Source organism: Novosphingobium fluoreni (genome assembly GCF_014196615.1).
Classification (GTDB): domain Bacteria; phylum Pseudomonadota; class Alphaproteobacteria; order Sphingomonadales; family Sphingomonadaceae; genus Novosphingobium; species Novosphingobium fluoreni.
On sequence record NZ_JACIDY010000007.1, the window covers coordinates 1 to 112,794 of the forward strand.

The 112,794-nt window shown below is 63.6% G+C and carries 106 protein-coding genes, 5 tRNA genes and 1 pseudogene (1 of these 112 only partly in view); 59 read left to right on the forward strand and 53 right to left on the reverse strand.

The features are described from left to right. The 5 genes and pseudogenes from GGR39_RS17100 to GGR39_RS13175 all read right to left on the reverse strand — a co-directional run. The coding region (locus GGR39_RS17100) for a hypothetical protein (RefSeq protein WP_221226135.1) at window positions 1-357 on the reverse strand (357 nt) is incomplete at its 3' end. Window positions 358-386: 29 nt separating this feature from the next. Then, window positions 387-1,010 (reverse strand): annotated as a pseudogene (locus tag GGR39_RS13160) (radical SAM family protein); the annotation flags it as partial. 98 nt (window positions 1,011-1,108) lie between these two features. After that, window positions 1,109-1,636: a molybdenum cofactor biosynthesis protein B gene (gene moaB / locus GGR39_RS13165; RefSeq protein ID WP_183617558.1), complete on the reverse strand. Its 528-nt coding sequence runs from the start codon at window positions 1,634-1,636 to the stop codon at window positions 1,109-1,111. Then, complete coding sequence (locus GGR39_RS13170; protein WP_246388711.1) at window positions 1,626-3,404, reverse strand: transglycosylase SLT domain-containing protein; 1,779 nt, start codon at window positions 3,402-3,404, stop codon at window positions 1,626-1,628. The genes moaB and GGR39_RS13170 overlap by 11 nt, the downstream gene beginning before the upstream one ends. Window positions 3,405-3,472: 68 nt before the next feature. Further along, window positions 3,473-4,216, reverse strand: a complete 744-nt coding sequence (locus GGR39_RS13175; RefSeq protein WP_183617559.1) for a uracil-DNA glycosylase family protein — start codon at window positions 4,214-4,216, stop codon at window positions 3,473-3,475. Window positions 4,217-4,304: 88 nt separating this feature from the next. On the opposite strand from GGR39_RS13175, the gene GGR39_RS13180 reads away from it, so the two are divergent. From GGR39_RS13180 to GGR39_RS13210, 7 genes are all read left to right on the forward strand, one after another. Next, entirely contained in the window at window positions 4,305-5,957 is a 1,653-nt protein-coding gene (locus GGR39_RS13180) for an electron transfer flavoprotein-ubiquinone oxidoreductase (RefSeq protein ID WP_183617560.1), read from the forward strand. 27 nt (window positions 5,958-5,984) lie between these two features. Beyond that, window positions 5,985-6,794 carry a 4-(cytidine 5'-diphospho)-2-C-methyl-D-erythritol kinase gene (locus GGR39_RS13185; protein ID WP_183617561.1) on the forward strand — a complete coding sequence of 270 codons (810 nt, stop codon included), beginning with the start codon at window positions 5,985-5,987 and terminating at the stop codon, window positions 6,792-6,794. A 13-nt stretch (window positions 6,795-6,807) separates the two neighbouring features. Continuing rightward, on the forward strand, window positions 6,808-7,539 hold the full coding sequence (locus GGR39_RS13190) for an N-formylglutamate amidohydrolase (protein ID WP_183617562.1): 732 nt from the start codon (window positions 6,808-6,810) through the stop codon (window positions 7,537-7,539). A 95-nt stretch (window positions 7,540-7,634) separates the two neighbouring features. Next, a complete protein-coding gene (ilvD, locus tag GGR39_RS13195) occupies window positions 7,635-9,491 on the forward strand; it encodes a dihydroxy-acid dehydratase (protein ID WP_183617563.1) in 1,857 nt (618 codons plus the stop codon). Continuing rightward, window positions 9,491-9,865, forward strand: a complete 375-nt coding sequence (locus tag GGR39_RS13200) for a hypothetical protein (protein ID WP_183617564.1) — start codon at window positions 9,491-9,493, stop codon at window positions 9,863-9,865. The genes ilvD and GGR39_RS13200 overlap by 1 nt, the downstream gene beginning before the upstream one ends. Beyond that, window positions 9,852-11,246 carry an NAD(P)H-hydrate dehydratase gene (locus GGR39_RS13205; RefSeq protein ID WP_183617565.1) on the forward strand — a complete coding sequence of 465 codons (1,395 nt, stop codon included), beginning with the start codon at window positions 9,852-9,854 and terminating at the stop codon, window positions 11,244-11,246. Before GGR39_RS13200 ends, GGR39_RS13205 begins: the two co-directional genes overlap by 14 nt. Then, entirely contained in the window at window positions 11,243-12,445 is a 1,203-nt protein-coding gene (locus GGR39_RS13210; RefSeq protein WP_183617566.1) for a class I SAM-dependent RNA methyltransferase, read from the forward strand. The genes GGR39_RS13205 and GGR39_RS13210 overlap by 4 nt, the downstream gene beginning before the upstream one ends. Before the next feature lie 25 nt (window positions 12,446-12,470). On the opposite strand, the gene GGR39_RS13215 is transcribed toward GGR39_RS13210, so the two are convergent. Beyond that, window positions 12,471-12,731, reverse strand: a complete 261-nt coding sequence (locus GGR39_RS13215) for a hypothetical protein (RefSeq protein WP_183617567.1) — start codon at window positions 12,729-12,731, stop codon at window positions 12,471-12,473. A 119-nt stretch (window positions 12,732-12,850) separates the two neighbouring features. On the opposite strand from GGR39_RS13215, the gene GGR39_RS13220 reads away from it, so the two are divergent. The 3 genes from GGR39_RS13220 to GGR39_RS13230 all read left to right on the forward strand — a co-directional run bounded on the left by GGR39_RS13220 (window position 12,851) and on the right by GGR39_RS13230 (window position 15,675). Beyond that, entirely contained in the window at window positions 12,851-14,062 is a 1,212-nt protein-coding gene (locus GGR39_RS13220) for a saccharopine dehydrogenase C-terminal domain-containing protein (protein WP_183617568.1), read from the forward strand. A gap of 119 nt (window positions 14,063-14,181) precedes the next feature. After that, on the forward strand, window positions 14,182-14,448 hold the full coding sequence (locus GGR39_RS13225; RefSeq protein WP_246388713.1) for a hypothetical protein: 267 nt from the start codon (window positions 14,182-14,184) through the stop codon (window positions 14,446-14,448). 27 nt (window positions 14,449-14,475) lie between these two features. Further along, on the forward strand, window positions 14,476-15,675 hold the full coding sequence (locus GGR39_RS13230; RefSeq protein ID WP_183617570.1) for a carboxynorspermidine decarboxylase: 1,200 nt from the start codon (window positions 14,476-14,478) through the stop codon (window positions 15,673-15,675). Between the two features lie 58 nt (window positions 15,676-15,733). On the opposite strand, the gene GGR39_RS13235 is transcribed toward GGR39_RS13230, so the two are convergent. Beyond that, a complete protein-coding gene (locus tag GGR39_RS13235) occupies window positions 15,734-15,922 on the reverse strand; it encodes a hypothetical protein (RefSeq protein WP_183617571.1) in 189 nt (62 codons plus the stop codon). Window positions 15,923-16,007: 85 nt separating this feature from the next. On the opposite strand from GGR39_RS13235, the gene GGR39_RS13240 reads away from it, so the two are divergent. Together GGR39_RS13240 and GGR39_RS13245 are read left to right on the forward strand one after the other, a co-directional pair. Then, on the forward strand, window positions 16,008-17,213 hold the full coding sequence (locus GGR39_RS13240; protein ID WP_183617572.1) for a type III PLP-dependent enzyme domain-containing protein: 1,206 nt from the start codon (window positions 16,008-16,010) through the stop codon (window positions 17,211-17,213). Window positions 17,214-17,425: 212 nt separating this feature from the next. After that, window positions 17,426-18,112 carry a hypothetical protein gene (locus GGR39_RS13245; RefSeq protein WP_183617573.1) on the forward strand — a complete coding sequence of 229 codons (687 nt, stop codon included), beginning with the start codon at window positions 17,426-17,428 and terminating at the stop codon, window positions 18,110-18,112. Between the two features lie 59 nt (window positions 18,113-18,171). Here GGR39_RS13245 and GGR39_RS13250 read toward each other — a convergent pair whose 3' ends face one another. Both GGR39_RS13250 and gltX read right to left on the reverse strand, forming a co-directional pair. Beyond that, window positions 18,172-19,455: a citrate synthase gene (locus GGR39_RS13250; RefSeq protein ID WP_058735373.1), complete on the reverse strand. Its 1,284-nt coding sequence runs from the start codon at window positions 19,453-19,455 to the stop codon at window positions 18,172-18,174. Between the two features lie 13 nt (window positions 19,456-19,468). After that, window positions 19,469-20,932, reverse strand: coding sequence for a glutamate--tRNA ligase (gene gltX / locus GGR39_RS13255; protein WP_183617574.1), 1,464 nt, complete (start codon window positions 20,930-20,932; stop codon window positions 19,469-19,471). 133 nt (window positions 20,933-21,065) lie between these two features. Between gltX and GGR39_RS13260 the strand changes: the two genes are divergently transcribed. Then, on the forward strand, window positions 21,066-23,147 hold the full coding sequence (locus GGR39_RS13260) for a ComEC/Rec2 family competence protein (RefSeq protein WP_246388714.1): 2,082 nt from the start codon (window positions 21,066-21,068) through the stop codon (window positions 23,145-23,147). Between the two features lie 24 nt (window positions 23,148-23,171). On the opposite strand, the gene lexA is transcribed toward GGR39_RS13260, so the two are convergent. From lexA to GGR39_RS13305, 9 genes are all read right to left on the reverse strand, one after another. Next, window positions 23,172-23,858 carry a transcriptional repressor LexA gene (gene lexA / locus GGR39_RS13265; protein WP_183617576.1) on the reverse strand — a complete coding sequence of 229 codons (687 nt, stop codon included), beginning with the start codon at window positions 23,856-23,858 and terminating at the stop codon, window positions 23,172-23,174. Window positions 23,859-23,927: 69 nt separating this feature from the next. Further along, window positions 23,928-25,151, reverse strand: coding sequence for a molybdopterin-binding protein (locus GGR39_RS13270; RefSeq protein ID WP_183617577.1), 1,224 nt, complete (start codon window positions 25,149-25,151; stop codon window positions 23,928-23,930). After that, on the reverse strand, window positions 25,148-25,627 hold the full coding sequence (gene moaC, locus GGR39_RS13275; protein WP_183617578.1) for a cyclic pyranopterin monophosphate synthase MoaC: 480 nt from the start codon (window positions 25,625-25,627) through the stop codon (window positions 25,148-25,150). The genes GGR39_RS13270 and moaC overlap by 4 nt, the downstream gene beginning before the upstream one ends. A 143-nt stretch (window positions 25,628-25,770) precedes the next feature. Further along, window positions 25,771-26,562, reverse strand: a complete 792-nt coding sequence (trpC, locus tag GGR39_RS13280; RefSeq protein ID WP_183617579.1) for an indole-3-glycerol phosphate synthase TrpC — start codon at window positions 26,560-26,562, stop codon at window positions 25,771-25,773. Window positions 26,563-26,587: 25 nt separating this feature from the next. Then, window positions 26,588-27,580, reverse strand: coding sequence for an anthranilate phosphoribosyltransferase (gene trpD / locus GGR39_RS13285; protein WP_183617580.1), 993 nt, complete (start codon window positions 27,578-27,580; stop codon window positions 26,588-26,590). Continuing rightward, window positions 27,577-28,161, reverse strand: a complete 585-nt coding sequence (locus tag GGR39_RS13290; protein WP_183617581.1) for an anthranilate synthase component II — start codon at window positions 28,159-28,161, stop codon at window positions 27,577-27,579. Before GGR39_RS13290 ends, trpD begins: the two co-directional genes overlap by 4 nt. Beyond that, entirely contained in the window at window positions 28,158-28,976 is an 819-nt protein-coding gene (locus GGR39_RS13295; RefSeq protein WP_343055887.1) for a phosphodiester glycosidase family protein, read from the reverse strand. The genes GGR39_RS13290 and GGR39_RS13295 overlap by 4 nt, the downstream gene beginning before the upstream one ends. Continuing rightward, a complete protein-coding gene (gene trpE / locus GGR39_RS13300; protein ID WP_183617582.1) occupies window positions 28,973-30,484 on the reverse strand; it encodes an anthranilate synthase component I in 1,512 nt (503 codons plus the stop codon). Before trpE ends, GGR39_RS13295 begins: the two co-directional genes overlap by 4 nt. A 15-nt stretch (window positions 30,485-30,499) precedes the next feature. Further along, window positions 30,500-32,386 carry a peptidylprolyl isomerase gene (locus GGR39_RS13305; protein WP_183617583.1) on the reverse strand — a complete coding sequence of 629 codons (1,887 nt, stop codon included), beginning with the start codon at window positions 32,384-32,386 and terminating at the stop codon, window positions 30,500-30,502. Between the two features lie 283 nt (window positions 32,387-32,669). Between GGR39_RS13305 and tpiA the strand changes: the two genes are divergently transcribed. From tpiA to pyrG, 3 genes are all read left to right on the forward strand, one after another. Further along, on the forward strand, window positions 32,670-33,428 hold the full coding sequence (gene tpiA, locus GGR39_RS13310; RefSeq protein ID WP_183617584.1) for a triose-phosphate isomerase: 759 nt from the start codon (window positions 32,670-32,672) through the stop codon (window positions 33,426-33,428). Between the two features lie 139 nt (window positions 33,429-33,567). After that, window positions 33,568-33,969 carry a preprotein translocase subunit SecG gene (gene secG, locus GGR39_RS13315; protein ID WP_058735507.1) on the forward strand — a complete coding sequence of 134 codons (402 nt, stop codon included), beginning with the start codon at window positions 33,568-33,570 and terminating at the stop codon, window positions 33,967-33,969. 112 nt (window positions 33,970-34,081) lie between these two features. Continuing rightward, complete coding sequence (gene pyrG / locus GGR39_RS13320; RefSeq protein ID WP_183617585.1) at window positions 34,082-35,713, forward strand: CTP synthase; 1,632 nt, start codon at window positions 34,082-34,084, stop codon at window positions 35,711-35,713. 12 nt (window positions 35,714-35,725) lie between these two features. Here the strand turns inward: pyrG and GGR39_RS13325 are convergent, their stop codons facing one another. From GGR39_RS13325 to grxC, 5 genes are all read right to left on the reverse strand, one after another. Then, entirely contained in the window at window positions 35,726-36,511 is a 786-nt protein-coding gene (locus GGR39_RS13325) for a TSUP family transporter (protein ID WP_183617586.1), read from the reverse strand. A 65-nt stretch (window positions 36,512-36,576) separates the two neighbouring features. Then, window positions 36,577-36,653, reverse strand: a tRNA-Arg gene (locus tag GGR39_RS13330). 39 nt (window positions 36,654-36,692) lie between these two features. After that, window positions 36,693-37,223, reverse strand: a complete 531-nt coding sequence (locus GGR39_RS13335; protein ID WP_183617587.1) for a DUF1178 family protein — start codon at window positions 37,221-37,223, stop codon at window positions 36,693-36,695. Next, window positions 37,220-38,047, reverse strand: coding sequence for a carbon-nitrogen hydrolase family protein (locus GGR39_RS13340; RefSeq protein WP_183617588.1), 828 nt, complete (start codon window positions 38,045-38,047; stop codon window positions 37,220-37,222). The genes GGR39_RS13335 and GGR39_RS13340 overlap by 4 nt, the downstream gene beginning before the upstream one ends. A gap of 6 nt (window positions 38,048-38,053) precedes the next feature. Next, window positions 38,054-38,314: a glutaredoxin 3 gene (gene grxC / locus GGR39_RS13345; RefSeq protein WP_183617589.1), complete on the reverse strand. Its 261-nt coding sequence runs from the start codon at window positions 38,312-38,314 to the stop codon at window positions 38,054-38,056. A 164-nt stretch (window positions 38,315-38,478) separates the two neighbouring features. On the opposite strand from grxC, the gene GGR39_RS13350 reads away from it, so the two are divergent. Then, the gene (locus GGR39_RS13350) at window positions 38,479-38,952 is read left to right on the forward strand and encodes an Hsp20 family protein (RefSeq protein ID WP_183617590.1); all 474 of its coding nucleotides are present in this window, start codon (window positions 38,479-38,481) and stop codon (window positions 38,950-38,952) included. 77 nt (window positions 38,953-39,029) lie between these two features. On the opposite strand, the gene GGR39_RS13355 is transcribed toward GGR39_RS13350, so the two are convergent. The 3 genes from GGR39_RS13355 to GGR39_RS13365 all read right to left on the reverse strand — a co-directional run bounded on the left by GGR39_RS13355 (window position 39,030) and on the right by GGR39_RS13365 (window position 40,994). Next, a complete protein-coding gene (locus tag GGR39_RS13355) occupies window positions 39,030-39,683 on the reverse strand; it encodes a YbhB/YbcL family Raf kinase inhibitor-like protein (RefSeq protein WP_183617591.1) in 654 nt (217 codons plus the stop codon). 16 nt (window positions 39,684-39,699) lie between these two features. Continuing rightward, window positions 39,700-39,969, reverse strand: coding sequence for a DUF2171 domain-containing protein (locus GGR39_RS13360; protein ID WP_183617592.1), 270 nt, complete (start codon window positions 39,967-39,969; stop codon window positions 39,700-39,702). 122 nt (window positions 39,970-40,091) lie between these two features. Next, window positions 40,092-40,994 (reverse strand): LysR family transcriptional regulator, encoded by a 903-nt coding sequence (locus GGR39_RS13365; protein WP_183617593.1) that lies wholly within the window; start codon window positions 40,992-40,994, stop codon window positions 40,092-40,094. A 96-nt stretch (window positions 40,995-41,090) separates the two neighbouring features. On the opposite strand from GGR39_RS13365, the gene GGR39_RS13370 reads away from it, so the two are divergent. Next, window positions 41,091-43,193, forward strand: a complete 2,103-nt coding sequence (locus tag GGR39_RS13370) for a malate synthase G (protein WP_183617594.1) — start codon at window positions 41,091-41,093, stop codon at window positions 43,191-43,193. A 138-nt stretch (window positions 43,194-43,331) separates the two neighbouring features. Here GGR39_RS13370 and GGR39_RS13375 read toward each other — a convergent pair. The 4 genes from GGR39_RS13375 to GGR39_RS13390 form a co-directional block, all read right to left on the reverse strand. Then, window positions 43,332-43,408: transfer RNA gene (locus tag GGR39_RS13375), tRNA-Pro, on the reverse strand. Between the two features lie 30 nt (window positions 43,409-43,438). Next, a tRNA-Ile gene (locus GGR39_RS13380) sits at window positions 43,439-43,514 on the reverse strand. Window positions 43,515-43,597: 83 nt separating this feature from the next. Next, window positions 43,598-44,602, reverse strand: a complete 1,005-nt coding sequence (locus tag GGR39_RS13385; RefSeq protein WP_183617595.1) for a polysaccharide deacetylase family protein — start codon at window positions 44,600-44,602, stop codon at window positions 43,598-43,600. A 76-nt stretch (window positions 44,603-44,678) separates the two neighbouring features. Further along, a complete protein-coding gene (locus GGR39_RS13390) occupies window positions 44,679-46,355 on the reverse strand; it encodes a sensor histidine kinase family protein (protein WP_183617596.1) in 1,677 nt (558 codons plus the stop codon). 237 nt (window positions 46,356-46,592) lie between these two features. Between GGR39_RS13390 and GGR39_RS13395 the strand changes: the two genes are divergently transcribed. Next, window positions 46,593-47,063, forward strand: a complete 471-nt coding sequence (locus GGR39_RS13395) for an Lrp/AsnC family transcriptional regulator (protein ID WP_058735505.1) — start codon at window positions 46,593-46,595, stop codon at window positions 47,061-47,063. A gap of 256 nt (window positions 47,064-47,319) precedes the next feature. On the opposite strand, the gene aroQ is transcribed toward GGR39_RS13395, so the two are convergent. From aroQ to GGR39_RS13425, 6 genes are all read right to left on the reverse strand, one after another. Then, window positions 47,320-47,757, reverse strand: a complete 438-nt coding sequence (gene aroQ / locus GGR39_RS13400; protein ID WP_183617597.1) for a type II 3-dehydroquinate dehydratase — start codon at window positions 47,755-47,757, stop codon at window positions 47,320-47,322. Window positions 47,758-47,839: 82 nt separating this feature from the next. Beyond that, complete coding sequence (locus GGR39_RS13405; RefSeq protein ID WP_183617598.1) at window positions 47,840-48,202, reverse strand: 3TM-type holin; 363 nt, start codon at window positions 48,200-48,202, stop codon at window positions 47,840-47,842. Window positions 48,203-48,432: 230 nt separating this feature from the next. Beyond that, a complete protein-coding gene (locus GGR39_RS13410; protein ID WP_246388716.1) occupies window positions 48,433-48,924 on the reverse strand; it encodes a septal ring lytic transglycosylase RlpA family protein in 492 nt (163 codons plus the stop codon). Window positions 48,925-49,118: 194 nt separating this feature from the next. Continuing rightward, entirely contained in the window at window positions 49,119-50,333 is a 1,215-nt protein-coding gene (locus GGR39_RS13415) for an argininosuccinate synthase (RefSeq protein WP_183617599.1), read from the reverse strand. A gap of 117 nt (window positions 50,334-50,450) precedes the next feature. Further along, window positions 50,451-51,488 carry an ABC transporter substrate-binding protein gene (locus GGR39_RS13420; protein ID WP_183617600.1) on the reverse strand — a complete coding sequence of 346 codons (1,038 nt, stop codon included), beginning with the start codon at window positions 51,486-51,488 and terminating at the stop codon, window positions 50,451-50,453. 139 nt (window positions 51,489-51,627) lie between these two features. Continuing rightward, window positions 51,628-52,005, reverse strand: coding sequence for a hypothetical protein (locus GGR39_RS13425; protein WP_058735350.1), 378 nt, complete (start codon window positions 52,003-52,005; stop codon window positions 51,628-51,630). 124 nt (window positions 52,006-52,129) lie between these two features. Between GGR39_RS13425 and efp the strand changes: the two genes are divergently transcribed. From efp to prsR, 8 genes are all read left to right on the forward strand, one after another. Then, complete coding sequence (efp, locus tag GGR39_RS13430) at window positions 52,130-52,693, forward strand: elongation factor P (RefSeq protein ID WP_058735349.1); 564 nt, start codon at window positions 52,130-52,132, stop codon at window positions 52,691-52,693. After that, window positions 52,693-53,139, forward strand: a complete 447-nt coding sequence (locus GGR39_RS13435) for a hypothetical protein (protein WP_183617601.1) — start codon at window positions 52,693-52,695, stop codon at window positions 53,137-53,139. Before efp ends, GGR39_RS13435 begins: the two co-directional genes overlap by 1 nt. Window positions 53,140-53,194: 55 nt before the next feature. Further along, the gene (locus GGR39_RS13440; RefSeq protein ID WP_058735347.1) at window positions 53,195-54,013 is read left to right on the forward strand and encodes an inositol monophosphatase family protein; all 819 of its coding nucleotides are present in this window, start codon (window positions 53,195-53,197) and stop codon (window positions 54,011-54,013) included. A 76-nt stretch (window positions 54,014-54,089) separates the two neighbouring features. Beyond that, on the forward strand, window positions 54,090-54,407 hold the full coding sequence (locus GGR39_RS13445) for a hypothetical protein (protein WP_183617602.1): 318 nt from the start codon (window positions 54,090-54,092) through the stop codon (window positions 54,405-54,407). 52 nt (window positions 54,408-54,459) lie between these two features. After that, window positions 54,460-54,543, forward strand: a tRNA-Leu gene (locus tag GGR39_RS13450). A gap of 197 nt (window positions 54,544-54,740) precedes the next feature. Continuing rightward, window positions 54,741-56,126, forward strand: coding sequence for a TIGR03013 family XrtA/PEP-CTERM system glycosyltransferase (locus GGR39_RS13455; protein ID WP_058735345.1), 1,386 nt, complete (start codon window positions 54,741-54,743; stop codon window positions 56,124-56,126). Continuing rightward, the gene (gene prsK / locus GGR39_RS13460) at window positions 56,126-58,252 is read left to right on the forward strand and encodes an XrtA/PEP-CTERM system histidine kinase PrsK (RefSeq protein ID WP_183617603.1); all 2,127 of its coding nucleotides are present in this window, start codon (window positions 56,126-56,128) and stop codon (window positions 58,250-58,252) included. Before GGR39_RS13455 ends, prsK begins: the two co-directional genes overlap by 1 nt. Further along, entirely contained in the window at window positions 58,249-59,625 is a 1,377-nt protein-coding gene (gene prsR, locus GGR39_RS13465) for a PEP-CTERM-box response regulator transcription factor (RefSeq protein ID WP_183617605.1), read from the forward strand. Before prsK ends, prsR begins: the two co-directional genes overlap by 4 nt. 88 nt (window positions 59,626-59,713) lie before the next feature. Here the strand turns inward: prsR and panB are convergent, their stop codons facing one another. Then, complete coding sequence (gene panB, locus GGR39_RS13470; RefSeq protein ID WP_183617607.1) at window positions 59,714-60,586, reverse strand: 3-methyl-2-oxobutanoate hydroxymethyltransferase; 873 nt, start codon at window positions 60,584-60,586, stop codon at window positions 59,714-59,716. Between the two features lie 144 nt (window positions 60,587-60,730). Here panB and GGR39_RS13475 point away from each other — a divergent pair, with 144 nt between their 5' ends. The 8 genes from GGR39_RS13475 (at window position 60,731) to rnr (ending at window position 69,880) form a co-directional block, all read left to right on the forward strand. Then, window positions 60,731-62,293, forward strand: a complete 1,563-nt coding sequence (locus GGR39_RS13475) for an amino acid permease (RefSeq protein WP_183617609.1) — start codon at window positions 60,731-60,733, stop codon at window positions 62,291-62,293. Between the two features lie 75 nt (window positions 62,294-62,368). After that, complete coding sequence (gene radA / locus GGR39_RS13480) at window positions 62,369-63,739, forward strand: DNA repair protein RadA (protein WP_183617611.1); 1,371 nt, start codon at window positions 62,369-62,371, stop codon at window positions 63,737-63,739. 10 nt (window positions 63,740-63,749) lie between these two features. Next, a complete protein-coding gene (locus GGR39_RS13485) occupies window positions 63,750-64,316 on the forward strand; it encodes a CvpA family protein (protein WP_183617613.1) in 567 nt (188 codons plus the stop codon). Between the two features lie 2 nt (window positions 64,317-64,318). Further along, window positions 64,319-64,753 carry an iron-sulfur cluster assembly scaffold protein gene (locus GGR39_RS13490; protein WP_183617615.1) on the forward strand — a complete coding sequence of 145 codons (435 nt, stop codon included), beginning with the start codon at window positions 64,319-64,321 and terminating at the stop codon, window positions 64,751-64,753. A gap of 153 nt (window positions 64,754-64,906) precedes the next feature. After that, window positions 64,907-65,473 (forward strand): polyhydroxyalkanoate synthesis repressor PhaR, encoded by a 567-nt coding sequence (gene phaR / locus GGR39_RS13495; RefSeq protein ID WP_183617617.1) that lies wholly within the window; start codon window positions 64,907-64,909, stop codon window positions 65,471-65,473. Window positions 65,474-65,475: 2 nt separating this feature from the next. Next, window positions 65,476-65,907, forward strand: a complete 432-nt coding sequence (locus GGR39_RS13500) for an NUDIX hydrolase (protein WP_183617619.1) — start codon at window positions 65,476-65,478, stop codon at window positions 65,905-65,907. Window positions 65,908-65,995: 88 nt separating this feature from the next. After that, complete coding sequence (proS, locus tag GGR39_RS13505) at window positions 65,996-67,543, forward strand: proline--tRNA ligase (RefSeq protein WP_183617621.1); 1,548 nt, start codon at window positions 65,996-65,998, stop codon at window positions 67,541-67,543. Window positions 67,544-67,600: 57 nt separating this feature from the next. Further along, window positions 67,601-69,880 (forward strand): ribonuclease R, encoded by a 2,280-nt coding sequence (gene rnr / locus GGR39_RS13510; protein ID WP_183617623.1) that lies wholly within the window; start codon window positions 67,601-67,603, stop codon window positions 69,878-69,880. A gap of 30 nt (window positions 69,881-69,910) precedes the next feature. Here rnr and GGR39_RS13515 read toward each other — a convergent pair whose 3' ends face one another. Next, window positions 69,911-70,363 carry a universal stress protein gene (locus GGR39_RS13515; RefSeq protein WP_058735501.1) on the reverse strand — a complete coding sequence of 151 codons (453 nt, stop codon included), beginning with the start codon at window positions 70,361-70,363 and terminating at the stop codon, window positions 69,911-69,913. Window positions 70,364-70,567: 204 nt separating this feature from the next. On the opposite strand from GGR39_RS13515, the gene GGR39_RS13520 reads away from it, so the two are divergent. The 4 genes from GGR39_RS13520 to lpdA are packed head-to-tail and all read left to right on the forward strand — an operon-like array spanning window position 70,568 to window position 74,152. Continuing rightward, entirely contained in the window at window positions 70,568-71,962 is a 1,395-nt protein-coding gene (locus GGR39_RS13520; protein WP_183617847.1) for a pyruvate dehydrogenase complex dihydrolipoamide acetyltransferase, read from the forward strand. 2 nt (window positions 71,963-71,964) lie between these two features. Continuing rightward, the gene (locus GGR39_RS13525) at window positions 71,965-72,351 is read left to right on the forward strand and encodes an acyl-CoA thioesterase (protein ID WP_183617625.1); all 387 of its coding nucleotides are present in this window, start codon (window positions 71,965-71,967) and stop codon (window positions 72,349-72,351) included. A 1-nt stretch (window position 72,352) separates the two neighbouring features. Next, a complete protein-coding gene (locus GGR39_RS13530; RefSeq protein WP_058735331.1) occupies window positions 72,353-72,730 on the forward strand; it encodes an acyl-CoA thioesterase in 378 nt (125 codons plus the stop codon). A gap of 6 nt (window positions 72,731-72,736) precedes the next feature. Next, window positions 72,737-74,152 (forward strand): dihydrolipoyl dehydrogenase, encoded by a 1,416-nt coding sequence (gene lpdA, locus GGR39_RS13535; protein WP_183617627.1) that lies wholly within the window; start codon window positions 72,737-72,739, stop codon window positions 74,150-74,152. A gap of 22 nt (window positions 74,153-74,174) precedes the next feature. On the opposite strand, the gene GGR39_RS13540 is transcribed toward lpdA, so the two are convergent. Beyond that, window positions 74,175-74,492 carry a PilZ domain-containing protein gene (locus GGR39_RS13540; protein WP_058735329.1) on the reverse strand — a complete coding sequence of 106 codons (318 nt, stop codon included), beginning with the start codon at window positions 74,490-74,492 and terminating at the stop codon, window positions 74,175-74,177. A gap of 211 nt (window positions 74,493-74,703) precedes the next feature. On the opposite strand from GGR39_RS13540, the gene GGR39_RS13545 reads away from it, so the two are divergent. The 3 genes from GGR39_RS13545 to GGR39_RS13555 are packed head-to-tail and all read left to right on the forward strand — an operon-like array spanning window position 74,704 to window position 79,669. Next, window positions 74,704-77,865, forward strand: coding sequence for a TRCF domain-containing protein (locus GGR39_RS13545; protein ID WP_246388720.1), 3,162 nt, complete (start codon window positions 74,704-74,706; stop codon window positions 77,863-77,865). Window positions 77,866-77,910: 45 nt separating this feature from the next. Continuing rightward, window positions 77,911-79,038 carry a glycoside hydrolase family 130 protein gene (locus tag GGR39_RS13550; protein WP_183617630.1) on the forward strand — a complete coding sequence of 376 codons (1,128 nt, stop codon included), beginning with the start codon at window positions 77,911-77,913 and terminating at the stop codon, window positions 79,036-79,038. Between the two features lie 40 nt (window positions 79,039-79,078). After that, complete coding sequence (locus GGR39_RS13555) at window positions 79,079-79,669, forward strand: PRC-barrel domain-containing protein (protein WP_246388723.1); 591 nt, start codon at window positions 79,079-79,081, stop codon at window positions 79,667-79,669. A gap of 57 nt (window positions 79,670-79,726) precedes the next feature. Here GGR39_RS13555 and GGR39_RS17430 read toward each other — a convergent pair whose 3' ends face one another. After that, window positions 79,727-80,059: an SWIB/MDM2 domain-containing protein gene (locus GGR39_RS17430; RefSeq protein WP_058737642.1), complete on the reverse strand. Its 333-nt coding sequence runs from the start codon at window positions 80,057-80,059 to the stop codon at window positions 79,727-79,729. A 237-nt stretch (window positions 80,060-80,296) separates the two neighbouring features. Here GGR39_RS17430 and GGR39_RS13565 point away from each other — a divergent pair, with 237 nt between their 5' ends. Continuing rightward, complete coding sequence (locus GGR39_RS13565; RefSeq protein WP_246388725.1) at window positions 80,297-82,450, forward strand: TonB-dependent receptor; 2,154 nt, start codon at window positions 80,297-80,299, stop codon at window positions 82,448-82,450. Window positions 82,451-82,497: 47 nt separating this feature from the next. Here the strand turns inward: GGR39_RS13565 and GGR39_RS13570 are convergent. Beyond that, window positions 82,498-82,587, reverse strand: a tRNA-Ser gene (locus GGR39_RS13570). 141 nt (window positions 82,588-82,728) lie between these two features. On the opposite strand from GGR39_RS13570, the gene GGR39_RS13575 reads away from it, so the two are divergent. The 9 genes from GGR39_RS13575 to mazG all read left to right on the forward strand — a co-directional run bounded on the left by GGR39_RS13575 (window position 82,729) and on the right by mazG (window position 91,749). Beyond that, complete coding sequence (locus GGR39_RS13575; RefSeq protein WP_183617631.1) at window positions 82,729-83,763, forward strand: lytic murein transglycosylase; 1,035 nt, start codon at window positions 82,729-82,731, stop codon at window positions 83,761-83,763. Continuing rightward, a complete protein-coding gene (locus GGR39_RS13580; protein WP_183617632.1) occupies window positions 83,747-84,778 on the forward strand; it encodes an SPOR domain-containing protein in 1,032 nt (343 codons plus the stop codon). The genes GGR39_RS13575 and GGR39_RS13580 overlap by 17 nt, the downstream gene beginning before the upstream one ends. Window positions 84,779-84,855: 77 nt before the next feature. Beyond that, complete coding sequence (locus GGR39_RS13585) at window positions 84,856-85,992, forward strand: D-alanyl-D-alanine carboxypeptidase family protein (protein WP_246388726.1); 1,137 nt, start codon at window positions 84,856-84,858, stop codon at window positions 85,990-85,992. Next, the gene (gene tmk, locus GGR39_RS13590) at window positions 85,989-86,615 is read left to right on the forward strand and encodes a dTMP kinase (protein ID WP_183617633.1); all 627 of its coding nucleotides are present in this window, start codon (window positions 85,989-85,991) and stop codon (window positions 86,613-86,615) included. The genes GGR39_RS13585 and tmk overlap by 4 nt, the downstream gene beginning before the upstream one ends. Next, the gene (locus GGR39_RS13595; RefSeq protein ID WP_058737648.1) at window positions 86,612-87,586 is read left to right on the forward strand and encodes a DNA polymerase III subunit delta'; all 975 of its coding nucleotides are present in this window, start codon (window positions 86,612-86,614) and stop codon (window positions 87,584-87,586) included. The genes tmk and GGR39_RS13595 overlap by 4 nt, the downstream gene beginning before the upstream one ends. A gap of 25 nt (window positions 87,587-87,611) precedes the next feature. Continuing rightward, the gene (metG, locus tag GGR39_RS13600; RefSeq protein WP_183617634.1) at window positions 87,612-89,174 is read left to right on the forward strand and encodes a methionine--tRNA ligase; all 1,563 of its coding nucleotides are present in this window, start codon (window positions 87,612-87,614) and stop codon (window positions 89,172-89,174) included. Continuing rightward, window positions 89,174-89,950, forward strand: a complete 777-nt coding sequence (locus tag GGR39_RS13605) for a TatD family hydrolase (RefSeq protein ID WP_183617636.1) — start codon at window positions 89,174-89,176, stop codon at window positions 89,948-89,950. The genes metG and GGR39_RS13605 overlap by 1 nt, the downstream gene beginning before the upstream one ends. Further along, window positions 89,947-90,726 (forward strand): MBL fold metallo-hydrolase, encoded by a 780-nt coding sequence (locus GGR39_RS13610; protein ID WP_183617638.1) that lies wholly within the window; start codon window positions 89,947-89,949, stop codon window positions 90,724-90,726. Before GGR39_RS13605 ends, GGR39_RS13610 begins: the two co-directional genes overlap by 4 nt. Window positions 90,727-90,957: 231 nt before the next feature. Further along, window positions 90,958-91,749, forward strand: a complete 792-nt coding sequence (gene mazG / locus GGR39_RS13615) for a nucleoside triphosphate pyrophosphohydrolase (RefSeq protein WP_183617856.1) — start codon at window positions 90,958-90,960, stop codon at window positions 91,747-91,749. Here the strand turns inward: mazG and hflX are convergent. The 7 genes from hflX to dusB all read right to left on the reverse strand — a co-directional run bounded on the left by hflX (window position 91,726) and on the right by dusB (window position 101,096). Continuing rightward, on the reverse strand, window positions 91,726-93,060 hold the full coding sequence (hflX, locus tag GGR39_RS13620) for a GTPase HflX (protein ID WP_183617640.1): 1,335 nt from the start codon (window positions 93,058-93,060) through the stop codon (window positions 91,726-91,728). The genes mazG and hflX overlap by 24 nt on opposite strands. 45 nt (window positions 93,061-93,105) lie before the next feature. After that, window positions 93,106-93,669: an RNA chaperone Hfq gene (hfq, locus tag GGR39_RS13625; protein ID WP_183617642.1), complete on the reverse strand. Its 564-nt coding sequence runs from the start codon at window positions 93,667-93,669 to the stop codon at window positions 93,106-93,108. 129 nt (window positions 93,670-93,798) lie between these two features. Next, window positions 93,799-95,193 (reverse strand): nitrogen assimilation response regulator NtrX, encoded by a 1,395-nt coding sequence (gene ntrX, locus GGR39_RS13630; RefSeq protein ID WP_183617644.1) that lies wholly within the window; start codon window positions 95,191-95,193, stop codon window positions 93,799-93,801. Window positions 95,194-95,216: 23 nt separating this feature from the next. Next, the gene (locus tag GGR39_RS13635; RefSeq protein WP_058737657.1) at window positions 95,217-97,403 is read right to left on the reverse strand and encodes a sensor histidine kinase; all 2,187 of its coding nucleotides are present in this window, start codon (window positions 97,401-97,403) and stop codon (window positions 95,217-95,219) included. A 111-nt stretch (window positions 97,404-97,514) separates the two neighbouring features. After that, window positions 97,515-98,933: a sigma-54-dependent transcriptional regulator gene (locus tag GGR39_RS13640; RefSeq protein ID WP_183617646.1), complete on the reverse strand. Its 1,419-nt coding sequence runs from the start codon at window positions 98,931-98,933 to the stop codon at window positions 97,515-97,517. After that, a complete protein-coding gene (locus GGR39_RS13645; RefSeq protein ID WP_183617648.1) occupies window positions 98,930-100,057 on the reverse strand; it encodes a two-component system sensor histidine kinase NtrB in 1,128 nt (375 codons plus the stop codon). Before GGR39_RS13645 ends, GGR39_RS13640 begins: the two co-directional genes overlap by 4 nt. 22 nt (window positions 100,058-100,079) lie before the next feature. Beyond that, window positions 100,080-101,096: a tRNA dihydrouridine synthase DusB gene (gene dusB, locus GGR39_RS13650; RefSeq protein WP_183617650.1), complete on the reverse strand. Its 1,017-nt coding sequence runs from the start codon at window positions 101,094-101,096 to the stop codon at window positions 100,080-100,082. Window positions 101,097-101,173: 77 nt separating this feature from the next. On the opposite strand from dusB, the gene GGR39_RS13655 reads away from it, so the two are divergent. Genes GGR39_RS13655 through GGR39_RS13665 form a run of 3 tightly spaced genes read left to right on the forward strand, consistent with a single transcriptional unit; the run spans window position 101,174 to window position 103,370 of the window. Further along, a complete protein-coding gene (locus tag GGR39_RS13655) occupies window positions 101,174-102,322 on the forward strand; it encodes a bifunctional 2-C-methyl-D-erythritol 4-phosphate cytidylyltransferase/2-C-methyl-D-erythritol 2,4-cyclodiphosphate synthase (RefSeq protein ID WP_183617652.1) in 1,149 nt (382 codons plus the stop codon). An 11-nt stretch (window positions 102,323-102,333) separates the two neighbouring features. Further along, on the forward strand, window positions 102,334-102,861 hold the full coding sequence (locus GGR39_RS13660; protein ID WP_183617654.1) for a hypothetical protein: 528 nt from the start codon (window positions 102,334-102,336) through the stop codon (window positions 102,859-102,861). 5 nt (window positions 102,862-102,866) lie between these two features. Then, window positions 102,867-103,370, forward strand: a complete 504-nt coding sequence (locus GGR39_RS13665; RefSeq protein WP_183617656.1) for a CinA family protein — start codon at window positions 102,867-102,869, stop codon at window positions 103,368-103,370. Here GGR39_RS13665 and GGR39_RS13670 read toward each other — a convergent pair. Together GGR39_RS13670 and lipA are read right to left on the reverse strand one after the other, a co-directional pair. Beyond that, entirely contained in the window at window positions 103,331-103,789 is a 459-nt protein-coding gene (locus tag GGR39_RS13670; RefSeq protein ID WP_183617658.1) for a type II toxin-antitoxin system RatA family toxin, read from the reverse strand. The genes GGR39_RS13665 and GGR39_RS13670 overlap by 40 nt on opposite strands. Further along, window positions 103,789-104,745, reverse strand: coding sequence for a lipoyl synthase (gene lipA, locus GGR39_RS13675; protein WP_183617660.1), 957 nt, complete (start codon window positions 104,743-104,745; stop codon window positions 103,789-103,791). Before lipA ends, GGR39_RS13670 begins: the two co-directional genes overlap by 1 nt. 65 nt (window positions 104,746-104,810) lie before the next feature. Between lipA and GGR39_RS13680 the strand changes: the two genes are divergently transcribed. Then, a complete protein-coding gene (locus GGR39_RS13680) occupies window positions 104,811-105,476 on the forward strand; it encodes a carbonic anhydrase (protein WP_183617662.1) in 666 nt (221 codons plus the stop codon). 99 nt (window positions 105,477-105,575) lie between these two features. Here the strand turns inward: GGR39_RS13680 and GGR39_RS13685 are convergent, their stop codons facing one another. Next, complete coding sequence (locus GGR39_RS13685) at window positions 105,576-106,952, reverse strand: hypothetical protein (RefSeq protein ID WP_183617664.1); 1,377 nt, start codon at window positions 106,950-106,952, stop codon at window positions 105,576-105,578. 306 nt (window positions 106,953-107,258) lie between these two features. On the opposite strand from GGR39_RS13685, the gene gyrA reads away from it, so the two are divergent. From gyrA to trmFO, 3 genes are read left to right on the forward strand one after another with little or no spacing between them, the layout of a single operon-like run. Beyond that, window positions 107,259-110,069, forward strand: coding sequence for a DNA gyrase subunit A (gyrA, locus tag GGR39_RS13690; RefSeq protein WP_183617666.1), 2,811 nt, complete (start codon window positions 107,259-107,261; stop codon window positions 110,067-110,069). Then, the gene (locus tag GGR39_RS13695; RefSeq protein WP_183617668.1) at window positions 110,066-110,413 is read left to right on the forward strand and encodes a DUF952 domain-containing protein; all 348 of its coding nucleotides are present in this window, start codon (window positions 110,066-110,068) and stop codon (window positions 110,411-110,413) included. The genes gyrA and GGR39_RS13695 overlap by 4 nt, the downstream gene beginning before the upstream one ends. A 33-nt stretch (window positions 110,414-110,446) precedes the next feature. After that, window positions 110,447-111,784 carry a methylenetetrahydrofolate--tRNA-(uracil(54)-C(5))-methyltransferase (FADH(2)-oxidizing) TrmFO gene (trmFO, locus tag GGR39_RS13700; RefSeq protein WP_183617670.1) on the forward strand — a complete coding sequence of 446 codons (1,338 nt, stop codon included), beginning with the start codon at window positions 110,447-110,449 and terminating at the stop codon, window positions 111,782-111,784. A gap of 4 nt (window positions 111,785-111,788) precedes the next feature. Here trmFO and GGR39_RS13705 read toward each other — a convergent pair whose 3' ends face one another. Together GGR39_RS13705 and GGR39_RS13710 are read right to left on the reverse strand one after the other, a co-directional pair. Then, on the reverse strand, window positions 111,789-112,250 hold the full coding sequence (locus GGR39_RS13705; RefSeq protein ID WP_183617672.1) for an EF-hand domain-containing protein: 462 nt from the start codon (window positions 112,248-112,250) through the stop codon (window positions 111,789-111,791). 34 nt (window positions 112,251-112,284) lie between these two features. Next, on the reverse strand, window positions 112,285-112,794 hold the 3' portion of the coding sequence (locus GGR39_RS13710) for a hypothetical protein (RefSeq protein WP_183617674.1). Its footprint extends 156 nt past the window's final position; the window shows 510 of its 666 coding nt (coding positions 157-666); the start codon falls outside the window, past its right edge; the stop codon is at window positions 112,285-112,287.

A 112,794-nucleotide genomic window follows, 5' to 3' on the forward strand; every position in this document is an offset into this window, starting at 1 on the left:
TGAAATGCAGGGCTGGCCTGTCAGATCGATGTCTGTTGAGGAAGACACCTCCCGCCCGTCACTGACCGGTACATCTGTCATCGATACAAGCGTTACGCCCAGATCGCTGACCGGATTGCGCCACCTTGCTTCCCGATAGCTACCATCAGGCTGCCCCGACCACTTTTCTGGGTCACGAAGCCGTACCCCCAGCAGTCGTGTCAAGACTCGAGGATCATGAGCCTTCTGCATTCGCGCAACCTGAATAACACCCTGCGCAAACCGCGTTATTTGGGATGGCAATGGCGCAGTAGCGGAAATCAGCAGAACTGCCGAAGCCGCTAGTGCCAGCCTTGGAATGCCGATCGACATGAACATCGCAGCAAGATGCCAGTCGATATCCACTTAGACAACCGACCGTCCAATCTCAGCGCACCCCGGACGCTTACGGAGATACCAACCGAAGTCAGGTTATGCCGCGCCAGTTCGGCCAGAAGATCCAGATCCTGCAGGACGCGGTCTGACTTCGTGGTGATCGTCACGGGGTGCCGCACTTCCAGGCACGTTTCGAGAACTTGCCGCGTGATCCGGTAATCCGCTTCGATCGGCTGATAGGGATCGGTGTTGGTTCCCATTGCGATGGGCGCGGGTCGATAGCTGGGCTTTGCGAGGGTTTCCCTCAGCAGGCGGGCGGCATCGGGCTTGGCGAAAAGCTTGGTTTCAAAATCCAGCCCAGGGGACAGATCGTGGAAAGCGTGGGTCGGTCGGGCGAAGCAGTATATACAGCCATGCTCGCAGCCACGATACGCGTTGATCGATCGATCGAACGGCACATCGGGAGAGGCGTTGAACGACAGGATGGCCTTGGGATGCTCAACCGTTACCGTTGTCCGCAGCTTTTCGACAGGCCCGTCAACACAGTTATGCACATCCTCCCAGTCGCCATCAGCCTCACGCGCAGCGATATTGAAGCGCGTCGAGGCCTGAGACGATTGTGCACCTCGGCCCTTGGAAGATGTTTGCGCAACCATTCCAGATGTAGAACATATCAGGAACAATTACGCAAGCCAGGCACGCTGCGGCTTGGCCCAGATGCCAGGTATCAACCCTCCCCGGATAGGCGATTGCATCAAACCTCGCGAAGGCGCGGCATCAATTCTACGAAGTTGCATGGACGATTGCGGCTGTCGAGTTGCTCGGCCAGGATCCCGTCCCACCCATCTTTCACCGCGCCATTCGAGCCGGGGAGGGCGAAGATGTAAGTCCCGCGTGACAGGACCGCGCATGCACGCGACTGAATGGTGGACGTGCCGATCGTCTTGTAGCTGATCCAGCGAAACAGCTCGCCAAAGCCGGGGATATCGCGCTCTTTCACGCGGTCCAGCGCTTCGGGCGTCACGTCGCGTCCGGTCAGTCCGGTGCCGCCGGTGATGACGACGGCGTCCACCGAAGGGTCTGCGATCCAGGCTTCCAACTGCCCGACGATCGTCGGCACATCATCGCGTACGATATTCCGGGCGGCGAGCGAATGGCCCGCATCGGTCACGCGCTCCGCCAGGATATCGCCCGAAGTGTCGTCTTCCGGACCGCGCGTGTCGGATACGGTGAGGACGGCGATCTGGATCGGCTTGAACGTGCGAGAAAGGTCAACGGCCACGAAGGATAGCTCCGTTCGATGCCATGCGCACCCCGGTCGCGCTGCCAAGCCCGGGGAAGGTAGGCCACATGCCCTGCGCCAACGCCTCCCGGCTTTCCGACGCACCGCCCGCTTGCCGCTCATACATCCAGAAGTTGCGCATCACGATGTTCACGTAGCCGCGCGTCTCCCAATAGGGCAGCGATTCCATCCAGAGGAGGGGATCGCCCTGATCTCGCACTTCGCTGTTCCAGCGGCCGATCGGGGCCAGCCCCGCGTTGTACGCCGCCATCACCTTGGGCAGCAGGCCCTGGGTTGCGCCGGAGTTCTTCAGCATCTGCAAGTGCCGCTGTCCGAAAGCGAGGTTGACCTCCGGCTTGTTCAGATCGCTTGCCGATCCACTGAAGCCCAGCGATCCGCTATGGTCCTGCGCCGCGGCGGGCATGATCTGCATTAGGCCACGTGCGCCGGCCGGGCTGACCACATTGGTCTGGAATACCGATTCCTGCAGCACATGCGCGTAAACCAGTGCCGGATCGACCTGCCAACCACCGGCCGGTGTCCACTTCGGCGTGGGGAAGCGTGTCGCGGGGGCGGGTTTGCCACCGTAAGGAGCGTTGTAGGCCATCCACAACTGGGCCTTGGGGAGGCCAAGATCGCGAGCAAGGCGGCTGAGCGGTTCGAACTCGGAAGGGGCGCCGATCCGGGCCTGATAGCGCAAGACCTCGTCGGCCAGGCTATCGCGGCCGATCTCGGTCAGCGCAACTGCCACGCGGATGTTGCCCTCGTCACGCAGTTGCTGCCAATCGGTTTGCGTGAAATCCGCCGCTGAATGCTGCTGCGGCAGGCGCAGGCCCAGTTGCTCGGCCGCGAGCATCCCATAGAGCGTCTCATCGCGGACCGCCGCCTTGCGCAGGATTACCGCCGCCTGTTCTGGCTTGCGGCAACGGACCAGCGAGCGGCTTTGCCAGTAATAGGCCGCAGAGGTCAGCTCGGCATTCTCCGATCGGGCGGAGGCATTGCGGAACGCGTCCGCCGCACCGTCGCAATCGCCCAGGCGGAAGGCGGCGAGCCCGGCGGTCCACCAGGCTTCTCCCACCCACGGCCCTACGCCTTGGGTGGCAAGCTGAGCGAGTTGGTAGGCCGGGGCGTCCTGGTTCTCGATATAGAAGCTCCACGCCACCTTCTGCCGCCATTCCGCGCGGGTGGAGGGGCTGAGGGCGCCATCGATCCCATCGAGAAGGACACGCGCGCCCACCGGGTCGTCGGCCTTGATGCGGTCCATGATACCGGCGGAGACCGTGCCGGGCATGGTGCCATCATTGATCGAGGAAGGGCGGATGCGCTTGGGAAGCGAGGGCAAGCTGGCAAACTGGCGCTGCACCGGCGCGCTGGGGACGCTCAATGCGCCGCGCTTCAGCGCCAGGCGGCTGATCTGGTCGGCACCGGGGAGCGTGGTGCCTTGAGACAGCCACGTCTGCAGTTCGGCCAGCTCGATCTTGGGAGAGTTTGAATCCAGGAAGTATTCCGCACGTGCCTGCTGATGCAACGGGCCATCGGGCTTTTGCGCGAACAACGACTGAACCGTGGTCCAGTCCTTATGGTCAATCGCATCGAACAAGCGGCGGTAGTAATCGCGCTCGTCCTGACTGAGCAGCGTGGGAACCGCCGTTCGGTCGGCCCTGCTGCGGAAATATTCCACCGCGGCGCTGTTGGCGAATGCGGGAGCCGATACCAGCGACGCGGCGCTCAGAAGGGCAAGAAGCCCGGCCTTGGCAGCATTCCTCAAGTTTTCACCCCAATATAATCCGATCAAGTCGGCCGACCCAGTTCGTCATCACGACAGACGCCAAGCATTCACGCCGTCCAGTCCAGCCACGCACGCCAGACCAAAGCCTTCCAGCGGGCCTGCGCCTGAGGTGCCGGTATCCGCCGAAGTCCCAGTAGTGGAATCGTGGCATCTTGATGGTTAAAACTGAGTGAAACGGCAGCAGCTTGAGGCGAGCCGTGCCCAAGCAGCGGCAGGATGACGCCGCCGATGGCGATGATCCGTTTAGGAGCTACCAAAGCAACGTGGTGCCGCAGCGCCGAGGCGATCGCACCTTGCGATATCGCCGACCATTCGGTTCCCGGCGAATGGCAGGGCAGGGCGCTGGCGACGTAAACCTGATCGTCGGAAATCCCGCCCGCTTTCAGGAAGCTGGCGATCATCAGTCCTTCCGGCCCGGACAACAGACGCTCGCGATCCTCGGCTTCGGGTTCGCAGGCTATGATCATCACGTCTGGCGATGCCACACCGCGCGGGGGAACGCGGCCGACACAGCGGCCTCCGTCCAACTCACGCGCGGTCATCCACCATGCCTGGAAAGCCTTAAGGTTATCCGGAAGCGGCGTTGGCTCTTCGGCGATCGCGGGCGCAACGGCAGGCATGACCGGTTTGATCTGCCTGGGCGCGCTTGCTCCAGGCGTCTTCGCGGGGTCGTGGGGGGCGAGCCAGACGTGCGGATCGTCGTCCAGAGCGCTGGTCAGACCGGCATCCCGCCACCAGGCCATCGCCGCTGCGAACATCTCAGTACAATCCGGATTTGTTCCGCGGGTCATGTCTCTAAGCCTTGACCTGTCGACCTCCACCAATCAAGGCAGTCGACGCGCAAATGACGAAATATAATTCCGTAGGGACATGACAGGCATGAGTGAACGTGAATCGATGCCGTTCGACGTGGTCATCGTCGGAGGTGGTCCGGCAGGCCTCTCGACGGCGATCCGTCTGAAACAGATCGATCCTGAATTGGCCGTATGCGTCCTCGAAAAGGGCTCTGAAATCGGCGCTCACATCCTGTCCGGCGCAGTGGTCGATCCGCGCGCTCTGGATGAGTTGCTGCCGACCTGGCGCGAAGACGGCTGCCCGATGGCCGAAGTGCCGGTGACCGACAATTGGCACTGGCATCTTACCAAGGGCAAGAAGATGTCGATGCCGCACATCATCATGCCCCCGTTCATGTCGAACGATGGAAATTACACCGGATCCCTGGGCAACCTGTGCCGCTGGCTGGCTGAGCAGGCCGAGGCCCTGGAAGTGGAAATCTTCCCCGGCTTCTCCGCGTCTGAAATCCTGTACGACGAGAAGGGCGCCGTCACCGGCGTAGTCGCCGGCGTGATGGGCATCGGTCGCGATGGCGAAAAAAAGCCCGACTACGAACCCGGCATGGAATTGCTGGGCAAGTACACCGTCTTCTGTGAAGGCGCGCGCGGTCATCTCACCAAGCGCTTGAAAGCGAAGTACGATCTGGAGGCGGATTGCCAGCCGCAGATCTATGGCATCGGCCTGAAGGAAATCTGGGACATCGCGCCCGACAAGCATGTCCCGGGCCGCGTTATCCACACGCAGGGCTGGCCGCTTTCGGAAAGCGACAGCTGGGGCGGCGGGTTCCTGTATCACCAGGCGAACAACCAGGTCGCGCTCGGCTTCGTGACCGCGCTGGACTACAAGAACCCCTACGTCTTCCCGTTCGAGGAATTTCAGCGCTGGAAGCAACATCCTGACATTCGCGCGATCCTGGAGGGTGGCAAGCGCGTTTCCTACGGTGCGCGCGTGATCAACGAGGGTGGCTGGCAGTCGGTACCCAAGCTCGCGTTCCCGGGCGGCGTGCTGGCGGGTTGCTCGGCCGGTTTCGTCAACGTGCCGCGCATCAAGGGCTCGCACACCGCGATGAAGAGCGGCATGCTGGCAGCAGAAGCAATCGCGGCGGCGGTAAAGGCTGGGCGCGAGCAGAATAGCCTGGACGAATACGACGCCGCCGTGCGCGACAGCTGGATCGCCACCGAACTGAAGCTGGTGCAGAACGCTGAACCGATGGTCGCCAAGTGGGGCGGCGAAATGGGTACGGTGCTGGCCGGCGCGGATATGTGGCTGCGCACTTTGTTCGGCTTCGGCCTGGCCAAGCCGATGAAGCATCACCGCGATTCCGAGGCTACCGGCCGTGCGGATCTTTACCGCCCCATCGCTTATCCCAAGCCCGATGGCGTGATCAGCTTCGACCGCCTGACCAGCGTTTCCTACTCCTTCACCAATCATGAGGAGGATCAGCCGGTCCACCTCGTGCTGAAGGATCCAGACTATCCGCTACGCACCGAGCTTCCGGTTTTTGGCGGACCATCCACCCGGTACTGCCCCGCAGGCGTCTACGAATACGTCCGCAACGAGGATACGGGCGCGATGCGCTTTCAGATCAATTCGCAGAATTGCGTGCATTGCAAGACCTGCGACATCAAGGATCCGGGCCAGCAGATCGAGTGGACGGCGCCGGAAGGCGGCGGGGGGCCGAACTACCCGAACATGTGATCCGGCTTCGCTGATGGCGCGCCCTACATGCTGACGGAAACGGCCTACGCCAAGATCAACCTGGCGCTGCATGTGCGGCGGCGCCGGGATGACGGCTATCATGAACTGGAAACGCTGTTCGCCTTCGTGGACGATGGCGATCGGCTGACGGTGCGCCCATCCCAGCAGGACAGCCTGGCGACCACAGGCGAGTTCGCTCCGGCTATTGATGATCCTTTCGGCAACATCGTCGCCAAGGCGCTGGGCAAGCTTCCCCACGGCCCGGGTTGGGCGGTGGACCTAGAGAAGCGTTTGCCCGTCGCCGCCGGTCTGGGCGGCGGATCGGCCGATGCCGGCGCGGTGTTCCGCCTGGTGGAGCAGGCCCATGGCTTGCCCGACGATTGGGCCCGTCGTGCCGCCGCTCTGGGCGCGGACGTTCCCGCCTGCGTGCTTTCGCGGGCCTGCATCGGTACGGGCATCGGCACCGATCTTGAGGAAGTGCCCAACGATTTGGCCGGTATGCCGGTCATCCTCGTCAACCCGCGCGTGCCCATGCCCACGGGCCCCGTCTTCAAGGGCTGGGACGGTCAGGATCGCGGCCCCATGCCATCCGGTTCCCTGCGCCAGATCGCGCTAGACGGTCGCAACGATTTGGAAGCGCCCGCGCTTGCCCTGCAACCCGTAATCGAGGAGGTGCTGACCGCCTTGCGTCAGACTGGCGCGTTCCTTTCGCGCATGTCAGGCTCGGGGGCGACGTGCTTTGCACTCTATGACCAGACGGCCGATCGCGACGCCGCGGTCGCATCGCTCGCGGATCGGCACCCGGACTGGTGGCAGATGAGCGGGGCTCTGCGCTGACATGATCGAAGGTATGGCCACGCAAACCGAGGCGTATGAGATCGTCGGCGAACCCACGGCCGGGGGCATCCTGATCATTTGCGATCATGCCTCGGCGCGGGTGCCGCGGGACATCGACCTCGGAATTCCTCCGGCGCTGCTTCGCGAGCACATTGCCGTCGATATCGGGGTGGCCGATGTCGCACGGCGCATGGTCGGTCCGGGGATCGCGGCCTATCTTGCCAACATCAGCCGCCTGATGTGCGACTTCAACCGCGATCCTGACGCTGCGGGCATCATCCCGAAAGTGAGCGATGGGCACCCCATCCCCGGCAACGCACTGAGCCCCCAGGGCCGGGCAGGACGCATCGCCCGTTTCTTCGACCCATATCATCAGGCGCTGGAGCACTTGCTGGCAGCAAGACCGCCCGCGTTCGTGCTGTCGATCCACAGCTTTACCCCGCGCCTCGCCAGCGATCCGCAGCAGCGGCGGCCCTGGCACGTCGGCGTCCTCTACAACGAAGATGATCGCGGAGCCCGCCTAGCACTGCCATTGCTGGAGGCGGAGGGCCTCATCGTCGGCGATCAGCAGCCCTATTCAGGCCAATTGCTCAATGCCACCATGAACCGCCATATCGAAGCACACCGCCGCCCCTATCTCGGCGTGGAAATTCGCCAGGACCAGATCGGCGACGCGAAGGGCCAGGTGCTATGGGCCGAGCGTCTAGGGCGGATCGCCGCGGCGGTGGCACGCCACTTCGTTTGAACTCTACACCACCGGGCATTTTCCGCTTCGATCAGAACGAGGTGTGGAGTAGGGCGGCGTGATACCGTTTTTCCGTCCGTATCCCGGAGCCGCCCATGCCTGCCTATCGTTCCCGCACCACCACCCATGGCCGCAACATGGCCGGCGCGCGCGGACTGTGGCGCGCCACCGGGATGAAGGATTCGGACTTTGGCAAGCCGATCATCGCCGTGGTGAACTCCTTCACCCAATTCGTGCCGGGCCACGTTCACTTGAAGGATTTGGGCCAGCTGGTCGCGCGTGAGATCGAGGCGGCAGGTGGTGTCGCCAAGGAATTCAACACGATCGCGGTGGATGACGGCATCGCCATGGGCCATGACGGCATGCTTTATTCGCTGCCCAGTCGCGATCTGATCGCCGACAGCGTGGAGTACATGGTCAATGCCCACTGCGCCGATGCGATGGTGTGCATCTCCAACTGCGACAAGATCACGCCGGGCATGCTGATGGCGGCGTTGCGGTTGAACATCCCCGCTGTCTTCGTGTCCGGCGGCCCGATGGAGGCTGGCAAAGTCATCCTGAAGGGCAAGGAACGAGCGCTGGATCTGGTGGACGCGATGGTCGCCGCCGCCGATGAGAGCTACACCGACGAGGAAGTGAAGACGATCGAGCGCTCGGCCTGCCCGACATGCGGATCGTGTTCAGGCATGTTCACCGCCAATTCGATGAACTGCCTCACTGAGGCATTGGGACTTTCGCTGCCGGGAAATGGCTCGATGCTGGCGACCCACGCCGATCGTGAGAAGCTGTTCCTCGAGGCCGGCCGCGTCGCCGTGGACTTGTGCCATCGCTATTACGAGCAGGACGACGACAGCGTTCTGCCGCGCCGTGTCGCCAGCTTCGGCGCGTTTGAGAACGCGATGAGCCTGGATATTGCCATGGGTGGCTCAACCAATACCGTGCTGCACCTCCTGGCTGCCGCACACGAAGCCGGCGTGGATTTCACCATGACCGACATCGACCGGCTTAGCCGCAAGGTGCCCTGCCTCTCCAAGGTCGCTCCTGCAAAGAACGACGTGCACATGGAAGACGTGCATCGCGCCGGCGGCATCATGGCGATCCTGGGCGAGTTGGACCGCGCCGGGCTGATCAATCGCGATCTGCCCACCGTCCATTCCGCCTCCATCGGCGAGGCGATCGCGCGTTGGGACATCGCCCTTCAGCCCTCGTCCGAAGTGCGCGAGTTCTACGCGGCGGCGCCAGGTGGCGTGCCGACGCAGACCGCGTTCAGCCAGGCACGCCGCTGGGAGAGCCTTGACACCGATCGTGAGAGTGGCGTGATCCGCTCGGCCGAGCATGCCTTCAGCCAGGACGGCGGTCTGGCCGTGCTTTCCGGCAATATCGCGCTGGATGGCTGCATCGTGAAGACGGCGGGCGTCGATGAAAAGATCTTGAAGTTCACCGGCCCCGCCCGCGTTTACGAGAGCCAGGACGCTGCCGTTGCCGGTATCCTGGGCGGGCAGGTTCAGGCCGGCGATGTCGTGGTGATCCGCTATGAAGGACCACGCGGCGGGCCGGGCATGCAGGAGATGCTTTACCCCACAAGCTACATCAAGTCGAAGGGGCTGGGCGCGGCATGCGCTCTGATCACCGACGGGCGGTTTTCCGGCGGTACGTCAGGCCTGTCGATCGGCCACGTCTCGCCCGAAGCGGCAGAGGGCGGCGCGATCGGCCTTGTCGAGAACGGCGACACGATCGAGATCGACATTCCCAACCGCACCATCCACCTCGCCATCAGTGACGAAGTGATGCGGGAGAGGAGGGCGGAAATGGAGGCGCGTGGGGGAAATGCCTGGGCCCCGGTCCATCCGCGCCCGCGCAAGGTTTCCGTCGCGCTGCAGGCCTATGCCGCAATGACGACCAGCGCGGCGCGCGGCGCTGTCCGTGATGTTTCGCAACTGAAACGCGGCTGATGCGTGGTGTCGCGGTTCTGTGCATCGTAGGCGCTGCGCTGGCGGGCTGTTCCTCGGGTAAAAACCAGGCAGCGCAAGTGGCCGAAGGTGGCGAGCGCATTTCGTGCGCGCTGGCCGGTGCTGGCGAGTTCACGCAGGACTGTTCGGTCGATCGTTCGCAGGTTGATGGCAAACTGACCCTGGTGGTCCGCCATCCGGACGGCTCTTTCCGCCGGTTCACAGTGGTCAGCGACGGTCGCGGCGTGGTCGTGGCAGATGGTGCGGATCAGGCCAAAGCTGTCGTGCAAGGCGACAAGCTGGCCGTAGCGGTAGCCGATGATCGCTATCTTTTCCCCGCAACCGTGAAAGCCAAGGCGGCGGATGCCGGCAAGTGATCAGATCCTTTCAGTGGCGCAAATGCGCGCTGCCGAGGATCGGCTCATCGCGGGAGGCATCAGTGTCGAGGCGCTGATGGACCAGGCCGGGCAGGGCGCGGCGGATTGGGTATGGCGCATCGCCGGAACCCGGCGCGTGACCGTGCTATGCGGCCCCGGCAATAATGGCGGAGACGGCTATGTCCTAGCCGAAGCCATTCGCCGGCGCGGCGGTGATGTTTGTGTTGTCGCCCCTTACGACGCTCGGACCGATGCCGCTCGGAACGCCAGGCAGCTTTATCAGGGCGAGATTGTTGACCCGGAAGCGGACATCAGCGGTGAAGTGTTTGTGGATTGCCTTTTCGGCAGTGGACTGACCCGCCCGCTGTCCGAGCAAGATGAGGCGCTGCTGCTCCGGCTTGCCGAGGCGCATCGCCTGCGCGTTGCTGTAGACCTGCCTAGCGGGATCGCTGCCGATACCGGGGCCTTGCTGTCGTCCATTCCTGCCTTTGACCTGACTTTGGCGCTGGGGGCATGGAAGTTTGCCCATTTCCTCATGCCGGCCGTCGCCGGTATGGGCTCACTGCGCTTGGTCGAGATCGGCATCGACCCGGTATCTGGCGCAGCGCGGCGCTTGACCGCCCCGCGCATCATCGCTCCGGCAGGGAGCGCGCACAAGTACACGCGCGGCATGCTGGCCATTGTTGGTGGCGAGATGCCCGGCGCGGCGGTGCTGGCGGCCACGGCGGCGCAAGGCGCAGGTGCCGGATATGTGCGCGTCGTCGGCGAACGTCCTGACAACCTGCCGATCGATCTCGTCGCCGACGAACGTGCGCTTTCTGATGCGCTGGATGACCGGCGTACCGGCGCGATTCTCGTCGGCCCCGGGCTTGGCCGCGATCATGCGGCGGCAGAACGACTGGCGGCAGCGCTTCATGCGCCGGCACCTTGCGTTTTGGATGCCGACGCTCTGATGTTGCTCGATGCCAGTTCCATGGCGGATCGCACGGCACCGGCCATCGCCACGCCGCATGATGGCGAACTGGCCGCGTTAGAGCGGGCGTTCGTATGTGACGGTTCGTTGCCCAAGCCCCAACGCGCCATGAACCTGGCCGCAAGGAGCGGGATGGTAATCGTGGCCAAGGGGCCCGATACGATCGTCGCAAGTCCCGATGGACGAGTCGTTCTGGCGGATCGAGGGAACAGCTGGCTATCGACTGCCGGAACGGGTGACGTGCTCAGCGGTACCATCGCCAGCCGGCTTGCCACGGGACTAGAGGCGTTCACGGCAGCGTGCGAGGGCGTGTGGCTGCATGCCCATGCCGCTCGGCGCTGTCCCCCCGCCTTCACAGCGGCTGACCTGGCCAAGGCAGTTCCGCAAGCGCTGGCAGATTGTTTATGAGTATCGTCGAAGAAATCCTGCGCGTCGCTGCCAAAGGCGATGGCATCACCGCGTCGGGCAGGCACGTCCCTTACAGCGCCCCGGGCGACCGGGTACAGGCGGGTGGCGTTATCGAGCCGGGGCCGCACCACGCGACCCCGCCGTGCCGGCATTTCCGCACATGCGGTGGATGCCAGTTGCAGCATCTGGACGAGGAGACGCTGGCCGACTTCGTCGCGGAACGGGTGGCCAATGCCGCAAGCGGGCAGGAACTGACGCCTGAGGTGATCACGCCGCCCCACCTTTCTCCTCCGCGGTCACGCCGCCGGGCGGCTTTGCATGCGCAACGCCAGGGTGGGCGCATCGTGCTCGGCTTCCGGGAGCAGGGCTCGCACCGAATCGTCGACATGCAGGAATGCCACGTGCTGGTGCCCGAGCTGTTCGCGCTCATCGCCCCGCTGCGGCGAATGCTGGCTCGCCATCCCGGAAAGCTCGCAGTCGATATCGAGATGACCCTGGCGGAGCAGGGCGTCGACCTTGGTCTGAAGGGGCTACGCGTCGAAGGGCTGGATGCGACGGAAGCCATGCTGGCATTTGCGCAGGACAACCAACTCGCCCGTCTGACGCTGGACCAGGGCTATGGCCCGGAACCCACTTGGGAGCCCAATCCCGTCAGCGTGCGTCTCGGCCCCGCCAGCGTGCCCCTGCCGCCCGGGGCCTTCCTGCAGGCAACGGCGGATGGCGAGGCGACGCTGATCGCGGCTGCTCAGAAGTGGCTCGCAGGTTCGGCCACCGTCGCCGATCTCTTCTCGGGCCTTGGTACCTTCGCCTTTGCGCTGGCCGGCCCCGCCACCAAGGTCCTGGCGGCGGAAGCCGCGCGAGACGCGCATATCGCGTGCAAGGCCGCCGCCGGTCGTGCGCAAATGCCGGTCCATGCTTTGCACCGAGATCTGTTCCGCAATCCGCTGCAACGCGACGAGCTCAACCGCTTCGCTGCCGTCCTGCTCGATCCGCCCCGCGCCGGTGCGCGCGAACAGGTCGGATACCTGGCGCAAAGCACCGTGCCGCGGATCGTCTACATCTCATGCAATCCGTCCAGCTGGTCACGCGATGCGACGACCTTGGTGGCGGGCGGATATCGGTTGGTCGAACTGTGCCCGGTCGGCCAGTTTCGCTGGTCGACGCATGTCGAACTCGCCAGCTTGTTCGTGAAGGGCTGACCGGAAAGTTCGAAAGACGGGGCGACTACTCGGGCGCCGCCTTGTCCATCAAATCCATGAAGTCCCGCGCGGCGTCGCGATCCTCGGCGTTCTTGAAAACCACGTCGAGGTCTGGCGCGGCACCCACCAGATACATCAGCGACCACAAGGCGAAGCGCCGGCCACGATCCTGCTCCATGCCCAGGTCCACGCCCATGCGCTCTATCCCGGAGGCGAGAGCAGGGGGCGCAATCGCCTCCATGTCGGCGGTGCCGAAATAGCGGCGCATTTGATCGTCAAAATCCATGCCGACGGCTGTGGCCCGCGCCCGGACGAGTGGCAAGCGTGGTGCGCGTGGTTGTCTTGTCATATGCCGGGCCTATATGCGGGCCTTTCGCGGGCGCGGTCGCCAAAGGAGACAGGTTAGTGAGCAAGGTTCTGGTGATCGGCGCGGGCGGCGTCGGGTCGGTTGCGGTCCACAAGATGGCGATGAACCCGGACATCTTCTCCGACATCCACCTCGCCAGCCGCACCGTTTCGAAGTGCGATGCGATCGCGGAGTCGGTAAAACAGCGCACCGGCGTCGATATCCAGACTTATGCGATCGATGCGGACGATGTGGCCGCCACCACGAAACTGATCCAGAGCATCGGCCCCAAGCTCGTCGTCAACCTGGCCCTGCCTTACCAGGATCTGGCGATCATGGACGCCTGCCTGGCCGCAGGCACACACTACCTAGATACCGCCAACTACGAGCCGCGCGACGAAGCGAAGTTCGAATACAAGTGGCAGTGGGCCTATCAGGACAAGTTCAAGCAGGCGGGCCTGATGGCGCTGCTGGGCTCGGGCTTCGATCCCGGCGTCACCAGCGTCTTCGCGATGTGGCTGAAGAAACACAAGCTCAAGACCATTCGCCTGCTCGATATTCTGGATTGCAATGGCGGCGACCACGGCCAGCCGTTCGCAACGAACTTCAATCCGGAAATCAACATTCGCGAAGTCACCGCGCCGGCCCGTCACTGGGAGAACGGTGAATTTGTCGAAACCCCGGCAATGGGCGTGAAGCAGCAGTTCGATTTCGAGGGCGTCGGCCCCAAGAACATGTACATGATGTACCACGAGGAACTGGAAAGCCTCGCGAAATTCCTGCCGGACATGGAGCGCGCCCGCTTCTGGATGACGTTTGGCGATGCCTATCTCCAGCACCTGACCGTGCTGCAGAACGTGGGCATGACGCGCATCGACCCGGTGATGTACAACGGCGTTGAGATCATCCCGCTGCAGTTCCTGAAGGCGGTGCTGCCGGAGCCTGCCTCGCTTGGCGCCACGACCAAGGGCAAGACCAACATCGGCGATATCGCGACGGGTGAAGCGCTGGACGGGTCGGGCGAAAAGACGTTTTACGTCAAGAACATCTGCGATCATGAAGAAGCCTACGCAGAGACCGGCAACCAAGCCGTCAGCTACACCACCGGCGTTCCTGCGATGATCGGGGCGGCCATGATGCTGACCGGCAAGTGGCGTGGTGAGGGCGTCTTCAATATCGAACAGCTCGATCCCGATCCGTTCATGGAGATGCTCAACTCCCATGGCCTGCCGTGGACGGTCGAGGAACTTGACGGGCCACTGTCGTTCTGATGGTGCGGGCGCTTTTCCTCGCCGCACTGAGCGGCCTATCGCTTTGTGCTTGCACGCCCACCCAAGCGCCCGAGGCTGCTGCTCCGACCACTCCGGCCGGACAGTCGCTGGTGCGAGATATGTCAGGGCCCGACAAGGCCGCCTGCCAGGCCAGCGGCGGCCGTGTGGAGCGGCGCGGAAGGCTTGGTTCGGAACTGTGCGTGCGTCCCTTTGCCGATGCCGGCAAGAGCTGCACGGACAGCGCGCAATGCCAGGGTAAGTGCATCGCCATGGGCAACACGGCCGAACCGCAGACGGCGGGCCAATGCCAGGCGGACGATCGCCTGTTCGGATGCTATTCCGAGATCAAGGGCGGCAAATCGGCCTATACCATCTGCGTCGATTGACGCCGTAGGCATCGAGGACAAGCAAGCATGGAAACCAGAGCCGGCGATCCCGGGGCCTTTGCCCGTTTCGATCTGGAGCGAGTGGAAAGCCCCGCCTTCGTGGTGGATGCCGCCAAGTTGCGAGAGAACCTGCGCATCCTCCAAGATGTGGGCGAGCGGTCCGGCACCAAGGTGCTTGCCGCGTTGAAGGCTTTCTCGATGTGGTCCACCGCCCCGATCATCGGCGAGTATCTGGACGGTGTCTGTACCTCGGGATTGTGGGAAGCCCGGCTTGCCTCGGAGTTTTATGACGGTGAGATCACCACGTACTGCGCCGCCTACAAGCCAGAGGATCTGCCGGAAATCCTGCGCCTCTCCGACCATGTGATCTTCAATTCACCGGGCCAGATCGAGCGGTTGTGGCCGATCATCGAGGCGGCGCGGGCCGGGGGGGAGGACTTCGACATCGGCCTCAGGATCAATCCCCTGCATGCCGAGGGTGAGGTCCCTCGCTATGATCCTTGTTCCCCGCATTCGCGCCTGGGCTTCCCGATCGACCAGTTGACCGACGAACACATCGAGATGATCGACGGGGTACATATGCACACCTTGTGCGAGCAGGACTTCGAACCGCTATCCCGCACCTGGGACAAGGTGTTCGACCATCTCGAGCCCTGGTTTGGCCAGTTCAAGTGGATCAACCTGGGCGGGGGACATCACATCACCCGCGCCGATTATCAGCGTGAGGAGATGATCCAGTTCCTCGCCGATGTGGCAGAGGACACCGGCGCGGACGTCTATATCGAGCCGGGTGAGGCCATCGCGCTGGACGCAGGCATTCTCGTCGGCACGATCCTCGACACGGGATGGAACGGCATGCCAGTCGCCATTACCGACATCTCGGCGACCTGCCACATGCCCGATGTGATTGAGGCGCCCTATCGCCCCGCCATGCTGGGCGAACAGCGGACGGGGGACGACGAGATGGACAACGACACCGGCGGTACGGTCCGTCTTGGTGGTCCATCGTGCCTCGCCGGGGATGTGATCGGGGACTACGCCTTGCCTGTTCCGGCGGAGCCCGGCGCGCGGTTCGCGTTCCTCGACCAGGCGCATTATTCGATGGTGAAGACGACGACGTTCAACGGCGTGCCGCTGCCCTCGATCTGGCTCTGGGATTCCGAAACCGACGCGCTCGAGTGCATTCGCCGTTTCGATTACGAGGACTTTCGCGACCGATTGAGCTGATCGCGGCGCGGTGCGCTTTCACCTAGGCTCGCACGGCGGGCGACTTGGCTCGAATATATCAGGTAATCGAAACGGTGGCGAAAGCACCGCGTTGTTCCAGTCTCGCAAAGCCCGATAAAAAGGCTGAACTGATGAGCATTTCACTCTCGTTTTTCGCCTGTTTCGCTCCCCCAGGCGTGCGCATCTTGGTGCCATTGTGAAGCTTTTTTGACACCGCAGATTTTTCGGTTGCGAATCCGTAGATCACCCCTATATCCGCCCTCCGCTGCCCCATGGGGACTTCCAAACCGCAAGGCAGCTTTTTGTAACACACCGTTTGGGGGTCCCTTGAGTTGCACCATCATCTTGACGCCTCGGCAGTAGCGCGCGCCCTCTCGCCCGACGAACCCGTTATCCTCAACCGACGGCATGCCGCGGCGCGGGCCGCTCGCTTCTTCGCCACGAAGTTTCCGGGCAAGTCCCTCTATGCGGTGAAGGCGAACCCGTCGCCTGAGCTGCTGCCGATCCTGTGGGACGGCGGTATCACGCACTACGACGTGGCCTCGATTGCCGAAGTGCGACTGGTGCGCGGTGTGCTGCCTGAGGCAACGCTGTGCTTCATGCATCCGGTGAAGACCGCCAGCGCGATCCGTGAAGCGTATTTTGTTCACGGCGTGCGCACCTTCAGCCTCGACACCCGCGAAGAGCTTGCCAAGATCGTGGCCGCCACGGCCGACGAGCAAGGCAATCCGGCGGCCGACTTGCGCCTCTGCGTGCGCCTGCGCGTGTCTTCCGAGTATTCGGAATTGAGCCTGGCGTCAAAGTTCGGGATCGATCTCGTCGACGCCGGGCCGTTGCTGCAGGAGACCCGCCAGGTCGCTGACTGGCTCGGCCTGTGCTTCCACGTCGGCAGCCAGGCGATGACGCCCTTCGCCTATGTCCAGGCGCTGGAGCGCGTTCGCGCGGCCATTGCCGACGCCGGTGTCGTCATCGACATGATCGACGTTGGAGGTGGCTTCCCCTCGGTCTACCCGGGCATGGAGCCGCCGCCGCTGGAAGATTATTTCGCGATCATCCACCGCCACTTCGAAGCCCTGCCGATCGCTTACAACGCCGAACTCTGGTGCGAACCGGGCCGCGCGCTGAGCGCCGAATACAACTCGCTGATCGTCAAGGTTGAGAAGCGTCGCGGCAAAGAGCTTTACATCAACGATGGCGCTTACGGCGCACTCTACGATGCCGCGCACGTGGGCTGGCGTTTCCCGGTCAAGGTGCTCAATGCCGACCGTGCCGACACCTTGGAAGACTTCGCGTTCTATGGCCCCACGTGCGACGATGCCGACTTCATGGAAGGCCCGTTCCAATTGCCGGCAGATATCGCATCGGGCGACTACATCGAGATCGGCATGCTCGGGGCCTACGGTGCGGCGATGCGTACGGCGTTCAATGGCTTTGGGCAGGGCGCCAGCGTGATCGTCGAGGATGAGCCGATGGCCAGCCTCTATACCGGCGAGCGCAAGGACCCCCGCGTTTCGGACAACGTCGTCTCGCTGCGCTGACAGTACCCGCTTTTTGCAAGATCCAAGCCCCCGAAGCCTCGTGCTTTGGGGGCTTTTCGTATCCGCAGTACATCACGCTTTTGCAGGCTGGTTCAGCTTTCGTTCTTACACCTTCAATAAAGTCGAAATCGATCAGAGAGTCGGAGGCAACGCGCGTTGACGTCCGGTGTTCTGGTATCGACACGAATCACGGTGTCGGGAGAGTGACAGCGATGAAGCGTTTTACTGCTGCGGGACTGCTGGGAATAAGCATTACGGCGCTGTGCAGCCCCGCGCAGGCGGAAACGGCGCGAGATGTTTTGGTCAATGCCGCCTTTGGCACCACGAACAAGGCCACGGCGCTGGCGCGGATCAACCAGGCGATCGCGATCGCGGATTCCAGCCTGAAGCGTGACCCGCAGGACAGCAACACACGGCTACAGCGGGCCTTGGCCATCAGCTATCGCGGCAAGCTCAATCGCAGCCGCAGTGACGTTCTGGCTGCCAGGCGCGAATTCGAAGCCCTGGTCGCCGCCGATCCGCGCAACCCCGAAACGCATCTAGCCTTGGCGGGGTGGCATCTGGCATCGGTGATCGAGTTGGGGCCGTTCATGGCACGCACCGCGCTAGGGGCGCGCACCGCTGTCGGCACCAAGGAGATGGCGCAAGCCTTGGCACTGGGTCGTAATCGCGCTTCAGTTTCGGCGCTTGCCAGCCTGCAGCAGATTCAAGTCAATCCGGATGATGTGGCTGGAGCGAGCCGCCTTGCCGAAGCTGCGGTTGGGGCGCGGGCGGAGACATCTTTTGACCGGGTGATGCAGCGTCAGGCCGGGACGCTCCTGGCATCGTTGCGGAAAGGCGATGGCAAGGCCTCTGCCAGTCTGGCCAAGCAGCTTATGCCGTTCGGCCGCATCGCCTGAACGCAAAAGGGCTCCGGAGACGTTCCGGAGCCCTCTGTTATTCCGACCGGAATGGCGCCTCAGCGCTTGTCGATCGCCACATAGTCGCGCTGCGTCGGCCCGGTATAGAGCTGGCGCGGACGGCCGATCTTCTGGCCTGGATCGCTGATCATTTCGTTCCACTGCGCCACCCAGCCGACCGTGCGAGCCAGGGCGAACAGCACCGTGAACATGGTGGTCGGGAAGCCGATGGCCGAAAGGATAATGCCCGAATAGAAGTCCACGTTCGGGAAAAGCTTCTTCTCGACGAAGTAGGGATCGTTCAGTGCGATCTCTTCCAAGCGGAGAGCCGTTTCGAACAGCGGATCGTCCACCTTCAGCGCTTCGAACACTTCACGAACGGTAGACTGCATGACGGTCGCGCGCGGATCGTAGTTCTTGTACACGCGGTGGCCGAAGCCCATCAGACGGAACGGGTCGTTCTTGTCCTTAGCCCGCTCGATGTAGTGCGGGATCTTGTCCGGCGTGCCGATTTCCTTGAGCATGTTGAGCGCCGCTTCGTTAGCGCCGCCATGAGCCGGGCCCCATAGGCAGGCGATACCAGCCGCGATGCACGCAAACGGATTCGCACCCGACGAACCGGCAAGACGCACAGTCGAAGTCGAGGCGTTCTGCTCGTGATCGGCGTGAAGGATGAAGATGCGATCCATCGCCTTCTCCACCGCCGGGATCACTTCATACTCTTCCGCGGGGACGCCAAAGGTCATCCGCAGGAAATTGCCGGTGTAGCTCAGCTTGTTGTCGGGGTAGAGGAAGGGCTGCCCGACAGAGTACTTATACGCCATCGCAGCGATCGTGGGCATCTTGGCGATCAAGCGATGAGAGCTGATCTTGCGATGCTCGGGATCGGCGATGTCGGTGCTGTCGTGGTAGAATGCGGAAAGCGCGCCGACCACGCCGCACATGATCGCCATGGGATGCGCATCGCGGCGGAAACCACGGTAGAACGTTGCCAGCTGTTCGTGCAGCATGGTGTGGCGCGTGATAGTGGTGGAGAACGTCTCCAACTCATCGCCGCTTGGCAGTTCGCCGTTCAGCAGCAGGTAGCACACTTCCATGAAGCTGGATTGCTCTGCCAGCTGGCCGATCGGATAACCGCGATGCAGCAGCACGCCTTCGTCGCCGTCGATATAGGTCAGCGCGGATTCGCACGCCGCCGTCGAGGTGAAGCCCGGATCGAAGGTGAACTGGCCGGTCTGACCATAGAGCTTTCGGATATCGATCACATCCGGGCCGACGCTGCCCTTCAAGATAGGATATTCGAACTCCTTACCGGCAGTGGTGAGTTTTGCCTGGTTAGCCAAGTGTCTATACTCCCTAGACTTGCGACCCTGCCGGGGCGGTAGCTTGCGCGGCAATCCGCGCCAGACTCTCGTCCCGACCGAGCAGAACCAAAACGTCGAAAATTCCTGGGGATGTCGTCCGGCCGGTCAAGGCCGCGCGCAAGGGCTGCGCGAGCTTGCCAAGGCCGAGACCCAGTTCCTCGGCCATCGCCTTCAAGGCGGCTTCCAAGAGCTCGGCAGACCAATCCGCCTCATCCGATAGCCGCGTATGGATCGCGGCGAGACAATCGCGAGCCTCGTCCGTCAACAAGGCAGCCGCCTTCTCCGTCAGTTCCAGCGGGCGTTGCGAAAACAAAAACGCAGCACTCTCAGCCAATTCGTTGACGTCCTTGGCGCGCACTTTGAGGACCGGCATCGCCTGCGTCAGAAGCGCACGATCTGCGCCCTCCAGCCGCGAAGCCACGAGTTCCGCTAGACGGGCATCGTTTGCCTCGCGCAGATAATGGCCGTTCAGGTTCTGCAACTTAGCTAGATCGAAGCGGGAGGGCGATTTCCCAACATCTGCCATATCGAACCAAGCGACGGCCTGATCGCGTGATATGATCTCGTCATCGCCATGGCCCCATCCGAGGCGAAGCAAATAGTTAAACAGAGCTTCGGGCAAAATGCCCAGATCGTCGCGATAGGAATCGACGCCAAGCGCACCATGACGCTTTGACAGTTTCGCGCCATCCGAACCGTGGATCAGCGGCACATGGCCGTAGGTCGGCCGTTCCCAGCCTTCGATCGATGACATCGCATCGATAATCGCAAGCTGGCGGAAGGCGTTGTTCAGATGATCGTCTCCGCGGATCACGTGCGTGACGCCCATATCCTGATCGTCAACCACGACGGCAAGCATGTACGTCGGCGTACCGTCCGACCGCAGGAGAACGAAGTCATCGATCTCTTCGTTCCGTACGGTGACGGAGCCTTGTACGAGATCGTCGATCACCGTTTCCCCGTCGCGCGGAGCCTTGATCCTGATGACGTAAGGCGCATCGGTCGGCTGATCGGCCGCATCGGCATCGCGCCACGGACTGTTCAGCCGGAACGGCCGACGCTCTTCCTGCGCCTTTGCCCTATGCGCGGCAAGTTCGTCCTGCGTCATGTAGCAGCGATAGGCCTGGCCTGCTGCGATCAGCTTATGCGCCACCTCCGCATGACGATCCGACCGGGCGAATTGGAACGTCGCCGGCTCATCGCCTTCGAGGCTCAACCAGCGAAGGCCATCGAAAATGGCGTCGATCGCAGGCTCAGTTGAGCGCGCCCGGTCGGTGTCTTCAATGCGTAGCAGGTAGGTGCCGTCATGATGGCGGGCATAGAGCCAGTTGAAAAGCGCAGTTCGCGCGCCCCCGATGTGCAGGTAGCCGGTGGGAGAGGGCGCGAAGCGCGTGACGACGGGCCGCGGGCTTTTCACCCCGTCCTGCGTCGGTGCCGCTACGCTGCCGCTTGCCATCGTCCGATCCTTCCTGTCCAAGGCCCACATGGCGACGAGAGCCACGCGTTTCAAAATCCTGTCCCAGCGCGCCCTAAAAGGCGCTGCAGTGCAACATTGGCCATGGAACAGCGCGCGGCGCTTGTCGAGGGGCTTGGTATGGCTCGAGCGTTTTCTTGCCTCCGCCGGTTTCGATCGGATGCCGTGGGTGGTCGTGGCCTTTGGAGCGGGCATCGCCGCGTGGTTCGCTCTTCCCGGCCCATCACAATGGCTCGCGCTTATTGCCGGAGGCCTGGGCACTGCGTCGTTGGCGGGCGCGATCATGGCGGCAGACGGGCGCTATCCGTTGCTGAGAATGGCGGTGATCGTTTTGCCCCTGGCCCTGAGCGCGGGGTGCCTCTCCGTATGGACCCGGTCCGAACTGGTCGGCGCCCGGCCAATCACGCGGCCGTTTGTCGCGGAGTTGACCGGGAAAGTCCTGTCGGTGGAGCCGCAACCCGCAAATGCGCGCAGTCGCGTAATTATCGCCACCCGAGATCCAAGTACCGCAGCTGCGATACGTGTGCGGTTGAACGTCCCCCAGGACAAGGCCCCGCCCGGAGCCCTGCGCGCGGGGGATTGGATAGAGGTGCGGGCACGTCTTGTTCCACCAGCACCCCCACTGCTGCCCGGCGCGTACAACTTTGCCCGGGCGGCTTGGTTCGGCGGCCTTTCCGCGACAGGTTCGGCGCTCGATGCACCACGAAGGGTTAAGCGCGGCGATACCGGATCTTGGCTCAACGACACTCAGCGGCGGTTGAACGCCCACGTCCGCGAGCGCCTCGCCCCAGAACATGCCGGGATCGCCGCGGCACTGGTGACAGGAGACATGGGCGGAATCGCCCAAAGCGATACCGAGGCGATGCGTGATTCCGGCCTGGCGCATCTGCTTTCGATCAGCGGCCTTCACGTCAGCGCGGTGGTGGGGGCGGTGTACCTGCTGGCGCTGCGACTGTTTGCGCTGTGGCCCTGGCTCGCCTTGCGTACCCGGCTGCCGGTACTGGCGGCGGCATCCGGAGCGTTGGCGGGCGTGGCCTACACGCTGCTGAGCGGGGCACAGGTCCCTACGGTTCGGTCTTGCATCGGATCGCTTCTTGTTCTTGCCGCCTTGGCGTTGGGGCGTGAGGCACTCTCGCTGCGAATGCTGGCGATCGCTGCATTTCTGGTTCTGCTCCTGTGGCCCGAAGCCCTGATCGGGCCCAGCTTCCAGATGAGTTTTGCGGCCGTTCTGGCAATCGTCGCCTTGTCGGGCGCCGGGCCGATCCGTGCGTTCTTGAGCGTGCGGGAGGAGCCATGGTATGTCCGGCTACTGCGTCATGGTGCGATGGTGCTGTTGACCGGCGTTGTCATCGAGATGGCGCTGATGCCGATCGGTTTGTTCCATTTTCACCGTGCCGGTTTCTACGGCGCACTCGCCAATGTCGCCGCTATCCCTTTGACAACGTTTGTAATCATGCCCGCTGTGCTGGGAGCACTCCTGCTCGATATCGGCGGACTGGGAGCGCCTGCCTGGTGGATCGCTGGCCAGGCGATCGCGCTGCTGACCACGATCGCCCATTGGGTGGCGAGCCGCCCCGGTGCGGTAACGGTGATGCCGGCCTTCGGCAGTGGATCGTTTTTGCTCTTCATGGCAGGCGGGCTGTGGCTGGGGCTATGGCGTTCCCGGCTGCGTTGGCTGGGCCTTATCCCCGCCGCCTTTGGGGCAATCCTGCTGCTGTTGGTTCGGCCCGCCGATGTTCTCGTCTCCAGCGATGGACGCCATGTTGGTATCACCTCTGATGCTGGTGACGCGCTCTATCTGCTGCGGGAGACGAAGAGCAGTTTCGCGCGCGACAACCTGACGGAGATTGCAGGCATGGCCGGAGATCCCGTTTTACTTCGCGATTGGCCCGCCGCGCGTTGTAATCCGGACGTTTGCATCATTCCGGTCAATCGTGGCCAGCGCAGTTGGACATTGATGTTGACCAAGGGCGGGGGCGTCTTGGCGGAACGAGCCGTTATCGCCGCGTGCGAGCGGGTCGATATTGTCATATCCGATCGCTGGTTGCCGCGTGGATGTCAGCCAAAATGGCTAAAAGCCGATCGCCGGACGCTCGCCTCGACCGGCGGGCTGGCCATTGACCTCTCCCGCCTGCAGATTGCGACCGTCGCCGAGGGAGAAGGGCGGCATGGCTGGTGGGTGGCGCAGCATCCGTGAGCCGGCATCTGCCGCCCCCCCAGATCAGTTATAGCGTCGCAACAGGCCGGCCAACTTACCCTGCACCTCCACCTCCGCCGAACCGTAGATCTGCGGCTCGTAAGCCGCATTCGCAGGGTCGAGCCGCACCATGCCGTTTTCCCGACGCAGGTATTTGAGGGTTGCTTCTTCTCCACGGACCAACGCCACCACGATTTCGCCGTCGCGCGCCGTGTTCGTCTTCTTCACCAAGGCGAAATCGCCGTCCAGGATGCCGGCTTCGATCATCGAATCACCCGATACCTCAAGCGCGTAATGCTCACCGGTGCCCAAAAGCGCCGCCGGTACCGGCAGGGTCGATTGCCCCTCCAACGCTTCGATCGGAACGCCTGCGGCGATCCGCCCATGCAGAGGAATTTCGATCACATCGTTAGCAGGCGCCGTCAGCGGTGTGCGCGGCCGCGGAGCATCGTTGCTATTGGCAGGCGCCTTGCGAACGGCGGGCTTGGTCGTGATGTTCTCCGGTTGCTTGAGCACTTCCAGAGCACGGGCCCGATTGGGCAAACGGCGGATGAAGCCGCGTTCTTCCAGCGCCGATATCAAGCGGTGGACGCCGGACTTGGATTTGAGATCCAAGGCCTCCTTCATCTCCTCAAAACTGGGAGATATCCCGGTATCCTCTAGACGGACCTGAATGAACCGGAGCAATTCGTGCTGCTTACGCGTCAACATGTCCGCCGCCTCCTTAGGCGATAAGATAGTGAACAATAGGCGAACAATTATGAAACAAACTTAGCCCCGTCAAGCAATTCCGCCATTTTCGAGCCAGAAAGCCTCCACCATCTCTCCACGCGCCAGTTCGGACGCCTGCGCGGGGCGGTCAATCAGCACGTTGCTAGCGGCCAGGGAGGCGAGGGCGCTGCTGTCCTGAACCGCTTGTGGGATCACCGAAATCCCGTCCCAATGCGCCCTGACGAACGTCCGCCGCGCACCGTTGCGCGGCAGAGGCGCGCCCAGCGGCATCAACAACGGACGCACCACAGGTCTCGCCGCACCAAGCAATCCGCGCAGCAGCGGCAGCATGAAATGGTACGCGGTGACATGGCTGGACACCGGATTTCCGGGAAGACCCAACACGATCTGGGGCCGGCCACTGTCCTGTTGGCGGGTGGCGACCAGGATCGGCTTGCCCGGCTTGATCGCCACTCGCCAGAAATCGATCTTCGCACCCCATGCTTCCAGCGCTGGCTTGATCAGATCATGATCGCCCACCGAAGCGCCGCCACTGGTGACGATCAAGTCGGCGTCCTCGGCTTTGGCAAACGCGGTAGCCAGCGCGTCCAAAGTATCAGGCACCGGGCCCACTCGCGTTACCTTGCAGGGCAGCATTCGGGCCATGCCCGCCAGCATGATGCCGTTGCTTGCAGGTATCTGATGTGGCGCGCAATTTTCAGGATCGTCGGCAAGTTCATCACCGGTATCGAGGACGAAAACCGACGGCGGGCGATGTACCGCGAGATATTTGTGCCCGGCGCTGATCGCCAGCGCCAGCTGCGCCGGTCCGATCCTATGTCCGCGGGCCAGAACCTCCTGCCCATCCTTGAAATCCAGGCCCCGCGGTCGAACGTGCTTGTGAGGCGGGACCGGGGCTTCGCCTGAAAGTGTGAGAACATCGCCGGTTCGCGCGATATCCTCTTGAAGAATCACGGCATCTGCCCCGCGTGGCAGCACCGCGCCAGTCGATATGCGTGCCGCTTGGCCCGCTGTGACTCCGCCGGAGAAGGGCCGCCCGGCCGCGCTCTCGCCGATGACTTGCCACGGCCCCGCCATATCCTGCGACGTCACGGCATAGCCATCCATGGCCGAAAGATTGGCGCTGGGCTGCGTGCGCCGCGCGATCACGGGCCGGGCGAGGAAGTGGCGCAGCGCACCTTCCATGTCGACGTGCTCGACCGGCATCGGGCTGACCAAGGCGAGCAGGCGCGCCTGCGCTTCTTCCAGAGAGGCGGGTGGTGTGCGGTTCACGCGCGATCCGCCAGCCAATGCCCGGACTTGCCGCCGCGCTTCTCGATCAGGCGCACGTCCTCGATCACCATGGCCTTGTCCAGTGCCTTCGCCATGTCATAGATGGTGACGAGGGCTATGGTGACGGCGGTGATCGCCTCCATCTCGATGCCGGTCTTACCAGTCAGGGTCGCCGTCGCGGTGGCGCGGATGGCGTCGGCCTCGAAAGCGAAATCCAGGTTCACCGCATCGATCGCCAAGGGATGACACATCGGGATCAAATCCCCGGTGCGCTTGGCCGCCATGATCCCTGCGATCCGCGCCGTGCCCAGAACATCGCCTTTCGGCGCATCTCCCTGCTTGATCGCCGCGAGCGCTTCGGCATCCATGCGGATACGACCCGACGCGCGTGCCAGGCGCTGCGTCTCTGCCTTGGCGCCCACATCGACCATGCGCGCGGTACCATCGCCGTCGATGTGGGTGAGAGACGTGCTCATTGCTGGTTGCCGCAGTTGCCGGTGTCCAGAGCGAGCATTCCGGGGGGGCGCTCCGGATCAAAAAGTCGAGCAACGCGAAAGCGATGGATCATTTGCATCACAAACTCATGCCAGAAGCTTTGGCTGTAGGACAGAGGCCGCCGTCACCTGCCCGACAGGAGTGTCCGCGTCGCGGCCGCAACATCGTTCTGGCGCATCAGGCTCTCACCGACAAGGAATGTTCGCACGCCGGAGTTCGACAGCCTTTGCAGATCCTCGTGTGTGTTGATGCCGCTTTCGCTGACCAGCAATGTGCCGGCCGGAGCCAAGGATGCCAGCCTCTCGGTGACGGACAAATTCGTCACGAACCGTTTCAGGTCACGGTTGTTCACACCGATCAACCGTGATTGCAAACGAATGGCACGTGCCATTTCATCTTCGTTGTGAACTTCGACCAGCACGTCCATGCCGCGTTCGATGGCCGCCGCTTCGATCTCGGCCATCTGGCCGTCATCCAGCGCAGCCACGATGATCAGTATGGCATCCGCACCGATCGAGCGCGCCTCCGCCACTTGCCACGGGTCGACCATGAAATCCTTGCGCAGCACCGGCAGTTCACAAGCCGCGCGAGCGTCCATCAGATAATCTTCGTGGCCTTGGAAGTATGGCGCATCGGTGAGTACGGAAAGACAAGCCGCGCCGCCGTGCTGATACGCGAGCGCATGTTCCGCGGGACGGAAATCATTGCGGATCAATCCCTTGGAGGGCGAAGCTTTCTTGATCTCTGCAATTAGGGCGAAGCCCGAGGCGGCCTTCTTTTCCAGTGCCGCGCGAAAGCCGCGCGGGGCGGACTGCTCGCTCGCGCGGGCATCTAGATCGGCGATCGTGGCAAAGCCTTTGCGCAATGCCACTTCTTCGCGCTTGGTGTCGCAGATCTCAGTCAGTTTGTCAGTCATGCGGGTCTCGCTGTGCGGAGGCGGCTCAGGCGTTCGTCGTGGCGATCCAGCAATCGAGCAGGGCCTTGGCCAACCCCTTGTCGATCGCTTCCGCCGCTTCTTCCACACCGTCTCGCCAGTCCGCCGCCTCGCCCGACAGGATCAAGGCGGCGGCGGCGTTGAACAGTACCGCATCGCGGTAGGCCCCTGGCTCACCGTTTAGCAGACGGCGCAAGGCCGCGGCATTGTAAGCCGCATCGCCGCCGCGCAGTTCTTCCAGCGAGTGGCTGGGCAAACCGGCATCCGCTGGACTGATTTGCGTTGCCAGATCGGGAAAGCCGAGGGCGGAAACGACGCTGGGGCCGTCGATCGACAGCTCGTCCAGACCTTCCTCACCGCCGACAACGATAGCGGAAGTCATCCCCACCAGAGCCATCGCGTCGCGATAGATGGGAACGTAGATGGGATTGGCGACGCCGACCAATTGGCGCGTCACGCTGGCCGGGTTCGCCAGCGGCCCGGTAAGATTGAAGATCGTGCGCTTGCCGATCGCCTTGCGGATCGGCGCCAGACGAGCGAGCGCGGGGTGATGCTTTTGCGCAAAGAGAAAGGCCAGGCCCAGATCGGCCAGCGTTTCCTCGGCGCGCTCACTCGCCCGGTCGAGATCGAGCCCTAGCGCTTCCAGCGTGTCCGCACCGCCGGCCTTGGATGACGCTGCGCGGTTGCCGTGCTTGGCCACTGGCACACCGCAAGCCGCGACGACGATCGCCACGGCAGTGGAGACGTTGAGGCTGTGCTGGCCGTCTCCACCGGTGCCGCAAACGTCGATCGCTTGGGCCGGCGCGCTGACCGGGATCATCCGGGCGCGCATCGCTAGGACGGCGCCGGCTATATCCTCCGCATTCTCGCCGCGATCACCCATGCCGAGCAGGGTGGCGGTGATTTCTGCCTCGCTCATTTCGCCATCGAGCATGCGGCCGAACAGCGCCTCTGTCTCCGCAACGCTGAGCACCGGGGCTGGGGACGTGGCGATGCTCATGCCGGTAGCTTCGCCTCTAGGCCGCAGGCGCGCAGGAAGTTCGCAAGCATGGCGTGGCCGTGTTCGGTGGCGATGCTCTCTGGATGGAACTGCACGCCGTGGATCGGCAGGTCACGATGGCGAAAGCCCATGACGTGGCCATCGTCCGAACGCGCGTTGACCAGCAGCGTCTCGGGAATGTCCTCCACGATCAGCGAGTGATAGCGCGTGGCCGTGAAAGGCGAGGGTACTCCGGCAAAAACGCCGCTGTCATCGTGGGTTACGGGCGAGGTCTTGCCATGCATCAGCCCGCCGCGGACCACTTTGCCGCCAAAATACTGGCCGATCGACTGGTGCCCCAGGCACACGCCCAGCAATGGCATGCCCGCCTGCGCCGCCGCGCCGACAAGATCGAGGCTGATCCCCGCCTCGTTGGGCGTGCACGGGCCGGGGGAGATCAGGAACCCCTTCGCCCCGCTGGAAATGGCCTGACCCACTGACAAGGCATCGTTACGCACCACCTCCACTTCGGCCCCCAGTTCCATCAGGTAATGGACGAGGTTCCAAGTGAAGCTGTCATAGTTGTCGATGACGAGGATCATGGTGCCGCCTTGTGCCTTTTCTCAACCACGATCAAGGGGCCCAGCGGGGGGCCACCATCGACACGATGCATTTGCGGATCCCATAGCGACGAGACGCTGCCATCCAGGAAAAGCGCGTTGGCGACATGCAAGTCGTCGCGAAAATAGCGGGCGAGCTTGCCGAACGAGATCGGCGCTTCGCTGATGACGAAATGCGCGCGGCCTTCCCGATCGACGCCAACCGCATTGCGTAGTTTCTGCGAGGGGCCGTCGTTGTCGATACGGGGGTGCAGCTTGCCTGCGATCACCAGCATCGGCCCCGATTGCGTGCCGAAATCCGGGCGGGCTTGAACGGCTTGCTCGAAATCCTGCGCGGTGCGCACGGCCCACTTGCCGTCCTTGCCGTAGAACACGCCGTTGGGCTGCAAGTGGAAGTTGCCCCAGCCTTCGTTGCGGTTGAGCGCATGGCCACGCTTGCCGCCCTCGACATAGTAGCCGATCGGCAGCCCCTCGGCATCGAACATGCCGCCGTTCATCGCGAAGGCGACATTGCGCGCCTTGTCCCCCATTCCGACCGCCAGTTCGGACAAGCTGCGATACGGTTTGCCCCCCGGCGGCCCCAGCACCATCCGGATCGTATGACGGGCGGGATCGGCGATGCAATGGGTGAGCGGCGTGCCTTCGAACGTCGCGCCAGAGCAAGGCGGCGGTGGCGGCGCTTCGCGGGCAGCGGCTTTCTGTTCGGCCTTACCGCAGGCGGAGAGGTTGAAAGCCAGCAATAGCGCCGTGCTGAAACCGACTTTCAGTCCAGCCCGGGACGACGCCCGCCGTGTCACTGGCCAAAGCCTGGTTCCGCCGCGATCCGGATCGCTTCACGCGCAGCGGCGAACAGAGCGCCGGACTTGGCCTCGCACTCCCGCTGTTCGGCCGCCGGGTCGCTATCGGCGACGATGCCCGCGCCCGCCTGCACATGCAGCACGCCGTCCTTCAGCACGCCGGTGCGCAGGACGATGCACGAATCAACAGAGCCATCCGGCGCGAAATACCCGACGCCGCCCGCGTAGGCACCGCGCGTTTCCGGCTCCAGCTCGGCGATGATCTCGCACGCGTGGACCTTGGGCGCACCCGAGACGGTGCCGGCGGGAAAGCCCGCGAAGACCGCATCGATCGCATCGTGGCGGGCGGTGTCAAGCCGGCCGACGACGTTGGACACGATGTGCATGACGTGGCTGTAGCGCTCGATCGTATAGCTGTCCGTCACTTGCACCGAGCCTGTGGCGGCCACGCGGCCTACGTCGTTACGGCCCAGGTCCAGCAGCATCAGGTGCTCGGCGCGCTCCTTGGGATCGGCGAGCAAGCTGACCTCGTTCGCCTTGTCTTCGGCGGCGGTCGCACCGCGCGGACGGGTGCCGGCGATGGGGCGGATCGTTACTTCGCCATCGCGTACCCGAACGAGAATCTCGGGGCTGGAGCCAATCAGCGCGAACCCCGGCAGGTCCAGGAAATAGAGGAACGGCGAGGGGTTGATGCGACGCAGAGCGCGGTAGAGCGCCAGCGGTGGCAGCGGAAACTCGCACGTGAAGCGCTGGGCGAGCACCACCTGAAAGATGTCCCCCGCCTCGATATAGTCTTTCGCGCGCAGGACCATCGCCTGGTAGTCCTGCGCCGCCATGACGGGATTGCGCTGGGGGTCGGGCAGGGATGTTGCCGCCGGGGCTGGTGGGGCGGGCTGGGCGAGGCGGCGCAAGGCGTCCGCGATGCGCTCCTCGGCCCGAGCGATGCCCGGCGTTCCTGTCTCTGGCCAGACCGGGGCAACGCAGTACAGTTCATCGCTCAACCGGTCGAACACCAGCATCAGAGACGGGCGGACAAAGAGCATGTCCGGCAGTTCCAGCGGGCTTTGCGGGGCGCGCGGCAGCTTTTCCACCAGGCCGATCGTCTCGTACCCGAAGTAGCCGACCAGGCAGGCCAAAGGCGGCAACTGCGCGGGAACATCGATCCGGCACGCCTCGACCAGGGTGCGAAGCTCTGTCAGGCTGTCTCGTGCCAGCTCCTCAAACTGCTGGCGGTCCGCCTGCCATGCCCGGTTTATCTGGCAACCGGCGGCATCGGCGCGAAATACCAGGTCCGGATCGAGGCCGAGCAGACTGTAACGCCCACGGTTCTCGCCACCTTCAACCGATTCCAGCAAAAAATCGCCGCGTTCGGGCTCGAACAACTTCAGCGCGGCGCCGACCGGGGTTTCGGTATCGGACACGAGCCGCGTCCAGACCAGCCCCGGCTTGCCTGCCGCCAAAGCCTGGCTTGCGATCTCACGCTGCTGGGAAAAACCTGCGTCCGTCACGTCAGCGATCGGCCGTCATTCAGCCGCGGCTTTGCCGGACAGCTGATCACGCAGCGCCTTGATCGCGGCTTCGTTACGCGTCGCCCCGACATTGGCGGTGATCGCCTTGCGCAGCGCTTCGGAGTATTCCGTGCCGGAGGCCTTGCCCAGACCGCGCTGCGCGTCAGCGATCGCCGGGTCCTTGCGATCCACCGCGCCGGGCTGGATCGTGTCCAGAACCACGACGAACCAGCCACGCTTGCCCGGTGCTTCCTGTACCTTCACGCTGCCCTTTGCCATCGCAAACAGCAGGCGGATCGGCGGGGGGACCGGACGGCCGGCCTGCTGCATCTGCACCAGCTGCGGGCGGCTCATGCCAACGCGCTCCACCGGAGGCAGCTTCTTGCCAATCCGTGCGACGATGGCGTCAACCTTTTCGCCCTTGCGCAGCGCAGCCTGCACCTTCAGCGCTTCCGCCTTGGCATTGGCCGCGCCCATATCGAGCGCATAGGCCAGCTTCACGTCGCCCAGGATCTCATTCATGGGCGCCGGTGCCGACGGCGAAACAGACGTGACATCATAGACGATAAAGGTCTTGCCCGGCTCGGCCTCGGCCACCTGAGGCTGGTTTTCCTCCATCGAGAACGCCGTCTTCAAGATCGGCTTGAGCGCGGGGGAAACGCCTTGCCCAGGAGCCTGATAGACCGCGCCATCAGCGGTCAGCGGCGGGGTGTCTTGCAGTTGCAGGCCAAGCTTTGCGGCAACCTCCGGCAGGTTGGAACCGCCTTCGAACTGCTCCTCGATCTTGGTGAGATAGTCGGTCACCGCGGCGCGGCGCTTTTCGGTGGCGAGGGTGGTGGCGATCTCGGTCTTCACCTCAGCCAGGCTGCGCGCCGGGCGCGTGTCGACGGCTTCAACACGCACGACGTACCAGCCCAGAGGACTGCGCGCGGTGACAACCTGACCCTTCGCCGCGGCGAACACGGCGTCGGCCACGGCGGGGGCGGACTGGGCGGACAATTCCTGCTTGCCCAACGGACCCAGCTTGGCCGCGGCCAAGCCCTTTTCGCTGGCCGATGCGTCGAGCGACTTGCCCGCCTTCACCTCGGCATCGATGGCTTTGGCTGCGGCCTCGGTCGGCGCGACGACCTGGGTGATCGCGCGGCGCTCAAGCGCTGCATACTGCGCTTTGTCGGCATCATAACGCTTGGCGATTTCCGCATCGGTGGGTGCAGGCACGTTCTTCACGGCATCGGGGCCAAAGGTGGCATAGCGGATCACCCGGCGCTCCGGGCGGATGAACGCGTTGGTGTGCGACTTGTAGAAGGCGGCCAGTTGCGCATTGCCAGGAGCCTGCTGCGGCGCGAACGCCAGCGAGGGCAGGACGACCACGGTGCCGGTGCGGCTTTCACCCAGAAGCTGGCTATAGCGCCATGCCATCTCGGCCGGCATCACCGAGCCGTATTCGGCCGGGGCCAGCAGCATCCGCGCAACCAGGCGCGTGGCCACGGTATCGCGCGGGATCGCCTGGGGCTGCAACGCGCCCTGGCGCTGCAGTTCGCTGTCGATCAGGCGGTCACCCGCGACAATGTCGTTGTCCTTGCCGAAATCGAAAAGCGCTTTCAGATCGATCAGGTCGTTGAGGATGATGTCCAGCCCGCCACGCGCCACGAAACCGGTTATCGACAAGGTGGGGTCTTGCTGGCGGACGCGCTGCAGCGCTTCGTTGACGCCGTTGTTGAGGTCGGCCGCGGTCACGCTCTCGCCGCCTACCTTGGCGATCGTGCCGCTGCTCGCCCCGCCGACCCCGCGATTGCCGCTGACGTCAGCCGCCACGAAGGCCAGCGCCAGAAGGCACAGCATGGCGATGGCGACGATCGCGCCGACCTTCGACTTGATGATGGTCCGGAAAAAGTGAAGCATGCGCGAGCGGGCCGTCCAGCGTAGAGTTGAGCGCGGTATCCGCAGACGGAACCGGCCTGAGCCGCGACGCTTTAGGAGGCTACGCCCGGTCCTGCAATGCCGGTTCGGCAATCTTGTTGGGTCGGTCAGGGTAGGGGACCGAACGTCCCATTGGGCCGTAGTGACACAGCAAGGCGGGCAAAGCGCCGCTACCGCCTTTGACAAGCCGGGCCACGCTGGCCTAGCTGCCCGACACAAATGGGGGGCCGATCTTTGGGATTCGGCTCAAGGACAAGGGTTGAAGATGGCAAGTCTGCCTTACATCGTCGGCAATTGGAAGATGAACGGGACCCGCGCCAGCCTTTCGGAAGCGCGGGCGATTGATCGTGGAGCGGCGCGGCTTCCCAAGGTGCAGGTGGCGATCGCGCCGCCCGCCACCTTGCTGCATCGTACGCGTGAGGCGGTGGAACTGATCGGTATCGGCGGGCAGGATTGCCACGCCAAGGATAGCGGTGCGTTCACCGGCGATACCTCGGCCGCGATGCTGAAGGATGCCGGCGCGGACTTTACGATCGTCGGTCACTCGGAACGCCGGACGTTGCACGGTGAAACCGATGCTGACGTGCGCGCCAAGGCGGAAGCGGCGCTGGGCGCCGGCCTCGCCGTGATCCTGTGCGTTGGCGAGACTGAGGGCGAACGTGACGCTGGCAATGCCGAAAGCGTGGTCGGCGGCCAGCTGGAAGGCTCGTGCCCACACAGCGATGGCGCGGTGGATAAGCTGACCGTGGCTTACGAACCGGTCTGGGCGATCGGCACCGGCCGGGTTCCCTCCGTCGACGACGTGGCCGCGATGCACAAGGCTATCCGGGCGAAGCTCGTCTCGATTTACGGCGAAGCCGGCGCGGGCGTGCGCATTCTCTACGGCGGTTCGGTCAAGGCCGAGAACGCGTCGGAACTGCTCTCTATCCGCGACGTCGGCGGTGCCCTGGTGGGCGGCGCCAGCCTGACGGCCGAGAGCTTCCTGGCGATCGTCGGCGCGGCGGCCGCCCTGGAAGACAACTGACGATCAGCCGGGATACCATAGCTGTCGCGAGGCCCCCCGCCCGGGTGGCTTGCGCGGCGGCGCGGTACGGCTTATCTGCGCGAGCGTTGAGCGGTGAGCCTATGGACTCGCCGCGCCGTGATTGCTTGAGGATTGCATGCTGTTCACCTTCCTGACCGTTGTCCAGGCGCTCGTCGCCGCCGCGCTGGTGGGCGTGATCCTGATGCAGCAGTCGGAAGGCGGCGGGCTGGGTACCGGGGGCGGCAATCCTTCCGGCCTGATGTCCGCCCGTGGTGCGGCCAACTTCATGACCCGCGCCACCGGTGTGCTCGCCACGATTTTCGTGGTGCTGAGCATCATCCTGGCCTCGCTGGCGGTGAATGTTTCCACCGGACGCCAACTGGATACGTCCTTGCAGCGTAATGCGCCCGTTCAGGCTCCGGTCGATCCGCTGGCTGGCACGGCCAATACCGGCACCGCGCCCGTTCCCGGCACCGCACCGGCTCCGACGGCGAGCCCGGCTCCCGCGAACGATCCGCTTGCGGGCTCGGCCGCCAACTAAACCGCTGGCGGCGGCTCCCATAAAGGGAGCTTTCGCCTGGACTTCATTTTCGTGGATTTCGGCTCCGGGGCGCTTGCTCTGGCGTCGCCACGCGTTTTAAGGCCCATCTCCCATGGCGCGGCACATTTTCATCACCGGCGGCGTGGTATCCTCGCTCGGCAAGGGTCTCATGGCGGCGAGCCTCGCGGCGCTGCTGCAGGCGCGCGGATTTAAGGTCCGCATCCGCAAATTCGATCCGTATCTCAACGTCGATCCGGGCACGATGAGCCCTTACCAGCACGGCGAAGTCTACGTGACCGACGATGGCGCGGAAACGGACCTCGACCTGGGCCATTACGAGCGTTTCACCGGCGTCTCGGCGCACCAGGGCGATAACATCACGTCCGGCCGCATCTATCGCGACATCATCGCCAAGGAGCGCCGTGGCGATTATCTCGGTGCCACCGTGCAGGTGATCCCGCACGTGACCGACGCGATCAAGCAGTTCGCGCAGGCCGATACCGACGATCTGGACTTCGTGCTGTGCGAGATCGGCGGCACCGTCGGCGATATCGAGAGCCTGCCGTTCATCGAGGCGCTGCGACAGTTGCGCAACGAGCTGGGCCGGGAGCAGACCTGCTTCGTCCACGTGACGCTGGTGCCCTACATCGCCGCTGCCGGTGAGTTGAAGACCAAGCCCACCCAGCACTCTGTCCGCGAATTGACCGGACTGGGCATCCAGCCGGACGTTCTGCTGTGCCGCTGCGAACGGCCATTGCCGGAAAGCGACCGCGCCAAGATCGCGCTGTTCTGCAATGTACGGCGCGAAGCGGTGATCCCGGCGCTTGATGCTCCGAATATCTACTCCGTCCCCGTGCAGTACCACGCCGAGGGCCTGGACGCCGAAGTGCTCCATCACTTCGGCATGAGCACGCCGGCCCCGGTGCTGACGCGTTGGAGCGATATCGTCGATCGCTATCAGAACCCGGAGGGTGAAGTCACGATCGGCGTGGTCGGCAAGTACGTCGGCCTGCCTGACGCCTACAAGTCCTTGAACGAGGCGCTTGTCCACGGTGGCATGGCCAATCGCGTGAAAGTCCACATCAACTGGATCGACGCCGAGATTTTCGAGCGGGAGGACGATTCGGAAATCGCCGCTTTGCTTGAGCCGATGCACGGCATCCTGGTGCCTGGCGGTTTCGGCGAACGCGGCACCGAGGGTAAGATCGCCAGCGTCCGCTTTGCGCGCGAGCGGCAAGTGCCGTTCTTCGGCATCTGCCTGGGCATGCAGATGGCCTGCATCGAAGGAGCCCGCGCGGCGGGGATCGCCAATGCCTCTTCCACCGAGTTCGGGCAGACCGATGAGCCCGTCGTCGGTATCATCACCGAGTGGATGAGCAAGGACGGCTTGCAGAAGCGCGCTGATGGCGGTGATCTGGGCGGCACGATGCGCGTCGGCGCGTATCCGGCGATGCTTTCGGCCAACAGCCATGTCGCGGCGATCTACGGCGCGAACCAGATTTCCGAGCGCCACCGCCATCGCTACGAAGTGAACGGCGCTTACCGCGAGGCGCTGGAGGGCAACGGCCTGATGTTCTCGGGCATGTCACCCGACGGACTGCTGCCTGAAATCGTCGAGCGGCCCGATCATCCCTGGTTCGTCGGCGTCCAGTTCCATCCAGAGCTGAAGAGCAAGCCGTTTGACCCGCATCCGCTGTTCGCCAAGTTCATCGAGGCGGCGGTGCGCCAGGCCCGTCTGGTCTGACGGCGGCGACGCTTAGAACCCGCTTTTCACGATCGTCCAGAGCGGGTTCTTCGGGTCCGCCAGCAACTTGATCGTCAAGGCGATCGACATGATGACCAGCAGGGGGCGCGCGCCGCGTCCGCTGTGACGGATGGCGAACCACGCACCGAGCTGATTGCCTGCGATATTGGCCACCGCCATGCCGAAGCCCAGCATCCACAGGACCTTGCCGCCCAGGATCATCGCGGACAGCCCGGCGACATTGGTGGCGAAATTGATGAACTTGGTATTGGCGATGGCGCGCACCAAGCCCAGACCGCCCAGCGCCACCAGCGCCGTCGTCAGGAAAGAGCCAGTGCCCGGGCCGAAGAAGCCGTCGTAAAAGCCGATCGCGGCGCAGACCAACGACAATCCGGCCCGCCCGAGCCGGGCATGGCGATCGACATCGCCCATCGGCGGCGCAAGAAGGTAATACAGCGCCATCGCCACCAGCAGCACGGGGACGACGGCGGCCAAAAAGCCGGAATCGATCCGCTGGACGGCGAAGGCGCCAGCCAACGAGCCCAGAAATGCGCCGGCAGCCGGTATCGCAAAGGCCCTGAAATCGATGCGGTCTGCGCGCCAGTACGCGATCACGGCCGAGCCGGTGCCAAACATGCCTTGCAGCTTGTTCGTAGCGATGGCGGCAACCGGGGGGATGCCCACGCTCATCAGCGCCGGGATGGTCAACAAACCGCCGCCGCCGGCCAACGCATCGATCGACCCGGCGACGAATGCCGTCGCGATCAGAAAGGAAATAGCTTCGATTGTCAGATCCATGCCCGGGGCGATAAGCCGAGGCGCACCGCGCGGCCAGCATGAAATCGAAGGAAAATTCAGCAGGTTGGTGCGCCCGACGGGATTCGAACCCATGGCCCCCAGATTAGGAATCTGGTGCTCTATCCTGCTGAGCTACGGGCGCACGCCGGGGCTTCTTACGCAGCGGTCGTCAGCTTGGCAATCAGTTCGCCTGCTCGGGTGGCACCACCGGGAACGGCAGGGGGGCGACGGCAATGCCCTCGTCCAGCAACTCGCGCGCTTCCTCGATCGTGGTCTGGCCGTGAATCGTCTCCGCCTCACGCTCGCCGTAGTGCATCGCTCGGGCATCATCGGCGAAGCTGCTGCCGACGAAGCGTGACGATTTCAACGCCTCTGCCTGCATCCGGGCCAGCTTATGCATCAGCGCCATTGCCTCTGGCGGAAGCGGGGTCGAGGAAACGGCCGGTGCTGCGACTGCAGCAGGAGCAGGTGCCGGGAGTGTCGTGGGGGCGGGTGCGGCAGCTGGCGGGGGAACGGATGGCGCATGCACCGGCATCTGGTTGCCCTTGCGCCCCACATGCGGCGCCATCAGCGCCTTGCCGATATCGGCGGAGCCGCAATTGGGGCAGGTCAACAGGCCAAGCTCTTCCTGCCGGGCGAAGTCTTCCGACGAACGGAACCAGCCTTCAAACCGGTGCTGGCCTCTGCGACATTCCAGATCGAATACTATCATCGGCGCGCCTCATCATGGATCGCGCGGCGATTGGCAAGGCTTGGCAGTTGGCGGCGCACTTCGGCAGTGCGGACAGGATCGATATCGACGAAGCCAACGCCGCTGGTCTCGCCGCCCATGTCCAGCAGGACTTCTCCCCAGGGATCGACCGCCAGGCTGTGACCGTACGTAGCGCGGCCATCCTGGTGCTGACCGACTTGTGCGGCCGCGATGACAAAAGCGCTGGCTTCGACCGCGCGGGTGCGCTGTAGGAGGTGCCAGTGCGCCTTACCAGTCGGCACGGTGAAGGCTGCGGGGATGGCGATCACGTCGCATTGCCGCTGGCCCAGCGCCTCGAACAAGGCGGGGAAGCGCACGTCGTAACATACCGTCAAGCCCAAGCGGCCGACCGGGGTGTTCACTGTTACAACCTCGTCGCCCGCCGCGTAGGCTGACGATTCCCGCCACGATTCCCCGTTCGCCAGATCGACATCAAACATGTGGATCTTGTCGTACCGAGCGGCGATCTCGCCGGCGTCGTCGATCACGAAGGCGCGATTGGCCCAGCGGCCATCTTCTTTCCTAATGGCGAGGGAGCCGATCGCGGCCCACAGGCCCAGCCGCGCCGCAGCTTCGCAGACCTGCGCCAAAACCGGATCGTTTGCTTCGCCAGTGATCGATCGCGCTGCACGGGCGCGGTCACGATCCAGCAGGCCCGACATCTCGGGCGTGAACAGCATCGCCGCGCCGCCTGCCTTGGCGTGTTCCATCGCCCCAACGATGGTGGCGGCGTTGACCACGGGGTCGATGCCCGTGGTCATTTGCAGGATCGCGACCCGCGTCATCCAGCGTCAGAGGCCCAGGATGGGATCGAGTTCGCCCTTGCTGTCCAGCGCGCTGATATCGTCGAAACCGCCCAGCGGCTTACCGGCGACGATCACCTGGGGGACGGTACGCGCGCCCGGCACGCGCTCTTGCATTTTCTTCTTCTTGGGGCCGCCCATGGTCACGTCATGCTCTTCGTAGGCGACCCCCTTCTTGTCGAGCAGGGACTTGGCCGCGACACAGTAAGGGCAGCCCCACTTGGTGTAGATCTCGACTTTCTCAGCCATTGAATTCAGTCCTTTTGCTTGTTTGCCGCAAGCTCTTGAAACGCGTGGCGGCTATCATATCTTCGATTGCGAGTCATGGCCCGGCTACGGGGATGACTCGCCAACGAGGCGCCGGGTTCCCGGGCCTTGAATTTACGAAGATTGCTCAATGGAGGATTTTTGTCATGAACCGTATCGATTTCACTCCCTACCGCCGCACCATGGTCGGGTTTGACCGCCTGTTCGACATGATCGAAAATCAGGCGCGCGTGCAGGGTGGCGACAAGTACCCACCGTTCAACGTCGAGCGTCGCGGCGCGGATGCGTACCGCATCACGCTGGCTGTCGCCGGGTTCAAGCCCGCCGACATCGACATCACCGCGCAAGCTAATTTGCTGGTGGTGAAGGGCAGCAAGCCTGACGAAGGCACCGAAGGCGAAATGCTGCACGTCGGCATCGCGCAGCGCGGCTTCGAGCGTCGCTTCGAACTGGCGGATTATGTTCGCGTTCAGAGCGCTGATCTTGCGGACGGCCTGCTGATGATCGACCTTGTGCGCGAGGTGCCAGAGGCCATGAAGCCCAAGAAGATCGCGATCGGCGGCAACACGCTCAGCGTCGTCGACGGTGGTCAAGATAAGGGTGAGGCTGCCGCCGCCTGACGGCTCGCATCAGCCTGAGAGAATGGGGCGGCCCGGGTGATCCCAGGCCGCCTTTTTTTGTCGCTTAGCTGTTCAGCCTAAGCCAGCGACGTTCCCAGATCGCGGTTACCAAGGCTCGGTTCCACCACGCTGTCAGACCGTACTCCCGCATCCTCTCCGCGTGAGTACGTGCCCACGAGCAACCCGGCCGACAGAACGTTGCCGCGCAAAGCCTCGATCACGCTCGAGCGACCGGGGTTAGGATCAAGATCAGGCGTCTGGCTCAGCGCAAAAAGCTGGAAGACATAGTCGTGATTGCCGTGTCCGGTGGGCGGGTCGGGCGGCAGCCAGCCTTCGGAAAGGTAGCTGTTCTTGCCGACATCTCTGCCATCCGCACCGCCATCGCCGTCCTTGGCAATCATCCCTTCGCCCAGGCGGCGCTCTTCCGGCGGGATATTCCAGACCACCGCGTGGACGAGGGGATTGGGTGTCGGCGCGTCCGGGTCCTCTACGATCAGGGCGATGCTGGACGTACCCATCGGCACGTCCCCCCAAACCAATGGCGGCGAAACGCCGCTGCCATCAGCGGTGAAACGCTCGGGCAACCGTCCGCCGTCTGGGAAAGCGGGGCTCGACAAGTCGAGCCGCTCTCCATTGGTGACGATGCCATCCTGCACGATGACCAGCTTGGCGTGGCCGGCACGCACATTGGTGAGCATCGCGCCGAGCCAGTGGGGGATATGTTCCAGCATCGCCTCGATCCAGCCTTTACTGCCCGTCGGAAGTCGACGAGCCGCCTGCCTCTTCCTCGAACGTCAGCGCGACATCGGCATTGGCGGAAAGGCGGACCTTGTCACCCTCGATCCCGGCAACCAGACCTTCCGAGATAAAGTGATGGTGGCCTTCGTGCACGCCGGCGCCGCTGTCTGACTTCGTCAGCTTGATGCGCTGGCCCTCCACCTTGTCCACCGTGCCGACGTGTACGCCGTCCGCGCCGATGACTTCCATGTGTTCCTTGATCTGGCTGAAATCCACCATGAGCTTCTCCTGCGATTGGTGTGAATACAACCGATAACGTCTGGCAGCGCAGCATGGCTGCATGGTCGATGAACCGTTCGCCGCATCGGCATGCTTATCCGCCGGGCGTCTGGGCGTTGCTATCAATCCCCAGGCATCGCCACTCTTGCAGAGCCTTGAAGCGACTGGGACAAATGTCCGATCAAAGCCTGCACACGGGCCGGAACCACGGACGAAGAGGCATGGACCGCGAAGATGCCGACATCCTGCGAGCCGCGATACTGGGGCAGCACCCGGCGCAGGGCCCCGGTTTCCAGTGCTTCGCCCACGTCCCACAAGGACCGCAGCGCGATCCCACAGCCGCGCAGCGCGAGGTCGCTGACCACTTCGCTGGAATTGGTGCGGATATAGCTGTGGCCCTGATGGGTCACCGTGCCGTCCGGCCCGTCCAGCTGCCAGGGCAATTGGCGATCGGTGGCGAGCAAGTGGTGCCTCTCAAGCTCTGACAATGCCTGCGGTTCTCCAAAGGCCGAGAGGTATGAAGGCGCGGCGCAGAATACCCGGTGGCTGGTGCCCAGCCGCTCGCCGACAAGCCCGGAGCCCAGCCGCGCGCCGATGCGCACCGCCAGATCATAGCGGCCGCCGATCAAGTCCACAAACTCGTCGGTCAGGTCGATCGCAAGCTCAACCTCGGGGTATTGCGCCAGGAAGGCGGGCAGGGCGGGGACGACGTGCATTCGCCCGAACGAGGTGGGTGCGGAAAGCCGCAGCGGGCCACTGATCCGGGTTCGCCGCCCAGCGACGCGCTCTTCCGCCGCCTGGAGCGAGGCGCGCAGCGGCAGCAGCGTGTCGTGCAGTTCCTTGCCCGCCGGGGTCAGCGCCAGGCGGCGCGTGGTACGGTGGAGCAGGCGCACGCCCAGCCGTTCCTCCAGCCGCACCAGTCGTTTGCTCAGCGCGGCCGTAGTCATCCCGCGCGCCCGCGCCGTGGCCGAGATCGAACCGGCTTCCACGATTTGGAGGAATAGGTCGTAGTCAGGATCGAACATTGTTAACCGCAGCGACAATCTGTGTTGAATTCTTTCCTTCTACTAAGCGGCGCGGCGCTCCGCTATAGGCCGGGCAAATTTTGGAAGGAGACGCCCGTGAGCGCCTATATCGATCGTGCCGGCCTGAAGATTGCGCCGGAACTCGTTGAATTCGTAGAGGCCCGCGCGCTTCCCGGCACCCAGATTGCGGGCGAGGCGTTCTGGGCTGGCCTGGCGGATATCCTGGCCCGCTTCGTCCCCCGCAATCGCCAGCTGCTGGCCAAGCGCGACGATCTGCAGACCGCGATCGACGAGTGGCACAAGGACCGCGCCGGCAAGCCTATCGATGCCGCAGAGTACAAGGCGTTCCTGAACGACCTGGGCTATCTGGTGCCGGAGCCGGCACCGTTCTCGGTTCAGCCGAAGAACGTCGACCAGGAGATCGCCGCGCTGGCGGGGCCGCAGTTGGTCGTGCCCGTGCTCAACGCGCGCTTCCTGCTCAACGCCGCCAACGCGCGCTGGGGCAGCCTCTACGATGCGCTTTATGGCACGGATGCGATCCCCGGCAGCCCGGCGGGCAAAGGTTATGACGCGGCGCGCGGTGATCAGGTGATCGCCTGGGCTAAGTCCTTCCTGGACGAGGCGGCTCCGCTCGCCAGCGGCAGCTGGACCGAGTGGCAGGGCGGCGATCTTGCGCTGCAGAACCCTGCGCAACTCGTGGGTCGCGCGGGTGATAACTGGCTGCTCAAGCACAATGGCCTGCACATCGAAATCGTGATCGATCGCGCTCATCCGATCGGCAAGACCGATCCTGCCGGCATGGCCGACGTGATGATGGAAGCGGCGCTGACGACGATTTGCGATTTCGAGGATTCGGTCGCGGCCGTCGATGCGGAGGACAAGGTCCTGGCCTACAGCAACTGGCTCGGGCTGATGCAGGGCAACCTGGAAGACAGCTTCGAGAAGGGCGGCGCGATGATGACGCGTCGGCTCAACCCCGATCGCACATACACCGCCCCCGATGGCGGCACGCTGACGTTGCCCGGACGCTCGCTGCTGCTGGTGCGCAATGTCGGCCACCTGATGACCAATCCCGCCGTGCTGCTGCCGGATGGCTCGGAAGCGCCCGAAGGCATCCTGGACGGCGTGTTCAGCAGCATGATCGCCATCCATGATCTTAAGAGCGAAGGCCCGATCCACAACAGCCGCACCGGCTCGATCTACATCGTCAAGCCCAAGATGCACGGGCCTGAGGAATGCGGCTTCGCCAATGACTTGTTCGATGCGGTGGAGGATATGCTCGGGCTGGAGCGCCACACGATCAAGATCGGCGTGATGGACGAGGAGCGCCGCACCAGCGCCAACCTGGCCGCCTGCATCCACGCGGTGAAGGACCGCATCATGTTCATCAACACGGGCTTCCTCGATCGCACCGGCGACGAGATGCACACATCGATGCAGGCGGGCCCGATGATGCGCAAGGGCGATATGAAGACGAGCGCCTGGATCCAGGCCTACGAGGATCGCAACGTGCAGATCGGCCTCGCCTGCGGCCTCTCGGGCAAATCACAGATCGGCAAGGGCATGTGGGCGATGCCCGACCGCATGGGCGACATGCTGGAGCAGAAGATCGGCCATCCCAAGACCGGCGCGAACACCGCGTGGGTACCGTCTCCCACCGCCGCCACGCTGCACGCCACTCACTACCACAAGGTCGACGTGTTCGGCCGCCAGGAAGAGCGCAAGAGCGAAGGCGTCGCCTCGCTGGATGCGCTGCTGACGATCCCGGTCGCCACCGGCCACAATTGGTCTGCCGAGGAAGTTCGGCAGGAGATCGACAATAACGCGCAAGGCATCCTGGGCTATGTGGTGCGCTGGGTCGATCAGGGCGTCGGCTGCTCGAAGGTGCCGGACATCAACGACGTCGGCCTGATGGAAGACCGCGCCACCTTGCGCATCTCCAGCCAGCATCTGGCCAACTGGATGCTGCACGGTATCGTCACGCCAGAGCAAGTGGACGAAGCCCTGCTGCGGATGGCCGCAAAGGTGGACGCCCAGAACGCCGGCGATGCGCTGTACCAGCCGATGGCCTCGAACCCCGAAGGCAGCCTTGCCTTCCAGGCGGCACGCGCGCTGGTGTTCGAAGGCGTCCAACAGCCCAGCGGCTACACCGAGCCGCTGCTTCACGCGTTCCGCCAGAAGGTTAAAGCCGCCACCTGAACGTAAAAACCGATCTGAAACAAGAAAGCCCGTGGCGGACCAACCGCTGCGGGCTTTTTTCTATGTGCTGACGACGCGGTGCGTGAAGCGCAGTCCCGGATGGGGCGGCCAGTCATGCCAGAGATGTAGAGGAAATAGTGGTCGGGGAGACAGGATTCGAACCTGCGACATCTTGCTCCCAAAGCAAGCGCGCTACCAGACTGCGCCACTCCCCGACGCTATTTTGCAGGCGAAAACGCCAGCAGTGGTGGGCCCGGCAGGATTCGAACCCGCGACCTAGCCGTTATGAGCGGCCAGCTCTAACCGCTGAGCTACAGGCCCGGTGCCGCTGCGTGAACGATGCCCACCGGCGCCGATGCGGTCAGGACCGCTCCGGCTCACGCCCGTTAGCTTGCATGGCGAGACTAGGCAAGGGCAACGCTCGCCATGATATCCGCAACGCTCGTTGGCTGAACGTTTCGCTGCGCCAGATGCGCGAAAATCGTCCGCCACCAGTCGTAAAGGCGGGCCAAATCCGCCCCATCGCGCACATAAGGGGTGAAACCGGGCGCGAGTGATGGGCTGTGGAAAGACAGGACCAGCACGGGCAGTCCTTCCTCCACGGCGATATCGATGCCGCGCACCGCTTCGTCCGCCGTCACGCCCTCTGGCGTCAGCGGGATTCGCTCCAGCAGTCTGGCGCGCGAGAGCATCCCCCGCGCAGAGGGCGCGCGCCACATGTAGGGATAGATCGCGCCGCCCAGTTGCCGCAGCGGGCCCCAGAACACCGTCGTCAGCGGCAATTCCAGCAGATTACGGCTCTGGTCGATCCAGTACGGGCGCACCGGGTGGTCGCGGTAATTGGGACCGCCCTTGCCGCTATAATCGAAGCGCGCCCGGACCGAGGTATCGATTGTGAGGCCATTCTCCGCGAGGATTTCAGCCGTCCGCGTACCAAGCCCATAGCGGCCTGCCCGATAGATCAGCGGCGCCTTGCCGAATGCCTGCTCGATCGTCTCACGCAAGGCGCGGAATTTCTGCCGTTCCAGTTCGAAGGGCAGATTACCGGCATAGCTGTTGTACTCGGTCACATGCTCATCGAAGGGCGGACTGACCCAGGGGTGCAACTGCACGCCCACTTCGGCGCGGCCATGAGCCACCGCATCACCGATTGCTTCGACAGCAGCGGGCGAGGTTGCGATCGGATAATCGACCAGATACACCGGCACCACGCCATGGCTTTCACACAGCGCCTGGAATGTCGCCATTGCGGGCACTGAGTGCAGGGTGTGGCCTTCCCGGCGGATCGGCCCCGTCCAATCGAACTCTTCTTCGGTATCGACCGTCACCAGAAAGCGCTGGCCGAAGCCTGGCGCGAACTGGACATAGTCTGGCGGGGATGGTCGCTCCAGGAGGTTCACCTGCGGCACGCCATTCCCCCTGCTTGGTGCATTACCGGTTCGATCACTGATGCCGCCCCGCATCCGGCCTGCGCACGAACGGCAATCAAAGGTGCGTATGGCGCGCCGCAGCAGGCGTCAAGCGCGGAAGGATCAGCCGGAAACATGCCCCCCGCCGCTCCAGCAAGCCGCCGGCCGCACTCGCTTCGGCTGCAGCCAGGCGCAAAGTGAAACCAAGGCCGAACATGCCCGAGGACAGGGATCGAGCGACTTCAAGGGGATGGCCGTTGCTGTCCGCCTCATCGAGACGTTGTACCAGAGCGGGCGGCAGATCGATGATCATCGCCACATCGATCGCGGCGGACTGGATTGTGACGTTTAATGTCTCATCCTGCGCCGCAGCGCCCACCAGCGAGGCCAGCAAACGCCACACCAGTCGCTCCGCCTCCTCGCTATCGAGACGCGTCATGGCGTGTTCGTCCACGGCCTCCAGACGAATGTGCGTGCCGCGTTGCCCGGTCCAGGCCTGCAGGCGGTTTACGGTTTCAGCCACGAGGCGTGCAAGGTCACACTCGCCTGCCGCCAAGCGCAGAACCCCGGTTTCCAGCCTGACCAGGCGATCCAGTTCCTCGAACCCGGCGAGGATCTGCGCGGTATCTCCGGCGATCGCGGCGGCCAGGGCGCGGTATTCGTGCGGCGCGGGACCGTAAAGCTGCTGCTGGATGATCTCGGCCGAGATCTGGATGGCATTGGCCGGCGTGCGCAGTTCGTGAAGCACCTGCCGCATCCGATCGGCGGGGTCGCTCGCGCGAGCAGACGACGCGTCGCGACGGTCCCGGCGCAGACGGCCAGCGTAACCCGTGAAGCGACCCTGCGCGCCTGCGAAGCGGGGCAGCGCGTCCAGTCTCCAGCGACCTTTCAGCTCCGGCGCACCATCCAGCGTGACGTCCTGATCGCGAATTGGCTGACGATGCCGTACCGCCGCCGTCAGATGCGGCGCGGTCTTGCCTTGTAGGGAGAGCAGGCTCGTGCCGATCAATGCCGGCGCCATGGCGTTATCCACCCAGTCAATCCGACCATCGGCATCGGTGATGAAGTCCAGACTGAGAGGCAGGGCGTGCCGGGCCGGCGCGCGGCGGGCGGGGTGATCCTGTTGCTCTGCCGCTTCGGCGGGCGCGCGCGCGTTGCGGAACGCCTGTATCTTGCGCACGATCGCACCAATCCCGGCCTCTTCAGCAGGAGGCGCGGGGGCAGGGGCCACAGCCGCGGCCCCGCCTTCGATAACCGAAAGCTCGGGGCGGCCCATGCGCTCACGCTCGGGTATGCTTTGCGAGGCGGACGAATCGGCGAGGCCCCGGTCGGCGATGCCCAAGCGGTCCAGCAGCGCCGCCACGGCGGGGCTGAAATCGCGGCGATGGCGCAACATGCCCCGCGCCCGGATGGGGAGGGCGGGAATCAGCTCCAGCCACTCGGCATCGCTCAGATCGGAGGCAGCAAAGCTGGCGCTGGCAACGCCCGGTTCCTCCGCCGCCAATCGCGATAGAAGATCGGGGTTGGAAAGGCGCATCGTCGGTTCGCGCAGAATCGCTTCACGTTCTGCCGCCGGGATTTGGCTGGAGAGTTCGCCCAGTCGCACCATCGCGGCATCCACCGTGGGGCCGGTGCCCAGGAGATCAAGCGGCTGGCTCAGTAAGTCGAGAAGTTGGCGATATTGAATGCGCGCGATCGCGGGCCCGGTCAGCGGAATCGCCAGGACGGTGGCAAGGCGATCGTCGAAATGCATCCCGCCTCCGCGAGGTGCGCGGGAATGGCCGCCGCGGCGTGATCGGCCCCCCTCGGGAATATCCGGGTGGGGTTCTTCCGTAGCAACTTCACGCGGCAGGCAAAGCGGCGAGGCTGACCCGTTGCAAAGCGGGACAATTGCGCTAGGAAACAATAATATTTCTTCCTGCGCCGCATCGCTGCCCGGAAATTTCGGGTTGTTCAGGGGCGCCGGCCTTGCCAGATGCCACGGATGCCCATGATCAGCCTCGACGATATCGACCGCCGCCTCCTCATCGAGCTCCAGAACGAGGGGCGAATCACCAACGTCGAGTTGGCTCACCGGGTCGGGCTTACCGCTCCACCTTGCCTGCGCCGCGTCCGCAGCCTGGAAGAGGCGGGTGTGATCCAAGGATACCACGCCGATCTCGACGCTTCTCGGTTGGGCTTCACCATCACCGTCTTCGCGCTCGTCAGCTTGAAGAGCCAGGCCGAAGAGGCGCTGCGGGCGTTCGAAGATCATATGCGCGGGCTGCCCGAAGTGCGCGAGTGCCACATGCTGAACGGCGAAATCGATTTCATTCTGAAGATCGTCAGCCGCGATCTGCAAAGCTTCCAGGAGTTCCTGACTTCCAAGCTGACACCGGCGCCCAACGTGGACAGCGTGAAGACATCGCTGACGATCCGCACGGCGAAGAGCGTGCCTGGCGTCCCGCTGGAACAGCCCTGATCCCCAGGGGCGCCGTTCAATCCGCCAGCAGCGGCCAACCGCGGTCGATTCGTCTGGTTCGCCATCGCGACCCTTTTGCTCCTGCCTGCCCTTGCAATGCGGTTTACGAGCGAGGTTAATCGGACAAGTTCTGATCTCGCCATGGACACACCGTTGCTGGCGAGCGGCGTAACGATCCATGGGATTGCGATGAAACGCGCTCGCCGCCCCGCCGTGTGAGGCGCCACGGGACGAAATGGTTGGCTAAAGACCGGCGCTACAGCCGCGCCGCGGCCTCCAGTGCCAGCAGGTAGCTATCCGCACCGAAACCGGCGATGGTGCCTTTGGCGGCAGGCGCAATCCATGATGTGTGGCGAAATGCCTCACGCGCATGGGGGTTGGACAAGTGAACCTCGATCACCGGCACCGTGATCGCCCGGATCGCATCCAGTAGGGCGACGGAGGTATGGGTGTAGGCCCCCGCATTCAGGATGACAGCCGCCGCGCCGCGCTCCTGCGCTTCGTGCAAGCCGTCCACAAGCGCGCCTTCATGGTTGGACTGACGCAGTTCGACGGTGATGCCCAGTTCCTGGCCACGTTCCTGCAAGGATGCTTCGATATCGGCCAAGGTCGCGGAGCCATAGATGCCCGGCTCACGCTTGCCGAGGAGATTGAGGTTCGGGCCGTTGAGCACCAGCACCAGCTTGTCAGACATGGCTCAGGCCCACCCCTCGATCATTCGGAAACTGCGTCTTGCATAGCGGACGGTGTTTCCGGCGCAAGGCGGGAGGAGCGGTCTAGCGGTCGGTTCCCTTCACCTTGCCCCACTGACGCAACCCTGCGTAGCCGAGATATCCGGCGGCGAAGAGGGCGTAGAGCGGCTCGGGAAGGCGCGCGAGATAGTCGGTCATGCCCTTCGTCATCGCGCTTGCCACGCTGGGACTGAAAGCCGCGATCACGCCCATCGGCAAGGACCACAGAATCACGGCATACATCAGGTAGAGAAACGTCGGCCGGGCGCGCTGAGTCCAAATATCTAGCGGTGGTGGAGGAACAGCGGTGTCTAGTACCGCCTGACTCCGCAAAGGTGCGGCGCTGGTCGGCATGCGACCGACCATACGGCTAAACATGGTGAGAAGGAGACGGAGAAGAACGGACATCGAGATCGCTCCTAGCAGACCTCAGATGTAACCGTATCGGTACGTGTAGGAAACCGAAGTTTCTTTGGCTCAGCTTGAATACAGTTCGTTACAAAAGTTTTGTCGAACTTCAGGAACGGTTTTGCGCGGTTTCACGTTGATCGTCATGAAGGCCGGTGCAATGTCCCCCACCCCCCCGCGGCATCGGCCTTCCAACAATATCAAGGAAAGCGAGCGGGTAGATCGGAAGATCAATCAGCTTCGACAGCCAGGTCAACTTTGCCGCTGCCAGCCGCGCGGATACCAATTTCGCGGGCGGCAGCCTCTGACAAATCGATCAAGCGGTTGCCGTGAAAGGGGCCGCGATCATTGATCCGGACGATTACTGAATTCCCGGTGCGAGGGTTCGTTACACGGACTTTGCTGCCCAAGGGTAGCGTCCGATGCGCCGCGGTCAGGTCCGCCGGATTAAAGCGCTCGCCACTGGCGGTACGATTTCCTGCAAGTTCACGACCGTAGTAACTCGCCATGCCGGATGCGATGGTCTCATACTTTGGCGTTTCGTACTTCGGTAGCGCCTGGATCACTGGGTTAGACGTTTCGCTAACTAGGGCGGAAGGCGCTGCAATGGCAGTGAACGGTACGGCAGCGGCACTGACCTCACCCGCGAACGCCGGCGTTGCCCCGCCCGCGATCAGCACCAAACCCGTCACCGGCATCGCCACGGTCGCGGCCAACGCCATCAACGGCGCGAGCGATAATCGCGCGCGAACCGGCTTCGTAAATGCTGTCATGTGTGTCCCCACTCCATCCCGCAGATGCGAGATGGTGGGTACAGGCTGAAACTTGAGATTGGGACTCCCCCAGCCACAAGTCACCGCGTTCGACGAACGGTTTGACCCGGGCTGGTAAGATATTGTTCAGAAACTGACGGCGATCAGCGATCCCGCTGGGCCAGCAGACGCAGGCGAAGTGCGTTCAGCTTGATGAAGCCGGCCGCGTCCTTCTGATCGTAGGCACCTGCGTCATCTTCAAAGGTGACGTGGCGTTCGGAGTAGAGGCTGTCCGGTGATCTGCGCCCGACGACCGAGGCCATGCCCTTGTACAGCTTCAGGCGGACGGTGCCGTTCACCCGGTCCTGCGAATGATCGATCGCGGCCTGCAGCATCTCACGCTCTGGGGCGAACCAGAAACCGTTGTAGATCAGCTCGGCATACTTGGGCATCAGCTCATCCTTGAGATGAGCCGCGCCGCGATCCAGCGTGATCTGCTCGATCCCGCGATGGGCCCGAGCATAAATCTCGCCGCCCGGCGTCTCGTACATGCCGCGGCTCTTCATGCCGACGAAGCGATTCTCCACCAGATCGAGACGACCGATGCCGTGCTTGCGGCCCAGCTCGTTCAACGCCGTCAACAGCGTGGCCGGGCTCATCGCCTCGCCATTCAAGGCAACGCCGTCGCCCCGCTCGAAATCGATGGTGATGTACTCGGGCGCATCCGGTGCCTGCTCAGGATCGACGGTGCGCGAATAGACGTAGTCCGGCGTCTCGACCCACGGATCTTCCAGCACCTTGCCTTCGGACGAAGTGTGCAAAAGGTTGGCATCGGTGGAGAAGGGGCTTTCGCCGCGCTTGTCCTTGGGGACCGGTACCTGGTGCTGTTCGGCCCAGGCGATCAGGGCGGTACGGCTGGTCAGGTCCCACTCACGCCAGGGAGCGATCACCTTGATGCCGGGATCGAGCGCATAGGCGGACAGTTCGAAGCGGACCTGATCGTTGCCCTTGCCGGTCGCGCCGTGGGCGATCGCGTCGGCCCCGGTCTCTCGCGCGATCTCGATCAGTCGCTTGGAAATCAGCGGACGCGCGATCGAGGTGCCGAGCAGATAGTCGCCTTCGTAACGCGCGTTTGCGCGCATCATCGGGAAGACGAAATCGCGCACGAATTCCTCGCGCAAGTCATCGATATAGATGTTCTGGTCGGGGATGCCGAGCAGCTTGGCTTTGGCCCGAGCCGGTTCCAGTTCCTCGCCCTGGCCCAGATCGGCGGTGAACGTCACCACATCGCAGCCATAGGTCACTTGCAGCCACTTGAGGATGACGCTGGTGTCGAGGCCGCCGGAATAGGCGAGGACGACCTTCTTGATCTCGGACATTGTGGCATCGCTCCGCGCAAGGATTTTGACGCGAGGGCCGGTATCAGCGTCGCTTCGCGGGTGCAAACATTCAGACATGCCAACTGGCCCTAAAAACCGCGTGGTGCGGCGGCGGGCCTATCCGATGCTGCGGTTTTCGCCATTCTGCCACTGGCGAATCACCAGGTAGCGCCCGTGGAGCGCGCCGCGATCCTGGTTGCCGAAGCCTAGCAGGGTGCCTTCTTCTCCTTGTGCGGCGGGGAGCCACTTCACCTGCTCAAGCCCAAGGCGCAGCCCTTCGCGGCTGATGTCCGGGGCACGGGCGATGCCCTGCGCCACCAGGCGGCCAAGATCGTGCCCGCGCGCGCAAAGCGAGGCGTTTGTGATTTGCGCTCCGGCATCGGAGCAAAGCCGACGGAACGTCTCGTTGGCTTCGGAATGCATGGCGACGTAGGACCAGCCATCAGCGGCGCTTGTACCGCCGAGCCCAGCCATTCCGGCGCTATTGGTGATCCCCTGGCCTTCCCACCCAACATGCCGCAACTCCTGGGCGAGAGGCTCAAAGGACGCTCCCACGCCCAGAAACACCGCGCCGTCGGGCCCGGCAGCCATGAGACGCGCGACTACTTGCTCCGCCTCACCAGGCCCCGCCAACGCTTCCCGGGCCAAGATCTCCAGGCCCAGCATAGAGGCTTCAGCCACAAGGGTGGTCAGCAGTCGCATGCCGACGGGCGAACCGTCATGCACTACCGCCACCCGCCCAGAACCAAGCCCAGCCAGATGCCGAGCGATCACCAGAGGCTCTTCCTCATGGCTGCCGCCCTGCAGTTGGAAGGTGTACCGCCCCCGCGCCCGCTCCGCCCCAGACCAGTGTAGCGTCGGAAGCCGGGCCCGCTCAGCCAACGGCGCGACGATCAAAGCATTGTCGCTGACGCCGGGGCCGACCACGAGGACGACATCCTGTTGTACAAGCTCGTGATAGGCGTTTTCGATCGCCTCCGCCGTGCCGGACGGCAGGCCGAGACCATAGGCGTGGACGAATTCGACCGGGTAAGGGATAAGGCCACGGTCGCGAAGGATGGCGACCTCACGCTCGATCCAGTCCATCATGGCCTCTGAGCCGGGACCTGAATCCGCCATGTCGTTCAGCACACCCACGCGCACTGTCGCCGGCATCCGCATCTCCCACGCAGTTGTCCGCCTGATTGCGGCCACGTCCGGATGGGTAATGAACGGCCTTGGTGAAAGCTGCACCGGCCAGGGCGGCATCACAAAATATGTTAAGTCCGCGCTGGATTTTCCAGCGGCGTGCCGGTCAGCTGTTCCCGGGCGTACCCAACACGCAGCGCATCTCGCCATTCAGGCCGTTGGGTTCGATCCGCCGCAGGAAGCCATCGGAGATCATGCGCAACTTCAAGCCCTTGAGTGGGCCTCCGGTCATCTGCACCAGGTCCCCGGTCTTCAAGTAGCTGCCACGTTGCCGGTTCTGGTCGCGATAGCTGGAGCCGTGGACAACGGAAAAGTCGAACTCCTTGGCGGCCACGCGGATCGGGCCGCTGGCGTCTCCTGGCAGTTCGCAAGTGTAGCGCCCCTGGTCCAGCGTGCCGATCAGTCCGCCGGGGACGGGCGTCGGGGCAGGGGCCGCCGCGATTAGCAGGGGCGCGGCCAGAAGGGCAGGGAGGATACGTCGCATGGCCGGTACGCTAGCAGCCTCGGCAGGGAATTGCCACAAGCGCGCGCAGGCGCTAAGGGCCCCGCTCTTTTTCCGTGATAGTGCTCTTTGGCAGCATGGCTCTTTCCAGCGTAAGGCTCATCCCATGAAGATCAGCGGCGTCGACATTCGTCCCGGCAATATCCTTGAGTACGAGAAGGGCATCTGGAAGGTTGCCAAGACGCAGCATACGCAGCCCGGCAAGGGCGGCGCGTTCATGCAGGTCGAGATGAAGAACCTGATCGATGGCCGCAAGACCAATGTCCGCTTCCGCAGCGCCGACACGGTCGAGAAGGTGCGCCTCGATACCAAGGACTTTCAGTTCCTCTATGCCGAGGGTGATGACCTAGTATTCATGGACACCGAAAGCTACGAGCAGATCAACCTTCCCGCCGACCTTCTGGGCGATGCCGCGGCCTTCCTGCAGGATGGCATGCAGGTTCTGCTCGAACTGTGGGAAGAACGCCCCATCTCGGTCCAGTTGCCCGAACAGGTCGAAGCGACGATCGTGGAGGCCGATGCTGTGGTCAAGGGACAGACAGCTTCGTCCAGCTACAAGCCGGCCGTTCTCGACAACGGCGTGCGCGTGATGGTGCCTCCCCATATCGAAAGCGGGACCCGGATCGTCGTCGACGTGTACGAGAAGGCTTACGTGCGAAAGGCAGATTGATGCGCTTTATTCCAGTTCTCGCCGCCGTCGCGGCGCTGACCGCCACCCCGGTGTTGGCCGCCCCCAAGGCAGCTAAGACGGCCACTGCGCCGGCAGCCGCTCCAGCCGCGGGTGCTCCGCAGATGGGCGAAACCCAGCAGCATGCTTTGATGTACCTGCGCGTCTTCATCAGCGCGCTGCAGTCCGACAAGCTGGAGCAACCCGTAAAGGGCGCTCTGGTCGGCTGCATCTATAACAACTCGCTGTCGAAGCTGACCGACTCGGTCGACAAGCTGATCGTGGATAATCCGGGCAAGGTCAGCCGGGACAACCCCAGCCAGGTGTTGAGCGCGATGCTCGCCGTGTGCGGTTATCAGCCAGAGGCTGCTGCCGCCCAGGCCGCACCCCAGTCGACCGCGCCTGCGGCTCCCGCCGCGAAGTCCAACGCGCCCGCCACCGGGCGCTGATCCGGGGCGGCTGTTCGACAGCCGCTCCCATCGTACCACATAGTCAAGGAACAGCATGGCCCTCTCCGGTCTCATTCGCGTCATGGAAAAGGCCGCTCGCAAGGCGGGGCAACGTCTGCGCCGTGACTTCGGCGAAGTCGAACACCTTCAGGCCTCTCGCAAGGGGCCGGCCGATTTCGTGTCCAAAGCGGACCTTGCAGCCGAACGGACGATCTGGGACGAACTGCGGGCGGCCCGGCCGGACTGGGGCTTCCTGATGGAGGAGGGCGGCGAGATCGAGGGCGATCCCGACAAGCCGCGCTTCATCGTCGATCCGCTGGATGGCACAAGCAACTTTCTCCACGGTATCCCGCATTTTGCGGTATCGATCGCGGCGCAGGAACGGCGGCTCGACGGCCAGGGCTGGGGGGATGTCACCGCCGGGGTGATCTATCAGCCAATCACGGACGAGACGTTCTGGGCTGAAAAGACCCGTGGCGCGTGGCTGCATGACCGCCGCCTGCGTGTTTCGGGCCGCCGCCATCTGGACGAGGCATTGATCGCCACCGGCATGCCGTTCGCGGGCCATGGCGACATGGCGCAATGGGTGCGCATCTATGGCGCGATCGGGCCGCAAGTGGCGGGTATCCGCCGCTTCGGCTCTGCCGCGCTGGACCTCGCCTGGGTGGCTGCCGGTCGCTACGAAGGATTCTGGGAGCAGGGGCTCAAGCCCTGGGATAGCGCGGCGGGATGCCTACTGGTGCGCGAGGCCGGTGGCTTCGTTTCGGATTTCCGAGGCCGCTCCGCGCCGATCTGCGACGCCGAAGTGCTGGCCGGGAATGACGCGCTTCATTCGCGCCTCCACAAGTTGTTGGCAGCTAGTCTGAAAGACTAATTCGGTTCGTCGTGTCATCATGAGGTCATCCGGATCGGACTGAAACAGAACGGCCCTTTCGTCGTTCGGTGCAATCATGATCTCTCAGCTTGCCACGTTGTTCAGTCTTGCCACCTTCGCCAGCTTTGCCGTGTCGGCTGGTGAGGCCGCCGCGCGTTCCTCCACCACGCTTCCCGGGGATTTCGACCTCGCCAATACGCTGTCGCGTCGAAGCGGTGATCGTGACTTCCGGCTGAGCGGACGGGACACCGCCCGTTTTCGTGATGAAAAGATCCGGCCGCAGATCAGCTACAACCCGATCGAGGGCGGCCCGTCGCTGGAACTGGGCGCATTCGGCGGCGGTCGCAAAGGCAGGCCCAAGTTGGTCCACGTCGGCGTCGACTGGAATTTCTGAGACTGCTTGAACCGAACGCAAAGCGGCGCTAAGCGACGTTTCGCTCAGGCTTGCCCCTGTGGTGGAATGGTAGACGCGATCGACTCAAAATCGATTGTCGAAAGACGTGCCCGTTCGAGTCGGGCCAGGGGCACCATCATTTGTAGCAACGCGGCCCGACGCTGTCTGTGCCTGCCACCGCCATTCGCGGCACTGCTGTAAAGCCAGCTTGTCACTTCAGCTAAATTTCCGCGTCCTGAAATGTATTCGGTGTCAAAGTAACCGACATTTTACGCCTTCCCCCTAGGTAAGCTTCCCAGTCCTATTCCGGGCCCGGAAGATCGATCCTTACCGATGATCCGTTTGTTCAAACATTATATCCCCCACGCGGTGGTTCTGCTGTGGCTGGTCGATCTGGTCATGCTGGTCGCCGCCAACGAGCTGTCCTGGCGGCTTCGCGCGGATCAGATCGGTATCAGCACAGGGTTCATCACCGATCGGGCATGGGCACATACGGGCTTCGCGGCGATGATCGTGACGGCCATGATCGCAGTGGGCGTCTATGGCCCCGATGCCTTGCGATCGATGCGATTTGCGGCGGCACGCCTGCTGGTGGCGATCTCGCTGGGCGTGATCGCCTTGTCGTTCCTGGACTTCCTGATCGGCGGGCAGACCTTCTGGCGCTCGACCCTGGCATACTCCATGGCGATCGCATTCTGCCTGCTCATCGCCGATCGCCTGGTCTTGGGCGGCTTTCTGGGCACGTCCGCGTTCCGCCGCCGAGTGCTGGTGCTGGGGGCAGGTGCCCGGGCACAGCGTCTGCGCGATCTGGGGGAGCGTCCCGAGAGCGGCTTCAGCATCGTCGGCTATATCGGCATGAGCGAGGCTGCCCCCGCGATCGAGGAAGCGATCCCCCGCTCCGCCATCCACAACCTGACGCGATTCGTGGAGAACCTTGGCGTCAGCGAAGTGGTGCTGGCGCTGGAAGAGCGCCGCAACGCCTTGCCGCTGAAAGACCTGTTGCGAATCAAGACCGCCGGCGTCCACGTCAACGAATTCTCCAGCTTCCTGGAGCGAGAGACCGGACGCGTCGATCTCGACACCGTCAGCCCCAGTTGGCTCATCTTTTCCGACGGCTTCTCCTCGGGCCGGATGATTTCCAGCGTCGCCAAGCGCTTGTTCGATATCGGGGCGAGCTTGCTGCTGCTGCTGCTCACCGCGCCGATCATCCTGGTTTTCGCCATCCTGGTGAAGCTGGATAGCAAGGGCCCGGCTTTTTATCGCCAGCGCCGGGTGGGTCTGTTTGGCCAGGGTTTCGATGTGATCAAGCTGCGCTCCATGCGGACCGATGCGGAGGCCGATGGCGCGAAGTGGGCCTCCAAGGACGACCCGCGCGTCACCCGCATCGGCAACTTCATCCGCAAGGTCCGGATCGATGAATTGCCGCAGACCTGGACGGTGCTGAAAGGCGAGATGAGCTTCGTCGGCCCGCGCCCCGAACGGCCCGAATTCGTCGCCGATCTTGAGGAGCAGCTGCGCTATTACGCGGAGCGGCACATGGTGAAGCCGGGGATCACCGGCTGGGCGCAGATCAATTACCCCTACGGCGCGTCGATCGAGGATTCCCGCCATAAGCTGGAATACGATCTGTACTATGCCAAGAACTACACGCCCTTCCTCGATCTCCTGATCCTGCTGCAAACCCTGCGCGTGGTGATCTGGAGCGAAGGCGCGCGCTGATGCATGGGCTGGCCGGTAGCACGGCAGATCTCTGGGCGACGATCGCGTTGGTGCTGCACGTCAGCGGCGCGATCGGCGCGGCCACGTTGGCAGCCTGGTTGAAGCCCCGCTTCGGCCGGCTGGGCAAGGCTGGCCATGCGACCTCGTTCGCCTTGGTGGTGACGGCGCTGTGGTCCCTGGCCGAAGCGCTCGAACTGCGCGGCAGCACTGGCGCGACCGTGCTGGAGGCGATTCGCAATCTGTCGTGGCTTCTCGTGGTCTACCGCCTGTTTGCCGACGATGGGCGGCATGACAGCCTGGCCCCGATCCGGCCCGTGCTGTTCTCGCTCGTCTTCGTGGAACTGTTGCTGCTGGGCGTCGACCTCGGGGTCGCCTGGATTTCGGCCGATCCGGGCTTGGAAAGCCTCGCCCTTGGCCTGGAGGTGATGCTGCGCCTGCTGGTGACGGTCGGGGCGCTGGTGCTGGTGCACAATCTCTATGGCGGCGCCTCACCCGACGCCCGCCTGGCGCTGCGCTGGCCCGCCGCCGCCTTGGCGAGCTTGTGGATCTTTGAGCTGAACCTCTACACCGTCGCCTATCTCTCCGGAGCCTGGCCGCGAGAGATCGCCGCCCTGCGCGGCCTGGCGACGATCGCCCTGGTTGGTTTGCTGGGGGTGGGCGCGACCCATGGGCGGGAGACCCTGCGCCTGCGGCCCTCGCGCGCGGTGACCTTCCAGACGTTCTCGTTGCTGCTGATCGGGCTTTACCTGGTGGCGATGGTCGTGATCGCGCAGTCCCTGGCCTACATGGGCGGCAATTTCGCCCGGTTGATCGAGCTGATTTTCGTCACCGTGGCGATGGCGGTGGCCTTGCTCGTCCTGCCGTCTCGCCGGTTGCGCAGTTGGCTGAAGGTGACGGTCAGCAAGCACCTTTTCCAACACCGCTATGACTATCGCGAAGAGTGGCTGCGCTTCACCCGAACGATCGGCGGCGTCGGCCCCGAAGCGCCGCCTCTGGGGGAGCGGGTCATCCAAGCGCTGGCGGATGTCACCAGCAGCCCGGCGGGCCTGCTACTGATGTGCGATGAGGAGGACGGCCCGGCGCTGGCCGCCCGCTGGAACTGGGCCAGCATCGATGGCACGGGCAATCTCGGGTCCGACCTCGCCGCTTTTCTGGAGCGCGAAAGCTTCATCGCCGACCTGGATGAGATGCGCAGCGGCAGTCATGTCGATAATGACGACGAGCGCGAAGCTCCAGCCCTGCCAGCCTGGCTGCGGGACGATAACCGGGCGTGGGCGCTGGTGCCGTTGATCCATTACGATCGCCTCGTCGCCGTTGTCGTGCTGGCCCGACCGTTGATGACGCGCAAGCTGGACTGGGAAGACTTCGATCTGCTGCGCGTGATCGGCCAGCAATTGGCGAGCTATCTGGCCGAGCATGCCAGCCAGGAAGCCTTGGCCGAAGCCGGGCGGTTCGACGATTTCAACCGGCGCATCGCCTTCGTGATGCACGACATCAAGAACCTTGCCAGCCAGTTCAGCTTGCTGGCCCGCAATGCCGAGCTTCATGCCGAGAAGAAGGCGTTCCGGGACGACATGATCGTCACCTTGCGCAGCTCATCGGAAAAGCTGAACGCCTTGATCTCCCGCCTGTCCCGCTATGGCAGCGGTGGCGTCGACCGGATCGAGGGTATCCGCGCCGACGAGGTGGCCCGGGCCGTTATCGCCCGCTTCAACGGCAATCGCCAGGTCCGGCTGACCGAGTGTGAGCCGCTGCGCGCCATCGCCAGCCGACACTCGCTGGAGCAGGTGCTGGTGCATCTGGTGCAGAATGGCCTCGACGCCAGCGGGCCGCGGAGCCCGGTTTTCCTGTCCGTTGTCGCCGAGGGGGCGGACGCGCGGTTCGAAGTGGTCGATTCGGGCAGCGGGATGTCGCCCGAATTCATCCGCAGCCGCCTGTTCAAGCCGTTCGTCTCCACCAAGAGTGGAGGCTTTGGCATTGGCGCATTCGAAGCGCGCGAACTGGTGCGGGCGATGCGGGGCCGGCTGGACGTCGAATCGCGCGAAGGTATCGGCTCACGCTTCATCGTGCGCGTGCCGCTCCAGACCGGCGCCATCGGCGCGTCCCAGACACAAGAGGTTGCATGAGCAGCGAGAAGAGCGCGTCTTTGCCCAAGCTGCTGATCGTCGAGGACGATGCGGGGCTGCAGGCCCAGTTGAAGTGGTCTTACGAGGACTTCGAGGTCCTGGTGGCCGGCGATCGTGCTTCGGCACTGGCGCTGCTGCGCGCCGAAGCTCCCGATGTCGTCACGCTCGACCTTGGCCTGCCGCCGGACCCCGACGGCACCAGCGAGGGCTTTGCCGTGCTGGACGAAATCATGGCGCTAAAGCCGGACACCAAGGTGATCGTAGCCTCTGGCCATGGAGCCCGCGAAAGCGCGCTGCAGGCGATCGCCCATGGCGCTTATGATTTCTATCAAAAGCCGGTCGACATCGATGCCTTGGGGCTGATCGTCCGCCGCGCGCTTCAATTGCACAAGTTGGAGGAGGAAAACCGTCGCCTTGCCGCGCGTGTGGACAAGGAAGGCAAGGTGCTGGGCCGCCTGATCACCGGTGCGCCCGAGATGATGAAAGTGGCGCGCACGATCGAGCGAGTCGCAAACACCAAGGTCTCGGTGATGCTGCTGGGCGCCAGCGGCACCGGTAAGGAACTGCTGGCTCGCGGTCTGCACGAGGCGAGCGATCGGGCCGGGCGCGCGTTCGTGGCGATCAACTGCGCAGCGATCCCGGAGAACCTTCTCGAAAGCGAGCTATTCGGACACGAGAAGGGCGCCTTCACCGGCGCGATCAAGACCACCGAGGGCAAGATCGAGCAGGCGGCGGGCGGCACTTTGTTCCTGGACGAAGTTGGCGACATCCCGCTGCAATTGCAGGTAAAGCTGCTGCGTTTCCTGCAAGAGCGCGTGATCGAACGGATCGGCTCGCGCAGTTCCATCCCGGTCGACACGCGGATCGTCTGCGCCACGCACCAGAACCTGGAGGCGATGATCGTCGAAGGGCGCTTTCGCGAGGATCTGTACTATCGCCTGGCCGAGATCGTAGTGCGTATTCCATCGCTGGCCGAGCGTCCAGGGGATGCCACGCTACTGGCTAAATCCTTCCTCCACCGCTTCGCCAAGGAGATGAACCCCAGCGTGCGTGGCTTCGCGGCCGATGCCCTGATCGCGATCGACAGTTGGGGCTGGCCCGGCAATGTGCGTGAACTGGAGAACCGCGTGAAGCGCGCGGTGATCATGGCGGATGAGAAACTGGTTCATGCCGCCGATCTCGATCTTGCCGCGCCGGATGATCAGGCACTTCAGGCGCTCAATCTGAAAGGCGCACGCGAACAGGCGGATCGCAAGGTGATACGCCATGCCCTCGCACGCAGCGAAGGCAATATTTCCAGCACCGCCAAGATGCTGGGGATCAGCCGCCCGACTTTGTATGATCTGCTGAAGCAATACGATCTGCACGGCTGAACGCGCGGGGGCGTGACGTTCAAGCTCTACTGCTCACGTACCGCCGCTGCTCCCTCAGCGGCGAGCCGCCCCTTCGTTCGGAGAGAACTCAGGCCTTCGGCTGATAGGTCTGCTCCGCGCTGGGAAAGCTGCGATCGCGCACTTCGCCCGCATAAGCCGCGGCCGTCGCGCTGATCATGCCCGCGATGTCGCCATAGCGCTTCACGAAGCGTGGCGTGCGTTCGAACATGCCCAGCATGTCCTCGGTCACCAGCACTTGCCCATCGCATTGCGCCGATGCGCCGATGCCGATCGTCGGGATCGACAGCGCCTGCGTCAAGGCGACGGCGATGGGTTCGACCACGCCTTCGATCACCACCGCGAAGGCGCCGGCCTGCGCCACCGCCTTGCCATCGGCGATGATCTTGGCTTCCTCCGCCTCGCTGCGGCCTCGCGCGGCATAGCCGCCCAGCGCATTCACTGCCTGCGGGGTCAAACCGATATGCGCCATCACCGGAATGCCGCGCTGGGTAAGGAACGCGATCGTCTCGGCCATGGCGACGCCGCCTTCCAGCTTCACGCCCGCCGCGCCGGTTTCCGCCATGATGCGGCTCGCCGAGGTAAACGCCGCCTGCGGGCTGGCTTCATAGGAGCCGAAAGGCATGTCGACGATCACGACCGAGTGATAGCTGCCACGCACCACGGCGGCGCCATGCGCCACCATCATGTCCAGCGTAACGGGCAGGGTAGAGGGCAGCCCGTAGATCACCTGGCCCAGGGAATCGCCCACGAGCAGCAGATCGCAATGCGGGTCCAGCAATTGGGCCTGCCGCGCCGTGTATGCAGTCAGCATCACCAGGGGATCAGCCGTGACGCCCTCCACCTTGCGGCGTTGGATCGCGGGCACGGTCAGGCGCTTCATCGGTTGCGGAGTGGGGTTGGCGCGGCTGGTCGCGGTGTCGAGCTGGAATGTGGTAGACATCCGCGCCTTCTAGTCATCATGGACGCCGGACGCAAAGGCAGGGGACATATGCGCGATTGCGCTTGCCAAGCGCTTGGCACTCGCTAACTTTTCTATCAGCAGCGCGCATTTTTCTTGCGCCATAAATTTTCTGGGGGTCACCGCATGTTCGGTCGGGTAAAACCGTTGGATGCCATCTTGGCGACAGCGGAAAAGAAATCACTCCATCGATCGCTAGGCCCCGTGCAGCTGACGCTGCTGGGCGTGGGCGCGATCATCGGTACTGGCATCTTCGTGCTGACCGCAGCCGCCGCGCAGAAGGCAGGCCCTGGCATGATGTGGAGCTTCGCGATCGCCGGCTTCGTCTGCGCGGTGGCGGCATTATGCTATTCCGAGCTGGCAGCGATGGTGCCGGTTTCCGGCTCGGCCTACACCTACACATATGCTGTGGTGGGCGAGACTCTGGCCTGGATGGTGGGCTGGGCACTGATCCTGGAATACGCCGTCGCCGCCTCCGCCGTGTCGGTCGGGTGGTCCGGCTACTTCATGGGCCTGCTAAAAAGCCTGACCGGCTTCGAATTACCGGCCGCGCTTTCCGCAGGGCCCGGATGGTCGCTGAGCGGGCCGGATTTCAGCCACGGCATCATCAACGTGCCCGCGATCGTCGTCGCGCTGTCCGTCACGCTGCTGCTGATGCGCGGGACCAAGGAAAGCGCCACCTTCAACGCCATTCTCGTCGCCATCAAGGTCGCAGCCCTCACCATGTTCGTCATCCTGACGATCCCAGCGATCAATGGCGAACATTTCGCACCGTTCACTCCCAACGGCTGGTTCGGCCCCGCCGGCACCAGCGGCCTTGGCGTCGTCGGTGCGGCGGCCTCGATCTTCTTTGCCTACGTTGGTTTCGATGCCGTCTCTACCGCGGCAGAGGAAACCAAGAACCCCCAGCGCAACGTACCGATCGGCCTGATCGGCAGCCTGGCGCTTTGCACGGTCTTCTATCTGCTCGTAGCGGCGGGCGCGATCGGTGCGATCGGCGCACAGCCGACCGCGCTGGGCGTCCAGCCCGGCTCTGCCGAATTCGCGGCGCAATGCTCTGCCCTTCTGCAACAGGGCCAGACGCCGCTGGTCTGCTCCAATGAAGCGCTGGCCCATGTGCTGCGTGCGATCAATTACTCGTGGGCGGGCGATCTGATCGGTCTGGCCGCCAACCTCGCCCTGCCTTCGGTCATCCTGATGATGCTCTACGGTCAGACGCGCATTTTCTTCGTCATGGCACGCGACGGCCTGCTGCCGGAGAAACTGGCCACAGTGCATCCCAAGTGGAAGACACCGCACATCGTCACCATGATCACCGGCGTCTTCGTGGCCATCGCCGCCGCGCTTCTGCCGGTGGGTCAATTGGCCGACATTTCGAACTCGGGAACGCTGTTCGCGTTCTTCATGGTATCGTTGGCGGTGCTGATCCTGCGCGTACGCGATCCCAAGCGCGTCCGGCCATTCCGCACTCCGATCGTGTGGGTCGTTGCGCCGATCTCGGCGCTGGGCTGCGTCGTGCTGTTCTTCAACTTGCCGACAGAGGCCATGCTGGTCCTGCCAATCTGGGGCATCCTGGGCCTGGCGATCTACTTCGCCTATGGGTACCGCAAGAGCCACGTTGGCCGCGGCATTGTCGACACGCACGAGGATGATGCCGATATCCCGGCGCCTCCCGGCACTCTGAATTGACCCATCCAATCGCGATCACCACGAACTTCCACTCGGGTGATTGCGTTCTTGCAATGTTCTGATTAAGCCGTCGTCATGGCAAAACCAAAGCGACGATATGCATGCCAGGCCTGCGGCAGCGTTTCCAACCGCTGGCAGGGGCAGTGCGCCGATTGCGGTGAGTGGAACACGCTGGCTGAGGAGGCACCGCAAACGGTCTTCTCAGCCAAGCATGATTTGTCATCCGGCGGCCGTCCCATTCGGTTCGAAGCGTTGGATGCTCCCGGCGAAAAGCTGCAGCGGCGGACCAGCGGCCTTGGCGAGTTCGATCGCGCGCTGGGCGGCGGCCTGGTGCCCGGTTCCGCGATCCTGATGGGGGGTGATCCCGGCATCGGCAAGTCGACGCTGCTGCTGCAGGCTGCCGCCAACATCGCCAACTCCGCCGCGACCGCCGTTTACGTCAGCGGTGAGGAAGCGGCAGGACAAGTGCGCCTGCGGGCTGAGAGGCTGGGATTGTCGAGCGCGCCGCTGATGCTGGCTTCCGCCACGTCCGTGCGCGATATTCTGACGACGCTGGGCAACATGGAGCCGCCCGCTCTGCTGGTGATCGATTCGATCCAGACCATGCATTCCGACCAGATAGAAGGAGCACCCGGCACGGTCAGCCAAGTGCGCGGCTGCGCCTTCGAACTGATCCGCTACGCCAAGGAAAACGGCGTTACGCTCGTTCTCGTCGGTCATGTCACCAAGGATGGGTCCATCGCCGGGCCGCGCGTGCTGGAGCACATGGTGGACGTGGTGATGAGCTTCGAGGGCGAGCGCAGCCACCAGTATCGCATCCTGCGCTCGATCAAGAACCGCTTCGGCCCAGTGGATGAGATCGGCGTCTTTGCCATGGAGGGCGCGGGCCTGGCCGAAGTGGGCAACCCCTCACTGCTTTTCCTGTCCGGCCGGGAAGAGCCGATGGCGGGCAGCGCGGTATTCCCGGCGATGGAAGGTACACGTCCGGTGCTGGTCGAAATCCAAGCGCTCATCGTACGGCTGCAGAGCGGCGCCACGCCGAGACGGGCGGTGGTCGGCTGGGACTCCGGTCGGCTGGCGATGCTGCTAGCCGTGCTGGAAGCGCGCTGCGGGCTCAATTTCTCCAGCGCCGAAGTCTATCTCAACGTCGCGGGCGGCTATCGCCTGGCCGATCCCGCGGCCGACTTGGCGGTGGCTGCCGCACTGGTTTCGGCGCTGGGAGACAAGCCGCTGCCCAAGGACGCGGTATGGTTCGGCGAGGTATCGCTGGCGGGCGAGATTCGGCCCGTGGCCCATGCCGGTATCCGCCAGCGTGAAGCCGCTAAGCTGGGCTTTGGACGCGGCTTTGGACCGGCTTCGTCCACGCCCGCGGACGATAAGGGCTTGCGCTATGACGGCCTGACGCTGCTGCCGAACCTCGTTGACCGGGTACTCGGCGCTTCCTAGATGACGAGCGATGACGGGTTTCGACATAGCAGTCCTGTTGATCGTCGGCGTGGGCGCGGTGATCGGTTTCTTGCGCGGCTTCGTGCAGGAAATCCTGGCGCTGATCGCCTGGATGGCGGTCGTGTTCGCCGTGCGCCTGTTCCACACTGCACTGACCGCCTGGCTGGTGCCGCATATCGGATCGGGGTCGGGCGCGGCGGTGCTGGCGTTCGGCCTGCTAGTGATCGTCCCTTATGCCATCATGAAGATGATCGCCAACTGGGCCGGCCGCAAAAGCCGCAGCTCCGTACTCGGCCCGATCGACCGGGTGCTGGGCTTCGGGTTCGGTGGCGTGAAGGGTGTGATCGTGGTCGTGCTGGGCTTTTCGGTGCTGGTCCTGGGGTATGACACGGTCTGGGGCGTGGGCGGGCGGCCCACTTGGATCACGCAATCGCGCACCTATCCCTTTGTCGATGCCGCCAGCAAATCCCTCGTCAAGCTGATCGGAGAGCGACGCCGGGCTGCCGCCGCGGCTGCGGAGGCAACGCCAGAAACCACTGTGGGCCGGGCTGCCGACGGCGCAGCCCAGGAAGACTAGCAATGGCATCCACCGCCGTACTCTACACGCCCGAAGTGCTGGCGCTGGCGACAAGCCTTGCCGCGTATCGTCTGGATGAAGATCTGCCTTTGCGCGGCGATGCCCGCTCTCGCAGTTGCGGCAGCACGCTGGCGCTGGGACTGGCTGTGGACCAGGGCGGGCGGATTACAAGCGTCGGTGTGCGCAGCCAGGCTTGCGCGATTGGCCAGGCCTCTGCTGCGGTCTTCGCGCAAAATGCGGTCGGGCGCGAGACGACCGAAATTCTGCATGCGGCCGATGCCGTGGAGCGTTGGCTTGCAGGGCAGGGTGACCTGCCGGAGTGGCCAGGTCTGGCGGCGATTGCTGCAGCGCGTGATTATCCGGGGCGTCACGGTGCACTGATGCTGCCATGGAACGCGGCGCTGCAGATATTAGGACCGACGCCCGCATCGGCCTGAAAGCCTGGGCATGATCAAATCTCTCCCGTATCACGCGCCCCGTCACCCGTTGAAAACACGTAGATTTCACCTTGATGCTGCGCAGCAAAGTTGTTGCGCCGCAGCGCAATCAAGTGTTAGTCTCTGTGCAACAGCGAAATCGAGGGGCGAGCGATGACCGGACCGGCGAACGACGATGACACGGTGATCATCAAGAAGTACGCCAATCGGCGGCTCTACAATACCCGCTCTTCCAGCTACATCACGCTTGATCACCTCGCCCAAATGACCCGGGAAGGCATCAATTACAAAGTCCTGGATGCCAAAAGCGGCAGCGACATTACGCACACGATCCTGACCCAGATCATCATGGAAGAAGAATCGAACGGCGAGCAAATGCTGCCGGTGAACTTCCTGCGTGAATTGATCGGAATGTACGGCAATTCGATGCAGTCGCTGATCCCGCACTACCTTGAAGCCTCGATGGACAACTTCCGCGCAAACCAGGCGAAGTTGCACAAGGCGTTCGAAACCAGCCTGGGCAACAATCCGCTGGCCAAGCTGGCGGAGCAAAACATGGCGATGTTCAAGGCCGCCGCCTCGGCCTTCATGCCCGGCGCGGAAAAAGCCGAAACTCCTGCGCCCACGCCAACGCCGTCGGCAGGTTCTGCGGATGATCTCTCAGCCTTGCGTGAGCAGATGGCCGAGATGCAAAAGCGGTTGGATCAACTCGGTAAGTAAGAATGGCACGCATCGCGCGTCCGGCCGCGCGGATCATCCTGCAGGATGATCTGGGGCGCGTGCTGCTGTTCCGTTTCGATGTCAGTGACAGGCCACCCTTCTGGTGCCTGCCCGGAGGCGCGGTCGAGCCGGGCGAAAGCTACGAGGCAGCTGCGCGCCGGGAACTACTGGAAGAAACCGGTATCGATGCCGATCCCGGCGAGGAGATCGCCCGGATCGTCGCCGATTTCGTAACGCTGGACGGTGTTCCGGTGAACGCGGACGAACGGTATTTCCGCGTTCGCGTGCAACAAGCGGAGATCGACAGCGCCGGGCACACCGAACTGGAGCGCCGTGTCATGACAAGCTGGCGCTGGTTCCTCCCGAACGAATTGAATGCCCTGACCGAGGTGTTCTACCCTGCGAACCTGGCGGAGCTAATGTCCCCCGCTTAGCGACGGTCGGCAATATCGCTGCCCGGGTGCCTGTGCCTGGCATCACTCCTGTTTGAACCGGCGGACAAGTCCCGCTAACAGCACCGCCATGAATCAGACGCCCCAGATCCGCCATGCCCTTTCCACCAAGCGCGCCGACGATTTCGCGCAGTGGTATCAGGAGGTCATCTCCGAAGCCGAAATGGCCGAGGAATCCGGCGTGCGTGGGTGCATGGTGATCAAGCCCTGGGGCTATGGCATCTGGGAGCGCATCCAGCGCCGCATGGATGACCGCATCAAGGCGGCTGGCGTGCAGAACTGCTATTTCCCGCTATTCATCCCGCTATCCTACTTTGCGAAAGAGGCCGACCATGTGGAGGGCTTTGCTAAGGAAATGGCGGTCGTCACCCATCACCGCCTGATCGCGGGAGAAAACGGCGGCCTGGTTCCCGATCCCGAGGCAAAGCTGGAAGAGCCGCTGATCGTGCGGCCGACATCGGAGACGGTAATCGGCGCCGCGATGGCGCGCTGGGTCCAATCCTGGCGCGACCTGCCGCTTCTGACCAACCAGTGGGCCAATGTGGTTCGCTGGGAAATGCGCACGCGCATGTTCCTGCGCACCAGCGAATTCCTGTGGCAGGAGGGCCATACCGCCCACGCCGACCGCGACGACGCGATGGAAGAGACTCTGCGCGCGCTGGAAATGTACCGGGACTTTGCCGAAACCGAACTGGCGATGCCCGTCTTCGCGGGTGAAAAGCCCGAGAATGAGCGATTCCCAGGTGCCGTCGCCACATATTCGATCGAGGCGATGATGCAGGACGGCAAGGCGCTGCAGGCAGGCACCTCGCACTACCTTGGCACTGGCTTCGCGAAGGCCGCCGGCATCCAGTATCAGGACAAGGAAGGCACGCAGCAATACGCGCATACCACCAGCTGGGGCACGTCCACGCGCATGATCGGCGGCCTAATCATGACTCATGGTGACGACGATGGCTTGCGCGTGCCGCCGATTGTCGCCCCCTATCAGATCGTGGTGCTGCCGATGCTGCGCGATGGGCCGGAAGACGAGGCTCTGCTGGCTTATTGCCAGGATTTGACCAAAGCACTTGGCCAGCTTTCCGCTTTTGGGGAGCCGGTGCGCGTCCTATTGGACAAGCGCCCCGGCAAGGCCACGCAGAAGCGCTGGGCCTGGGTCAAGAAGGGCGTGCCCATCATGCTGGAAATCGGCGGGCGCGATGCTGCGGGTGGTCAGGTGTCGATGCTGCGGCGCGACCGGATCTGGAACGCGGCGGCGAAAGCCAACTTCGTCGCGCTGGCAAAGGATGATTTCCTCGCGAGCGCGGTGGCCGAGCTGGAGGAATTCCAGGCCGGCCTGTTCGCCGAGGCCAAGGATCGGCGCGATGCAAATGTCTCGACGGTGGAAAACATGGAAGCGCTGACCGCCTTCTTTGCGCAGGACAAACGCTATCCCGGCTGGGCCGAAGTCCTCTGGTCCCGCCCGACCGGTGCGGCGCTGGAAAGCGTGGTGCAGAAGCTGAAGGCCCTGAAGCTGACGATCCGCAACACACCGCTGGATGGGCAGGCGGTGTCCGGATCGTGCATCTTCACCGGGGAGCCTGCGGTCGAGCGGATCTACGTGGCACGATCATACTGAACCGGCGTTGCCCCACCGGCATTGCGCCGGGGCGGGGCGAGGCCTAGATCGCTGGCGATGCCCATTCAGCACGCCCCCGGCCTTCCGACGCGCAAGCAGATCCTTGACTTCATCCAGCAGTCGGCAGAGCCGGCGGGCAAGCGAGAGATTGCGCGCGCTTTCGGTCTGAAGGGTCATGAGAAGATCCAGCTGAAAGCGCTGCTGAAGGATATGGCCGATGAAGGCCTTATCAATGGCAAGCGCACCGCATATCATCGCATGGGCGGGGTGCCGCGAGTTACCGTGCTGCGCGTCGTGACCATCGACGATGGCGAGGCGATCGCGGTGCCGGATACTTGGCAACCGGATGATGCCACCCCACCGCCGCGGATCCGCTTGGTCGAGAAGGGGCGCGGCTCAGCGCTCAAGCAGGGTGACCGGGTGCTGGCGCGCACGGAAGAGGTCGGCACCGGCTGGCGCGCTTTTCCGATGAAGAAGATCGCCGCGCGTGAGGAGCAGGTGCTCGGCGTGGTCGAGATCGATATGGCGGGGAAGGGCTGGCTTGCCCCCGTCGACAAGCGCATCCGCCACTCGATGCCGATCGCCGATCTTGGCGGTGCGGAGAAGGGTGAGCTGGTACTGGCGGAACCGGCGGGACGTTCGCCGCGCTCCGGCGTGAAAGTCACGCAAGTGCTGGGCGAACCGCTCGCGCCGCGCGCTTTCAGCCTGATCGCGATCCACAAGCACGGCATTCCCAACGTCTTCTCGCAGGAGACGCTGGACGAAGCCGAGCGGGCGGCGAAGCTGCCGTTGAGCGTCGATGATCGCGAAGACCTGCGGCATTTGCCGATCGTCGCCATCGACCCGTCCGACGCGCGGGACCACGACGATGCGATCTGGGCCGAACCGGATGGCGAAGGCGGCTTCCGCGCGCTGGTGGCGATCGCTGACGTGTCTTTCTACGTGCGCCCGGGCGGCGAGATCGACCGCGAGGCGCGCAAGCGGGGCAACTCGGTCTACTTCCCCGATCGCGTGGTGCCGATGCTCCCGGAAGTGCTTTCGGCCGACGTTTGCTCGCTCCGCTCGGGCGAGGACCGCGCGGCGATGGCCTGCCATATGCGGATCGACGCGCATGGCCGGGTCACCGAATGGCGCTTCACCCGCGCCCTGGTCCGCATTGCCGAAGTGATCGCTTACGAGGAAGCGCAGCGGCGGATCGACGAGGCATCGGCCCCCGATGGAGCGCCTCATGCCGGTGTCGCGATCGAAGTGCTGCAAAATCTTTGGGCCGCATGGCGCGCCCTGGCAGCGGCGCGCGACGCACGCGATCCGCTGGAGCTGGAACTGCCCGAACGGCGCGTCGTCCTGGACGAGAAGGGCCGCATCGCCGAGATCGCCGTGCGCGAGCGGCTGGATGCGCATCGCGTGGTCGAGGATTTCATGATCGCCGCCAATGTGGCGGCGGCCAAGGCGCTGGAGGCGAAAGTCGCCCCGGTGGTCTATCGCATCCACGAGCCGCCAAGCCGCGAGAAGCTGGTGGCGCTGAGGGACTATCTCGCCACCTTCGACCGCAAGCTGGCTCTGGGTCAGGTCATCACCCCCGGCCTCTTCAACCGGATGCTGAAGGATGTGGCGGACGAGAGCGAAAAGGCGCTGGTGATGGAAGCGGTGCTGCGCAGCCAGACGCAGGCCTATTACGGCCCCCGAAACGCAGGGCACTTCGGCCTTGCGCTCGGCTCCTACGCGCATTTCACATCGCCGATCCGTCGCTATGCCGATTTGCTGGTCCATCGCGCCCTGGTGGATGGCTATCGCCTGGAACAGCCTGCGCCGAAGACCGATCTGCCCAAGGGTTCAGGCCTGGCAGAGCGTGACCGGGAGGACTTGGGCCGCATCAGCGACGCCATCAGCAAGGCCGAGCGCCGGGCGATGGAAGCTGAGCGCGAGACGATCGACCGCTACCTCGCCGCATGGCTCTCAAGCCGCGTGGGCGAGACGTTCCCAACCCGCATCACCGGCGTGCAGAAGTTCGGCTTTTTCGCCACGATCGTCGGGCTGGGCGGGGATGGCTTGGTCCCGGTTTCCACGCTGGGTGACGAGCGCTTTCATTATGATGAGCGCGCGCATGTGCTGATGGGTGAGCAAAGCGGTACGCGATATGCCTCCGGCGATCGGCTGCCGCTACGCCTGGCGGAGGCCAACCCGCTGACCGGCTCGCTCAAGTTCGAATTGGTCGAAGGCGGATCGAGGATCGAGCCGCGCGGCAAGCCACTGCCGATGTCAAAGCGCGGCGCACATACCGTGGGCAAGCGCGGGCGGCCATCGAACATTCGCCACCAAGGGAAGCGCAAGCGGTAGATAGTCAACTGCCGGCTTTCGCAGCCCTGCTCAGCTCAGCCGATCGATTTGCTCTTCGCTCAGGTTCCCCGGAATCAGGAAAACCGGGCAGGGCATCCGCGTACCCAGACCGGTGAAGTGCGATACCAGTGGGCCGGGGCCGCCATCCTTCGCTGTGGCCAGCACCAGCGCGGACACTTCCGGATGCTCTTCCAGATAATCCCGAACCACTTTAGTGTCTTCGCCCATCCGCACCGAGATCGCGGGCATCTTGCCACCTTGAGACAGGAGATTTCCCGCCGCCGCGGTCACCAGCGTTTCAGCGCGCGAGCGGGCTTCCTCCTCGATCGTGGCCTGTACCCCGGCAAAAGCGTTGAAAGGTTGGGCCGGCACAAGGGCCAGCAAGTGCACGGTTCCATCGGTCTGAGCGGCACGACGCGCGGCATAGCGCAGCGCGACAAGCGCCTCTTCCGACTCGTCGACGATGACGAGGTAAACGCGCATCGATTTCTCCTCCTGCCACTGCCGACGCGCAGTGCTGCCCTTCGCTTTCGCTGGCATCTCGTATCGGATTGTTTCCGGTCAGGTGCAAGGCCCAGCATTGGGGGAGTTTGCGTGAGTACGCAGCAATGGCGGCTTGCCCCGCGCGGCCAATTTGTCCAAGGACGGATCAACCTGACCCATTGTCCAGAGGAAGCTTTCGCGACGATGCCGATCGAGATCAAGATGCCCGCTCTTTCACCCACCATGGAAGAGGGGAAGCTGGCGAAATGGCTGGTCAAGGAGGGTGACACTGTCGCCTCGGGTGACATCATGGCCGAGATCGAGACCGACAAGGCCACCATGGAGTTCGAAGCCGTGGATGAGGGGACGATCGGCAAGATCATGGTCCCCGAAGGCTCGGACGGTGTGAAGGTCGGAACGGTGATCGCCTCGCTGCTCGCAGAAGGTGAAGAGCCGGGCGAAGAACCCGCCGAAGCCCCCGAGGATGCCGCGCCAAAGGAAAAGCCGGCGGCAAAGGACGACGATGCGGCAGAGCAGCCCGCGAAAGAGGCGCCGGCGAAGGCCGAGGAGCCTCCCAAGGAAGAGCACCCTGCGAAGAGCGCCGAGCAACCCAAGTCGGCGGCTCCGGCACCCGCACCGTCCACGAACGAGGGCGGTCGTGTCGCGATTTCTCCGCTCGCCAAGCGCCTGGCTGCTGAAAAGGGCGTGGACGTTGCCGCGGTGACCGGTTCGGGACCGCACGGCCGTATCGTCAAGGCGGATATCGACGCAGCGCAACCCGGCACGGCGAAGCCTGCCGCGCAGGCTGACGCCAAGGCTGCCCCCGCAACTGCCGCCTCTACCAAGGCCGACGCACCCGCCCAGGTCGAGATGGCCGATGAAACCCGGTCCGTCCTCGACCCGCGCATCCCCCACACGGTCGAAAAGCTGTCCGGCATGCGCAAGACGATCGCGCGCCGTCTGACTCAATCGATGCAGCAGGCCCCGCATATCTACCTCACGGTCGACGTGCGGCTCGACAAGCTGATGGCGATGCGTGCCGAACTGAACGCTGCGCTGGAAAAGCAGGGCGTGAAGGTCTCGGTCAACGACATGCTGATCAAGGCGCTGGGCAAGGCGCTGATCGATGTACCGGAATGCAACGTGACGTTCGCCGGGAACGAAATGATCAAGTACGAGCGCGCGGACGTATCGGTCGCCGTCTCGATCCCCGGTGGCCTCATCACCCCGATCGTGCAGGACGCGAACGGCCGGTCGTTCTCGCAGATCGCCAAGGCCATGAAGGACCTGGGCAAGCGGGCGCAGGAAGGCAAGCTTAAGTCGGACGAATACCAGGGCGGCACAGCGTCGATCTCGAACATGGGGATGATGGGCATCAAGCAGTTCACCGCCGTGATCAATCCGCCGCAGTCGACCATCCTGGCGGTGGGCGCGGGTGAGAAGCGGCCTTGGGTGATGCCTGACGGGCAGCTCGGCGTCGCCACCGTGATGACCGCGACCGGCAGCTTCGACCACCGCGCGATCGACGGCGCAGACGGCGCACGCCTGATGACGGCCTTCCGCGAATATGTGGAGAACCCGCTCGGGATGGTCGCGTAAGGATGCATCCCGAAGGCGACCTGGTGATCCGCGTGACTGCCATGCCGACCGATCTGAACCCATACGGCGGCGTTTTCGGGGGCTGGCTGATGAGCCAGCTTGCCCTGGGCGCAGCATCACTCGTCACCCGCAGGACGGGCTACAAGGCGCTGGTCGTCGCGGCGAACGACTTTGCCTTTCCCGGGACGATGAAAGTGGGCGACGAATTGAACGTCTATGCGCAAGTGGTTCGGACAGGGCGCACATCACTCACCGTGCGCACGCAGGGTTATGGCCGGCCGCGTGCGGCGGAGGGCGAGGCGGAAGTGGCGCATGGCACGTTCACGTTCGTGACCCTGGATGCGCAAGATAAGCCGGTCCCCTCTGGCCTTCACGACGGAGCAGCCTGAGATGGCGGTGGAAAAACGCGACCCGGTTATCCGCGTCACCGCCATGCCAGCCGATACCAACGCCTATGGCGACATATTCGGCGGCTGGTTGCTCAGTTTGATGGATTCGGGCGCGGGGCTATTTGCCGCGCGCTATTCGCGGGGCCGCGCCGTTACGGTGGCGCTGGACGGAATGCAATTCCACCTTCCGGTAGGTGTGGGCGATGAAGTGTCCGTGTACGCCTCGCTGACGCGTATCGGCAAAACGTCGATGTCGATCGCGGTGGAGGCCTGGCGGCGGCATCGCACCGAAGACGTCGAAGTGAAAGTAACCGAGGCGACGTTCACGTTCGTCGCCATCGACGAGGCGGGCCGGCCCCGCGCTATCGAGCAGGAGTAGATTCTAGTGGCTGATACCTACGACGTCATCGTTCTCGGCTCGGGCCCCGGCGGCTATGTCGCGGCGATCCGCGCCTCGCAGCTGGGCCTCAAGACCGCCATCGTCGAACGCGAGAAGCTGGGCGGTATCTGCCTCAATTGGGGCTGTATCCCGACCAAGGCACTGCTGCGCTCGGCCGAGGTGTTCCACCAGATGAAGAACGCCAAGGCCTATGGTCTTTCGGCGGAAAACATCACCGCCGATCTCGACGCGGTGGTGAAGCGTTCGCGTGGTGTGGCCGATCAGCTCAACAGGGGCGTGACCGGGCTGATGAAGAAGAACAAGATCACCGTGCACATGGGCACCGGCAAGCTGGTGGAGCCGGGCAAGCTGGAGGTGACCGGCGAAAAGGGCACCGAGACGCTGGAAGCCAAGCACATCATCATTGCGACCGGCGCCCGCGCGCGTGAGTTGCCCAAGGCGAAGTCCGATGGTGAGCGCATCTGGACCTATCGTCACGCGATGACGCCCAAGGAGCTGCCGAGCAAGCTGCTGGTAATCGGCTCCGGCGCGATCGGTATCGAATTCGCCAGCTTCTATAACGACATGGGCTCTGACGTTACCGTGGTCGAGATGGCTGACCGGATCGTTCCGGTCGAGGATGCCGACGTTTCCGCTTTCCTCGAAAAGCAGCTGACCAAGCAGGGGATCAAGATCCTGACCAAGGCCTCCGTCGGCGCGATTGAGAAGAGCGGCAGCGGCGTCAAGGTCGCCCTGAAGGACAAGGCCGGCAAGGAAGAAACCACCGAGTTCAGCCATGTCATCGTGGCGGTTGGCATCGTGCCCAACCTTGAGAACATCGGCCTGGAAGACCTCAACATCGAGCCGGACAAGCGCTACCACATCAAGGTGGATGAACTAGGCCGCACCAACGTGAAGGGCGTGTGGGCTATCGGCGACTGCGTGGAAGGTCCGTGGCTGGCGCACAAGGCAAGCCACGAAGGCGTTACCGCAGCCGAAGCCATCGCGCAGGAGCTGGGCAACGCCGAGGTTCATCCCCACCCGCTGGACCGTAGCAATATCCCGGGCTGCACCTATTGCCACCCGCAGGTCGCATCCGTCGGCATGACGGAGGCCAGGGCCAAGGAAGCCGGTCACGAACTGAAGGTCGGCACGTTCCCGTTCATCGGCAACGGCAAGGCCATCGCGCTGGGCGAAGCGGAAGGCTTCGTCAAGACCGTGTTCGACGCCAAGACCGGCGAATTGCTGGGCGCACACATGATCGGCGCGGAAGTGACCGAGTTGATCCAGGGCTACATCGTGGGCAAGACCCTGGAGACGACCGAGGCCGAACTGATCAACACGGTCTTCCCGCACCCCACCTTGTCAGAGATGATGCACGAGGCGACGCTGGCCGCTTTCGGCCGCGCTATCCACATCTGATCGTCCGTCGTCGTGCAGCGTCCTAGCGGGCGCTGCGCACGATATGTTCGAATACCGCGACGTGGAGCGGTTCGGCAAACGCACAGCCGACCGCGCCATCGCGTATCCAGCGGATGTCCGCGCTCAACATCTGGATGCCCGGAATCTGAATGCGAAGCGGCACATCCTGCCTTGCGCCGACAAGCCGCGCGATGCGAAAGCCGCCTGGAGAAATATCTTCCAGCCGCGCCGAAGCCCATGGCCGCGATCCCTGCCGAACGTCGCAGATGATCGTCACCCCCGCGCGCGGGGTTGCACGGTCCGCAGCTTCATCGGAGGGGATTATCGGATCGAACTTCATAGCGCTTCAACCATACCCGCTGATGGGCCACGAGGGTTTAGAAAGCGGTTAGCGGATAGCCTTGAGGAATGGCTAACGCGCCAATAGCGGGCAGTCTGTACGCCAGATCACCGCGCTTTCGCCGATCGAAAACCGCTTTCGTTCCCATGTATATTGAATTGATTTTGCGGAACAAGTTTGGGAAAGTCTGGTTTGGTCTGGCATGAACACCATGGCCAAGATCGTCGCCACTTCGCCATCGCAGGATCGCAAACCCGCCATCGCGATCGGTGAGGCCGTAGCCCTGTTGCTGACTGAACTGGAGGCGGACGATCTGATCTTCATCGCTCACGATGAAGTACGGGCTAGTGCCGTCGCATCAGCCATGAAGGCGGCGTCAGACGGGCACTCGGTCATATTCTGTCCCGGCAGTGACGCTTTGCCCGGCGATACCGGCGCGGCCAGTCCCGCCAACGCCGGTCAGCGCACCAACGCCCTGCGTACCCTTCGCTTGCGGCAACAGGAAGACCAGTCCGGCCACGTCGCCCTGATCACCACTGGCGAGAGTTGCGCCTGGCTCTTCCCCCAGCCCGAGGCCTACGATCCCGCACCGCCGATTCTAAAGTGCGGCGACGCGATCGACTTCACGACGTTCGCGGTGACATTGGAAGAGCTAGGTTATTTTCGCGACGAACGGGTCGACGAGCCCGGAGAGTTTGCCGTGCGCGGGCTTGTGATCGATATCTACCCTGCCGACGCTGCCGGTCCCTATCGAATCGAAGCGTCGGGGGACAAGATAGCATCGATCCGTGCCTATGATCCCATCAGCCAGCTGACGACCGAAGATTGCGACACGCTGGAGATTGGTCGCGCACGCGAACCTGAGGCAGGCGATGGTGTAACGTTGGTTGACCATCTGCCCAAAGCCCGCATCTTTCAGGATGAAAGTGCGGACAAGCGGCGGCGGGTGTTCGTGCAACTGGCAGCCGATACCGCGCAACGTGCGGGCCGCGCGGCGATGCGCCAGATCTGCAGCGATGAGCGCTGGCACGCCAGCACCGCATCTCACCCAGACAAAGCGCTCGCCGGCGATATTGGCGATGCACCGGCCCGCTTTGCCGAACAGCGTGATCCGATGCGCGCCTTCGCCAAGGCCGCGCGCGAGGCGCTGAAGGGGGGCAAGGTCCTGCTGGTGGGATCGCCACGCGATTTGCGGTTCCTGACGCCGCGCATCGCGGCAAAGCTGAAGGAAGATATTCAACCCATCACCGCGTGGAGGGAAGCGTTGGAGGCCCCGCAAGGTGCTTTGCTGAGCCTGGCCATGCCGCTGCCGAGTGGCTTCCGTTCCGCCGATATTCTGGTGGTCAGCGCGGCCGACTTGCTTGGCAGCCGCGCACAGCGTGATCTTGGCGATACCGACCATGCCCAGATCGACCCCTTTCAATTGACCGAACTGCGGCGCGGCGACGTTGTGGTTCACGAAGATCACGGGCTCAGCGTGATCGAGGGCCTGGATGCAGCGCCCGAAGGTGGCGAGGCAATCGTGCTGCGCTTTGCGGGCGAAACCCGCCGGCTGATCCCTGCAGCCGAGGCCAGCCGCATCTGGCGGTATGGCTCGGACGAGGAAGCGGTAAAGCTCGATAAGCTGGACGGCTCCAGCTGGGCGAAGCGCCGTGGCGATGTCGACGCCACACTTGCCGAAGCAGCCCGCGAACTCACAGAGCTTGCGGCAGAGCGCCTGAAGCGCGATGCGGCGGTGATCGAACCGGACGTGCCCGCTTACGAACAATTCGCCGATAGCTTCGCTTTCACCGAGACGGCAGACCAGGCCCGTGCCATCGCGGCGGTACGCGCCGATCTTGCGGCGGGCAAGCCGATGGACAGGCTGATCGTTGGCGACGTCGGCTTCGGCAAGACCGAGGTTGCACTGCGAGCGGCGGCCATGGTCGCGATCGCGGGCAAGCAAGTCGCGATTGTCGCCCCCACCACCGTGCTTGTGCGGCAGCATATCGAAACGTTCACGAAGCGGTTTCAGGAACTGGGCATCACCGTCGCCGGACTATCCCGCTTGTCGACGGCGGCGGAAAAGAAGGTGGTCAAGGCGGGGCTGGCGGACGGATCGATCGCGATCGTCATCGGCACGGGCGCCGTCGCCGGGAAAGGCGTGGTATTTCACGATCTCGGCCTGGTCATCATCGATGAGGAACAGCGCTTCGGCGCGGCGGACAAAGCCAAGATTGCGGCCCTGGGGGCGGATCATGTGCTGACCTTGAGCGCCACGCCGATCCCCCGCACCTTGCAGAGTGCGCTGGTTGGCCTGCGGCAATTGTCCGTTATCGCGACCCCGCCTGCGCGTCGGCAGCCGATCCGCTCCACCGTGGGCCCCTTCGACGAGGCGCAAGTGCGCGCCGCCTTGCTTCGTGAACACAGCCGGGCAGGTCAAAGCTTTCTGGTGGTTCCGCGCGTCGAAGATCTCGCCGGGCTTGCTACGCGCCTGAAGCGTCTGGTTCCCGAGTTGTCCGTCCTGCAGGCTCATGGCAAGATGCCCGCTGCCGAACTGGACGAGACCATGGTCCGCTTCGCCAACGGCGATGGCGATGTCCTGCTGGCGACCAACATCATCGAGGCCGGGCTGGATGTCCCACGCGCGAACACGATGGTGGTATGGCGCGCCGATCGCTTTGGCTTGGCGCAACTGCACCAGCTTCGCGGCCGAGTGGGACGGGGAAGCCGGAGGGGGCATATCATGCTGACCACCGAGCCTGACGCCAAGATCGCGCCCAGGACCCTCGCGCGGCTCAATACACTGGCGGCGTTCGATCGGCTGGGCGCAGGGTTTGCGATCAGCGCGCGCGATCTCGACATGCGCGGTGCGGGCGATCTGCTGGGCGAGGAGCAAGCCGGCCATGCCAAGCTGATCGGTATCGAGCTTTATCAACACATGATGCGGCTATCGATCGCCAAGGCGCGGGGCGAGGATGTGGACGAATGGCAGCCGGTTTTGCATGCAGGTTCGCCTGGGCTGCTTCCTGAAGATTGGATCCCGGACGAGGATTTGCGAATTACGCTCTACGCCCGGCTTTCCCGCATTGCTGACCTTGGCGCGTTGGAGGCTTTCGAGGCAGAAATGCAGAATCGATTCGGCGAATTGCCCGCCGAAGCTGTCCAGCTGCTCGCCATGGCTCGGCTGCGCATCCTGGCGCGCAAGGCCTATATCGATCGCATAGATGCAGGCCCCGCCGCCATCGCTCTCACACCCCGGCGCAATCATGCCGATGCCGTGAAGGCCTTGAAGCTTGTCCGATCGGAGGAACGCTACCTGCTGAAGGGAGATTTTCACGACGAGGCGGATCGTCTGGCGAAGGCCGAAGACCTTCTTTCCAACTTGGCGTAGGCTCAAGGCTTATCGTCGGCGGATCACGGACAAGGGGAGTTGGTTATGACCTACGAGACTGACAAGCTGGTGCTGATACCCGATGACATCGACTTGTCGCAATCTCCCCTGGCCGGCCACCTGGACGCTGAAACATATGTGCTTGGAGCCTTCAACCCGGGGCTGACCCGGCTGCCTAACGGCAACCTGCTGATGATGGTGCGCATCGCCGAAGCACTGCGAAAGCCGGTATTTGACGAGCACGTCCACGCCATCCGCTGGGATGCAGAAGGCGAGGGGCGTTATGTACTGGATGCCTGGCCGCTGGAACATGCGGACACGGCCGACCCACGCAAGTTCACGCTTCACGGCGGCGAATGGAAGGTGATGGCGCTGACATCCCTGTCGTGGCTGCTGCCGGTCGAGCTAAGCGCCGACGGGTTGGAGGTGATCGCGCTGCACTACGACAAGGCAATCGCGCCGAAATCCAGCCTGCAATGCTACGGCATCGAGGACGCACGGATTAGCCATGTAAACGGCACTTGGTTGATGACGACCTGCTCGGTCAGCCCGGAGCGCCATTCCACTACGCTTTACAGCTCCGACAATGCCTTGGACTGGCGGTTTGAGGGCGTCGTCCTCGATCATCAGAACAAGGACATGCTGATTTTCGAAGGGCTGATCAATGGGCACTACTGGGCCCAGACCCGGCCTTTGGGAGACCTCTACTTTGCCTATCCACCCGGCAGCGAATGGCGGGCCGGGCCTTCAATCAATCTGGCGTACTCCCCGGATGCGCGCTTTTGGAAGCCGGTCGACAAGCCCGGCATCCGGCCTCACGCCGCGACGGTCGCCACGGCGCGGATGGGTGGGGGCGCCCCTCCGATCCTGACGCCCGAGGGCTGGCTGACGCTGTGGCATGGGGTAGAGCCGCACGAGATCGTCGGCATCTATCGCACCTACTGGTCACTGCTCGATCGCGATGACCCCAGCGTGACCCTGCGCACCCAACACGCGCCGCTGTTGGAAGCCAATGCGTACCTTACCCAACCTATCGACCACCAGATGTACGTTCGAGATGTGGTCTTCACCACCGGGATCGTGGACGGCGGCGAACACTACATCGTCGCCTCTGGCGAAGCCGATCTCGCATGCCGGATCACGCATATTCCCAAAAGCGTCTTCCGCTCATGATGCGCCGATAGCTGAAATCGAAAAAATGGGGAGCAGAGACATGGCGGAAATTGCCGGATGGGTCGCCCCGATCGCCACGATGATCGCGGCAATGATGACCGCTTCGAACCTAGGCGCTCGAATGACCGGCTGGGGCTTCGTCGTATTTACCGTCGGCTCGAGTGCCTGGACACTGGTGGGAGTGACGTCAGGGCAAACAAATCTTGTTGCCGCGAACGGTTTTCTGATCCTGATCAACGTCATTGGGGTTTGGCGCTGGCTTGGGCGCCAAGCGGCGTATGAAGACGGTGGGCAATCCGCGAAGAAGGCGAGCCGCACATCCTCGTCTCCCAGCCTTTTCACGGCCACCGGTATCAGCGGCATGGCGGTTGTCGATGAGAATGAGCGCACCATTGGTCATGCCGTGGAAGCGTTGGTGGAATGCGCTTCGGCTGCAGTCAGCTATGTGGTCGTCGCAGAGGGCGGAATTGCAGGCATCGAAGAAAAGCTTCGTGCGGTCCCCGGCCAGAGCATAAAATTCAAATGTGACCGCCTCCGCCTCAATATGTCGGGCGAAGCCTTTCGATCACTCCCTAGCCTTGCGCCCGGACGCTGGCCCGTATCAGCCGAAGCGGTTTCAAGACAAGAATAAGGCGCCGCCGATCTGATCGGCGACGCCCGCGATTACTTTGTCGGTCTCAGCGTGAAATCAAGCCTTGAGGTGCTTGGCGAGATGCTTGTTCATCTCAAACATGCTGGCCTTCTTGCCGCCAAAAATCTTTTCCAGCTTGTCGTCGGCGTTGATCTGGCGCTTGTCGGCCGGGTCCTGCAGGTCGTGCTTCTTGATGTAGTCCCACACCTTTTTCACGACCTCGCTGCGGGGCAAAGCATCAGAGCCGACAATTTCGGCCAACTCGGGCGAGGGAGTGACGGGGGCAGTAATGCCACCACGTGCGCCGCCTGCGGCTTTGCCCGTCTTCTTCACCTTGGCAACGGCGGCCTTGGTCTCGTCTTCGCCTCGCTTCGCTTTGGTAGTCGCCATGGAAGATCCTCCTGAGCTTATATCGCGAGCGCACAGTGGGCCGCGATTGTCGAGATAAGTCTGAAATGACCAAGAGGTTGCCTGTGCGCCGATGGGAAAGGTTGCACACACGCCACAGCAGGGCCAGAACAGTCAGAATCATCTGATATGATATCTTGTATCATATCGTGGCTGTGAGTAAGGCGGCGCGCGACTATCAGCCAGTCGCAATTTGTCTCCAGTCCAAGGGTCAGCACAATGAGCCGTTACGCTTCCTTCGCCAGCCTCGTCGCGATCACGGCGACGATGATGGCAACACCGGCATTCGCAAACGATGCACCCGCGGCGGACCGGGATGGAGGAAGCCCCACCGGAGCGGCAAAGCCAGAGTCGCTGCATACTCGCCAGTCGTCGGAGATCGTCGTCACCGCTCCGTTCCAGCGTGACCGGCTGGATATCCTGTCGGGCGTTTCGGTTGTGCAGGGTGCCGAGCTGACCCAGGCGTTGCGCCCGACCATCGGCGAGACGTTGGCACGTACTCCCGGCGTCTCCGCCACGTCCTTCGGCCCTAACGCCTCGCGACCGGTTCTACGTGGCCTCCAGGGTGAGCGCGTGCGCATTCTGACGGACGGGATCGGTTCTATCGACGTGTCCAACACCAGCGTCGACCACGCCGTTGTCGTCAATCCGCTGCTGGCAGACCGCATCGAGGTGCTGCGCGGGCCGTCCACGCTGATGTTCGGTTCGTCCGCGATCGGCGGTGTCGTCAACGTGATCGACAAGCGCATTCCCCGCGTGGTGCCAGATGAGGCGATCCACGTCGATATGATCGGCACGTACGGGTCTGCTGCGAACGAGCGGTCAGGCGCTGGCGCGGTCGACGTGCCGCTGGGTGACAAGTTCGTGGTTCATGCCGATGGCAGCTATCTCAAGACCGGCAATCTGCGCATCGGCAACTATGTCCTGTCCCGCCGGGCGCGGGCTACGGCGCTGGCCAATGCCGGAACCGAAACGCCCGAACAGTTGAACGAAGGCATCGACTTCGCCGAAAATGCCCAACTGCGCGGCAAGCTACCCAACTCGCAAAGCAAGACCTGGACCGCTGGCGTCGGCGCGGCGCTGATCACGGACACCGGCAATCTAGGCGTCTCGTATAGTCACTATGACAGTCTCTACGGCGTCCCCGATCGCTACGCCATCCGCCCCGGCGAGGAACAGGAAGGGCCGCGCCTCAGCCTGGCGCAGGACCGCGTAGACTTGCGCGCCGAGGTGGAAACCGGCGGCGGCCTGCTCAAGAGCATCCGCGCTCGCGCCGGGTACGCCACCTATCGGCACTTCGAACTGGAAGAGAACGGCGACGTTGGCACCGCGTTCTACAATAAGGGCCTGGAAGGCCGCGTCGAACTGGTCCAGTCCGATCGCGGAGCCTGGAAGGGCGCGAGCGGCGTGCAGTACTTCTCGCGCGATTTCAACGTGGTGGGCGATGAAGCCTTCCTGCCGCGCAACTCCACCGAGCAGTTCGGCATATTCACTCTGCAGCAGCTGGACTACGGCAAGCTGAAGTTCGAGGGCGGCGCGCGCTTTGAGCATACTTCGCTGATCGCCAAGCCGCTGCCGGATCAGCCGCAGTTCTTCCAGGGTCAGCGCAAGTTCGATGCCTTCTCCGGATCCCTGGGTGCGTCCTATGCTATCGCCAATGGCTGGCGTCTGGGTGTAAATGCCTCCCGCACGACCCGCGCGCCCTCGGCTGAGGAACTGTTTGCCAATGGACCCCATGCCGGCACGCAGGCGTTCGAGATCGGCAATCCGGATTTCAAGAAAGAACGCGCTTGGGGCGTTGAAGCGATCCTGCGCGGCAAGGGGCAGGGCTACAGCCTCGAAGCATCTGCATTCTACAACTGGTTCAGCAACTTCATATATGAAAGCCTAACGGGTGACGTAGAGGACGGCCTGCCGGTGTTTCAATCCAACCAGGCAAAGGCGCGCTACTACGGCTTCGAAGTACAAGGCTCGCTCGACCTGGCAAAGCTGGGCGAAATGACGCTGACCGCCGATGGCCTTGCCGATTACGTCCATGCCCAGATCACAGAGGCTGGACCCGCACCCCGAATCCCGCCGCTGCGCGTCGCCGGCGGACTGCAACTGTCGGGCAAGAACCTGGACGTCAGGGGCGAAGTGGAGTGGAACGACGGGCAAAAGCGTGTCGCCGCGTTCGAAACCCCTACGGACAGCTTCACGCTGGTGAATGCACAACTCAACATCCGGCCGTGGGGTAACGAACGTCCGCTCTCGTTCGCGCTTTCGGCCAACAACATCTTCGATGTGGACGCGCGCCGCCATGCCTCGTTCCTGAAGGACTTCGCGCCGCTTGCCGGACGAGACTTCCGCATCACCGCCCGCGCCAGCTTCTGATGGGGTACACCAGGGTACGAGACGCATGGCCATTTGATAGGGAAGGGTGGCGGACAGGGTGGGATTCGAACCCACGGTGAGCTTGCACCCACGGCGGTTTTCAAGACCGCTGCCTTAAACCACTCGGCCACCTGTCCCGCTCGCGAAGTCGCATAGCCGAATGGGCGGCGGGCGCAAGCGGGTGGCTGCGGTAAAGATGCGATCAAACGCGCCAGATGGCCCCGAAACCTGGTTCGCGGGCATTCCCATAGCCTGAGCTTTGTGCGAGACCCTGGCGAATGAGACGACGCTTTCCGCTTCGCCTGCTGCGCCAGGGTTTGATCTGCACGCTTCTGGCCGCGATTCCGCTACCTGCCATTCAGGCCCAATCCTACAGCCAGAGCTTCGACAGCTATCTGCAGAGCGTGGGCGACCGCGCCCGGCGAGAAGGCGTATCCGAGGCTACCATCAGCCGTGTCCTGAGCGGACTGACGCCTAATCCACGGGTGGTCGAGCTTGATTCGGCGCAGCCATCGCGCAGCGGCACGCCCCCGGCGACCGCGCCCTATATCGCCACGCACGTGGATAGCGCCCGAATCTCACGCGGGCGTGATCGCTATTCCCGCGACACCGGCCTGATCCCGCAAATCGAGCGCCGCTACGGCGTGCCCGGACCGATCCTGATGGCGATATGGGGGCACGAGACGAATTACGGCAGCTACACCGGTGATTTCGACTTGCCGCGATCTTTGGCCACTCTGGCATGGGAAGGCCGTCGACGCGCCCTGTTCGAAGGCGAATTGATCGCGTTGCTCAAGATGGTGGATCGCGGTGTGCCGACTTATCGCCTTAAGGGCAGTTGGGCCGGTGCTTTCGGCAATCCGCAATTCCTGCCGTCGGTCTACTTGCGCCTTGCGGCGGATGGTGACGGCAATGGCACCAGCGATATCTGGTCCAGCGATGCCGACACGCTGGCGTCGATCGCCAACTATTTCCGCGATGCCGGCTGGCGTCCGGGCCAACCCTGGGGCGTACGCGCGACGGTTTCTTCCAGTTTCGCGGGCGCAGGCACTGCGACGCGCCTGGCCGCTCCCAGTTGCGACCGGGTCTTCGCCCGCCATGCCCGCTGGATGACGGTGGCTGAGTGGAAACGATTGGGCGTCGCGCCGCTCTCATCCATTGGCGATAATGTTCTTACCTCGTTCTTCCAGCCAGACGGGCCGGGTACGCCCGCCTATCTGTTAACCGGTAATTATCGGGTCATCCTGCAGTACAATTGCTCGAACTACTACGCATTGTCCGTGGGATTGCTTGCCGATGAGATTGCCCGTTAACCACCGCCTGGCTTGGGCGGGGCTGCTTCTTGCCGGAACCGCCGGGATCGCGATGGCCCGGTCCGACGATACCGCTGGTACGACATCGGTTCCTAGTGGACCGGCGGCCGATTACCCGGTCACCGTGGGTGAGCCCTTCACGATCGGTTCGTCCACATGGACGCCCGCGAACCAGCTCAACTACGACGCGGTGGGATATGCCACGGTCGGGGCCTCCCTGGTCGGCGTATCGGGCGCGCACAAGACGTTACCGCTGCCATCTTACGCCGAAGTGACCTCGCTGGAGACCGGGCACACGATCCTGGTGCGGCTCGTCGAGCGTGGACCGATGGTGAACGAAACGCTGATCAGCCTTTCCGATGCCGCCGTGCGGCAGCTCGGCCTGCCCGCTGGCACGCGATCGGCAGTGCGTGTCCGTCGCGTCAATCCGCCCGAGATGGAGCGTGCCGCATTGCGCACTGGCGGCACCGCGCCCGTTCGGATGGATACGCCAGAATCGCTCCTGAAAGTTCTGCGCCGCAAGTTGGCCGAGCAAGCACCGCTGATGCCGCCGCCCTCCACGCCGCCGCAGATGCCGGCGATCCCACCAGCGGGTGCGCTGACGGCCGTGCCTCCATCGAAGGTTGTGGACAAACCAAAAGTCTCCGAACCCAGGGCGCCGACACCCAAGGTTGTGGAAGCGGAGCCGACAAAGAAGCTGCCGGCAGCGCCGCTCCCCAAGAAGCCCGCCGCTCCGCCAGCACCCGTGCCGCCGGCGCCGGTCGCTCCCAAGCCGCCAAAGGCCCCGCCCGTAGCCAGGACGACCAACGGTTCGCACGTGGTCCAGGTCGCCGCTTTCTCCACCGCCGAGCGTGCCCGAAAGGTCGCCGCCCAGCTTGGCGGGCAGGTCAGCGCCACAGGCAAGCTGTGGCGCGTCAGGCTTGGGCCGTTCGCCGGCGTCAAAGACGCGTCACCGGCCTTGGAGAAGGCCAAGGCTGCGGGCTATAGGGATGCACGAATCCAGCGAGCCGACTGAGATCGACTGAGCCGCGCCACGCTGGACGCACCGCGAATCTCGTGGTGTTCAGGAGTGCGCGGGTCTTGAAGCGGTTGTTGACGTTTGTTTTTGCGTTGTCCCTGTCGGCCAGCGCGTCTGCCGCCAATCCGCCACAGCCGCCCGAGGTTTCGCGGGTGCCGGTCAGCATGCTGGTCGACCTTGGCTCTGGCGAAGTCCTTGTGTCGCATCGCGCCGATGTCAGCTTCCTGCCGGCTTCCGTCACTAAGGTGATGACCGCCTATGTCGCTTTCGAGGAAATCGGCGCCGGCCGCTTGTCGCTGGATCGCGAGTTCGTCGTCCCGCCGGAGATTTCCGCCGGTTGGTTCGCCAAGGGCACGACCATGTACCTGAAGCCGAACCAGATGGTGACGGCCGACGGGCTGCTCCACGGCATCATGACCGCGTCTGCGAATGATGCGGCGATGGTTCTGGCGAACGGATATGCCGGGTCGGTCGACACCTGGACGCTGATGATGAACGATGCGGCCCGTCGGCTGGGCATGACGCATAGCCACTACAACACGCCCAACGGCTGGATGGACGATGGCCAGACATTCGTGAGCGCGCGCGATCTTACCCGCCTGGCCGATGCGATGACGATGCGCTACCCACAGCTTTACAAGCATTTCTCAGGGCAGAAGACCTATCGGTGGCGCGACATTCCCATGCGCAGCCACGACCCCACGGTTGGCGTGATCCCCGGCGCTGACGGTATCAAGACGGGCTACACGCGAGAGGCGGGATACAACTTCCTGGGATCGGCTGTCAGGGATGGCAGGCGGCTGGCGATGGTGCTGGCAGGAGCACGCACCCATTTCGATCGTGACGCCGCCGCACGCGCATTGCTGGAGTGGGGTTTCACGCAATGGCGGGCCTATCCCCTGTTTGCTCAAGGAGCGACGGTCGCCACGGCGCAAGTGCAAGATGGTTCGGCTATGGCGGTGCCTCTGGTTGCTAATCGAGCGCTCTACGCCACCGTGCCGCGCGCGGCGAAGTCCCACGTTCGCCTCAAGGTGCATTATCGCGGGCCGCTGGTCGCGCCGATCGTAAAGGGTGCGCGCGTTGCCGAGCTGGAAGTGCTGGTCGACGGCGTAGAGCCCTCACGCATTCCGCTCTATGCTGCCGAGGCCGTACCAGTTGCCGGCGTGCTGGCGCGAATGCGCAATGGCCTCATCAACTTGTTCTCCTCATGACCGCGGGTCGTTTCATCGCGCTGGAAGGCGGGGAGGGGGCGGGCAAGTCTACCCAGGCACGAATGCTGGTCCAGGCTTTGGAAGCGCGCGGCAAGCAGGTCGTGCTGACCCGCGAACCGGGCGGCACTTCGGGCGCGGAGGCGATCCGCTCGCTGTTGCTAGATCCATCTGGGCCCGGATGGCTGCCCCGCGCCGAGGCACTGCTGTTTGCCGCCGCCCGTTCCGACCATGTCGAGCGGTTGATCCGTCCCGCGCTAGCCGCCGGCCAGTGGGTGGTCTGCGACCGTTTTCTGGATTCGAGCCGCGCGTATCAGGGTGGCGGAGGCGGTCTGGATGATGCGGATCTATTGTCCCTCCACAGCATCGGCAGCGAAAACCTGTTGCCGGATCTGACGGTCCTGATCACCGTCTCGCCTGAAACCGCGACCCGCCGCCTGGACGAGCGCGACGAAGGCAATAGCGATGCGATCGGCGCCCGCTCCGCAGAGTATCACGGCAAGGTCGCCGCCGCGTTCGAACATCTCGCGCAGCGTGATGCGGCCAGATTCGCGAAGGTCGAGGGGGAAGGGCCGCCTGAGGTCGTCCACGCTCGGCTGATGCGGGCGATCGAGCCCCTGCTTTGAACGCTTCGGCTTTCATCGGCCAGGATGCCGCTTGGCGCGAATGGTCGCTCGCGCTTCAATCAGACCGGTTGCACCATGCCTGGCTGCTGGCGGGGGCCAAGGGGCTGGGGAAGGGCGGATTCGCTTTGGCCGCAGCGAGTGAGCTTGTTCGTGAAGGAGGCGCGCCAGTCGATCCAGCAAGCCATCCCGACATCCACGTGCTCTCGCACTTGCCGGCAACCGACGACGAGGCAAAGAAAAAGGCTGACGGCAAGCCGTACCAGACCAAGCGCAACATCACCGTGGATCAGATCCGCGGTATGATCCGTCGCCTCAGCACCAAGCCGACCATGGGAAGCCGCCGCGCGATCGTCATCGATCCGGCTGACGATCTGGAAAAAGGCGCGGTCAATGCGCTGCTGAAGGCCTTGGAAGAGCCGCCCGCCGGCACGTTTTTCCTGCTGATCGCGCACCAGCCCGGTCGTCTCTTGCCGACGGTCCGCTCGCGGTGCCGGGTGCTGCGTTTTGCGCCGCTTGGCCCTGACGAGCTCGGCGCTGTGCTTAGGCGAGATCATCCCGAGGCCGATGCCGCGCTGAGGGAAGCGGCAGTCGCGGCGGCGGACGGCTCGCCCGGGCTCGCGCTGGCAGTGGTCGAGCATGACCTGGCCCGAATCCATGCCTTGATGATGCGCATCCTGCATCTGGGCGACGATGACCTTCGCGCGCGGGGCGAACTGGCGGACGCCATGGGCGCGCGACCATCGCGTGATCGTCAGCTAGCGGTGCTCGAACTGGCTCGCGCGACGCTGGCGAGCCAATTGCGCGAAGCGTCGCCTCACCGACAAGCCGCGTTGATCGAGGCCCATTCCACGCTGACACGCCTCTCGGCGCAAGCGCCCACCTACAATTTCGACGCCGGCCTGCTCATATTGGAGATTGGCGGCTTGCTGGCCTCCGCCGCGATGCCTAGAGATGCGGCACGCCACCCCTGAGTTAAAAAGAAAGTCGCGACGCCGCATGGGCGAGCCATACTACATCACCACCGCGATCAGCTATCCCAACGGGCGACCCCACATCGGGCATGCCTACGAAGCTATCGCTGCCGACGTCATCGCGCGCCACCGCAAGGCCGAGGGCTTCGAGGTTCGTTTCCAGACCGGAACTGACGAGCATGGCCTGAAAATGGCGCAGAAGGCGCGTGAGCTGGATGTCACTCCGCTCGATCTGGCAACAGAAATGTCCGGCTATTTCCGGCAGATGTGTGATGCCTTGAACGTCGAGTATGACGTATTCCTGCGCACCACGGAGCCTCGCCACCATCTCGCCACGCAAGAGCTGTGGCGGCGTATGGAGGCTTCTGGGGACCTGTATCTCGATCGCTACGAAGGCTGGTATTCGGTTCGCGACGAGGCATATTATGACGAAAGCGAACTGATAACCGGTGAGGGCGGTGAAAAGCTGTCCCCGCAAGGTACCCCAGTGGAATGGACGGTGGAGGAAAGTTGGTTCTTTCGCCTATCGAAGTACCAGGAACCGCTGCTGGCGCTCTATCGCGATACCGACTTCATCCGCCCGGAAAGCCGCCGCAATGAGGTGATGCGTTTCGTTGAAGGTGGATTGCGCGACCTGTCGGTCTCCCGCACAAGCTTCGACTGGGGCGTTCCTGTGCCCGGCAGCCAAGGCCACGTGATGTACGTGTGGGTCGATGCCCTGGCCAACTACCTGACCGGCCTGGGCTTTCCCGAAGAGACGACCGAAATGGCCAAGTGGTGGCCCGCTGACCTTCACGTGATCGGCAAGGACATCGTCCGCTTCCATACGGTATATTGGCCGGCCTTCCTGATGAGCGCCAACCTGCCGCTTCCCCGCCAGGTGTTCGGCCACGGGTTCCTGCTGAATCGGGGACAGAAGGAATCTAAGTCGGTCGGCAACGTCACGGACCCACTGGCTCTGGCGGATCAATTCGGTGTGGATGCTTTGCGCTACTTTTTCCTGCGCGAAGTCGCGTTCGGACAGGACGGCAGCTACTCTCCCGAGGCGATCGTTACGCGCGCGAACGCCGAACTCGCCAACAGTTTAGGTAATCTGGCCCAGCGCACTTTGTCGATGATCTTCAAGAACATGGGCGGCGAACTGCGCACAGGTTTGGAACTGGCCGACGCCGATATCGCGTTGGCCCACGCCGTAAACGCAGGGATCGATAGTCTGCGACGCGCGTTTCTGGATCTGAATTTCAGCGAAGGCCTGGACGCTTGGATGCGCGCCGTGTTTGCCTGTAACCAGTATGTCGATGAGCAAGCACCCTGGACACTGCGAAAGACCGATCCCGCGCGGATGGAGGCTGTGCTCATGACGCTCCTGCGCTCGGTTCGCAGCCTGGCGATCGCCGTACGGCCGGTGGTTCCTACGGCGATCGACACGTTGCTTGATCAGATGGGGATCGCGGACGATGCGCGGGACTATCAGGCTCTGTCGGACATCACTTGGCTGGATGACTTGATCGCCAGCAACTTCCGTATTGCCCAGCCTGTGGGCGTCTTCCCAAGGCTGGAACTTCCCGAAGTCGCTCCGGTGGCCTGATGCTGATCGATTCGCACTGTCATCTCCAATACAAGGGCCTGATCGAGGATCAGGCCGAGGTGCTGGCCCGCGCCCGCGCCGCCGGAATTGGCGGTTTCCTGAACATCTCCACGCGGCAGAGCGAGTGGGACGCGGTGGTGGCCACGGCGGAGCGAGAGCCGGACGTCTGGGCCAGTGTCGGCATTCATCCGCACGAGGCGGACGCCCATGCGGACCTCGGCGAAGCATCGCTCCGGGCTGCGACGGATCACCCCAAGGTCATCGGGATCGGCGAGACCGGGCTGGATTACTACTACGACAAGTCGGACCGTGCGGTGCAGCAGGCCTTGTTCCGGATGCATATCCGTGTCGCGCGGGAGACAGGCCTGCCGGTGATCATCCATACGCGCGATGCCGAAGAGGATACGGCGCGGATCGTCCAAGAGGAAATGGCGACAGGACCATTTCCTGCCTTGATCCATTGTTTCACCGCCTCTTCGGAGTTCGGGGCGCGCATGGTGGACGCCGGGCTTTCCATCTCGCTTTCCGGCATCGTCACTTTCAAAAGCGCGAGGGACCTTCAAGCCACCGCCACGACGATCCCGGCTGACCGGCTTCTCGTCGAGACGGATTCACCGTTTCTAGCGCCGGTGCCCCATCGCGGCCGCAGCTGCGAACCCGCGTTTACGGCGGATACCGCCCGCTTCGTCGCCGAACTGCGTGGAGTATCCGAGGCGGAACTTGCCGAGCAGACGACCCACAATTTCTTCGCGCTGTTTCAGAAAGCCGCCGCGTGAAGGTCACTCTTCTAGGAAGCGGCACGTCGACAGGGGTGCCAAGGCTTGGCGGCGAGGAGGGTGTGGATTGGGGCCTGTGCGATCCGGCTGACCCGCGCAACCGCCGTTCTCGCGTTTCGATCCTGGTGGAAAACGATGCTGGTAAGCGACTTCTGGTCGATACTTCCCCCGATCTGAGAAGTCAGCTTCTGGCTTGTGAGATTGGCCGCATCGATGCCGTGTTCTGGACTCACGATCATGCCGACCACTGCCACGGTCTCGATGATTTGCGGCCTTTGCGATACGGTCGAGGTGGTCCGATCCCAGGCTATGCCGGCACCGAAACCGTACGGCGACTCCGTCAGCGGTTCGGATATGTTTTTGCCGGGCAGTACGGCTATCCGACAATCGTCGCCTTGGACGATCTTCAGAACTTGCGCATTTGCGAGGGGTTCGGCATCGATCACTGCCAGATGCCGCATGGGCCCGCGCAATCGACCGCCTACCGCTTCGATTGCGATGGCAAGGCCATCGGGTACGCGACGGATTTCAGCGAAATCACGGACGATATGCTCGATGTCCTCGATGGCTGCGACATTCTGGTAGTCGATTGCCTGCGCCGCGAGCCGCATCCTACACACGCGCACCTGGGCATGGCGCTCGAGCTGGTCGCAGCTACCCAAGCCGACCGCGCGGTGCTGACGCACCTTGATAAAAGCATGGACTATCAGACTTTGTCCGGCGAAGTTCCTGCAGGCGTACTCGTCGGCTTCGATGGGATGGTGCTTCTAGCATGACCGCCGGACTCATAGTTTCCCTGATCAGCATCTTTGGTGCGCTTATCCTCGTGACACGTCGGCAGCGATGGCGGCAAATGCCGAGAGGCAACGTGATTCGGTTGGCCTTGATCTGGGTGGCGCTAATCGTGGGCGTCACGGCGATTGTCAGCGTTTTAGGTATAAGGGTGGCGCCGTAAACATGTGCCTGCCACGATCACCATTTTACATAATACAGATTATCGAACCGCGATGAGAGAAGTCGCGGCAACCCCCTTAGATCGTCTGATCGCCATCATGGCGCGATTGCGTGATCCGGTTTCAGGCTGTGAATGGGATCGCGAGCAGACCTTCGCTACCATTGCGCCTTACACGATCGAGGAAGCCTATGAAGTCGCCGACGCGATCCAACGGAGCGACATGTCGGACCTTCGCGAGGAGCTTGGTGATCTCTTGCTTCAGGTCTTATTCCACTCTCGCATGGCCGAGGAAGCCGGCGCATTCGGCTTCATGGATGTCGCGGCGGCGAGCAGCGCGAAATTAGAGGCCCGTCATCCGCATATCTTCGGTACCGACAAACAGGCTGTCACTCAAACCCAGCGGTGGGAAGCCATCAAGGAAGCGGAGCGATCCGCCAAAGGCGCGTCCAGCGCGCTTGATGGTGTAGCCGCAGCCCTGCCGGCGTTGATGCGCGCCGAAAAACTGCAAAAACGCGCAGCGCGGGTCGGTTTTGATTGGCCCGATAGCACCGGGCCGCGTGCCAAGGTTCTTGAGGAAATGGATGAACTGGCGCGCGCTGAAACCGCAGAGGAGAGGCTCTTGGAGGCAGGCGATCTGCTGTTCGCCGCCGTGAATGTGCTGCGCAAGGAAGGCATCGCGCCAGAAGACGCGTTGCGAGCGGCCAATGCCAAGTTCGAACGCCGCTTTCGGATGATGGAACAGCAAGCGGCTGCCTCGGGCAGCGAATTTCGTGATCTTGGTCTGGATGATCAGGAGGCGCTGTGGTTGCACGCCAAGACGCTAGAGCGCGGAGAAACGCCCTAGCTCGCGGTCGCTCAGCCGCACTTGCAGGCGAACGACGGGGGTTTCATCGCCCTCGTCTATCGTCTCGGACACCACATGTCCGCGCGCATGCAGGAAGGCCAGGCGTTCGCCGTCCTCGGCCGGAACGGCGAAACTGTAGAGCTTGGCTCCAGCCATCAGCTTTTCGCCCACTGTCGCCAGCAGCGTTTCGCAGCCTTCACCGGTCAGGGCCGAGAGCGGCACGACGTCGCGATTACCCTTTTCAGAGATTAAGCCTGACAGTTCTGCGGCATGATCGGGATCGAGCAGGTCCCATTTGTTCCAGATTTCCAGGATGGGGATGCCGCCCTCGCCACCCTTTTCCGGCTCGCCACCGTCCTCGGAAATCACGCCAAGGTCAGTGAGGATTTCCAGCACCTGCCGCTTCTGCGCCTCGGTTTCAGAATTAGCGATATCGCGAACATGCAGGATGATATCGGCGGCAGTCACCTCTTCCAAGGTGGCGCGGAATGCGGCGACCAATTGTGTCGGCAAGTCGGAGATGAAGCCGACCGTGTCGGACAAAATGGCCTTTTCCACGCCCGGCAACCGGATCGCCCGCATTGTGGGATCGAGCGTCGCGAACAACAGATCCTCGGCCATGACGTCCGCCCCGGTGAGGTGGTTGAACAAGGTCGACTTGCCGGCATTGGTATAGCCGACCAGCGCGACTACTGGCCAAGGTGCTTTCTCTCGACGATCGCGATGCAGTCCACGTGTGCGGCGCACTTGCTCTAGCTCGCGGCGGATGCGAGCCATGCGATCGCGGATCAGACGGCGATCGGCTTCGATCTGCGTTTCACCCGGGCCACCCAGGAAGCCGAAACCGCCACGTTGCCGCTCAAGGTGGGTCCAACTGCGAACAAGCCGTCCCGCCTGATAATCGAGGTGAGCGAGTTCGACTTGAAGGCGGCCTTCCGCCGTTGCCGCGCGTTCCCCGAAGATCTCAAGGATCAACCCGGTCCGGTCGATCACCTTGCGCTTGAGCTTTTCCTCAAGGTTGCGCTGCTGGATCGCGGACAGCGAGCCATCGACCACCACCAGTTCGGCCTCCGACTGCTCGCAGGCGATGGCGATGTTCTGGATCTGCCCTTCGCCAAACAGGGTTGCCGCCCTGGGCTCGCGGATCGGGATAGTGAAGGCATCGGCGATCTCCAGGCCGATGGCGAGCGCCAGGCCCTTACCCTCTTCAAGGCGCGCATCCGCATCCTGATCCCGGTTGGTCCGCATTTGCGGATATACGACAACGGCCCGCGCCCCGCGCGTGACCTCTCCCTGCAGTTCGTCGTTCAAAACAGTCCTGTCATTCCCGACTGACCGGGATCGCGCGTGCGATCCTCAGTCGTCGTCTTGTTCTTCTTCGTGTGACTGCAGATCGACGGGCGTGATCGGCTGAATCGTCGAGACTGCGTGCTTGTATGCAAGCTGCACGTAGCCTTCGCGTTCCAGCAGCATGCAGAAAAGATCGTAAGCAGCGATCCGACCCTGCAGCATCACGCCATTGACGAGGAACATCGTGACCTGAACACCAGCGCTACGCACGCTGGACAAGAACACGTCCTGCAGCAGGCGAACCTTCTTGGAGTTTTCAGACCCGAGCCCAAACTGGCGCGCATCGATCGGCGTGCTGGGCATGATGGTCGAGATTGCGTGCTTGTAGACCAATTGCGATTGCCCGTCGCGGCGCAGCAGGATCGAGAAGTTGTCAAACCACGTGACGATGCCCTGCAGCTTCACGCCCTTCACCAGAAACATGGTGACGGGTGTCTTGTTCTTGCGCAGCAGGTTAAGAAACTGATCCTGAAGGTTTTGCCCCTTGCCAGCAGATGCCGAAACGGTCTCCGTTTCCGGTGCTTCGGGCGTTTCCGCCTTGGGACGAGCCGTGAGAGTACGCCCGCTCATAACTCACTCCTGTTGTTGGCGGCCGGTGTTACCGGCCGCAATCTGGCCAGCAGCTAGGCTAACCGTAATCTATGCATAATAGTATTTTGCTGCAGCGCAGTAAAGTCGCGAAACGTATGGTTCGCGTTGTTAACCCTCTTCGCCGTCAACCTCTCCCTCGCGGCGTTCTGACATCCCCAGGAGCTTGAGCTTGCGATGAAGGGCTGAGCGCTCCATCCCGATGAACGAGGCGGTTTTCGAGATATTGCCTGAAAAGCGACGGATCTGGACGCGCAGATATTCGCGCTCGAAGCTCTCGCGGGCTTCGCGCAATGGGGCGCTCATCATCACCGAGACACCGGCATCGCCGCCGCCGCGGCTGTTGAAAATTTCCGGCGGGAGCATATCCGCTTCGATGCGGCCAAGCCGATCGCGCGGCGTCATGATCGCGGTCCGCTCAACCACATTGCGCAATTGACGCACGTTGCCCGGCCATTCGTAAGCCTGCAGCGCCGCCATGGCATCCGCCCCAACTTCGGGCGCCTCGACGCCCTGCTCGCTGGCAAAACGTGTGAAGAAATGGTCCACCAAAGGCGGAATATCCTCGCGGCGGTCTCGCAAGGCGGGCACGGTGACGGGCACGACGTTCAGCCGATAGAACAGATCCTCGCGGAAGCGACGCTCGGCAATTTCCTTTTCCAGATCGCGCAAGGTGGAGGAGACGACCCGCACGTCGACTCGGATCTGCCGAGTCCCGCCCACGCGAACGAAGGCCTGGTCTGTCAGCACCCGAAGAATGCGCGCCTGCGTCGAGAGCGGCATGTCGGCAATCTCGTCGAAGTAGAGGGTGCCGCCATCGGCCGCTTCCAGCAGGCCGGGGCGCAACAAGCTGCCTTCCACTTCCTCGCCAAACAATTCCTGCTCGAAACGCTCGGGCGTAATCCGCGCCGAATTGACGGAGATGAACGCCTGCCCTGCCCGTCCGCTCCAGGAGTGAAGAAGGCGGGCGGCCACTTCCTTGCCGACGCCCGCCGGCCCGGTGATGAGCAGGCGGCTGCCGGTATTGGCAACCCGCTTAAGCGTCGCGCGTACCTGGTTGATCGCGCTGCTATTCCCCGTGAACTCCTCTGCGTTCGAGAAATCGTGCCGCAGCTGCGCATTTTCGCGGCGCAAACGCTCGGTCTCGGTCGCGCGGGAAACGAGATGGATCAGCTTCTCGGCTTCGAACGGCTTTTCGATGAAGTCGACCGCACCGCGACTGATGGCGGCGACGGCGGTGTCGATGTTGCCGTGTCCGGAGAAGATGATCACGGGCAGCTCGGGCTCGCGCGCCTTGATCGCGTCTAGCACTTCGAGCCCATCCATCGCGCTGCCATGCAGCCAGACGTCGAGCAGCACCAACGAGGGGCGGCGCACATCCAATTCTGCCAGCGCGCTCTGACTGTCACCGGCGGTGCGGCACTCATACCCTTCGTCGCTGAGGACGCCCGCCACGAGTTCACGGATGTCGCGCTCGTCATCTACGATGAGGATTTCGATAGGCATCGCTTGGGTTTATCCTGCTGGTATTACTCAGCCGCTTCAGAATTGCGGCCGTTGGCGAGCGGATCTACGGCGAACCGCATCGCCACTGTGGTCCCGCCACCTTGCGCGGCGGTGAACGTCATTTCGCCCCCGTGCTCTTCGACGATCTTGTTCACGATCGCCAGGCCCAGGCCCGTCCCCTTTTCACGCGTGGTGACGTAAGGCTCGATGATACGATCGCGGTCTTGCGGAAGGCCGATACCATTGTCGGTGATCGCCACGCGCACGGCACTTTCGAGGCCTTCGATGCAGACCTTGATGTGGCCGCGATATGGAACATCGCTTTCCGCTGCCGCTGTTTCCTTGACCTTGGCTTCGACCGCCTCGACCGCGTTCTTCAGGACGTTCGTCATCGCCTGACCGAATTGGTGGCGATCGCAACCGATGATCGGGATATCGCCCTTAGCCTCAAACTCGAAGGTGATGTCCGGGCGGGCGACCTCCTGCAGGAACAGCGCCTGGCGTGTGAGCGCCATCGGGTCTTCCGCGCGGAAAATCGGCTTGGGTAACCGCGCGAAGGAAGAGAATTCGTCCACCATCTTCCGCAGATCGCCGACCTGTCGAATGATCGTGCGAGTCAGGTCCTCGAACAGCTCGGGATCCTGCGTGATCTGTTTGCGATAGCGTCGGCTCAGGCGCTCCGTCGCCAGCTGGATCGGAGTGAGCGGATTCTTGATTTCATGCGCGATGCGGCGGGCGACATCGGACCAGGCAGCCTGGCGCTGATCGAGCAGCTGGCGGGTAATGTCCTCGAACGTGATGACGCGGCCCGTGGCGTCGCGGGCGATCTTCACCGCCAGCGTCAGGAGTTCGCCGTTCTTATTGTACTGAACGATGCCGCTAGGCTTTCCGCTATCGATCAGGCTGGCCAGAGGAGGTGCGAGTTCCGCCAGCGGCAAGCCCAGCGGACCCGGCACCGATCTATCGAGCAACAGCGATTGCGCCGTGCTGTTCATCAGCTGCACCGTGCCGTTCGCATCCACCGAGATGATGCCGGATGTGACCGATTCCAGCACCGCTTCGATAAACGCGCGACGTTCTTGCAGCTGCGTGTTCGCGCCAACCAAAGCCTGCGTCTGCTTTTCGATCTGCGCCGTCATGCGATTGAAGGCGCGGTTGAGCAGACCCATTTCGTCGGCGCCGGTACGCCCCTCGACGCGCATCGCAAAATTGCCGCTGCCCACTCGTCTGGCGGCGTCGACCAGTTCGTAAAGCGGCTTCACCTGCCGATCCGCAAACCGCAGCGCCAGATAGACAGACAGCCCGACCAGCGCGAGCGCGGCGATGAACAGCGCGACGTTGAAGCGTAACTGGTAAAGCCGTGCCCGGCTGGTCAGCGCTTCATAGCCGCGCACGATGTTCTCGGCGCGCTGCCCCTGGCTGAAGGCCAACAAGTCCGAGCTTCGTGAGGTGTAGAGATAGATCGACGCGGCGCGGTCGATAGGGGTCAGTGCCGCGATCCGGTTGGCGTTGGCTTCCACCACGAACGGATCACCGCCATCCACGCGGCGGACCATGTCGCGCGTCACGTCGGCCGCATCGTTGCCGCCGGTGGGATCGACAATCGCCGCGGTGCGCAATTGGCCATCAGGGCCTTTCTGCAGAATGGCCGACTTGTCGAGCTTGCGGTTTCTGACCTGGAAATAGAGGAATTCCGGAAACTCGGGCGAAGCGATGGTCTGCTGGCTCATATAGCCTCGCAGATCGCTCGCCATGGCGAGGGATTCCTGGCTGACGTCACGCTGGGCCTGCTCGTAGTAGCCGCGTGCCAGCTTATTGGCATTTTCCAGCAGCCCGCGTGAGCTGTCGGAGAACCAGAACTCCACGCCTGACTGGAAGAGGTAAGACGCAAAGATCACCACCAGCAACGTCGGCACGGCAGCGATCACCGAGAAGATGAACACCAGTCGCACGTGCATCCGCCCGCTGCCACCGATGGTCTGGGCAGCGCGGCGCAGCGCCATCCAGCGCCCCAGCAGCACCAGGATCGCGAGGGCAGGGACCAGGGTGCCGACCAACAGCGTCGCCGTCATGTTGGATGACAGGAACTCGCCATTGCTGGAATTCTGGTAGAGCGCGGCGAAAGTCACCGTCGTCATCACGATAAATGCAACGATCGCGGCGAATACCATGACGCCGAAGAAGTTGGCCCGGCGCGCAGACACCTGCATGCGCCGCCACCATCTTGGCCATGTTCGTCTTGGTTGCAGCGCGTCGCTCATCGTTGCGGCGCTACAACAGCAGTGTGACTTTATCGCAAGGAAAAATCTACGAATGACCGACTATGGCCTACGAACGAACTGTTCCGGGTCCAGCCCCAGTTCTCCGAGCCGCTTGCGCAAGGTATTGCGATTGATGCCCAGCGCCTGCGCGGCGCGAACCTGATTGCCGCCGGTTTCCTGCAGAACGAGGGCAAACAAGGGTTTCTCGAACGCCAGCAGCGCCGTTTCATGGATCGTACCAGCGGCGGGCCGCTCGCTCGTCAGCCAGCGCCGAACCGCTGTTTCCAGATCGAAGCTTTCGCCATCCTCGCCAGATGCGGGTCCATCGCCATCCTCGGGCAGCAAGGGGGCAACAGCATCGATATCGATCGCTTCCTCACGCGCCAGCAGCGCCAAGCGATAGATAAAATTCTTCAGTTCGCGCACGTTGCCCCGCCAGGGTTGCTGGCCCAGCAGAATGGCGGCGCGATCCGTCAGATAACGGCGGGGCAAGCCCTCCGTCGTCGCAAGATGCAGGAAATGCCGTGCCAGCGCCGGAACGTCGTCCGAACGTTCACGCAGCGGCGGCATCGCGATCGGCACGACATTAAGGCGGTAATACAAGTCCTCCCGGAACTGCCCGGCGGCGATCATCGGTTGCAGATCCTTGTTGGTGGCCGCGATGATCCGGGCATCCACCCTCACCTCGTCACGCCCCCCGACCCGGCGCACAGAGCCGGACTGCAGCGCTCGCAACAACCGCGTCTGCGCCTGCATCGGCATGTCGCCAATCTCGTCCAGGAACAGCGTACCACCGGCGGCCTGCTCGAACTTCCCGAGATGACGCGCAACAGCTCCCGTGAATGCGCCCTTCTCGTGCCCGAACAACTCGCTTTCGATCAGTTCAGCGGGAATCGCAGCGGTGTTGACCGCGATGAACGGTCCCGCCCGGCGATGCCCCAATTGATGGATCGCCTCCGCCACCAGTTCCTTGCCCGTGCCGGATTCGCCCAGGACCAGCACGGTCAGATCATTGCGTAGCACGCGCGTAATCATGCGATAGACCGACTGCATGGCCGCGCTGCGCCCGACAAGAGGCAGCCCGCTGCCGATGGGCTCTTCCCCGTCCAGAGGCGCGGCACTGGCCGAGCCCACCGCCTGGCGGACGGTGCGTGCCAGTTCGTCGATATCGAAGGGCTTGGGAAAATACTCGAACGCGCCAGTGTCCGTCGCCCGTACCGCCGTATCCAGCGTGTTCTGGGCCGAAAGGATGACGATCGGCATATCCCCATGACGATCATGCACATCGCCCAGACTGTCGATCCCATCGCCGTCAGGCAGCATCACGTCGGTCACCAGCGCGGCAAAGCGGCGCTCGGCCAGCAGCCGGTCACGCTGGGCGATCGTGTCGCAATGGGTGACCTCGAAGCCCTCCGCCTCCAGCGCCGCGGTGATGACCAGGGCGATCGAGGCGTCGTCTTCAACCAGCAATACCGTCATGCGTCAGTCTTGCTCCGGTTGCTTGCCCTAGTATGCGCTTCTGGTGCGATCGGCAGGTGTACGCGAAAATGCGTCCACCCTGTCGCCTCATCCCGCTCATGACCGATGCGGCCACTCATGTCGCGGACCAGCTTGCGCACCAGCGGCAGACCCAGTCCCTGCCCTGACTTCTTGGTGGTCACGAACGGTTCGAAGATGTGATCGCGCATCGCGAGCGGCACGCCCAGGCCATTGTCACTCACCCGCAGTTCGATGGGTAGCCTTACCGGCTGGCCGGAATCCGTCGTGTTAAGCTGCAAACCGCTGGCAAAGCGCGTACGGATAACGACGCGCGCATCGGGCATGTCTGAGCAGGCCTCGCGCGCATTGGCGAGCAGGTTGATCATAACTTGCACCAGTCCGTCCGGACTGCCCATCACGGACGGCAGCGAGGGATCGAACTCCTCCTCGATCCGCGCGCCTTTGCCCGAAGGATCGCCGGCCCTCAGCACATCGATAGCGCGCCGCGCAGCCTCATGCAGGTTGCACGGCTCCACGATCGGCGGCGTCTTGCGGCTGAGCCGCTGCATCCGATCGATCAGGGTGGCGATCCGATCGACCTCGCCGGTAATCAGATCGGTCAGCGCCCGATCGCGATCCTCGACTCGCCGGGCAAGAAGCTGCGCCGCACCGCGAATGCCGGCGAGCGGATTCTTGATCTCGTGCGCCATGATCTCCGGCCCACGCAGCGCCGCGGTGTCCGCGCCTCCGGAGTCCGCCCCGAAAGCGTCGGTCGGCGTGTTGTCGTGGATGGTCAGCAGCTGCCATCCGGGCCAATCGGCGACCGGGGCAACGGTGATATCGATCCGGCGCGTCCCCTTGTCCCTGATCGCGACGACGATCTCGCGCGCGGAAACCGGCGTCTCTTCGTCCTTGATGCGCTCTATCAGACGCTCATCCACAAATGTCAGGATCGCCTCAAGCCGCCGCCCGGAAAGCCGGCGCATGCTTTGACCCAGGAACTGCTCGGCAGCGGGGTTGGCCGCCGCGATCGTATGGCCCGGCTTCAGCAGTAGAACGGCGTGGGGCAGACTGGCCAGCTGGCGATGCGGCTCCGGCATCGCGGTACGCGGATTATGGCTCATGAGGCCGCTCGACCGGGTGCCGCTACGCAGCCTTACGCTCCCGCCAAGGTGCATAGAACTCCGCCAGCGTCTCCATCACTTCTTTCGGGTCGTCGATGAAATTCACGCGGTTGCGCATCTCGGCGGAGCCGGGCAGCCCTTTGGTGTACCATCCCAGATGCTTGCGAGCCATTCTCACACCCGTGTCCTGGCCGTAGAGCGACAACATCGCTGCGTAATGTTCGCAGATCAGATCGAACTGCGCCCCGGTCGATGGTGCCGCCATGTGTCCGCCCGTGCGCCACCAGTGCATGACCTGGCCGAGCACCCACGGCTTGCCGTAAGCGCCCCGCCCGATCATCACCCCGTCCGCGCCGGACTGTTCCAGCGCGGTCGCGGCGTCCGCGATCTCACAGATGTCTCCATTGACGAGGACCGGCAGCGTCACCGCTTCTTTTACGCGGCGCACGAATGCCCAATCGGCTTCGCCCTTGTACATCTGGTTGCGGGTGCGTCCGTGAACAGTGATCATCTTTGCGCCAAGGTCTTCGGCGATGCGGGCCAACTCCGGCGCGTTCAGGCTGTCATGGCACCAGCCCATGCGCATCTTCACGGTGACCGGTACGTCTACCGCCTTCACGCAGGCGTCGATCAAGGCGGCAGCGAGCTTCAGATCACGCATCAATGCAGACCCGGCATCGCCGTTCGTCACCTTGCGGACGGGGCAGCCCATGTTGATATCGACGATCGCCGCGCCGCGATCGGCGGAAAGCTTCGCCGCTTCCGCCATTTGCGCCGGCTCGCAACCTACCAGCTGCATCGACACGGGCTCTTCCGACAAGTCCCACGCCGCCTTCTGAACGGACTGGCGCGTCTCGCGGATCGCGGCGGGGCTGGCGATCATCTCGGTGACATTCAGGCCCGACCCGAACCGGCGCACCAGCTTGCGGAAAGGCAGATCGGTGACCCCGGTCATCGGTGCTAGAACGACCGGGCACGCGATCTCGATCGGCCCGACATGAATGGGCTTCAAAGCGGGCGGGGCGGGGAGATCGGTCATCGTCAAAGCACTGCCTAAAAAACAGGCAGCGCATAGTCCATTGCTTGGGCAGCGGCAAGGGATTACCGGGCCCAGCCATGTCATTGGACCATGAACTGCCCGCCGCGGCCGGGATCGTCGTTGCTGCCGGTCAAGGCCTTCGCGCCGGGCAGCCGCTGCCTAAGCAATTCGCGGTATGGCGGGGTAAGCCGGTCGTCCGGCACTCGGTCGAAGCGCTGCTATCCGCCGGGGTGAAACCGATCATCGTGGTCATCCCAGAGGACGCGGCCGACATGGCGGATGCGGCTTTGCAGGGTCTGGCCGACGTCCGCTGCATCGTGGGCGGGGCGAACCGGCAGGATTCGGTGCGTCGCGGGCTTGAGGCCTTGGCGACAGAGCCGCCGGAACACGTACTGATCCACGATGCGGCGCGCCCCGGCCTACCCCATTCGGTCATCGCCCGCCTTCGCACCGCGCTTGGCCACCAGCCTGGCGCAATTCCCGTCCTGCCGGTGGTGGACAGCCTGGCCCACGCAGACGGATCGGTGATGGGCGCTCCCGCTCCGCGCGAGGCCTTGCGGCGGGTGCAGACCCCGCAGGCCTTTCGGTTTTCTTATATCTTGCGGGCACATAGGGACTGGACCGGGGAGACAACCGCAGGTGACGACGCGCAAGTCGCCCAGGCCGCCGGTTTGACGATCGCCTTGGTCGAAGGAGATGAAACCTTGCAAAAACTCACGTTCGCCAGCGACTTTGCCGCCGATACCCCGCCGATCCGTATCGGCTCCGGATACGATGTGCATCGCTTGGAGGACGGGGAGGAGCTTTGGCTGTGCGGGGTAAAGATCGAACATCACCAGGGGCTTGCCGGCCATAGTGACGCCGACGTTGCCATTCATGCTTTGGTGGACGCGATGCTGGGCGCAATGGGCGATGGCGATATCGGCCAGCACTTTCCTCCCTCCGATGCACAATGGCGCGGAGCATCTTCCGACCGCTTTCTGGCTCACGCCGTCGGTATCGTCGCCAAGGGCGGCTATCGCCTGGGCAATGCCGATGTCACGATCATCTGCGAAGCGCCGAAGATCGGCCCCTACCGCGACACCATGCGTGATCGCCTGGCGGCGATACTGGGCGTTGACAAGAGCCTGGTGAGCGTCAAGGCAACGACGACCGAAAAGCTCGGATTCACTGGTCGGGGCGAAGGGATCGCGGCCCAGGCTGTGGTCAGCCTCGTTCGGAACTGAAAGGCCTAACCATGCGCAAAATCGCCACTTTCCTTGTCGGAACCCTGATTGCGCTGCCCGGCATCGCACATGCGGCCCAGCCCTGCCTCACTCCGGCAGAGGCATCGTCGCTGGCGGCCTATGCCCTCCCCGCCGCTATCACCGGCACCACGAAGCGCTGCGCGGCGACACTCGCCCCCACCGCCTATTTGCGCAAGAGCGGCGCCGAGCTGGCAACCCGCTACTCCGCGCGAAAGGCGCAGAACTGGCCGCAGGCCCGCGCCGCGTTCTTCAAGATCGGCGGCACCAAGCAGAACGAGAGCAGCGACTTGTTGAACCAGCTTCCCGATCCATCGCTGCAGCAGATGCTGGACGCGATCATCGAAGGCATGGTGGCGCAGGAAATCCCGGCCGCCAAGTGCGGTGAGATCGACCGTATAGTCGGCCTGCTCGCCCCCCTTCCGGCGCAGAACACCGCCAATCTGATCGCCGTCGTCATCGGTCTGGGCAGCAAAACGGGCAAAGCCGCGACTGACAAGTTCGCGATCTGCAAGAGCTGACCGGCGTGACCTCTGCCATTCTTTCGGACGAAGTGGTCGCGCTGGCCCGGCGCGTCATCACCGAGAATGCGGCGATAAAGCGCAAAGTGGCGGTAGCAGAAAGCTGCACCGGCGGTTTGGTGTGCGCCGCCTTGACCGAGATTGCCGGCTCGTCGGCAGTGCTGGACCGTGGCTTCGTGACGTATTCGAACGAGGCCAAGCAGCAATCGCTCGGGGTGTCGGAGGATATCCTGGAGGCGTTTGGCGCGGTCTCGCCCGCCACGGCCTGGGCGATGGCACAAGGCGCATTGCGCAACAGCGAGGCGGATGTCGCGGTGGCGATCAGCGGCATTGCCGGGCCCGACGGCGGCAGTCCGCTGAAGCCGGTCGGCACGGTCGTGTTCGCTTGTGCCTTGCGGGATCAGCCCAACGAAAGCGTCAATGCCGAGCAGCGGATGCTGGACGGCAAGGACCGCAGCGAGATCCGCCTTCAGGCGACGCTAGTCGCGCTCGAGCTGTTATTGCCGTAGAGTACTGCCGCCCGCTCTTCGAACGCGGACACCATCTTGCGGAACGCCCGGTCGAAATACTGGCCGGCGATCTTCTCGAACAGCGGATTGCGGAAGGCAAAGTCGACGCAAAAGTCGATCTCGCAACCGCCATCGACATTCCGGAAGGTCCAGGTGTTGTCCAGATCGCGCAAGGGCCCGTCGACGTAATTCACCCGAATCAGATCAGCCCGATGCTTCTCGACGCGTGAAGTGAATTTCTCCTTCAGCGCCTTGAAGCCCACCAACATGTCGGCCACCATTTCGGTATCACTGTCAGACCGGACGCGGGTGGCCAGGACCCAGGGCAGGAACTCAGGATAACGATCCACGTCAGCGACCAGATCGAACATCTGCTCGGCGGTATAAGGCATTGCGCGCGTTTCGCGAATTCCCGGCATCAGCGCGACGCTCCGCCCTGCGCCGCCTTGGCTAGCTGAGCTTCACGCGCCGCGCGCATCTCGGCAAAATCCTTGCCGGCGTGATAGCTGGATCGAGTCAGCGGCGATGATGCCACCTGCAGAAAGCCCTTGGCCCGCGCGATCGCGCCGTAAGCGGCAAATGCCTGCGGGGTCACGAACTCCATGACCTCGGTATGTTTGGGCGTCGGACGCAGGTACTGGCCCATCGTCAGGAAATCGATGTCGGCGCAGCGCATGTCGTCCATCACCTGATGAACCTCCAACCGCTGCTCGCCCAAACCCAGCATCACGCCCGACTTGGTGAAGATCGACGGGTCATGCCGCTTCACTTCTTCCAGCAGCCGCAGCGACGCATAATAGCGCGCGCCCGGTCGGATCGTTGGGTACAGCCGGGGCACGGTTTCCAGGTTATGATTGTAGACATCCGGCCGCGCCGTGACGATCGCCTCTACCGCGCGGCGCATCTTGCCCCGGAAGTCCGGCGTCAGGATCTCGATCGTCGTGTTCGGGGTGTTCGCCCGCAGCGCCTCGATCACCTTGACGAATTGTGAGGCTCCGCCGTCCGGCAGATCGTCGCGATCGACCGAGGTGATGACGATGTGCTCCAACCCCAGCTTCGCCGCGGCTTCCGCCACATGGGCTGGCTCATCTACGTCGACTCGGCCGGGCATCCCGGTCTTGACGTTGCAGAACGCGCAGGCCCGGGTGCAGGTATCACCCAGGATCATCACGGTGGCGTGCTTCTTCGTCCAGCATTCGCCGATATTCGGGCAAGCCGCTTCTTCACACACGGTGTTGAGCTTCAGGTCGCGCATCAACTTGCGCGTTTCAGCATAGCCTTGCGATGTCGGCGCCTTGACGCGAATCCAGTCCGGCTTCCGAGCGCGGGGCGGGTTTTCTGGAGCGATCGCGGGAGTTGAGGACAAGTCGTTCATGCCGCCCAGATAGTCACATGCATAAGGCCTTGCCAGTGCCAATCTCCCTAGCCAAGAAGAACGCCATGACAGAGCCCACCACAGACTCGCCCGCTTCTCCCCTCGACACGCTGATCGATGGCTATCGGCGATTTCGCGAAGGAGGCTGGAAAACCCAGCGTGAGAAATGGAACACCCTGAGCGAGGGGCAACAGCCCGACGTCATGGTGATCGCCTGTTCGGATAGCCGCGTCGATCCCTCGCAAATCTTCGATGTCGATCCGGGTGAGATCTTCGTCGTACGCAACGTGGCAGCGCTGGTCCCGCCTTTTGAGACCACACCGGGCCACCATGGCGTGTCTGCCGCGCTGGAATTCGCCGTGCAGGTACTGAAGGTCAAGGAAGTCATGGTCATGGGCCATGGCCTATGCGGTGGCTGCAAGGCCTCGCTCACCCAGTCGCTTCACGGCGCGGAACCGGGCGAAGGTGGCTTTGTGGCGAACTGGATCTCGCTTCTGGACGAGGCGCGTAACGATGTCGCAAGCAAGATGGGTACCGAAGGCCGCGATGCGGAGCGCGCGATGGAGCAGGCTGCGGTTCGGGTCAGCCTGGATAACCTGATGACGTTCCCGTGCGTGCGCAGCAAGGTGAAGGACGGCAGCCTGCGCCTGCGCGGCGCTTTCTTCGCCATCACCGACGGCGTGCTGCACGTCATGGACGAAGAAACGCGCGAATTCTCACCGGCTGTATAGTGGCCGCGGCCCCTGCATTGGCCGCTAATCAAACCCGCACAAGAAAGGGCGCCGGAGATTTCCGGCGCCCTCTTTGATTCAGCGTTTAAGCGACCTGCTTCAGCTGGCGGGGGCAGCCGTCGGAGCGGCGGCGCCGGTCTTGCTCTTGGCGTAGGCGCTCCACATCTTGGCGACCGGAAGGCGCGTGGGCGACGTGATCTGCGCGAACGTGCTTTGCGCCTCAGCATACTTGCCCTGATCGGCCTGAGCGATGCCGATGCGGGTCAGGACGCGATCCTTCTCGCCACCGGCCTTGGGCAAGGCCAGCTTGTAGAGTTCTTCGGCCTTGGCGGGCTGTTCGTAGCTGAGGAATGCGTCGGCCGCACCGTTGATCGCGGCGAACGAAGCCGAGGATGCGCGCGCCTCCTTCTCATAAGTCGGCAGGCCGTTACGGTCGGCAGTGACACGGCTCTGCGCTACGCTGCGATAATCGGCAACTTCACCAGCGGTCAGCTTGCCGGCGGCGATGCCCTGGTCGATGATCTTCAGGGTTTCGCCCGGCGAACGACGGGGGTCGGCATCCTGAATGTACGACAGGTAATCCCCCTTATCGTTCATCGAGCCAGTGCGCGCCATCAAGCGCATGAGATCGAGGTTCTCCTGCGCGCCCATGTTCTTGTTGAGCGAGCGCACCACCTGCAGGGCCGACTGCCAGCTGGCTGGGGTCGGGTAGTACTGCACCAGCTGCGCCGAAAGGTCGGTGGCAGGTCCAACCTGCTTGGCATCGTAGGCGGCCTGCAGCGCGGTACGCAGCGCTCCATCGCTGGGCTTGCCGCCGGCAGCCTTCGCCTTGTCGATCTCGGCCTGCGACAGGGCCAGTGCAGCGCCGGAATTGTTCGTGCGCTTGTAGGCATCCGCCAGAACTTTGTCGATCATGCCCTGCTGATCGCGATAGCCGCTGTCATAAGACGGCTTCAGGTACTGCACCGCACCGGCATAATCGCCGGTCTGATAAGCGGTAACACCTGCCAAGTACTGCAGTTGGCCCATCTGCTCGGGCTTGGCCGCACCGCTGTTGATCATCATAACCAGGCCCTTGTTCTGCAGGGCCGGGTCATTCTTCAGGACGCCGACGTTGCGCGTCAGCTCGCCCAGCTTGATCTTGTCGAGCGGAGTCGTCGCGGCGGCACCAATCGCGGCCAGCTTCGCGTCCGCGCCACCCAGGGCCGCATCGACTTCTGCCGCAGCCGCCGTCTTGGCCGCCGGGGTCTGAGCGGCCGAGGCCTTGTCAGTCGCAGCCTTTACCGCCGGGTTGGCTTCCGCCCCGCTTACGGCCTTGTCGAATTCAGCGGCAGCAGCCGAAAACTCCTTGGAGAAGGAGCCGGAAACCTTTTCCTTCTTCGCGGCGAATGCCGGCGACGAGGATACGGCAGCAGTCAGCCCCCCGGAGATAGCAACAGCGAGGGCAATACGTGAAATCAGAAACTTGCGAGCCATTCCGGCCAACTCCTCTCAACATCCGCGGGTGAATGGGTGATATCCCACTTCGGCCCAGCGCCAAAAATCGTGCCAGTCATGGCGGCGATTGAGCCGCATGACAACCAGGGTCCGACTAGAACCTCGCCGCTGAACGCGAATTGAATGTGGTTTGTTGCAGGAAGATGCAGCCGTTCCTTCACTTTGATATGTGGAAAATGCCGCTCGCAGCTCATGCGTGACCGATGCATGACTGGCATTCCGGTGAAGCTTGGCCTAGGGCCGAGGTTCGCACATCCCCGCCAACAGAGAAACGACAAGTAGCGCGTGAGCGACGAAACCGAGATTCTGGAGCCTCAGGGCCCTGCAGGCGAATACACCCGCGTCGACATCGTCGACGAGATGAAGAACAGCTACCTCGATTACGCGATGAGCGTGATCGTGGCACGCGCCCTGCCCGACGTGCGCGACGGCCTGAAGCCGGTGCACCGGCGCATCCTCTACGCCAGCCAGGAAGGCGGCATGGTCGCCGGGCGGCCTTACCGCAAGTCCGCCAAGATCGTCGGCGACGTGATGGGTAACTATCACCCGCACGGCGATAGCTCGATCTACGATGCCCTTGCCCGCATGACCCAGGACTGGTCGATGCGCGTTCCTCTGGTGGACGGCCAGGGCAACTTCGGCTCGATGGACCCCGATCCGCCGGCCTCGATGCGCTACACCGAAGCGCGCCTGGCTCGCGTCGCGAACTTCCTGCTGGAAGATCTCGACAAGGATACAGTCAATTTCCAGGACAACTACGACGGCTCCCGCCAGGAGCCGCAAGTCCTGCCAGCGCGCTTCCCCAATCTGCTGGTCAACGGCGCGGGCGGTATCGCCGTCGGCATGGCGACCAATATTCCGCCCCACAACCTGGGCGAAGTGATCGACGGCTGCCTCGCCTACATCAATAACCCGGCGATTAGCGCGGAAGAGCTGTTCGAAATCATCCCCGGGCCAGACTTTCCCACGGCGCCGCTGATCCTCGGCAAGGCGGGAGCGCGCGCGGCGTATATAACCGGACGCGGGTCGGTCATCATGCGGTGCCGCTATGAGATCGAAGAAGCGAGAGGCTCCAACCGGGGCGGCCGCTCGATCGTGCTGACCTCGATACCGTTCCAGGTAGGCAAGTCCGGCCTGGTCGAGAAGATCGCCGACGCCGCAAAGGAAAAACGGATCGAAGGCATCGCCGACATCCGCGACGAATCGAATCGCCTCGGCGTACGCATCGTGATGGATCTCAAGCGTGAAGCGACGCCTGAGGTCGTGCTCAATCAGTTGTGGCGGCACACCCCTGCGCAATCGAGCTTCCCTGCGAACATGCTGGCGATTCGTGGCGGCCGCCCCGAAATCCTGTCGCTGCGCGATATCATTCAGGCCTTCATCCAGTTCCGCGAAGAGGTCATCACTCGCCGCACCAAGTTTGAGCTGAACAAGGCGCGCGATCGCGCGCATATCTTACTTGGCCTGGTCGTTGCGGTCTCGAATCTCGACGAAGTGGTGAAGATCATCCGTGGCGCGCCGAACCCCGGCGAAGCCCGCAGCCGCCTGATGGCGCGCGAATGGCCGATCGGCGACATCGCACCCTATATTCGGCTGGTCGAAGCGATCGAACCCAACGCGGAAGAGACCGGCGGCAGCTATCGCCTGTCCGAAACCCAGGTCCGCGCCATCCTCGACTTGCGGCTTCATCGCCTTACCGCGCTCGGCCGTGACGAGATCGGTGATGAGTTGAAGGAACTGGCGGTCAAGATCGAGGAGTTCCTCGCGATCCTGGCCGACCGGACCAAGCTTTATAAGGTCATGTGCGAGGAACTGGAGGCGGTGCGTGCCTTCGCGACACCGCGCTTGTCCGAGATCGTCGCTGCCGCAGATGGCATCGATGACGAAGACCTGATCGAGCGGGACGACATGGTCGTCACCGTCACGATGGACGGCTACATCAAGCGCACGCCCCTCTCCACTTTCCGCGCGCAAAATCGCGGTGGCAAGGGCCGCGCTGGCATGGCGACGAAGGACGAGGACGTCGTGTCCGAGATGTTCGTCACCTCGACGCACAATCCCGTGCTGTTCTTCTCCACCAGCGGCAAGGTCTATCGCCTCAAGGTATGGCGCCTGCCCGAAGGTGGACCGACCACGCGCGGCCGCCCGATCGTCAACCTCCTGCCTTCGCTGGACAAGGACGAGACAATCGCCACGGTGCTTCCGCTGCCAGAAGACGAAGGCACCTGGGGGGCGCTGCACGTTGTCTTCGCCACGGCCAAGGGCAACGTCCGCCGCAACGCGATGGATGCCTTCGCGAATATCCCCAGCAACGGCAAGTTCGCCATGCGCTTCGAGGATGACAGTGCTGATCGCCTGATCGGTGTCGCACTGCTCGGGGCCGAGGACGATGTCCTGCTGGCCACCCGCCAGGGCAAGGCGATCCGATTCGCAGGCGACGATGTGCGCGAATTCCAGAGCCGCACGTCCACCGGCGTGCGCGGCATGAGCCTCAAGTCCGATGACGAAGTCGTGTCGCTCTCGATCCTGCACCGCATCGGCACCACTGCCGAAGAGCGCGAGGCATACCTCCGCTTTGCGCCTTGGAAGACCGAGAAAGAAGGCGATCCCGATATGCCGGCGGACCGTTTCGCCGAGATGTCCTTGGGTGAACAATTCATCCTGACGGTCTGCGCGAACGGCTATGGCAAGCTGTCTTCCGCCTACGAATATCGCCGCACCGGGCGAGGTGGGCAAGGCATCACCAACATTGACAACGTGGCACGCAATGGCCCCGTTGTGGCGAGCTTCGCCGCGACCAAGGCTGATCAGCTGATGCTGGTAACCGATCAGGCCAAGCTGATCCGCATCGGCCTGGATTCGCTGCGCGTGATCGGCCGTAACAGCGCCGGTGTGAAGCTGTTCGATGTCGGCAAGAACGAGCACGTCGTCAGCGCCGTGCGCATCGATGACAACCCGGAGCCTGAGAACGAGGCGGAAGCCGCGATCGTGGAAGAGATGGTGGCCCGCAGTGCCGACGAGGTCGAAATCCCGATCGAAATCGACCGCGACGATCTGGACCCGAATGACGAGGATGCGGACGGAGACGACGCATGACGGCATCCGTTGCCTACAAGGTGCTGACTGCCGAGCAGATGGCGCAGTTGGAGGCAGACGGATCGTTCGCGGGCGCCCCGGTCGATCTGGCGGATGGCTACATCCACTTGTCGACCGCGGACCAGCTTGACGAGACGGTGGCGAAGCACTTCGCCGGCCAGTCAGGCTTGCACATCGCTGCGGTCGACCTTGATGTGCTGAGTGATGCGGTGAAGTGGGAGCCGTCGCGCGGTGGCGCGCTGTTTCCACATATCTACGGCGCGCTGCCGCTTTCGGCGGTCACGGCTTACGGCCCAGTGGAACTTGGCGACGACGGCAGGATCAGATTGCCGGTCGCCGGGTAACCTGATCTCTATTCAGATTCTTAGGCCAATTTCATGATCCACCAAGTTCACATCATCGGCGGCGGCCTGGCCGGCAGCGAGGCAGCTTGGCAACTCGCCCGTCGCGGCGTCCGCGTGCGACTTTCCGAAATGCGCGGCACGGGTGAGCGCTCGCCGGCGCACCAGACCGATGCGCTGGCCGAACTCGTCTGCTCGAACTCGTTCCGCTCGGATGATGACGAGAAGAACGCGGTAGGCCTGCTGCATCACGAAATGCGCCAGCTGGACTCCCTCGTGATGACTGCCGCTGCCAAGGCGCAGGTTCCGGCCGGATCCGCTCTGGCGGTGGACCGGGACGTTTTCTCCGCCGAAGTGGAGGCCGCCCTTACCGCTCAGCCCACGCTGGAAATCGTGCGCGAGCGCATCGATCGCCTGCCCGAAAGCGGCCTTACCATCGTCGCCACCGGCCCGCTGACCGCGGCATCGCTGGCCGACAGCATCGGCACGGCGACGGGGGCGGACAGTCTGGCCTTCTTCGATGCCATCGCCCCAATCGTCCATCGCGATACGATCGACATGGACATCTGCTGGATGGCCTCACGCTGGGACAAGAGTGAAACCAAGGACTACATCAACTGCCCGATGAACAAGGAGCAGTACCTCGCTTTCCACGCGGGGCTGCTGGCGGGCGAAAAAACTTCGTTCAAGGAGTGGGAGGCGAACACGCCCTACTTCGACGGCTGCATGCCGATCGAAGTCATGGCCGAGCGTGGCCTGGATACCTTGCGCTTCGGGCCGATGAAGCCGGTCGGCCTGGACGATCCCCGAACCGGTCGTTGGCCCCACGCCGTCGTGCAGCTACGCCAGGACAACAAGCTGGGCACGATCTGGAACATGGTCGGCTTCCAAACCAAGCTTAAGCATGCCGAACAAGTGCGCCTGTTTCGGACGATCCCCGGCTTGGAAAATGCCGAATTTGCGCGCCTGGGCGGGCTGCATCGCAACACGTTTCTGAACTCGCCCATGCTGCTGGACCGGCAATTCCGGCTCAAGACGGCGCCGCATATCCGCTTCGGCGGACAGATCACGGGGTGTGAGGGCTATGTGGAGAGCGCCGCGATCGGCCTGCTTGCCGGAATGATGACCGCGATCGAGATCAGCGGTGATACGTGGACCGCGCCTCCCAGGACGACCGCGCTGGGGGCCCTGCTATCGCACATCACCGGCGATGCCGAGGCGGACAGCTATCAGCCAATGAATGTGAACTTCGGGCTTTTCCCACCTCTCCACGACGTTAAGAAAAAGCAGCGTAAAGAAGCTTACACGTCGCGTGCGAAGGCCGATCTGAGTACATGGCTGACCAGCGCAGAGCCCGCGGAATTGACCGCCTGACGCATTAGCAGCTGCACTTGGCCTTCGGTTTGGGCGGGGGCGCGGTGGTGCGGAATTCCTGCGGCGTGAGGACAAGATCACGATCGGCATCGGCCTGCGCAAACTTCTCCACCGTGGCAGACGCCCATTCCTCGAAAGTAAGGAGGTTATTGCCGTCCTTGTCCAGCTTGCGGAACGCGGCCGTGCGCGTGGAAAGCAGTTCGTGACGGGTGATGCGCCCGTCGCCATCGCGATCGTAGCGGCGAAAGCGGCGCTGTTCGTTGGTCTGCTCGATCGCTTCGGGCGGTGTCGGTCCGCGCAGGCCGGCCACATTGGCGCTGGGCAGCGGTTCGGGCGGGCCAGACCGCGAGGCGATCGGCATCGGTGGCGGCGCGCCTCGCTCCACCTCTGCCCGGCCTTGCAGCCAGAACAGGCCAGCGGCCACGAAAAGCAGCGCGGCAACCGCGCCCAGCACGATACGATTCATTGTTGAGCCCCCTGCCGGCCCGGTTAGCAGGGGGTTAAAGCCCCAGCAATCCCAGCTTGAGCGCTTCCAGCATCGCAGCGGGGGAAGCGGCACCGGCTTCCGAGCCACTCACCCGACGCCGACGTGTAAGGCCGGCAAGCACCCGCAAGGATCGCAACGGGCGGCTGACTCGCGGGAGCTTCCGGGGCTGCGTATCGGCTAGGGTGGAGGCCAACGCCCGCTCATCGTCACGGCCCAAACGGGTGGCGAGGTCTTCCGCGGCCCAAATCCGGCCCAGCGTCATCGCTGCCTGCTCATCGCGGGCGCATCCCAGTACTTGGGCCAAGGCCGCGCAGGCCGCGCCACGCCCCTCGGCGAACTTGCTCATGGAATCCGCGCCCAAGGGTGAGGGCGCGGTCATCGCCTCCCAGGCATCGACCAGCACCTGGGCATCGGCGTGCCGACTGCCCCAGCTGCGCAGCGCAGCCAGGATAGGCTCGCCCTCAGGCCAGGTTTGTGGCGACTGTGCGATCGACTCCCGCCACCAGGCCAGACGCAACTGCGC

Excerpts from the sequence above, each read along its gene's own strand:
- GGR39_RS13485 (WP_183617613.1), top strand. The coding sequence starts at position 63,750 with ATGACGGGTTTCGACATAGCAGTCCTGTTGATCGTCGGCGTGGGCGCG.
- GGR39_RS13555 (WP_246388723.1), top strand. The coding sequence starts at position 79,079 with ATGGCGGAAATTGCCGGATGGGTCGCCCCGATCGCCACGATGATCGCG.
- panB (WP_183617607.1), bottom strand. The coding sequence starts at position 60,586 with ATGTCTACCACATTCCAGCTCGACACCGCGACCAGCCGCGCCAACCCC.
- GGR39_RS13640 (WP_183617646.1), bottom strand. The coding sequence starts at position 98,933 with ATGACGGTATTGCTGGTTGAAGACGACGCCTCGATCGCCCTGGTCATC.
- GGR39_RS13175 (WP_183617559.1), bottom strand. The coding sequence starts at position 4,216 with ATGACCCGCGGAACAAATCCGGATTGTACTGAGATGTTCGCAGCGGCG.
- GGR39_RS13425 (WP_058735350.1), bottom strand. The coding sequence starts at position 52,005 with ATGCGACGTATCCTCCCTGCCCTTCTGGCCGCGCCCCTGCTAATCGCG.
- trpD (WP_183617580.1), bottom strand. The coding sequence starts at position 27,580 with ATGAGCATCGCCACGTCCCCAGCCCCGGTGCTCAGCGTTGCGGAGACA.
- GGR39_RS13660 (WP_183617654.1), top strand. The coding sequence starts at position 102,334 with ATGCGCAAAATCGCCACTTTCCTTGTCGGAACCCTGATTGCGCTGCCC.
- GGR39_RS13365 (WP_183617593.1), bottom strand. The coding sequence starts at position 40,994 with ATGTTCGATCCTGACTACGACCTATTCCTCCAAATCGTGGAAGCCGGT.
- GGR39_RS13415 (WP_183617599.1), bottom strand. The coding sequence starts at position 50,333 with ATGTCCGAGATCAAGAAGGTCGTCCTCGCCTATTCCGGCGGCCTCGAC.
- GGR39_RS13355 (WP_183617591.1), bottom strand. The coding sequence starts at position 39,683 with ATGCTGGAACATATCCCCCACTGGCTCGGCGCGATGCTCACCAATGTG.
- GGR39_RS13695 (WP_183617668.1), top strand. The coding sequence starts at position 110,066 with ATGACGGCATCCGTTGCCTACAAGGTGCTGACTGCCGAGCAGATGGCG.
- GGR39_RS13215 (WP_183617567.1), bottom strand. The coding sequence starts at position 12,731 with ATGGATTTTGACGATCAAATGCGCCGCTATTTCGGCACCGCCGACATG.
- lexA (WP_183617576.1), bottom strand. The coding sequence starts at position 23,858 with ATGTTGACGCGTAAGCAGCACGAATTGCTCCGGTTCATTCAGGTCCGT.
- GGR39_RS13245 (WP_183617573.1), top strand. The coding sequence starts at position 17,426 with ATGAAGCGTTTTACTGCTGCGGGACTGCTGGGAATAAGCATTACGGCG.
- GGR39_RS13210 (WP_183617566.1), top strand. The coding sequence starts at position 11,243 with ATGAGTATCGTCGAAGAAATCCTGCGCGTCGCTGCCAAAGGCGATGGC.
- GGR39_RS13200 (WP_183617564.1), top strand. The coding sequence starts at position 9,491 with ATGCGTGGTGTCGCGGTTCTGTGCATCGTAGGCGCTGCGCTGGCGGGC.
- GGR39_RS13525 (WP_183617625.1), top strand. The coding sequence starts at position 71,965 with ATGCATCCCGAAGGCGACCTGGTGATCCGCGTGACTGCCATGCCGACC.
- GGR39_RS13445 (WP_183617602.1), top strand. The coding sequence starts at position 54,090 with ATGATCTCTCAGCTTGCCACGTTGTTCAGTCTTGCCACCTTCGCCAGC.
- GGR39_RS13180 (WP_183617560.1), top strand. The coding sequence starts at position 4,305 with ATGAGTGAACGTGAATCGATGCCGTTCGACGTGGTCATCGTCGGAGGT.
- GGR39_RS13440 (WP_058735347.1), top strand. The coding sequence starts at position 53,195 with ATGGCCCTCTCCGGTCTCATTCGCGTCATGGAAAAGGCCGCTCGCAAG.
- GGR39_RS13635 (WP_058737657.1), bottom strand. The coding sequence starts at position 97,403 with ATGCAGGTGTCTGCGCGCCGGGCCAACTTCTTCGGCGTCATGGTATTC.
- GGR39_RS17430 (WP_058737642.1), bottom strand. The coding sequence starts at position 80,059 with ATGGCGACTACCAAAGCGAAGCGAGGCGAAGACGAGACCAAGGCCGCC.
- rnr (WP_183617623.1), top strand. The coding sequence starts at position 67,601 with ATGCCCATTCAGCACGCCCCCGGCCTTCCGACGCGCAAGCAGATCCTT.
- prsR (WP_183617605.1), top strand. The coding sequence starts at position 58,249 with ATGAGCAGCGAGAAGAGCGCGTCTTTGCCCAAGCTGCTGATCGTCGAG.
- GGR39_RS13290 (WP_183617581.1), bottom strand. The coding sequence starts at position 28,161 with ATGATCCTCGTCATCGACAACTATGACAGCTTCACTTGGAACCTCGTC.
- radA (WP_183617611.1), top strand. The coding sequence starts at position 62,369 with ATGGCAAAACCAAAGCGACGATATGCATGCCAGGCCTGCGGCAGCGTT.
- tpiA (WP_183617584.1), top strand. The coding sequence starts at position 32,670 with ATGGCAAGTCTGCCTTACATCGTCGGCAATTGGAAGATGAACGGGACC.
- GGR39_RS13190 (WP_183617562.1), top strand. The coding sequence starts at position 6,808 with ATGGCCACGCAAACCGAGGCGTATGAGATCGTCGGCGAACCCACGGCC.
- GGR39_RS13685 (WP_183617664.1), bottom strand. The coding sequence starts at position 106,952 with ATGGCTCGCAAGTTTCTGATTTCACGTATTGCCCTCGCTGTTGCTATC.
- GGR39_RS13645 (WP_183617648.1), bottom strand. The coding sequence starts at position 100,057 with ATGAGCCATAATCCGCGTACCGCGATGCCGGAGCCGCATCGCCAGCTG.
- GGR39_RS13530 (WP_058735331.1), top strand. The coding sequence starts at position 72,353 with ATGGCGGTGGAAAAACGCGACCCGGTTATCCGCGTCACCGCCATGCCA.
- GGR39_RS13335 (WP_183617587.1), bottom strand. The coding sequence starts at position 37,223 with ATGATAGTATTCGATCTGGAATGTCGCAGAGGCCAGCACCGGTTTGAA.
- GGR39_RS13360 (WP_183617592.1), bottom strand. The coding sequence starts at position 39,969 with ATGGTGGATTTCAGCCAGATCAAGGAACACATGGAAGTCATCGGCGCG.
- proS (WP_183617621.1), top strand. The coding sequence starts at position 65,996 with ATGAATCAGACGCCCCAGATCCGCCATGCCCTTTCCACCAAGCGCGCC.
- dusB (WP_183617650.1), bottom strand. The coding sequence starts at position 101,096 with ATGACCGATCTCCCCGCCCCGCCCGCTTTGAAGCCCATTCATGTCGGG.
- GGR39_RS13490 (WP_183617615.1), top strand. The coding sequence starts at position 64,319 with ATGGCATCCACCGCCGTACTCTACACGCCCGAAGTGCTGGCGCTGGCG.
- GGR39_RS13405 (WP_183617598.1), bottom strand. The coding sequence starts at position 48,202 with ATGTCCGTTCTTCTCCGTCTCCTTCTCACCATGTTTAGCCGTATGGTC.
- prsK (WP_183617603.1), top strand. The coding sequence starts at position 56,126 with ATGCATGGGCTGGCCGGTAGCACGGCAGATCTCTGGGCGACGATCGCG.
- GGR39_RS13435 (WP_183617601.1), top strand. The coding sequence starts at position 52,693 with ATGCGCTTTATTCCAGTTCTCGCCGCCGTCGCGGCGCTGACCGCCACC.
- GGR39_RS13540 (WP_058735329.1), bottom strand. The coding sequence starts at position 74,492 with ATGAAGTTCGATCCGATAATCCCCTCCGATGAAGCTGCGGACCGTGCA.
- GGR39_RS13475 (WP_183617609.1), top strand. The coding sequence starts at position 60,731 with ATGTTCGGTCGGGTAAAACCGTTGGATGCCATCTTGGCGACAGCGGAA.
- GGR39_RS13575 (WP_183617631.1), top strand. The coding sequence starts at position 82,729 with ATGAGACGACGCTTTCCGCTTCGCCTGCTGCGCCAGGGTTTGATCTGC.
- GGR39_RS13605 (WP_183617636.1), top strand. The coding sequence starts at position 89,174 with ATGCTGATCGATTCGCACTGTCATCTCCAATACAAGGGCCTGATCGAG.
- efp (WP_058735349.1), top strand. The coding sequence starts at position 52,130 with ATGAAGATCAGCGGCGTCGACATTCGTCCCGGCAATATCCTTGAGTAC.
- grxC (WP_183617589.1), bottom strand. The coding sequence starts at position 38,314 with ATGGCTGAGAAAGTCGAGATCTACACCAAGTGGGGCTGCCCTTACTGT.
- hfq (WP_183617642.1), bottom strand. The coding sequence starts at position 93,669 with ATGAGCGGGCGTACTCTCACGGCTCGTCCCAAGGCGGAAACGCCCGAA.
- GGR39_RS13550 (WP_183617630.1), top strand. The coding sequence starts at position 77,911 with ATGACCTACGAGACTGACAAGCTGGTGCTGATACCCGATGACATCGAC.
- tmk (WP_183617633.1), top strand. The coding sequence starts at position 85,989 with ATGACCGCGGGTCGTTTCATCGCGCTGGAAGGCGGGGAGGGGGCGGGC.
- metG (WP_183617634.1), top strand. The coding sequence starts at position 87,612 with ATGGGCGAGCCATACTACATCACCACCGCGATCAGCTATCCCAACGGG.
- GGR39_RS13205 (WP_183617565.1), top strand. The coding sequence starts at position 9,852 with ATGCCGGCAAGTGATCAGATCCTTTCAGTGGCGCAAATGCGCGCTGCC.
- ilvD (WP_183617563.1), top strand. The coding sequence starts at position 7,635 with ATGCCTGCCTATCGTTCCCGCACCACCACCCATGGCCGCAACATGGCC.
- GGR39_RS13580 (WP_183617632.1), top strand. The coding sequence starts at position 83,747 with ATGAGATTGCCCGTTAACCACCGCCTGGCTTGGGCGGGGCTGCTTCTT.
- GGR39_RS13420 (WP_183617600.1), bottom strand. The coding sequence starts at position 51,488 with ATGCCGGCGACAGTGCGCGTGGGTGTGCTGAACGACATGGCGGATTCA.
- mazG (WP_183617856.1), top strand. The coding sequence starts at position 90,958 with ATGAGAGAAGTCGCGGCAACCCCCTTAGATCGTCTGATCGCCATCATG.
- GGR39_RS13225 (WP_246388713.1), top strand. The coding sequence starts at position 14,182 with ATGTCAGGGCCCGACAAGGCCGCCTGCCAGGCCAGCGGCGGCCGTGTG.
- GGR39_RS13230 (WP_183617570.1), top strand. The coding sequence starts at position 14,476 with ATGGAAACCAGAGCCGGCGATCCCGGGGCCTTTGCCCGTTTCGATCTG.
- GGR39_RS13185 (WP_183617561.1), top strand. The coding sequence starts at position 5,985 with ATGCTGACGGAAACGGCCTACGCCAAGATCAACCTGGCGCTGCATGTG.
- GGR39_RS13395 (WP_058735505.1), top strand. The coding sequence starts at position 46,593 with ATGATCAGCCTCGACGATATCGACCGCCGCCTCCTCATCGAGCTCCAG.
- GGR39_RS13655 (WP_183617652.1), top strand. The coding sequence starts at position 101,174 with ATGTCATTGGACCATGAACTGCCCGCCGCGGCCGGGATCGTCGTTGCT.
- GGR39_RS13705 (WP_183617672.1), bottom strand. The coding sequence starts at position 112,250 with ATGAATCGTATCGTGCTGGGCGCGGTTGCCGCGCTGCTTTTCGTGGCC.
- pyrG (WP_183617585.1), top strand. The coding sequence starts at position 34,082 with ATGGCGCGGCACATTTTCATCACCGGCGGCGTGGTATCCTCGCTCGGC.
- trpC (WP_183617579.1), bottom strand. The coding sequence starts at position 26,562 with ATGACTGACAAACTGACTGAGATCTGCGACACCAAGCGCGAAGAAGTG.
- GGR39_RS13500 (WP_183617619.1), top strand. The coding sequence starts at position 65,476 with ATGGCACGCATCGCGCGTCCGGCCGCGCGGATCATCCTGCAGGATGAT.
- GGR39_RS13305 (WP_183617583.1), bottom strand. The coding sequence starts at position 32,386 with ATGCTTCACTTTTTCCGGACCATCATCAAGTCGAAGGTCGGCGCGATC.
- GGR39_RS13545 (WP_246388720.1), top strand. The coding sequence starts at position 74,704 with ATGGCCAAGATCGTCGCCACTTCGCCATCGCAGGATCGCAAACCCGCC.
- GGR39_RS13325 (WP_183617586.1), bottom strand. The coding sequence starts at position 36,511 with ATGGATCTGACAATCGAAGCTATTTCCTTTCTGATCGCGACGGCATTC.
- GGR39_RS13455 (WP_058735345.1), top strand. The coding sequence starts at position 54,741 with ATGATCCGTTTGTTCAAACATTATATCCCCCACGCGGTGGTTCTGCTG.
- GGR39_RS13520 (WP_183617847.1), top strand. The coding sequence starts at position 70,568 with ATGCCGATCGAGATCAAGATGCCCGCTCTTTCACCCACCATGGAAGAG.
- phaR (WP_183617617.1), top strand. The coding sequence starts at position 64,907 with ATGACCGGACCGGCGAACGACGATGACACGGTGATCATCAAGAAGTAC.
- lipA (WP_183617660.1), bottom strand. The coding sequence starts at position 104,745 with ATGAACGACTTGTCCTCAACTCCCGCGATCGCTCCAGAAAACCCGCCC.
- moaC (WP_183617578.1), bottom strand. The coding sequence starts at position 25,627 with ATGAGCACGTCTCTCACCCACATCGACGGCGATGGTACCGCGCGCATG.
- GGR39_RS13390 (WP_183617596.1), bottom strand. The coding sequence starts at position 46,355 with ATGCATTTCGACGATCGCCTTGCCACCGTCCTGGCGATTCCGCTGACC.
- GGR39_RS13680 (WP_183617662.1), top strand. The coding sequence starts at position 104,811 with ATGACAGAGCCCACCACAGACTCGCCCGCTTCTCCCCTCGACACGCTG.
- trmFO (WP_183617670.1), top strand. The coding sequence starts at position 110,447 with ATGATCCACCAAGTTCACATCATCGGCGGCGGCCTGGCCGGCAGCGAG.
- GGR39_RS13350 (WP_183617590.1), top strand. The coding sequence starts at position 38,479 with ATGAACCGTATCGATTTCACTCCCTACCGCCGCACCATGGTCGGGTTT.
- gltX (WP_183617574.1), bottom strand. The coding sequence starts at position 20,932 with ATGGCAAGCGGCAGCGTAGCGGCACCGACGCAGGACGGGGTGAAAAGC.
- GGR39_RS13670 (WP_183617658.1), bottom strand. The coding sequence starts at position 103,789 with ATGCCGGGAATTCGCGAAACGCGCGCAATGCCTTATACCGCCGAGCAG.
- ntrX (WP_183617644.1), bottom strand. The coding sequence starts at position 95,193 with ATGCCTATCGAAATCCTCATCGTAGATGACGAGCGCGACATCCGTGAA.
- GGR39_RS13410 (WP_246388716.1), bottom strand. The coding sequence starts at position 48,924 with ATGGCGTTGGCCGCGACCGTGGCGATGCCGGTGACGGGTTTGGTGCTG.
- aroQ (WP_183617597.1), bottom strand. The coding sequence starts at position 47,757 with ATGTCTGACAAGCTGGTGCTGGTGCTCAACGGCCCGAACCTCAATCTC.
- GGR39_RS13515 (WP_058735501.1), bottom strand. The coding sequence starts at position 70,363 with ATGCGCGTTTACCTCGTCATCGTCGACGAGTCGGAAGAGGCGCTTGTC.
- GGR39_RS13565 (WP_246388725.1), top strand. The coding sequence starts at position 80,297 with ATGAGCCGTTACGCTTCCTTCGCCAGCCTCGTCGCGATCACGGCGACG.
- GGR39_RS13340 (WP_183617588.1), bottom strand. The coding sequence starts at position 38,047 with ATGACGCGGGTCGCGATCCTGCAAATGACCACGGGCATCGACCCCGTG.